At 70.5% G+C, this 113,212-nt stretch carries 105 protein-coding genes, 2 tRNA genes and 1 pseudogene (2 of these 108 cut by a window edge); 43 read left to right on the top strand and 65 right to left on the bottom strand.

From position 1 onward, the window contains the following. The 3 genes from AB0M63_RS04565 to AB0M63_RS04555 all read left to right on the top strand — a co-directional run. Positions 1-551, top strand: partial view of a ribonucleotide-diphosphate reductase subunit beta gene (locus AB0M63_RS04565; protein WP_366018339.1) — the 3' portion only. The gene continues 469 nt to the left of window position 1, outside the view; only the last 551 of its 1,020 coding nucleotides appear in the window; the start codon falls outside the window, past its left edge; its stop codon occupies positions 549-551. A 288-nt stretch (positions 552-839) separates the two neighbouring features. Then, positions 840-2,924 carry a putative Ig domain-containing protein gene (locus tag AB0M63_RS04560; protein ID WP_366018338.1) on the top strand — a complete coding sequence of 695 codons (2,085 nt, stop codon included), beginning with the start codon at positions 840-842 and terminating at the stop codon, positions 2,922-2,924. A 141-nt stretch (positions 2,925-3,065) separates the two neighbouring features. Further along, positions 3,066-3,524 carry a hypothetical protein gene (locus tag AB0M63_RS04555; RefSeq protein ID WP_355917561.1) on the top strand — a complete coding sequence of 153 codons (459 nt, stop codon included), beginning with the start codon at positions 3,066-3,068 and terminating at the stop codon, positions 3,522-3,524. On the opposite strand, the gene AB0M63_RS04550 is transcribed toward AB0M63_RS04555, so the two are convergent. Next, a complete protein-coding gene (locus AB0M63_RS04550; protein WP_355917564.1) occupies positions 3,499-3,657 on the bottom strand; it encodes a hypothetical protein in 159 nt (52 codons plus the stop codon). The genes AB0M63_RS04555 and AB0M63_RS04550 overlap by 26 nt on opposite strands. 93 nt (positions 3,658-3,750) lie before the next feature. Here AB0M63_RS04550 and AB0M63_RS04545 point away from each other — a divergent pair, with 93 nt between their 5' ends. Beyond that, complete coding sequence (locus AB0M63_RS04545; RefSeq protein WP_366018337.1) at positions 3,751-4,731, top strand: helix-turn-helix domain-containing protein; 981 nt, start codon at positions 3,751-3,753, stop codon at positions 4,729-4,731. Here AB0M63_RS04545 and def read toward each other — a convergent pair. From def to AB0M63_RS04505, 8 genes are all read right to left on the bottom strand, one after another. Then, a complete protein-coding gene (gene def, locus AB0M63_RS04540; RefSeq protein ID WP_355917570.1) occupies positions 4,707-5,357 on the bottom strand; it encodes a peptide deformylase in 651 nt (216 codons plus the stop codon). The genes AB0M63_RS04545 and def overlap by 25 nt on opposite strands. 148 nt (positions 5,358-5,505) lie before the next feature. Further along, on the bottom strand, positions 5,506-6,486 hold the full coding sequence (locus AB0M63_RS04535) for a hypothetical protein (RefSeq protein WP_355917573.1): 981 nt from the start codon (positions 6,484-6,486) through the stop codon (positions 5,506-5,508). A gap of 104 nt (positions 6,487-6,590) precedes the next feature. Then, a complete protein-coding gene (locus tag AB0M63_RS04530) occupies positions 6,591-7,847 on the bottom strand; it encodes an HD domain-containing protein (RefSeq protein WP_355917576.1) in 1,257 nt (418 codons plus the stop codon). Continuing rightward, positions 7,844-9,151, bottom strand: coding sequence for an HD domain-containing phosphohydrolase (locus AB0M63_RS04525; protein ID WP_355917579.1), 1,308 nt, complete (start codon positions 9,149-9,151; stop codon positions 7,844-7,846). The genes AB0M63_RS04530 and AB0M63_RS04525 overlap by 4 nt, the downstream gene beginning before the upstream one ends. 125 nt (positions 9,152-9,276) lie before the next feature. Further along, the gene (gene rsrA, locus AB0M63_RS04520; protein WP_355917582.1) at positions 9,277-9,591 is read right to left on the bottom strand and encodes a mycothiol system anti-sigma-R factor; all 315 of its coding nucleotides are present in this window, start codon (positions 9,589-9,591) and stop codon (positions 9,277-9,279) included. Further along, on the bottom strand, positions 9,588-10,271 hold the full coding sequence (sigR, locus tag AB0M63_RS04515) for an RNA polymerase sigma factor SigR (protein ID WP_019058309.1): 684 nt from the start codon (positions 10,269-10,271) through the stop codon (positions 9,588-9,590). Before sigR ends, rsrA begins: the two co-directional genes overlap by 4 nt. A 246-nt stretch (positions 10,272-10,517) precedes the next feature. Continuing rightward, the gene (locus AB0M63_RS04510) at positions 10,518-11,144 is read right to left on the bottom strand and encodes an alpha/beta family hydrolase (protein ID WP_366018336.1); all 627 of its coding nucleotides are present in this window, start codon (positions 11,142-11,144) and stop codon (positions 10,518-10,520) included. 1 nt (position 11,145) lies between these two features. After that, positions 11,146-11,961: an SOS response-associated peptidase gene (locus AB0M63_RS04505; RefSeq protein WP_355917587.1), complete on the bottom strand. Its 816-nt coding sequence runs from the start codon at positions 11,959-11,961 to the stop codon at positions 11,146-11,148. Between the two features lie 50 nt (positions 11,962-12,011). Here AB0M63_RS04505 and AB0M63_RS04500 point away from each other — a divergent pair, with 50 nt between their 5' ends. The 4 genes from AB0M63_RS04500 (at position 12,012) to AB0M63_RS04485 (ending at position 15,637) form a co-directional block, all read left to right on the top strand. Next, positions 12,012-12,734 (top strand): M50 family metallopeptidase, encoded by a 723-nt coding sequence (locus AB0M63_RS04500; RefSeq protein WP_366018335.1) that lies wholly within the window; start codon positions 12,012-12,014, stop codon positions 12,732-12,734. Between the two features lie 135 nt (positions 12,735-12,869). Beyond that, on the top strand, positions 12,870-14,204 hold the full coding sequence (aroA, locus tag AB0M63_RS04495) for a 3-phosphoshikimate 1-carboxyvinyltransferase (protein WP_355917592.1): 1,335 nt from the start codon (positions 12,870-12,872) through the stop codon (positions 14,202-14,204). A 12-nt stretch (positions 14,205-14,216) separates the two neighbouring features. Then, positions 14,217-15,227: a ribosome small subunit-dependent GTPase A gene (rsgA, locus tag AB0M63_RS04490; RefSeq protein WP_355917595.1), complete on the top strand. Its 1,011-nt coding sequence runs from the start codon at positions 14,217-14,219 to the stop codon at positions 15,225-15,227. 86 nt (positions 15,228-15,313) lie between these two features. After that, positions 15,314-15,637, top strand: coding sequence for a multidrug efflux SMR transporter (locus AB0M63_RS04485; RefSeq protein WP_355917598.1), 324 nt, complete (start codon positions 15,314-15,316; stop codon positions 15,635-15,637). 10 nt (positions 15,638-15,647) lie between these two features. Here AB0M63_RS04485 and AB0M63_RS04480 read toward each other — a convergent pair whose 3' ends face one another. Next, complete coding sequence (locus AB0M63_RS04480; RefSeq protein ID WP_366018334.1) at positions 15,648-16,253, bottom strand: TetR/AcrR family transcriptional regulator; 606 nt, start codon at positions 16,251-16,253, stop codon at positions 15,648-15,650. A 227-nt stretch (positions 16,254-16,480) separates the two neighbouring features. Here AB0M63_RS04480 and hisN point away from each other — a divergent pair, with 227 nt between their 5' ends. Then, a complete protein-coding gene (gene hisN, locus AB0M63_RS04475) occupies positions 16,481-17,281 on the top strand; it encodes a histidinol-phosphatase (RefSeq protein ID WP_366018333.1) in 801 nt (266 codons plus the stop codon). A 120-nt stretch (positions 17,282-17,401) separates the two neighbouring features. On the opposite strand, the gene AB0M63_RS04470 is transcribed toward hisN, so the two are convergent. The 3 genes from AB0M63_RS04470 to AB0M63_RS04460 form a co-directional block, all read right to left on the bottom strand. Next, complete coding sequence (locus tag AB0M63_RS04470; protein WP_366018332.1) at positions 17,402-18,076, bottom strand: hypothetical protein; 675 nt, start codon at positions 18,074-18,076, stop codon at positions 17,402-17,404. A gap of 8 nt (positions 18,077-18,084) precedes the next feature. Further along, positions 18,085-18,684: a hypothetical protein gene (locus AB0M63_RS04465; RefSeq protein ID WP_366018331.1), complete on the bottom strand. Its 600-nt coding sequence runs from the start codon at positions 18,682-18,684 to the stop codon at positions 18,085-18,087. A 315-nt stretch (positions 18,685-18,999) separates the two neighbouring features. After that, positions 19,000-21,141 carry a tail fiber domain-containing protein gene (locus AB0M63_RS04460; RefSeq protein WP_366018330.1) on the bottom strand — a complete coding sequence of 714 codons (2,142 nt, stop codon included), beginning with the start codon at positions 21,139-21,141 and terminating at the stop codon, positions 19,000-19,002. A 187-nt stretch (positions 21,142-21,328) separates the two neighbouring features. On the opposite strand from AB0M63_RS04460, the gene AB0M63_RS04455 reads away from it, so the two are divergent. The 7 genes from AB0M63_RS04455 (at position 21,329) to AB0M63_RS04425 (ending at position 26,249) form a co-directional block, all read left to right on the top strand. After that, positions 21,329-21,592 carry a hypothetical protein gene (locus AB0M63_RS04455; RefSeq protein ID WP_366018329.1) on the top strand — a complete coding sequence of 88 codons (264 nt, stop codon included), beginning with the start codon at positions 21,329-21,331 and terminating at the stop codon, positions 21,590-21,592. Between the two features lie 340 nt (positions 21,593-21,932). Further along, positions 21,933-22,109, top strand: a complete 177-nt coding sequence (locus AB0M63_RS04450; RefSeq protein ID WP_366018328.1) for a hypothetical protein — start codon at positions 21,933-21,935, stop codon at positions 22,107-22,109. Between the two features lie 289 nt (positions 22,110-22,398). Further along, positions 22,399-22,791, top strand: a complete 393-nt coding sequence (locus tag AB0M63_RS04445; RefSeq protein ID WP_366018533.1) for a CBS domain-containing protein — start codon at positions 22,399-22,401, stop codon at positions 22,789-22,791. 123 nt (positions 22,792-22,914) lie between these two features. Then, positions 22,915-23,331, top strand: a complete 417-nt coding sequence (locus AB0M63_RS04440) for a Fur family transcriptional regulator (protein WP_355917607.1) — start codon at positions 22,915-22,917, stop codon at positions 23,329-23,331. A 151-nt stretch (positions 23,332-23,482) separates the two neighbouring features. Further along, entirely contained in the window at positions 23,483-24,250 is a 768-nt protein-coding gene (locus tag AB0M63_RS04435; RefSeq protein ID WP_355917610.1) for an ABC transporter ATP-binding protein, read from the top strand. Next, on the top strand, positions 24,247-25,110 hold the full coding sequence (locus tag AB0M63_RS04430) for an ABC transporter permease (RefSeq protein WP_355917613.1): 864 nt from the start codon (positions 24,247-24,249) through the stop codon (positions 25,108-25,110). The genes AB0M63_RS04435 and AB0M63_RS04430 overlap by 4 nt, the downstream gene beginning before the upstream one ends. Further along, positions 25,107-26,249, top strand: coding sequence for an ABC transporter substrate-binding protein (locus AB0M63_RS04425; RefSeq protein WP_366018327.1), 1,143 nt, complete (start codon positions 25,107-25,109; stop codon positions 26,247-26,249). The genes AB0M63_RS04430 and AB0M63_RS04425 overlap by 4 nt, the downstream gene beginning before the upstream one ends. Positions 26,250-26,298: 49 nt before the next feature. Here AB0M63_RS04425 and AB0M63_RS04420 read toward each other — a convergent pair. From AB0M63_RS04420 to AB0M63_RS04405, 4 genes are all read right to left on the bottom strand, one after another. Then, positions 26,299-26,372 (bottom strand) — tRNA-Met (locus AB0M63_RS04420). Between the two features lie 98 nt (positions 26,373-26,470). Further along, positions 26,471-28,291: a tetratricopeptide repeat protein gene (locus tag AB0M63_RS04415; RefSeq protein ID WP_366018326.1), complete on the bottom strand. Its 1,821-nt coding sequence runs from the start codon at positions 28,289-28,291 to the stop codon at positions 26,471-26,473. Between the two features lie 206 nt (positions 28,292-28,497). Further along, positions 28,498-28,571, bottom strand: a tRNA-Met gene (locus AB0M63_RS04410). Between the two features lie 44 nt (positions 28,572-28,615). Then, a complete protein-coding gene (locus AB0M63_RS04405; RefSeq protein ID WP_355917716.1) occupies positions 28,616-31,531 on the bottom strand; it encodes a UPF0182 family protein in 2,916 nt (971 codons plus the stop codon). 174 nt (positions 31,532-31,705) lie between these two features. On the opposite strand from AB0M63_RS04405, the gene AB0M63_RS04400 reads away from it, so the two are divergent. Further along, on the top strand, positions 31,706-32,248 hold the full coding sequence (locus AB0M63_RS04400) for a PPA1309 family protein (RefSeq protein ID WP_355917623.1): 543 nt from the start codon (positions 31,706-31,708) through the stop codon (positions 32,246-32,248). A 72-nt stretch (positions 32,249-32,320) separates the two neighbouring features. Here AB0M63_RS04400 and AB0M63_RS04395 read toward each other — a convergent pair whose 3' ends face one another. From AB0M63_RS04395 to AB0M63_RS04380, 4 genes are all read right to left on the bottom strand, one after another. Then, positions 32,321-33,418, bottom strand: coding sequence for a PDZ domain-containing protein (locus AB0M63_RS04395; RefSeq protein ID WP_355917626.1), 1,098 nt, complete (start codon positions 33,416-33,418; stop codon positions 32,321-32,323). Between the two features lie 53 nt (positions 33,419-33,471). Next, entirely contained in the window at positions 33,472-33,657 is a 186-nt protein-coding gene (locus tag AB0M63_RS04390; RefSeq protein WP_355917722.1) for a hypothetical protein, read from the bottom strand. Between the two features lie 139 nt (positions 33,658-33,796). Continuing rightward, positions 33,797-34,258, bottom strand: a complete 462-nt coding sequence (locus AB0M63_RS04385) for a molybdenum cofactor biosynthesis protein MoaE (protein ID WP_366018324.1) — start codon at positions 34,256-34,258, stop codon at positions 33,797-33,799. 134 nt (positions 34,259-34,392) lie between these two features. Then, complete coding sequence (locus AB0M63_RS04380; protein ID WP_355917631.1) at positions 34,393-35,505, bottom strand: SDR family oxidoreductase; 1,113 nt, start codon at positions 35,503-35,505, stop codon at positions 34,393-34,395. A 192-nt stretch (positions 35,506-35,697) separates the two neighbouring features. Here AB0M63_RS04380 and AB0M63_RS04375 point away from each other — a divergent pair, with 192 nt between their 5' ends. Together AB0M63_RS04375 and AB0M63_RS04370 are read left to right on the top strand one after the other, a co-directional pair. After that, complete coding sequence (locus AB0M63_RS04375; RefSeq protein WP_355917633.1) at positions 35,698-37,125, top strand: zinc-dependent metalloprotease; 1,428 nt, start codon at positions 35,698-35,700, stop codon at positions 37,123-37,125. Further along, positions 37,122-37,643: an NUDIX hydrolase gene (locus tag AB0M63_RS04370; RefSeq protein WP_366018322.1), complete on the top strand. Its 522-nt coding sequence runs from the start codon at positions 37,122-37,124 to the stop codon at positions 37,641-37,643. The genes AB0M63_RS04375 and AB0M63_RS04370 overlap by 4 nt, the downstream gene beginning before the upstream one ends. 55 nt (positions 37,644-37,698) lie before the next feature. On the opposite strand, the gene AB0M63_RS04365 is transcribed toward AB0M63_RS04370, so the two are convergent. The 4 genes from AB0M63_RS04365 to AB0M63_RS04350 all read right to left on the bottom strand — a co-directional run bounded on the left by AB0M63_RS04365 (position 37,699) and on the right by AB0M63_RS04350 (position 41,507). Next, complete coding sequence (locus tag AB0M63_RS04365; RefSeq protein ID WP_366018321.1) at positions 37,699-38,454, bottom strand: AIM24 family protein; 756 nt, start codon at positions 38,452-38,454, stop codon at positions 37,699-37,701. 16 nt (positions 38,455-38,470) lie between these two features. Continuing rightward, a complete protein-coding gene (locus AB0M63_RS04360) occupies positions 38,471-39,151 on the bottom strand; it encodes an AIM24 family protein (RefSeq protein WP_366018320.1) in 681 nt (226 codons plus the stop codon). A gap of 11 nt (positions 39,152-39,162) precedes the next feature. Next, a complete protein-coding gene (locus tag AB0M63_RS04355) occupies positions 39,163-40,797 on the bottom strand; it encodes a TerD family protein (RefSeq protein WP_366018319.1) in 1,635 nt (544 codons plus the stop codon). A 113-nt stretch (positions 40,798-40,910) separates the two neighbouring features. Next, positions 40,911-41,507, bottom strand: coding sequence for a M48 family metallopeptidase (locus tag AB0M63_RS04350; protein WP_366018318.1), 597 nt, complete (start codon positions 41,505-41,507; stop codon positions 40,911-40,913). 218 nt (positions 41,508-41,725) lie between these two features. Here AB0M63_RS04350 and AB0M63_RS04345 point away from each other — a divergent pair, with 218 nt between their 5' ends. Both AB0M63_RS04345 and AB0M63_RS04340 read left to right on the top strand, forming a co-directional pair. After that, complete coding sequence (locus AB0M63_RS04345; RefSeq protein WP_366018317.1) at positions 41,726-42,952, top strand: TOMM precursor leader peptide-binding protein; 1,227 nt, start codon at positions 41,726-41,728, stop codon at positions 42,950-42,952. Next, entirely contained in the window at positions 42,945-44,318 is a 1,374-nt protein-coding gene (locus AB0M63_RS04340) for an AarF/ABC1/UbiB kinase family protein (protein WP_366018316.1), read from the top strand. The genes AB0M63_RS04345 and AB0M63_RS04340 overlap by 8 nt, the downstream gene beginning before the upstream one ends. 13 nt (positions 44,319-44,331) lie before the next feature. Here AB0M63_RS04340 and AB0M63_RS04335 read toward each other — a convergent pair whose 3' ends face one another. The 5 genes from AB0M63_RS04335 to AB0M63_RS04315 form a co-directional block, all read right to left on the bottom strand. Next, positions 44,332-44,538 (bottom strand): hypothetical protein, encoded by a 207-nt coding sequence (locus tag AB0M63_RS04335; RefSeq protein WP_366018315.1) that lies wholly within the window; start codon positions 44,536-44,538, stop codon positions 44,332-44,334. A 138-nt stretch (positions 44,539-44,676) separates the two neighbouring features. Further along, positions 44,677-45,003, bottom strand: coding sequence for a hypothetical protein (locus AB0M63_RS04330; RefSeq protein WP_355917660.1), 327 nt, complete (start codon positions 45,001-45,003; stop codon positions 44,677-44,679). Further along, positions 45,000-45,368, bottom strand: a complete 369-nt coding sequence (locus AB0M63_RS04325; protein ID WP_030668930.1) for a WhiB family transcriptional regulator — start codon at positions 45,366-45,368, stop codon at positions 45,000-45,002. The genes AB0M63_RS04330 and AB0M63_RS04325 overlap by 4 nt, the downstream gene beginning before the upstream one ends. A 172-nt stretch (positions 45,369-45,540) precedes the next feature. After that, a complete protein-coding gene (locus AB0M63_RS04320) occupies positions 45,541-45,858 on the bottom strand; it encodes a hypothetical protein (RefSeq protein ID WP_355917664.1) in 318 nt (105 codons plus the stop codon). Positions 45,859-46,026: 168 nt separating this feature from the next. Further along, positions 46,027-48,225: an ATP-dependent DNA helicase UvrD2 gene (locus AB0M63_RS04315; protein ID WP_366018313.1), complete on the bottom strand. Its 2,199-nt coding sequence runs from the start codon at positions 48,223-48,225 to the stop codon at positions 46,027-46,029. A 183-nt stretch (positions 48,226-48,408) separates the two neighbouring features. Between AB0M63_RS04315 and AB0M63_RS04310 the strand changes: the two genes are divergently transcribed. Further along, entirely contained in the window at positions 48,409-48,651 is a 243-nt protein-coding gene (locus AB0M63_RS04310) for a mycoredoxin (RefSeq protein ID WP_355917670.1), read from the top strand. An 82-nt stretch (positions 48,652-48,733) separates the two neighbouring features. Here the strand turns inward: AB0M63_RS04310 and AB0M63_RS04305 are convergent, their stop codons facing one another. The 6 genes from AB0M63_RS04305 to AB0M63_RS04280 all read right to left on the bottom strand — a co-directional run bounded on the left by AB0M63_RS04305 (position 48,734) and on the right by AB0M63_RS04280 (position 59,737). Then, positions 48,734-49,336, bottom strand: a complete 603-nt coding sequence (locus AB0M63_RS04305) for a class I SAM-dependent methyltransferase (RefSeq protein ID WP_355917673.1) — start codon at positions 49,334-49,336, stop codon at positions 48,734-48,736. A gap of 23 nt (positions 49,337-49,359) precedes the next feature. Then, a complete protein-coding gene (gene nudC / locus AB0M63_RS04300; RefSeq protein ID WP_355917676.1) occupies positions 49,360-50,304 on the bottom strand; it encodes an NAD(+) diphosphatase in 945 nt (314 codons plus the stop codon). Positions 50,305-50,460: 156 nt separating this feature from the next. After that, entirely contained in the window at positions 50,461-51,873 is a 1,413-nt protein-coding gene (locus AB0M63_RS04295) for a dipeptidase (protein ID WP_366018312.1), read from the bottom strand. Between the two features lie 10 nt (positions 51,874-51,883). Beyond that, a complete protein-coding gene (locus AB0M63_RS04290; RefSeq protein ID WP_366018311.1) occupies positions 51,884-55,483 on the bottom strand; it encodes a UvrD-helicase domain-containing protein in 3,600 nt (1,199 codons plus the stop codon). Positions 55,484-55,583: 100 nt separating this feature from the next. Next, positions 55,584-59,093 (bottom strand): ATP-dependent DNA helicase, encoded by a 3,510-nt coding sequence (locus AB0M63_RS04285; RefSeq protein WP_366018310.1) that lies wholly within the window; start codon positions 59,091-59,093, stop codon positions 55,584-55,586. A 257-nt stretch (positions 59,094-59,350) separates the two neighbouring features. Continuing rightward, on the bottom strand, positions 59,351-59,737 hold the full coding sequence (locus AB0M63_RS04280) for an MGMT family protein (protein ID WP_366018309.1): 387 nt from the start codon (positions 59,735-59,737) through the stop codon (positions 59,351-59,353). Between the two features lie 186 nt (positions 59,738-59,923). Here AB0M63_RS04280 and AB0M63_RS04275 point away from each other — a divergent pair, with 186 nt between their 5' ends. The 3 genes from AB0M63_RS04275 (at position 59,924) to AB0M63_RS04265 (ending at position 66,023) form a co-directional block, all read left to right on the top strand. Next, positions 59,924-62,686 (top strand): lysylphosphatidylglycerol synthase transmembrane domain-containing protein, encoded by a 2,763-nt coding sequence (locus AB0M63_RS04275; protein WP_355917691.1) that lies wholly within the window; start codon positions 59,924-59,926, stop codon positions 62,684-62,686. A 96-nt stretch (positions 62,687-62,782) separates the two neighbouring features. Continuing rightward, complete coding sequence (locus tag AB0M63_RS04270) at positions 62,783-64,327, top strand: alpha/beta hydrolase (RefSeq protein ID WP_366018308.1); 1,545 nt, start codon at positions 62,783-62,785, stop codon at positions 64,325-64,327. A 136-nt stretch (positions 64,328-64,463) separates the two neighbouring features. Next, positions 64,464-66,023, top strand: a complete 1,560-nt coding sequence (locus tag AB0M63_RS04265; protein ID WP_366018307.1) for an alpha/beta hydrolase — start codon at positions 64,464-64,466, stop codon at positions 66,021-66,023. Positions 66,024-66,121: 98 nt separating this feature from the next. On the opposite strand, the gene moeZ is transcribed toward AB0M63_RS04265, so the two are convergent. The 12 genes from moeZ to AB0M63_RS04205 all read right to left on the bottom strand — a co-directional run bounded on the left by moeZ (position 66,122) and on the right by AB0M63_RS04205 (position 81,350). Beyond that, entirely contained in the window at positions 66,122-67,300 is a 1,179-nt protein-coding gene (gene moeZ / locus AB0M63_RS04260) for an adenylyltransferase/sulfurtransferase MoeZ (protein ID WP_366018306.1), read from the bottom strand. A 63-nt stretch (positions 67,301-67,363) separates the two neighbouring features. Beyond that, the gene (locus AB0M63_RS04255) at positions 67,364-68,113 is read right to left on the bottom strand and encodes a spherulation-specific family 4 protein (RefSeq protein ID WP_355917702.1); all 750 of its coding nucleotides are present in this window, start codon (positions 68,111-68,113) and stop codon (positions 67,364-67,366) included. Then, positions 68,101-69,060, bottom strand: a complete 960-nt coding sequence (locus AB0M63_RS04250; RefSeq protein ID WP_020119777.1) for an NAD(P)-dependent oxidoreductase — start codon at positions 69,058-69,060, stop codon at positions 68,101-68,103. Before AB0M63_RS04250 ends, AB0M63_RS04255 begins: the two co-directional genes overlap by 13 nt. A gap of 144 nt (positions 69,061-69,204) precedes the next feature. Then, complete coding sequence (locus tag AB0M63_RS04245) at positions 69,205-70,566, bottom strand: hypothetical protein (RefSeq protein ID WP_366018305.1); 1,362 nt, start codon at positions 70,564-70,566, stop codon at positions 69,205-69,207. After that, the gene (locus AB0M63_RS04240) at positions 70,563-72,314 is read right to left on the bottom strand and encodes a DUF3492 domain-containing protein (protein ID WP_366018304.1); all 1,752 of its coding nucleotides are present in this window, start codon (positions 72,312-72,314) and stop codon (positions 70,563-70,565) included. Before AB0M63_RS04240 ends, AB0M63_RS04245 begins: the two co-directional genes overlap by 4 nt. A gap of 201 nt (positions 72,315-72,515) precedes the next feature. Continuing rightward, complete coding sequence (locus AB0M63_RS04235) at positions 72,516-74,144, bottom strand: ABC transporter ATP-binding protein (RefSeq protein ID WP_366018303.1); 1,629 nt, start codon at positions 74,142-74,144, stop codon at positions 72,516-72,518. Then, positions 74,141-75,139 (bottom strand): ABC transporter permease, encoded by a 999-nt coding sequence (locus AB0M63_RS04230; protein WP_355922088.1) that lies wholly within the window; start codon positions 75,137-75,139, stop codon positions 74,141-74,143. The genes AB0M63_RS04235 and AB0M63_RS04230 overlap by 4 nt, the downstream gene beginning before the upstream one ends. Next, positions 75,136-76,200, bottom strand: coding sequence for an ABC transporter permease (locus tag AB0M63_RS04225; protein WP_366018302.1), 1,065 nt, complete (start codon positions 76,198-76,200; stop codon positions 75,136-75,138). Before AB0M63_RS04225 ends, AB0M63_RS04230 begins: the two co-directional genes overlap by 4 nt. A 4-nt stretch (positions 76,201-76,204) precedes the next feature. Continuing rightward, positions 76,205-77,923, bottom strand: coding sequence for an ABC transporter substrate-binding protein (locus AB0M63_RS04220; RefSeq protein WP_355922094.1), 1,719 nt, complete (start codon positions 77,921-77,923; stop codon positions 76,205-76,207). A 194-nt stretch (positions 77,924-78,117) separates the two neighbouring features. Beyond that, positions 78,118-78,210, bottom strand: a complete 93-nt coding sequence (locus tag AB0M63_RS04215; protein ID WP_317886218.1) for an Ms4533A family Cys-rich leader peptide — start codon at positions 78,208-78,210, stop codon at positions 78,118-78,120. Between the two features lie 56 nt (positions 78,211-78,266). Beyond that, on the bottom strand, positions 78,267-79,622 hold the full coding sequence (locus tag AB0M63_RS04210; RefSeq protein ID WP_366018301.1) for a DUF3152 domain-containing protein: 1,356 nt from the start codon (positions 79,620-79,622) through the stop codon (positions 78,267-78,269). Between the two features lie 606 nt (positions 79,623-80,228). Further along, positions 80,229-81,350 carry an alpha/beta hydrolase gene (locus tag AB0M63_RS04205; protein ID WP_366018300.1) on the bottom strand — a complete coding sequence of 374 codons (1,122 nt, stop codon included), beginning with the start codon at positions 81,348-81,350 and terminating at the stop codon, positions 80,229-80,231. Positions 81,351-81,534: 184 nt separating this feature from the next. Between AB0M63_RS04205 and AB0M63_RS04200 the strand changes: the two genes are divergently transcribed. From AB0M63_RS04200 to AB0M63_RS04185, 4 genes are all read left to right on the top strand, one after another. Continuing rightward, positions 81,535-81,753: a hypothetical protein gene (locus AB0M63_RS04200; RefSeq protein ID WP_366018299.1), complete on the top strand. Its 219-nt coding sequence runs from the start codon at positions 81,535-81,537 to the stop codon at positions 81,751-81,753. A 190-nt stretch (positions 81,754-81,943) separates the two neighbouring features. Then, positions 81,944-82,588 (top strand): TetR/AcrR family transcriptional regulator, encoded by a 645-nt coding sequence (locus AB0M63_RS04195; RefSeq protein WP_043674651.1) that lies wholly within the window; start codon positions 81,944-81,946, stop codon positions 82,586-82,588. Between the two features lie 145 nt (positions 82,589-82,733). Then, positions 82,734-82,961 (top strand): DUF3107 domain-containing protein, encoded by a 228-nt coding sequence (locus tag AB0M63_RS04190; protein ID WP_019058367.1) that lies wholly within the window; start codon positions 82,734-82,736, stop codon positions 82,959-82,961. Between the two features lie 168 nt (positions 82,962-83,129). Then, a complete protein-coding gene (locus tag AB0M63_RS04185) occupies positions 83,130-83,399 on the top strand; it encodes a hypothetical protein (protein WP_355922244.1) in 270 nt (89 codons plus the stop codon). Between the two features lie 34 nt (positions 83,400-83,433). Here the strand turns inward: AB0M63_RS04185 and AB0M63_RS04180 are convergent, their stop codons facing one another. Further along, on the bottom strand, positions 83,434-84,171 hold the full coding sequence (locus AB0M63_RS04180) for a ferritin-like fold-containing protein (RefSeq protein ID WP_355922108.1): 738 nt from the start codon (positions 84,169-84,171) through the stop codon (positions 83,434-83,436). Positions 84,172-84,651: 480 nt separating this feature from the next. On the opposite strand from AB0M63_RS04180, the gene AB0M63_RS04175 reads away from it, so the two are divergent. Together AB0M63_RS04175 and AB0M63_RS04170 are read left to right on the top strand one after the other, a co-directional pair. Then, complete coding sequence (locus AB0M63_RS04175) at positions 84,652-87,279, top strand: DEAD/DEAH box helicase (RefSeq protein WP_366018298.1); 2,628 nt, start codon at positions 84,652-84,654, stop codon at positions 87,277-87,279. Positions 87,280-87,436: 157 nt separating this feature from the next. Then, on the top strand, positions 87,437-88,318 hold the full coding sequence (locus AB0M63_RS04170) for an alpha/beta hydrolase (protein ID WP_366018297.1): 882 nt from the start codon (positions 87,437-87,439) through the stop codon (positions 88,316-88,318). A 190-nt stretch (positions 88,319-88,508) separates the two neighbouring features. On the opposite strand, the gene AB0M63_RS04165 is transcribed toward AB0M63_RS04170, so the two are convergent. Beyond that, entirely contained in the window at positions 88,509-89,402 is an 894-nt protein-coding gene (locus tag AB0M63_RS04165; protein ID WP_355922117.1) for an NYN domain-containing protein, read from the bottom strand. A gap of 195 nt (positions 89,403-89,597) precedes the next feature. Between AB0M63_RS04165 and AB0M63_RS04160 the strand changes: the two genes are divergently transcribed. Further along, positions 89,598-89,750 (top strand): hypothetical protein, encoded by a 153-nt coding sequence (locus AB0M63_RS04160; protein ID WP_019058373.1) that lies wholly within the window; start codon positions 89,598-89,600, stop codon positions 89,748-89,750. 94 nt (positions 89,751-89,844) lie between these two features. Here the strand turns inward: AB0M63_RS04160 and AB0M63_RS04155 are convergent. The 3 genes and pseudogenes from AB0M63_RS04155 to AB0M63_RS04145 all read right to left on the bottom strand — a co-directional run bounded on the left by AB0M63_RS04155 (position 89,845) and on the right by AB0M63_RS04145 (position 92,102). Further along, positions 89,845-90,451, bottom strand: a pseudogene (locus tag AB0M63_RS04155) (MarC family protein). Positions 90,452-90,511: 60 nt separating this feature from the next. Continuing rightward, positions 90,512-91,369, bottom strand: a complete 858-nt coding sequence (locus tag AB0M63_RS04150) for a PHP domain-containing protein (RefSeq protein ID WP_355922124.1) — start codon at positions 91,367-91,369, stop codon at positions 90,512-90,514. 91 nt (positions 91,370-91,460) lie between these two features. Next, complete coding sequence (locus AB0M63_RS04145; RefSeq protein WP_366018296.1) at positions 91,461-92,102, bottom strand: DUF6758 family protein; 642 nt, start codon at positions 92,100-92,102, stop codon at positions 91,461-91,463. Between the two features lie 172 nt (positions 92,103-92,274). On the opposite strand from AB0M63_RS04145, the gene AB0M63_RS04140 reads away from it, so the two are divergent. Continuing rightward, positions 92,275-93,498, top strand: a complete 1,224-nt coding sequence (locus tag AB0M63_RS04140; RefSeq protein WP_355922130.1) for an MFS transporter — start codon at positions 92,275-92,277, stop codon at positions 93,496-93,498. Positions 93,499-93,552: 54 nt separating this feature from the next. On the opposite strand, the gene AB0M63_RS04135 is transcribed toward AB0M63_RS04140, so the two are convergent. Further along, entirely contained in the window at positions 93,553-94,149 is a 597-nt protein-coding gene (locus AB0M63_RS04135) for a suppressor of fused domain protein (protein ID WP_366018295.1), read from the bottom strand. A 474-nt stretch (positions 94,150-94,623) separates the two neighbouring features. Here AB0M63_RS04135 and AB0M63_RS04130 point away from each other — a divergent pair, with 474 nt between their 5' ends. Both AB0M63_RS04130 and AB0M63_RS04125 read left to right on the top strand, forming a co-directional pair. Further along, positions 94,624-95,742 (top strand): magnesium and cobalt transport protein CorA, encoded by a 1,119-nt coding sequence (locus tag AB0M63_RS04130; protein WP_355922136.1) that lies wholly within the window; start codon positions 94,624-94,626, stop codon positions 95,740-95,742. A gap of 22 nt (positions 95,743-95,764) precedes the next feature. Further along, positions 95,765-96,286, top strand: coding sequence for a hypothetical protein (locus tag AB0M63_RS04125; protein WP_366018294.1), 522 nt, complete (start codon positions 95,765-95,767; stop codon positions 96,284-96,286). 6 nt (positions 96,287-96,292) lie between these two features. On the opposite strand, the gene AB0M63_RS04120 is transcribed toward AB0M63_RS04125, so the two are convergent. Continuing rightward, on the bottom strand, positions 96,293-97,027 hold the full coding sequence (locus AB0M63_RS04120) for a hypothetical protein (RefSeq protein WP_355922142.1): 735 nt from the start codon (positions 97,025-97,027) through the stop codon (positions 96,293-96,295). A gap of 186 nt (positions 97,028-97,213) precedes the next feature. On the opposite strand from AB0M63_RS04120, the gene AB0M63_RS04115 reads away from it, so the two are divergent. The 3 genes from AB0M63_RS04115 to AB0M63_RS04105 are packed head-to-tail and all read left to right on the top strand — an operon-like array spanning position 97,214 to position 100,275. Next, on the top strand, positions 97,214-98,515 hold the full coding sequence (locus tag AB0M63_RS04115; protein WP_355922145.1) for a CBS domain-containing protein: 1,302 nt from the start codon (positions 97,214-97,216) through the stop codon (positions 98,513-98,515). Next, positions 98,505-99,098 (top strand): DUF1003 domain-containing protein, encoded by a 594-nt coding sequence (locus tag AB0M63_RS04110; protein WP_355922148.1) that lies wholly within the window; start codon positions 98,505-98,507, stop codon positions 99,096-99,098. The genes AB0M63_RS04115 and AB0M63_RS04110 overlap by 11 nt, the downstream gene beginning before the upstream one ends. A 43-nt stretch (positions 99,099-99,141) precedes the next feature. After that, on the top strand, positions 99,142-100,275 hold the full coding sequence (locus AB0M63_RS04105; RefSeq protein ID WP_355922151.1) for an Mrp/NBP35 family ATP-binding protein: 1,134 nt from the start codon (positions 99,142-99,144) through the stop codon (positions 100,273-100,275). An 82-nt stretch (positions 100,276-100,357) separates the two neighbouring features. On the opposite strand, the gene AB0M63_RS04100 is transcribed toward AB0M63_RS04105, so the two are convergent. The 4 genes from AB0M63_RS04100 to sigE form a co-directional block, all read right to left on the bottom strand. Continuing rightward, the gene (locus AB0M63_RS04100) at positions 100,358-101,017 is read right to left on the bottom strand and encodes a hypothetical protein (RefSeq protein WP_355922154.1); all 660 of its coding nucleotides are present in this window, start codon (positions 101,015-101,017) and stop codon (positions 100,358-100,360) included. A 212-nt stretch (positions 101,018-101,229) separates the two neighbouring features. Then, positions 101,230-101,664: a sec-independent translocase gene (locus AB0M63_RS04095; protein WP_355922247.1), complete on the bottom strand. Its 435-nt coding sequence runs from the start codon at positions 101,662-101,664 to the stop codon at positions 101,230-101,232. Positions 101,665-102,394: 730 nt separating this feature from the next. After that, positions 102,395-103,369 carry an anti-sigma factor gene (locus AB0M63_RS04090; RefSeq protein ID WP_355922157.1) on the bottom strand — a complete coding sequence of 325 codons (975 nt, stop codon included), beginning with the start codon at positions 103,367-103,369 and terminating at the stop codon, positions 102,395-102,397. After that, positions 103,366-104,139, bottom strand: coding sequence for an RNA polymerase sigma factor SigE (gene sigE / locus AB0M63_RS04085; protein WP_174447548.1), 774 nt, complete (start codon positions 104,137-104,139; stop codon positions 103,366-103,368). Before sigE ends, AB0M63_RS04090 begins: the two co-directional genes overlap by 4 nt. A gap of 210 nt (positions 104,140-104,349) precedes the next feature. On the opposite strand from sigE, the gene AB0M63_RS04080 reads away from it, so the two are divergent. Then, positions 104,350-105,048, top strand: coding sequence for an O-methyltransferase (locus AB0M63_RS04080; protein ID WP_355922250.1), 699 nt, complete (start codon positions 104,350-104,352; stop codon positions 105,046-105,048). 118 nt (positions 105,049-105,166) lie between these two features. On the opposite strand, the gene AB0M63_RS04075 is transcribed toward AB0M63_RS04080, so the two are convergent. Then, positions 105,167-105,334 carry a DUF3117 domain-containing protein gene (locus AB0M63_RS04075; protein WP_003966491.1) on the bottom strand — a complete coding sequence of 56 codons (168 nt, stop codon included), beginning with the start codon at positions 105,332-105,334 and terminating at the stop codon, positions 105,167-105,169. A 375-nt stretch (positions 105,335-105,709) separates the two neighbouring features. Between AB0M63_RS04075 and AB0M63_RS04070 the strand changes: the two genes are divergently transcribed. Further along, complete coding sequence (locus AB0M63_RS04070; RefSeq protein ID WP_366018293.1) at positions 105,710-106,513, top strand: enoyl-CoA hydratase-related protein; 804 nt, start codon at positions 105,710-105,712, stop codon at positions 106,511-106,513. Between the two features lie 6 nt (positions 106,514-106,519). Here AB0M63_RS04070 and AB0M63_RS04065 read toward each other — a convergent pair whose 3' ends face one another. Together AB0M63_RS04065 and AB0M63_RS04060 are read right to left on the bottom strand one after the other, a co-directional pair. Next, positions 106,520-107,092, bottom strand: a complete 573-nt coding sequence (locus AB0M63_RS04065) for a DNA-3-methyladenine glycosylase I (RefSeq protein WP_366018292.1) — start codon at positions 107,090-107,092, stop codon at positions 106,520-106,522. Further along, on the bottom strand, positions 107,089-107,436 hold the full coding sequence (locus AB0M63_RS04060) for a DivIVA domain-containing protein (protein ID WP_355922167.1): 348 nt from the start codon (positions 107,434-107,436) through the stop codon (positions 107,089-107,091). The genes AB0M63_RS04065 and AB0M63_RS04060 overlap by 4 nt, the downstream gene beginning before the upstream one ends. 135 nt (positions 107,437-107,571) lie before the next feature. On the opposite strand from AB0M63_RS04060, the gene folP reads away from it, so the two are divergent. After that, on the top strand, positions 107,572-108,432 hold the full coding sequence (gene folP, locus AB0M63_RS04055) for a dihydropteroate synthase (RefSeq protein ID WP_355922170.1): 861 nt from the start codon (positions 107,572-107,574) through the stop codon (positions 108,430-108,432). Positions 108,433-108,445: 13 nt separating this feature from the next. Here the strand turns inward: folP and AB0M63_RS04050 are convergent, their stop codons facing one another. Both AB0M63_RS04050 and dapE read right to left on the bottom strand, forming a co-directional pair. After that, complete coding sequence (locus AB0M63_RS04050) at positions 108,446-109,204, bottom strand: TIGR00730 family Rossman fold protein (RefSeq protein WP_355922173.1); 759 nt, start codon at positions 109,202-109,204, stop codon at positions 108,446-108,448. Between the two features lie 75 nt (positions 109,205-109,279). Next, positions 109,280-110,359: a succinyl-diaminopimelate desuccinylase gene (gene dapE, locus AB0M63_RS04045; protein ID WP_366018291.1), complete on the bottom strand. Its 1,080-nt coding sequence runs from the start codon at positions 110,357-110,359 to the stop codon at positions 109,280-109,282. 85 nt (positions 110,360-110,444) lie between these two features. On the opposite strand from dapE, the gene AB0M63_RS04040 reads away from it, so the two are divergent. Both AB0M63_RS04040 and AB0M63_RS04035 read left to right on the top strand, forming a co-directional pair. Beyond that, positions 110,445-111,434 carry a heavy metal transporter gene (locus AB0M63_RS04040; RefSeq protein ID WP_366018290.1) on the top strand — a complete coding sequence of 330 codons (990 nt, stop codon included), beginning with the start codon at positions 110,445-110,447 and terminating at the stop codon, positions 111,432-111,434. 287 nt (positions 111,435-111,721) lie between these two features. Next, positions 111,722-112,174: an ATP-binding protein gene (locus tag AB0M63_RS04035; RefSeq protein WP_355922181.1), complete on the top strand. Its 453-nt coding sequence runs from the start codon at positions 111,722-111,724 to the stop codon at positions 112,172-112,174. A 76-nt stretch (positions 112,175-112,250) separates the two neighbouring features. Here the strand turns inward: AB0M63_RS04035 and AB0M63_RS04030 are convergent, their stop codons facing one another. Then, positions 112,251-113,212, bottom strand: the 3' portion of a protein-coding gene (locus AB0M63_RS04030; RefSeq protein WP_366018288.1) for a bifunctional succinyldiaminopimelate transaminase/glutamate-prephenate aminotransferase. 133 nt of this gene lie beyond the right edge of the window; 962 of the gene's 1,095 nt are visible here — the last part of the coding sequence; the start codon falls outside the window, past its right edge; its stop codon occupies positions 112,251-112,253.

Below are 113,212 nucleotides of genomic sequence, written 5' to 3'. Positions count from 1 at the left end.
TGGAGAGCCTCCAGAGCCAGGCCGACCGCCGCCGCTTCCTCCTCAACCTGATCTGCTTCGCCGCGTGCATCGAGGGCCTGTTCTTCTACGGCGCGTTCGCCTACGTCTACTGGTTCCGCAGCCGGGGTCTCCTGCACGGCCTCGCCACCGGCACCAACTGGGTGTTCCGCGACGAGACCATGCACATGAGCTTCGCCTTCGAGGTGGTCGACACCGTCCGCAAGGAGGAGCCGGAGCTGTTCGACGACCAACTCCAGCAGCAGGTCACGGACATGCTGAAGGAAGCCGTCGAGGCCGAGCTGCAGTTCGGGCGCGATCTGTGCGGTGACGGACTGCCGGGCATGAACACCGACTCGATGCGCCAGTACCTGGAGTGCGTAGCCGACCAGCGTCTCCAGCGGCTGGGCTTCGCCCCGGTCTACGGCTCCGAGAACCCCTTCTCCTTCATGGAGTTGCAGGGCGTGCAGGAGCTGACCAACTTCTTCGAGCGCCGCCCGTCGGCGTACCAGGTCGCGGTCGAGGGGTCGGTCGACCTCGACGAGGACTTCTAGCCGTAGGGACCGTAAGGACTGGGACGGCCCATGGAGCTTCCATGGGCCGTCCATGGACTTTCTATGGGGCGGCAAAGTTCTTGGGGGGCATCTGTTCCCGGTCTCCTCACCCCGGCTACGTTCTGCCCGTCCTGTTCATGTCACGCACAACGACTCCACGGACGGCATCACAGAACGCTCAAAGTGTCATGCCCATGACGACGTTCAACGCCGCCGCTACGCGCGTCACAGGCCTGCCACCACGCCGAGGAACCCCACTCCCATCGACTCGACGGAGGCAGCACCCCCATGCGTGAAAAGCCCAGACGAAGCCTGCGAAGACTCCTCACGGCCGCGATACCCGCCCTCGCCCTGAGCGTCTTCGGCCTGGTGGCCGCGGCGCCCGCCGGTGCGCAGACGGTCCCCCACGCCACCACCCAGTCCGCCCAGGTCTCCAAGGTCACCCAGAACTCCAAGGCCCTGACCGCCCCCGCGGCCCAGGCCGTCCACTCGACCGGCAAGGCCGGGCAGAAGGTGCCGACCGAGCACCTGTGCGCGACCGCGGCCCCCGGTCAGGCAGCCTGTTTCGCACAGCGGCGCACCGACATCAAGCAGCAGTTGGCCGCCGCCGTGCACGCGGACGCCGCAGCGGCCGTGTCCGGTCTGAGCCCGGCCAACCTGCACAGCGCGTACGCGCTGCCCTCGACCGGCGGCTCCGGCATGACGGTCGCCGTGGTCGACGCGTACAACGACCCCAACGCCGAGTCGGACCTGGCCACTTACCGCTCCAACTTCGGCCTCTCCGCCTGCACCAAGGCCAGCGGCTGCTTCAAGCAGGTCAGCCAGACCGGCTCGACCACGTCCCTGCCGACGAACGACACCGGCTGGGCGGGCGAGGAAGCGCTCGACATCGACATGGTCAGCGCGGTCTGCCCGAACTGCAACATCATTCTGGTGGAGGCCACTTCGGCCACCGACGCCAACCTCGGCACCGCCGAGAACGAGGCCGTCACCCTGGGCGCGAAGTTCGTCTCCAACAGCTGGGGCGGCTCCGAGGCCTCCTCGCAGACCAGCGAGGACACCGCGTACTTCAAGCACCCGGGCGTCGCGATCACCGTCTCCTCCGGTGACGAGGCCTACGGCGCCGAGTACCCGGCGACGTCCCAGTACGTGACGGCCGTCGGCGGCACCGCCCTGTCCTCCTCCTCCAACTCCCGCGGCTGGACCGAGTCCGTGTGGAAGACCAGCAGCACCGAGGGCACCGGCTCGGGCTGCTCCGCCTACGACGCGAAGCCGACCTGGCAGACCGACACGGGCTGCACCAAGCGCATGGAGGCCGACGTCTCCGCCGTCGCCGACCCCGCCACCGGCGTGGCCGTCTACGACACCTACGGCGGCTCCGGCTGGGCGGTCTACGGCGGCACCAGCGCCTCGTCCCCGATCATCGCGGGCGTCTACGCGCTGGCCGGCACCCCGGGCTCCAGTGACTACCCGGCGAAGTACCCCTACTCCCACACCAGCAACCTGTACGACGTCACCAGCGGCAACAACGGCTCCTGCACGACGAGTTACTTCTGCACCGCGGGCACCGGCTACGACGGCCCGACCGGCTGGGGCACCCCGGACGGCACCGCCGCCTTCACCTCAGGCACCACCACCGGCAACACGGTGACCGTCACCAACCCGGGCAGCCAGTCCACCGCGACCGGCAGCTCGGCCAGCCTCCAGATCTCGGCCTCGGACAGCGCGGGCGCGACCCTCACCTACAGCGCGAGCGGCCTGCCGACCGGGCTGTCGATCTCCAGCTCGACCGGTCTGATCTCCGGCACCGCGTCCACCGCCGGCACCTACGCCGTCACGGTGACCGCGACCGACTCCACCGGCGCCTCCGGCTCGGCCTCCTTCACCTGGACGGTCAGCACCTCCGGCGGCGGCACCTGCACCTCGACCCAGCTCCTGGGCAACGCGGGCTTCGAGTCCGGGAACACCACCTGGACCGCGAGCAGCGGGGTCATCACCAACGACACCGGCGAGGCCGCCCGCACCGGTTCGTACAAGGCCTGGCTCGACGGCTACGGCTCGACCCACACCGACACGCTGTCCCAGTCGGTGACGATCCCGTCCGGCTGCACCGGCACGACCTTCACCTTCTACCTGCACGTCGACACCGCGGAGACCACCACCAGCACCGCGTACGACAAGCTGACGGTCACCGCAGGTTCGACCACCCTGGCGACCTACTCCAACCTCAACGCGGCCACCGGTTACGTCGCGAAGTCCTTCAGCCTGTCCTCCTTCGCCGGCTCCACCGTCACGCTGAAGTTCAGCGGCGTCGAGGACTCCTCCCTCCAGACCAGCTTCGTCCTCGACGACACCGCCGTGACGACCAGCTGACCTCCTCATGAGCTGAGCCCCGGCCGTCTCGCAGCGGCCGGGGCTCTGTCATGTCGGGCTCTGTCATGTCCACGAATGCTTCACCCCTCACAGGGGATCCGGATGCGTCCGTGACACGTCAAAGGAGCAAGGAGGCCCCCCATGCGCCGATCGATCCTTGGTCCGTCCCTCGCCGTCGCCACCCTGGCGCTCGCCCTCGCGGGCTGCGGCACGAAGTCCGACACCGGCAGCGGCAGTGTGTCGCCGTCCGCGTCCCCCACGCCGAGCAAGAGCAGGTCGGGCTGTACGGCGAAGGAGAACCTCGCCGCCAGTGACACCAACGGCACGTTCTGCCTGACGACCGGCGACACCGTCCGCATCCTGCTGGACGGGACGACCTCCCGGCCGTGGGCGCCGGTCAAGACCGCCGGCACCGGCCTGGAGGCCACCAACAGCGGGATCCTGATCCGGCCCGGCGACGCGAGCAACGCGTACAAGGCGGTCAAGGCCGGGACCGTGAAGCTCACTTCGTCCCGGCCGCTGTGCGCGACCGCCCCGCACAAGATCTCGTGCAAGGGCATTCAGGAGTGGTCGGTCACCGTCGTGGTGACGACGTCATGAGTCGGTGGGCCGCCCTGATCTGACGGTCGATGCGCCGCTCGTGCGCGATGCCGAGCAGCGAGGGGAAGGTCACGGCGACGAAGATGCCGAGGACGGTCAGGAGGGCGATGAGGTTGTCCATGGCTGTGTTCATAGACACCACTGTCCCGCCTTACACTCCTTACCGTGAGTGGCAGTACTGCCGTACACCCTCGATTTACTGCCACATCTGGCGCACACTGGCAACATGCTGAAGAACGTGGCCGTCGTCCTGCTCGACGGCGTGCACCCCTTCGAACTCGGCGTCGTCTGCGAGGTGTTCGGCCTCGACCGCAGCGACGAGGGCCTGCCGGTCTACGACTTCGCGGTCGCCTCGGCCGAGGGGCCGACCCTGGCGACCCACGCGGGCTTTTCACTGGCCGTCGAGCACGACCTGGAGCGGCTGGAGAGCGCGGACCTCATCGCCGTACCGGCCGGCGCGACCTACGCGGCGCGGGAGTACCCCGAGGAACTGCTCGACGCGCTGCGGCGGGCCGTGGACCGGGGTGCCCGCGTGCTCAGCGTCTGCTCGGGAGTGTTCGTGCTGGCCGCCGCCGGGCTGCTGGACGGACGGCGGTGCGCGGTGCACTGGCACCACGCGGAGCTGCTCGCCCGGCGGTATCCGAAGATCGTCGTGGAGCCGGACGTGCTGTACGTCGACGCGGACCCGGTGATCACCTCCGCCGGTACGGCCGCCGGCATCGACGCCTGTCTGCACATCGTGCGCAAGGAGCAGGGTCCCGAGGTCGCCAACGCCATCGCCCGGCGCATGGTCGTACCGCCGCACCGCGACGGCGGCCAGGCCCAGTACATCGAGCGGCCGCTGCCGCGCTCGCAGTGCGACACGGTGGGCGAGGTGCTGGTGTGGATGGCCGAGCACCTCGACCAGGAGGTCACCGTCGAACAGCTCGCCGCCCGTGCCCATATGTCGCCGCGCACCTTCGCCCGCCGCTTCCAGCAGGAGACCGGGACCACGCCGTACCGCTGGATTCTGCGCCAACGGGTGCTGCTGGCCCAGCAGTTGCTGGAGGGGACGGACGAGACGATGGACACGATCGCCTGGCGCACCGGTTTCGGCACCGCGCCCGCGCTGCGCCACCAGTTCGTCCGGGCCCTCGGCATCACCCCGAACGCCTACCGGCGCACATTCAGAGGCCCGGAGGCTCAGTCGTTGGCGACCACGGGGTAGCGGGGCTCGTTCTCGGCCATCTGCCGCAGCGCGTCCTTGCGGTCGCGCTTGGAGAGCCGGTCGATGTAGAGGTAGCCGTAGAGGTGGTCGGTCTCGTGCTGCAGGCACCGGGCGAAGTAGCCCGTGCCGCGCACCTTGATCGGATTGCCCAGCTCGTCCTGGCCGGTCACCTCGGCGTAGTCCGGGCGGGCGAGCGGCGCGTACGCGGTCGGCACCGACAGACACCCCTCGTTGCTCTCGTCCAACTGCCGCTTGTCCGCGGGCAGATCGACGAGCCTGGGGTTGCAGACGACACCGACGTGCCGCTTGCCCTCGTCGTCCTGGCAGTCGTAGACGAAGACCTTGAGGCTCACGCCGATCTGGTTGGCGGCGAGGCCGACCCCCTCGGCGGTGCGCTGCGAGGCGAACATGTCCGCGACCAGCGTCTGGAGCTCCGCACCGAAGTCGGTGACGTCCGCGCACTCCTTGTGCAGCACCGGATTCCCGACGACCGTGATCGCCCGCGAGGTCCCCCGCTCCCGCCAGGCCGCCTCACGCTCCTCGGTCTCCTCGGTGTCGACGACGAATCCCTCGTCATCCACGGGGAGCACGCCCACGTGCTGCTGATCGGTGTCCTGCTGCGCCATGCCGACGTATGCCTTCCTGAAAAACCGGGGGGTTTACTGCGAATACAGGGTACGTGGACGCGCCCCATAGGGGCGCGGGACTGCGTCGATATGCGGCTCCGCCGCGTGGGCGCGACCAGCTACAGCGGGCCCGCACTCGAAAGCCGCCTCAGCAAACTTCTTCCAAATCCCGCCAGTCCCGAGAATCAGGGCTATCGGCAACCCACCCGTCCAACAACCCCCGCACCAGCGAAGCCGGCGCAGCCAACCCGCACTCCCGCTCCGGCACCCACAACTGCCCGTCCGTCCGATGCCCCAGCGGCCCAGGATGACCGGGCTCACTGTGGTCATGGGGATCAAGATGCTCCCCGTCCCCCTCGTCGGACGGCATCCGCGACTCGGAACACATCCGGCAGAGCAACCGCACCGACGACGACCAGTCCTCCGCCGCGAACCCCGCGTCCGCAGCCAACTGCTCCAGCGCGTCCCGGTCCGCCTCCGTCGCGGCCTCCAGCAGCACCACCCACGTCGGCACGGGCGACGGCGCCCACAGCTCGATCTCGTCGAACACGGGGTAGGAGTGCCCGGCGGCGGTGGTCCGCTCGCCGTGCGGGACCCCGTCGTGCAGCACGACCTCGCCCCAGCGCCGCCCGGACGAGGGAAGCGGGATGGAGAGCACCTCGATACGGGCCGGGTCCAGCCGCCGCCCCCACACCACCTCGGCCTCGCCCTCCGGCGACAGCCGTACGGCCGCGCTGCCGAGGTCCATGCCAGACGGTTCGCCCGCCGCGGCGACCCCGCCCGGCACCCGCAGGCCGTACGCCTGCCAGGCCCGCCGGGCCAGCGGCCAGTCCTGGAGGGCGGTGGCCGCGATGCCCACGTTCCACCAGTCAGGTGCGCCTGCCTCCCGGTCGAGCAGCGCGACGGCCCGCAGACCGGCCGCCCGGGCCTGCTCCCAGTCGTGCCGGAACTTGTGCAGCAGGGCGAGGTTGAACCAGGACTCGGACAGCCAGGGCTCCAGATCGGCGGCCCGCGTCAGCAGCGCGCCCGCGTCCTCGTACCGACCGTCGCCGATCAGCGTGAACGCGCGGTCTGTGGCCTGCCGCCAGGAGGCGGAGGGCCGGTGCCGTCCCTTGCCGAAGATCCTCACGATTCCCGCCTGCCAGTTCCGTTCAGTGGGCTGGCCATGCCCCCGGACACCCTCTTCTTCGCATCCAACCATGTACGACTGGAAGGGCGCTCATTACCCATGGGTTACCCAGCCGAGGGCAAGGTCAGACAGTCCCGGGACAGCACCCGGGCCAGCGCTTCCACGACCTCGGGAGCGTAGTCCCCGGCGGTCCCGAAGCGCAGCTCCTCCAGCGCCCGAAGAGGCCCGCCCGGGCCGCCTGCCCGGGTTTTCTCCTCGTACGCGTTCACGGCCCGGACGATTCGCGCGCTGAGCGGCTGCTCCCGGCAGGGGTCGGCCTGCCGCTCCACGACGGCCGCCACCTGAGGACTGACCCCGGTCTGCCGTACGACGGCCCCGCCGAGCAGCGCTATCCGCCGCTGCTCCTCCACGGGGAGGACGGCGGTGGCGCCGGCCGGTACCGGGTCGACGAGGCTGAGCTGGCCGATGTCGTGCATCAGGGCTGCGTACTCCAGGACGGTGAGGTCGGGCTCGGACAGCCCCAGGTCCCGCCCGACCGCCTGGCAGAGCGCGGCGACCCGGCGGGCGTGCCCGGCCGGGGTGTACCCCGCGATCTCGGTGGAGCGGGCGAGGGAGGCGATGGTCTGCCGGTAGGTGGTCCGTACGGCCGCGTACCGCCGGAGGGAGAGCTGGGTCAGCAGCAGCGGTACCGAGAAAACCGGCAGCGCCCACAGCCCGACCACCGCGACCGCGAGCGCCATCACCGCGCCGGTGGCGCAGACCGCCGACCCGATCCCGGGCATCCCGCGCAGCTCGTCCCGGAGCAGCGGGCCGAAGCGCCACCCGGTACGGGAGTGCGCGAGCGCGGCGGCCAGCACGGCGTCGCAGAGGGCGGTGAGGGAGAGGAGCGCCAGCAGGAGCAGGGCATAGGCGGGGCCGCCCCAGTGCCTGAACACCCCTTGGTTGTACAGGGGTTGGAAGCAGACGGCCGCGAAGCCGACGGTCAGGACACGACGCGCCAGGTGGTCGGGGGTCCGGCTGCGACCGCGCGCGATGTGCGGCACACAGCCCACGAGCGAGGCGGCGACGACCACGGCGACGACCTGGAAGAGCCCGTGGTGGGTGGGCTGCCCGGCGTCGGCGCCGAGCAGCGCGTAGGAGAGGGCGCCCGCGGCGCCGAGGGGCGCGGTCTCCCGCAGCCCGGTCGTCCCGTTCCAGCGGCTCAACTCCCCTACGGCGACGAGCACTCCGAAGGCGAGCGCGACTCCGCGTTCTTCGATGCCGGTCCAGAGGGTGAGGGCGAGGGAGGTGGTGGCGAGGAGGGTGGCGGAGGTGTGGATGAGGGTGAGGGCGGGGCGGGGCCGGAGCGGGTTTTTCGTCAACCTCTCACCCCACTGGAAACGGGTGGAGTGGGTGGGAAAACGATGGGTGAGTGGACCTCGTCGGCTGTGACCGAGGGATGCCACCCACACCGCCCGAGGGCCCGCACCAACGCCCGGACCATCAACGGGTCGAACTGTGTACCGGCACAGCGCGACAGTTCCTCCAGCGCAACAGACACCGGCCGAGCCCGTCGGTACGACCGTGTGGACGTCATTGCGTCGAAGGCATCGGCGACCGCCACCACCCGCGCGGACTCCGGGATCTGACTGCCCAGCAGCCCGTAGGGATACCCGCTCCCGTCCAACCTCTCGTGATGGTGCAGGACAGCCGCGCGGGCCTCGCCGAGAAAACCGATTCCGCGCACCATCTCGTGCCCGTACTCGGGATGCAGTTCGATCACCCGCCGCTCCTCGGGGGTGAGCGGCCCGTCCTTGCGCAGCAGCCGGGTGGGCACGCCCAGCTTCCCCACGTCGTGCAGGATCCCGGCGAAGCGCAGGACCTCGACCCGGGCGTCGTCCATGCCCAGTTCCCGCGCGATCATCATCGAGGCCTGCCCGACCCGCTCGCTGTGCCCGCGGGTGTACCCGTCCTTGATGTCGACGGCCTGGACGAGCGCGCGGATGGTGGCCTGATGGGCGGCGCGTTCCTGGTGGTACTGGGCGAACACCCACCAGGACACCCCCATCGGCAGCAGCACGAGCAGCGCGGCGACGGGGCCGTAGGGACTGCGCCACAGGACGGCCATCATCAGCCCGGCGAGCCCGTGCACGCCGATCGGCGCCAGGGACCGTAGGAACAGACCGCGCCAGGTCCGTCGTACGGGCATCCCCGCGGCCAGCGCGAGAATCCCGCCGTCGAGGACGGTGAGGGCCAGACAGAAGGCGAGGACGGCGGCGAGGGCGGGCACCAGCGCGTACGGGAAGTCGGACGCGACGACCGCGTCGCGCCCGCCCAGCGCCCAGTGCACGCGTCCCGCCGCCCAGACGGCGAGCGCGAGTTGCGCGGCCCGCCAGCTCCGCCGCAGCCAGGGCGGACCCTGCTCGACGTGGGAGAAGAGCGCGCCCGGCAGCGGTACGAGCGCGGCGGCCGGCGGCGGCAGGAGGAAGGCGGCTGCGAGCAGCACGGGGTAGAAGGTGCCGGCGAACCGGCGGCGGGCGACCTGCTCGCAGCCGGCGTAGAGGGCGGCCAGCAGCGCGACCGCCCACCAGGGTGTGTGGACGGCCGGCAGCGGAAGCATGCAGCACAGGGCGCCGAGGGCGACGCAGACGACGTACGCACGTGCCCGTGCCGGTGTCGCCTCCATGCCCTGTGCCCTTCCCCCGACCATGCCTGTCCAGGCCGAGGAGCCTAGGGCGGTCGGGGGAGGCACGCGGGCTTATCACCCGCGGATTAGCACGATCGGGTGATGGGCAGGGAAGAGACGGAGGGTCAAGACTCCTGCGGAGACGGCGACGGAGAGGCCGTCACATCGTGCTCGGGCACGGCCTGTCCGGACCGGATCATCTCCAGACGTCCCATCACCTTGGAGCGCAGATCCGTCGGCACGTCGTCCTGCCCGCAGCACCGCTTGACGAGCTTCTTCACGGCCTGTTCCAGGCCGTACTTCTCCAGGCACGGCGAGCACTCCTCGAAGTGCACCTCGAACTTGGTGCAGTCCGCGTCCGGCATCTCCCTGTCGAGGAACTCGTAGAGATGGGCGAGGACCTCACTGCAGTCCGTCTCGTGCGGCTCTCCGCAGCTCATGAGCCCGAGCCTTTCGCTTCGTTCGACTCTCCGGCGCCGGCCGGGACCAGTCCGCGGTCACGCGCGTAGTCCTCGAGCATGCCGCGCAGTTGACGGCGGCCCCGGTGCAGCCGGGACATCACCGTACCGATGGGTGTCCCCATGATGTCCGCGATCTCCTTGTACGCAAAGCCCTCGACGTCCGCGAGATAGACGGCGATGCGGAATTCCTCGGGGATCGCCTGGAGCGCTTCCTTCACGTCCGAGTCGGGCAGGTGGTCGAGCGCCTGCGACTCGGCGGAGCGCAGACCGGTCGACATGTGCGACTCGGCACGCGCGAGCTGCCAGTCCTCGATCTCCTCGGCCGCGGAGCGCTGGGGTTCACGCTGCTTCTTGCGGTACGAGTTGATGAACGTGTTGGTGAGAATCCGGTACAGCCACGCCTTGAGGTTGGTGCCCTCACGGAACTGGTGGAAGGACGCGTACGCCTTGGCGTACGTCTCCTGCACCAGGTCCTCGGCGTCGGCCGGATTGCGGGTCATGCGCAGCGCGGCCGAATACATCTGGTCGAGGAATTCGAGCGCGTCCCGCTCGAAGCGCGCACTGCGCTCCGTCGTGGACTCCGTGCTCGTGCCCTGGCCCTCGGGCTGCTCCGCCTGGCCGTGTTCGGTCCCTGCGTCGGTACCGGGAACCGGACCCACCTCCTCAAGATTCCGGGTGGCACCGAAGCCGATGCCACCAGAATCGGAGGATAGACGACGATCCGGTCCGCCCGCCGCCCCAATAGGGGTGGCCTTGGTCGCGTGCAGCACCGACCAGTCCAGGTCGGGACGGCTGCCACGGGCCGGGCAGAAGGTCGAACCCATGCGGCGGACTTCCTCTCTACGGCTCTGAACGTCTCTCTCTGTCCGCGTCAACAGTGGTAACGGGTTCAGCATTCCCGCCCCTTACCCCAGTGTTCGAGTCCACTCCACCACGCGCCCCGTGATGATCTCCAGGGCCTCCTCCTGACCGATCTCCGCCCGCTTCGGCACGGCGAAGCCATGGTCGCCGTACGGCACCTCGACGAGTTCGTGGCCGCCCGCCGGGAACTCGGCCGGTTTCCCGAACGGGTCGTTCCCGCCCTGTACGACGAGGGTGGGCACCCCGGCCCCGAGCAGTTCGGCGGCGCGGGACTTCTCGGGCCTGCCGGGCGGGTGCAGCGGGAAGCTCAGGGCGAGGACGGCGGCGGCGCCCAGCTCCGTCGCCGTACGACAGGCCACGCGGGCGCCCGCGCTCCGGCCGCCGGAGATCACCGGCAGGCCGGGTTTCGCGACCGCCGGCCAGATCCCCCGCCAGCCGGTGTCCAGTGTCTTCGGCGCGGGTGCCATCCTCTTCCCGGCCACCCGCCACGGCTGCTCGACCAGCGCGACGGTCACCCCGTGCGCGGGGAGCGCGGCGGCCAGGGCCTGGAGGTCCCGGGCCTCGATGCCGCCGCCTGCGCCATGACTGACGGCGAGGACGAGTCGGGCCTTCTTCGCCCGGTGCCAGGTGATGCGGGCCGGCCCCGCTTCGGTCTCGATGATCTCGCTCACATCAGAAGAGTGTGCCCTCCTCGGGCCCCTCCAGCTCCTTCAGCAGCTCCGGTCCGTTGTTGCGGACGTTGCTGACGGCCGTGGACACCGGGTAGGCACGCATCAGCCCGGCGGGCGGCGGGGCGAGCAGCTCGCGCAGTTCGTCGGGGTCGGTGCGGGCGGGGTCGAGCCAGGAGTCCCAGCGGTCCGGGGTGAGCATCAGGGGCATCCGGGGGTGGATGTCGGCCAGCGCGTGCGGTCCGTCGGCCGGGGCGACCGCCAGCGGGGTCGTCTCCGCCTCGGTGGTGATCACCGAGCAGGTGACCCACCAGGCGAGCGGATGGTCGTCGGGCAGGGTCCGGTCCCGCCAGAACTCGTACAGCCCGGCCATCGCGAAGACCGAGCCGTCGGCGGGCAGCACGAAGTACGGCTGCTTGCGCTGCCGCTTCTTCTTCCCCTCGACCTCCAGCTCCCGCTCGTCCTTGGCGGTGACCCACTCGTAGTAGCCGTCGGCGGGGATGATGCAGCGCCGGGCGGCGAAGGCGCGGCGGTACGACGGCTTCTCGTGCACGGTCTCCGCGCGCGCGTTGATCATCCGCGCGCCGCCCTCGGGGGTCTTCGACCAGCTCGGCACGAGTCCCCACTTGAGCCGGCGCAGTTGGCGAACCGGCTTCGGGCTGTCGGCGTCCTTAACTGGGCGGTCGAGGACCGCATAGACCTCTTTGGTCGGGGCCACGTTGTAGTCGGGGGCCAACGCCTCCTCGGGCTCCCACTTCTCGATCTCAAAGACTCCTGCGAGATCCTCGGGCCCACGACTCGCTGCATACCGTCCGCACATACGTGCAACACTGCCAGATTCGACGACACCCACGGGAGCCTCCGCCGCCAATGGACAGCACCGCAATCGCCTCCATACCCGCTCTCTGGGACGAGGTCTTCGGCAGCCAGCCCGACCCGGATCTGTGGGTGGTGATCGCCACCTTGGTCGCCGCGCTGGGCGTGGTCGTCCCGCACGGGGTGTGGCGCCTCTCCCGCAACGCCATCACCATCGCCCACGAGGGCGGGCACGGCCTGGTGGCCCTGCTGACCGGCCGTACCCTCACCGGCATCCGCCTGCACTCGGACACCAGCGGCCTCACCGTCAGCCGGGGCAAGCCGCACGGCCTCGGCATGATCCTCACCGCGGCCGCCGGATACACCGCTCCCCCGCTCCTGGGCCTGGGCGGCGCCGCGCTCCTGGGCGCCGGCCACATCACGCTCCTCCTGTGGCTGTCGACCCTCCTGCTGATCGCCATGCTGGTGATGATCCGCAACGCCTACGGCGCCCTCACGGTGATCCTCAGCGGCGCGGCCTTCCTCCTGGTCTCCTGGCTGACCGGTCCTCAGGTCCAGGCGGCCTTCGCGTACGCGGTGGTGTGGTTCCTGCTGCTGGGCGGCGTACGCCCGGCCTTCGAACTCCAGGCGAAGCGGTCGAGGGGCGGCGCGGGCGACTCGGACGCGGACCAACTGGCCCGGCTGACCCACGTACCGGCGGGCCTGTGGCTGTTCCTCTTCCACCTTGTGTCGCTGTGCTCGCTGATCGGCGGCGGCAGGTGGCTGCTGGAGTGGTGAGGCGGCGCGGGGCCGTCCCGATCCGCGGTTCCGCCGGGATGGGGGTCCCCCCGCTCGAGCGAAGCCGAGAGTGGGGGAACGACCGGCCACATCGGCGCGGCACCCGGGAGACGGCCTGCTTATACAGTGGGGCGCATGGCCCCGAACAACGACCAAACCGCCCTCTGGCCCGCCCCCACCGCCGCCGGAGCCGTCGACGCGACGGTCCATGTGCCCGGGTCCAAGTCGGTCACCAACCGCGCCCTCGTCCTCGCCGCCCTCGCGAGCGAACCCGGCTGGCTGCGCCGCCCCCTCCGCTCCCGCGACACCCTGCTGATGGCCGGTGCCCTGCGCGCGATGGGCGTGGGGATCGAGGAGGGCGTGGGCCCGGACGGCTCAGGCGAGTTCTGGCGGGTCATCCCCTCGGGCCTGCACGGCCCGGCCACCGTGGACGTGGGCAACGCGGGCACGGTGATGCGCTTCCTGCCGCCGGTCGCCGCGCTGGCCGACGGCCCCATCCGCTTCGACGGCGACCCCCGGTCGTACGAACGCCCCCTGCACGGTGTGATCGACGCGCTGCGCGTGCTCGGCGCCCGGATCGACGACGACGGCCGGGGCGCGCTGCCGCTGACCGTGCACGGCGGGGGCGCGCTCGACGGCGGGCCGGTGGAGATCGACGCCTCGTCCTCGTCCCAGTTCGTGTCCGCGCTGCTGCTGTCCGGACCCCGCTTCAACCAGGGCGTCGAGGTCCGGCACATCGGCTCCTCCCTCCCGTCGATGCCGCACATCCGGATGACGGTCGACATGCTGCGCGCGGTCGGCGCCCAGGTGGACACCCCGGAGTCGGGCGGCGAGCCCAATGTCTGGCGGGTGACACCGGGCGCGCTGCTGGGCCGGGACCTGACCGTGGAGCCGGATCTGTCGAACGCCCAGCCGTTCCTCGCTGCGGCGCTGGTGACCGGCGGCAAGGTCGTCGTACCGGACTGGCCGGCGCGCACCACCCAGCCCGGCGACCGGCTGCGGGAGATCTTCACCGAGATGGGCGGTTCCTGCGAACTCGCCGAGTACGGGCTGGAGTTCACCGGTTCGGGCGCGATCCACGGCATCGACGTGGACCTGGGCGAGGTCGGCGAACTGACCCCGGGCATCGCGGCCGTGGCCGCCCTCGCGGACTCCCCGTCCACCCTCCGCGGTGTCTCGCACCTCCGTCTGCACGAGACGGACCGGCTGGCAGCGCTCACCAAGGAGATCAACGAACTCGGCGGCGACGTGACCGAGACCGCCGACGGTCTGCACATCCGCCCGCGCCCCCTGCACGGCGGGGTCTTCCACACCTACGAGGACCACCGCATGGCCACCGCGGGCGCGATCATCGGCCTCGCGGTCGAGGGCGTGCGGATCGAGAACGTGGCGACGACGGCGAAGACCCTCCCGGACTTTCCCGACCTGTGGACCGGGATGCTCGGGAGCGACGGGGCGCACGGGGCGTAGGGGACTCACGCCATGCGTCGCTACGGCAAGAACACCGACGAGGACGACATCCGCCAGCGCCCGAACCGCAAGGGCAACCGGCCGCGCACCAACATCCGCCCCAAGCACGAGGAAGCGGTCGAGGGCATGGTCGTCACCGTCGACCGGGGTCGGCTGACCTGCCTCGTCGAGGACCGGGTCGTGATGGCGATCAAGGCCCGCGAACTGGGCCGGAAGGCCGCGGTGGTCGGCGACCAGGTGGCCATCATCGGCGACCTGTCCGGCGACAAGGACACCCTCGCCCGTATCGTCCGCATCGAGCCGCGCACCTCCGTACTGCGCCGCACGGCCGACGACGACGACCCGTACGAGCGGGTGGTCGTCGCCAACGCCGACCAGCTCGCCATCGTCACCGCCCTCGCCGACCCCGAGCCGCGCCCCCGCCTCATCGACCGCTGCCTGGTCGCGGCCTACGACGGCGGCCTGGAACCGCTGCTCGTCCTCACCAAGTCGGACCTGGCGTCCCCGGACCAACTCCTGGAGCTGTACGGCGCGTTGGGCGTCCCCTATGTCGTCACCAGCCGCGAGGAGCTGGAGAACGGCAGCGCGGTGGAGCGGGTCCGCAAGCAGTTGGACGGCAAGATCACCGCGTTCGTCGGGCACTCCGGCGTCGGCAAGACGACCCTCGTCAACGCCCTGGTGTCGTCGGACCGCCGACGCAGCACCGGCATCGTCAACGCCGTCACCGGCCGCGGCCGGCACACCACGACCTCGGCCCGCGCGATCCCGCTGCCCGACGACTCGGGCTGGGTCGTGGACACCCCGGGCGTCCGCTCCTTCGGCCTGCACCACGTGGACCCGTCCCGGGTCATCAAGGCCTTCCCCGACCTGGAGCCGGGCACGGCCGACTGCCCGCGCGCGTGCAGTCACGACGAGCCGGACTGCGCCCTGGACCAGTGGGTGGCCGACGGTCACGCCGACCCGCAGCGGCTCTATTCGCTACGGCGGCTGCTGGCCACCCGGGAGCGGACCGAGGGCGACTGATCACTCACCGACCACCGCGTGTTTGTGGGGACTCAAGTTCGGTAAGTGCATAATCGCACCGAGCCGGACAAACGGGAGGACAGCACATGGCGTGGCTGCTGGTTGTCGTGGCCGGAATTCTGGAGACCGGTTTCGCCGTGTGCCTGAAGCTGTCCCACGGCTTCACCCGGCTGTGGCCCACGGTCGCCTTCTGCACCTTCGCCCTGGGCAGCTTCGGCCTCCTCACCCTCTCCCTCAGGAAGCTGGACGTGGGCCCCGCCTACGCGGTGTGGACCGGCATCGGCGCGGCCGGCACCGCGATCTACGGCATGATCTTCCTCGGCGACCTGGTCTCGACCCTGAAGATCGTGTCGATCAGCTTCGTCATCATCGGCGTGATCGGCCTCCAACTGTCGGGCTCCGCACACTGACCACCGGTTGTTATTTGCTGGGCCCCAGCGCGCTGCGCACCAACTCCCCGACTCCGCCCTCGCCGGGCGGCGCCGACACACAGGACAGCGCCAGACGTACGACGAGCTCACAGGAGCGGGCCAGGTCTGCGGTGTCCGGCTTGGCCGCTCCAGGTCCGGCCAGTGCCGCAACCGCGCGATCGCGGACGACGGCCACGAAGTCGCAGGGCGAGGGCAGCGGTCCGTCGGCCCGGCGCTGTGCCGGCACGGCCGAGGAGGACGGCACGGCGGACAGGGTCGGCGAGGGCAGCCGTTCGCTCCAGCAGCCGGTGAGCATGGCACGTACCAGCGCGTTCTCGCGGGCCGCCGACGCGGTCCACTCGGCGGTCGCGGTCAGCCGGTCCCGGGCGTCGGCATGGGCGCCCAGCGCCCGGTCGACACCGACGAGATACCCGTCGGCCTCCCTTCTGACCAGGGCTCGCGCGAGCCCCTCCTTGCTGCCGAACTCGTTGTACAGCGTCTGCCGGGACACTCCGGCCGCGGCGGCCACGTCCACCATCCGTACGGTGGACCACGACCGACGTGCCAGCGCCGTATAGGCGGCGTCCAACAGGGATTCCCGCGCTGCAGGCATCATCCGCCTCCCGGGGACGAGCGGCTCTGCGCCCAGATTTGACGCGCACGGGAGCACTGTCAAGGGTTCGCGGCGGTGCCAGGGGGCGCACTTCGGCCATCGCGCGCGGGAGTTGAGGGGAGAGTGCCGCTCAGGGAAGGGAACATGACGGTCCCCCGCCTCCCGTCACCTCCCGTTCCGCCCACCGGACCCTGTAGCCCCGGCGCGACCGCTGAAGATACGGTTCACGCATGGCCGACTATCACGATGACCTGCGCCTCGCCCATGTCCTCGCGGACGCCGCCGACGCCGCGACGACCGCGCGGTTCAAGGCGCTCGATCTCAAGGTCGAGACCAAGCCGGACATGACTCCGGTCACCGAGGCGGACAAGGCCGCAGAGGAGCTTCTCCGCGGCCATCTCCAGCGCGCCCGCCCGCGCGACGCGGTCCTCGGCGAGGAGTACGGCATCGAGGGCACCGGTCCCCGCCGCTGGGTGATCGACCCGATCGACGGCACCAAGAACTACGTACGCGGCGTCCCGGTGTGGGCCACGCTGATCTCCCTGACGGAGGCGTCGGAGGGCGGCTTCCAGCCCGTCGTCGGCCTGGTCTCCGCGCCCGCCCTGGGCCGCCGCTGGTGGGCCGCGAAGGGCCACGGCGCCTACACCGGCCGCAGCCTCTCCTCCGCCTCCCGCCTGCGCGTCTCCCAGGTCTCGAAGCTTTCGGACGCCTCCTTCGCCTACTCCTCCCTCACCGGCTGGGAGGACCAGGGCCGCCTCGGCGGCTTCCTCGACCTGACCCGCGAGGTGTGGCGCACGCGCGCGTACGGCGACTTCTGGCCCTACATGATGGTCGCCGAGGGCTCGGTCGACATCTGCGCCGAACCGGAACTCTCCCTGTGGGACATGGCCGCCAACGCGATCATCGTCACCGAGGCCGGCGGCACCTTCACCGGCCTCGACGGCCGCCCGGGCCCGCACAGCGGCAACGCGGCGGCGTCGAACGGGATCCTGCATGACGAGTTCCTGGGGTACCTCAACATGCGCTACTGAGCTGGTTTACGGTCTGACCTGGTCCTTTCCCCACCGACGACTGCGATCAATACAACGTCGCCGCATGAACCACAGGCCAACGAGTCCGCAGAATCTATGCGCTGGCCCAGCCGATTCGGTTCACGCACCCGTGAGTTCGTAGGACGTCGCCTCAGCGAGAACTTGGCGCAACTCCACCTCAGCTTTTGCATTATCAGGTTCCCACTCAACTACCCAAACAGGAAACCCTTTTGCGCGCATCTCATAGGCACGCTTGACCAACCGGCCACCCGGCGTACGGTCCATAATCAAGAGCCCAACCGAATTGCCATACCCACGATCTCGCAGTCGCACCATATACTCACGCAACTGCTCAATCGCCGTTGTGTTTTCTACAGATTTCCTTGACCTATCGACCGTATAGTGCTTGACCTCCGCAAAGAGGAATCGGTCTGGCAGGAAGAAAGCTAGATCGACTCTCGCATCGGGGTCGATGAGCAATTGAGAGTGAGTCTCTCCATTCCATTCGGGTGCGATCTTACGCAGGGAGTCAGCCAACGCATCTCGGACGGACTCCTCGAAACGAGCCGAAGTCACCCACGTTCCGGGGGGGCCATGCTCCTCAGCGCTGCGAGTGACCTCCAAAGCCCGCAGAGGGAAGGGCAACGTCTCAGTCGCGCCGTCGCCTACGTTGACCTCCACGAGGACCCGTCGACCACTGCCCTCACCGTAAGCCCCTACGACTGTCCCTTCGACGGTATCGAGCCCCCACGGAACCGCGATGGACTCACCGACCACGTATTCACGATCAGTCATGTCATCCCTCACCACGGTCGCGAGACGCCAAGTAGCGCACTCAGTGACAGGCTAACAACATCGTCCATCAACGTGGCGATATCATCCAGCATTGTATGCCAATTTTGAAGGGTTGGCGCATCAAGTGCATACCCTTTCGAATTCAAGCTATACATTTTAGCCGTATCGTCATGTGCTACAGCATTGCGCATTTCATTGAACTTCGCCAACTCTTCGGGCCACGCGCCAGCACGCCCATCAGCCACCTGCATGGCCTGCCAGAAAATGAAGCCGAATCGCGAATAGTCCTGGCTGATGGATTTACTTTGAGCATTGCCCGAGTCCAGGCCCCTGGCTCTAGTAAGGAGCTTTCGAAGAGTGCTTTCTAGATCCAGGTTCCCTTGGGCGGCCGTGGAAGCGAAGAACTCGCTCGCTTCGTCGTGCAGTGCGCGACAGAAACCTTGAAACTCCGTAGCCATTCGTTGAAGCACTACCGCTAAAGCCTGCTCGACCTCCCAGCCCGAGCCAGCCGGAGAGGGCGCGGCCACCTGCATCGAGTGCATCTGCCAAGCCAGATCGATGCTTGCCGCACGCTTAGCGTTCCAATCAGCCAAGGCAACAGAGGTCACCCTCCGCAGAGTACTCGGGCAGAAGCTAGCCCGACCCTCATCCGCACACTCGCCCCCAGGGAACCCGGGAGCCGGGCCGTCTGCGGGCCGTTCGACAGCGACCGAGGACGGCCGGCAACAACCAAAGACGACCGTGACCGCGCAGCTCCCCGGTGGGATGCGAAGTGATCCCGCACCCCACCAGAGGGACGGTTCAATGCCTGCGTGTCTCTCTCCATGGCCATGCTCCTCGTACGGCGCCTCGCAAGGACCGGAGGCCAGCGGCGTTCATGAAGGATCACGAAGAAACATAACTCGGGTGCTGCCGCCCAGGTGTCAGTCTCCGCGCCTGACATCGAGCCGGGCTCGGAGGTCGTTCAATTCGGACTCCAAGCTCCGGACAACGCGGTGAAGGGCCTGTATGGCGACGATGGAGACACCGTTGACGTCGACGAGGTGGATGCTGCGGTCGTCAGGTCCGAGTCCGAGCGCCGCGTACCAGTCCTGGGCCATGGGGCCGAGATGCCGGACGTCTTCGTCGCCCCGGTAGCTCCAGGTACTCACCGGCATCGAGGTGACCGCTTGCAAGATCGCGAACCCATTCGCCTCCCGGCCAGCGGGGTCCTGTTCACCGTCCGAAGAAGTGGCGGCTCGGTCGCCGTCCTTTGACTGAGAGGACCAACTGACCGGTTCGACAAGGCATTTGAGTGCGCGATCACTTCCACCCCCGCCACCCTCGCTGCCACCACCGCCGGTGCGGTATTCCGGCCGCTGGAACAGCCGGAACGACTGCTGCTGCGGTGCCGCAAGGTGCACTTTGCTCCGCAACCGCGCCTCGATCTCCTTCAGGACCTCCTCGCCTGCGATCGTCTCCGGGTGGTCGTCCCCCAGCACCCTCCGCAGTGAGTGGACAACGTCGACGCAATCCGAAAGGGCTGTCTCTGGGCTGATACTTGTGCCCAGCGTGGCGATGACCAGGTTCATCCGGACACGGAGCGTCTCAGGATGGTCGTCTCCCAGTGCCCGGCCCAGCTGCCGGGCGAGGTCCGAGAACGTCTGCATGACAGGCTCAGGGCCCTCGATGGAGGCACGGACCACCGCGTGGTTCGACGCCGTCTGGAGAGTGAAGGGATGCGCGTGCCCGTAGCGCCGCTCCATGCGCTCCAAGACGTCGGAGAGTGCGGTGAGGGCGGCTTCCTGATCGACATCGATCAGGAAGAGCGCCTCTACCTCGGCCGCCTGGATACTGAGAGGGTGATCGGGCCCCAGGAGCGACTCGCACCGTTCGCGTGCGGTGGCGACCGCGGGAAGTGCCTGCGCAGCCAAATTGCACTGCTGAGTCCAGTAGGCCAGAGAAATACGGAGCCACATGCTGGTGGGATGGCCTGGCCGCAGGGCCGTGTCGGCCCGGTCCGCGATTTGCTCGAACAGACCACGCGCCTCATCAGGATCGCCTGCTCGCCCCGCGGCCCACGCGTGCGCGCCTCCCGCCTGAAGCGCTGCGGGGTGATCGGCCCCGAATGTCTCGGTCACGGACGGCAGCAGTTCAGTCAGCTCGGCGTACGCGTGTACCCAGTTTCCCGAACGGCCTCCCGTACGTGCCATCCCCCAGCGGGCGAGAAGCCAGATGTACGGGTCCCGGTCCGGGCGCCCATACTCGAAGCTGGCTGTCGCGATATAGAGCCGGTTTGCCTCACGCCATCGGCCCATATGCCCTGTCCACAGTGCCTCGCGCAACGCGGCCAACCGGCTGAGAATGTGATCGTCGCTCAGGTGACGAAGACAGTCGGCGCGCAGTTGCTGAGTGAGCGTCAGTGCGACTCGGAGATGACCCGCCTGGCCGGTCCAGTAGGCGAGCGCGTGCCGCGCCGCGAGGGTCCTCGGGCTGCCCTCGCCCAGCTCCGCCGTCGCGCCGGCGACCAGCCGCTCGGCCGCTTCCTTCGCCAATTGGGGTTCGTTGGCGATGCCGAGCCCGGCGACGGCCTGGGACAACGCCCTCAGCCGGTCCTGCCCAACAGGCCAGTTCGTGAACTCCCGCGACGACCCATGTGCGAAAACGGCATCGGCTGCTCCGTCCCAACCACCGATCCAGCTATCTGGTGACAACCTGCGCTCGATCCCCTCGGCCAGCCCCGTCTCGGACCACCGTGAAGCATTTTGGTCGTCGCATCGCTGCCAGCGCCTCTGCCAGTCGTCGTAGTCGACGGTGAGGGGGCGACCGTTTGCCTCGGCCAGAAACTCGACGCACCGGAGCAAGTTGTCAATGGGGGCCCAGTTTCCGTTGCCGACTCGAGCGTCGACATTCCTCAGATAGCCATAGAGGGTTTCGCGTTTGATCAACGTGAACGACGGCGGAACCTCTGTGTCAGGTTTCGGGCTCGGCGGACTGTGGGCCGCCTTCAGCATCTGGCCGGGGCTGACGCCGCCTTCGTCCATGAGCCGGACGAGCGCCATCCGGAACTGCCGCCACGTCTCCACGGTGCCCTCTCGACGAAGCCAGTCCGGGACATATGTCCATGGTGTCCGGGCACTCCGGGCACTGTCCAGCGGAATCACGGAATCAGCGGCCCGATCCCGGACGTCCGGGAATCGACGGCTCCCCTGTATTCCGCGCTGCACTTGACTCGTTCGCCTTGCGGGTTTCGACGCGGTATCGGGAGGTCCCGTGTTTTCTGTTGTGCTGCACACGTTGGAAGGTTCGCCGCTTCTCGGCGTCCTGGCCTTCGTAGCTCTCGTCGGCTTGATGCTGCTCCGGCAACTGCTCCTGTTCGCCGGCTTCAAGCGGGCGCTGAACAGGTCGCGCCACGATGACGCGCACGTCTCCCTGTTCGCTGCGTTCTCCGCCGCTTTGTCCCCCAGCCTCGGGAGGAGGTCCCGGCGAAGCGAAGCCGACCCAGAGAACTCGGCAACGGAGGACAGCCTGCCGTGACGCGTGTCCATCCCGCTGGCACGCCTCTAGAGATCCTTGATGGCTGGGGTTACATCGGTTGGAGGTCGAGCCCGATCCTGGCGATTAGGCCCTCGATGAGGCCAGTGAACGGCAGAGGCAGACGGATCGACGCGGCAACCTGGTTTACCATCCGGTGGGGTCTGGGAACAGTCTCGTTCCGCCCCTTCGGCCTGGTCATCGGCGACCTCAAGAGCTGGACCACGTGTGCCCGAATGAGCGCCTCGCCCCAGACCTCGCCCAGCACCCTAGGAGAAGCGGGCTGCACCACAAGTGCATTAGAACCAGCAGGGCACAGCGGGGAATCACGGTGAAATCAACCATGCCCGACGATGCCGAATCTCAACCGTTCGACCAGGTCAGCCCCCGAATCGCCCGCAAATGCGCGCAGCTTCCCAAGCCGATGCCCGGCGACGCGCCGGGCATTCCTGCGGCGGCCTCGCTGGGCCGTCTACGGGCCGTCCGAGGCTGGCCAACGACGACCGCCAACGACCAGTGACGATCGCAACCGTGCAGCTCGTCGGCGAGATGGGATGTGACCCAGCACCCCACCGACGACCGCGATCAATACATGCGCTACTGAGCCCCACGAGACGCCCGCCCACGCCCCCAACCAGCCCCCCGCGCCCCCTTGTTGACCCGTGCTTTACCTGCGACTCTGAGAGTCCCCCCACTTGTGAACTTGTGAATCCGGTAACTAGCGAAGCCTCGGCCGGCAACCGACGGACCCGAGGTCCGTGAACCGACACGGATTCCCTAGGAGGTGGCCTCACCCCATGCTGCATCCCATCCTGGTCCGCGACGCCATGAGCACGGTGGTTCTCACCATCGGCCCCGCCCACACCCTCCGCCAGGCAGCCGCCCTGATGTCCTCGCGCCATGTCGGCGCGGCCGTCGTCCTCGATCCCGACGCCGGCGGCATCGGCATCCTCACCGAACGGGACATCCTCAACTCCATCGGCCGGGGCCAGGACCCGGACACCGAGCGCGCCCACGCCCACACCACCACCGACGTCGTGTTCGCCACCCCGGACTGGACGCTGGAGGACGCGGCGAGCGCGATGGCTCACGGCGGCTTCCGTCACCTCATCGTCCTCGACCGCGCCGAGCCCGCGGGCATCGTCTCGGTCCGCGACATCATCCGCTGCTGGGCACCCGCACGACAGCAGGTCCCCGCCTGAGCAGTGACCTGAACAGTGACCTGAGCAGCGACCCGAACAGTGATTGGATCCAGTCCAAGTCCAGCAGCCCTCCAAAGTCACACCTATTCGTGAACTGGTCACGTTGCTGTTAGGCTGGCCTGCATGAGTGACCTTCTGGAGCGGCTGCGCGGACGCGGATGGCGGATGACCGCACAGCGACGCGTCGTGGCCGAAGTACTCGACGGCGACCATGTGCACCTGACCGCCGACGAGGTCCACTCCCGCGCCGTGGCCAAGCTCCCGGAGATCTCCCGGGCGACGGTCTACAACACGCTCGGCGAGCTGGTCTCCCTCGGCGAGGTCCTCGAAGTCGCCACCGACAAGCGAGCCAAGCGCTACGACCCGAACGCGCACAGCCCGCACCACCACCTGGTCTGCGCCCAGTGCGGCCAGATCCGGGACGTCCACCCGGGCGGCAACCCCCTCGCCGACCTCCCCGACTCGGAGCGCTTCGGCTTCACGGTCTCGGACGTCGAGGTGACGTACCGCGGGCTCTGTCCGAACTGCGCTAGCGCCTAGCAAGTCCCTTCGCAGGCCCCGGTATCCGTTCGACACGGATGCCGGGGCTTTGTGCTGCGTACGGCCTTCCCGAATCTGACGGTCCGTCATATCGTCGTCCGGCACCCCCCACCCGTGCAGACGGACGTACCGCACTCCGCAAGGAGCAACCGTGGGAGACCCGCACCCAAAACTCCACGCCACCCAACTGACCCGCACCTTCGGCCGCGCCCCGCACCAGGTCCGCGCCCTCGGCCCGCTCGAACTCGCCATCGCCCCGGGCGAGTTCGTCTGCCTGGTCGGCCCGTCCGGCTGCGGCAAGTCCACCCTCCTGCGCATCGCCGCGGGCCTGCTGCGCCCCAGTACGGGCACCCTGGAGATCCGCACGTCCAGCCCGCGCCCGGCGGCCATGATCTTCCAGGACTACGGCATCTACGACTGGAAGTCGGTCCGCGCGAACGTCCGCTTCGGCCTGGACGTCCAGCGCGTACCGCGCCGCGAGGCGAACGCGCGCGCCGACGAGTGGCTGGCCCGGATGGGCCTCGCCGACTTCGCACACGCCTACCCGGCGACCCTCTCCGGAGGTATGCGCCAGCGCGTCGCCATCGCCCGCGCACTCGCCGTAGAACCCGAACTCCTGCTGATGGACGAGCCGTTCGCCGCCCTGGACGCCCAGCTCCGCACGATCCTCCAGGACGAACTCCTGGAGATCACCCAGACCTTGCGCACCACCACCCTCTTCATCACGCACAGCCTGGAGGAGGCGCTGGTCCTCGGCGACCGTGTGCTGGTGATGTCCGCCCGCCCGGGCCGGATCATCGCCGAACACCGCCCGCCGTTCCCGCGCCCGCGCACCGGCGACATCCGTGACACCCCCGAATTCACCGCCCTGAAGAGCGAGTTGTGGGAGCTGCTACGGAAGGAGGCGGTGCCCGCATGACCACGATCGCCCCCGGCCGCGAGGAACCGGTCCTGGTCCGCCGCCCCGGCCCGCACGAACTCCATCCGGTAAGCACCCACCGCCGTCGGCGCGCGCTGGAACTCTCGCTCGCCGTCGCCGTACCCCTCGTCCTGATCATGTGGTGGCAACTGGCCGCCACCCAGGGCTGGATCGACCCCCGCGTCTACCCGGCTCCGTCCACGATCTTCTCCGACGGCTGGGACCGGGCCGCCGCCGGAGACCTGTGGCCGGACGTGTGGGCCACCACCAAGCGCGTCCTGGGCGGCTATGCGATCGGCACGGCGGCCGGTTACGCGCTGGGCCTGCTGATGGGTTCCCTCTCGCTCGTCCGGGCCGCGCTGGAACCGCTGTTGGACGCCTTGTACGTCGTACCGAAACTGGCCCTGCTGCCGATCTTCCTGAACATGTTCGGCCTGGGCGAGGGCCCGCAGGTGGCGCTGGTGGCCGCCACGGTCTTCTTCTTCGTGTGGATCTCGACGATGTCCGCCGTCCTCGCGATCCCCTCCGGCCACCGGGACGCGGGCATGGTCTTCGGCGCCGGACCGTGGCAGATGTTCCGCCATGTCCTCCTGCCCGCCTCGCTCCCCGCGGTCCTGGTCGGCGCGCGGATCGCGGCGGGCGTGGCCGTCCTGGTCATCGTCGCCTCGGAACAGATCGCCGCGACGAACGGCCTGGGCCATCTGATCTTCGACTCCCGCGCGCTGTTCGAGAACGACGTGATGTTCGTCGGCATCGTGTGCGTCGCGGTCCTGGGGGTCGTCTTCTCCGAACTGGTGCGTGTGGCAGGCCGGTTGCTCACCCCGTGGGCACCGAGGGACCGAGGACGGGGGCAGTCATGAGAAGGCGTGCGTACGGTGTGGTGGTCGTCGTGGCCGCTCTGGTGGCGTCGGCGGGCTGCTCGTCCAAGTACGCGGACGACAAAGGGGCTTCGGGCGCGACCGTAGGCAACCGCACCATCAAACCCGTGGACGGCTGCGGCAAGTCGTCCTGGACCGACCCGGCGGACCTCTCCCCCACCCGCGTCCCGGCCCGCTGCCAGCCGCTCGCCCCCTCCGCCCAACCCCTCCCGAAGACGCGGAAGTTGACGATCGCGACCGGAACCCTGAGCGCGGAGTACGTCGCCCCGCTCGAAGTCGCCCTGGACAAGGGCGAGTTCAAGAAGGAGGGCCTGGACGTCACACTCAAGGTGCTGCCGACCCCGGACGCGCTCCCGCTGCTGGCCAAGGGGGACATCGACGCGATGTGGGCCGCTCCGGAGGCGGCCGTCATGAACGGCATCCAGGGCGGCTTCGACATCAAGTGGGTCGCCGGGAACTTCTCGCCCGACCCCAAGTCGAAGAGCGGCCTGTGGGTGAAGCTGAAGAACGGCGAGGCGGCGGCGGACGTCCGGATGGCGAGCCGCAGGATGGGCACGATGATCGGCAAGGGCTCGGTGATCGCGTACCCCATGGAGAAGGCCCTCGCGAACCACGGCGGCGGCCTCGACAAGATCCAGTACCAGCAGCTGGGTTCAGCCGACGTCCTCACCGCCCTCCAGAACGGCGGCGTCGACTCCGCCTGGCTCCTGGACCCGGTCTGGCGCAAGGTCGACGGCAACCCGCGGTACGCCTTCCTGGGCGGCCAGCCCCTCGGCGAGCCCCTGGGCGGCATGCTCTACGGCCGCACGCTCCTGCACGACGACGTGGACGCCGGGGTGGCCCTGCTGCGGGCCTACATCCGCACGGTGGACACGTACTTCGCGAACGACTACAAGAGCGACCCGAGCTTCGTCGCCTACCTCGCGAAACTCCTGAAGACGGACGAGGCGGTCCTGAAGTCGACCCCGTCGCTCACCATGGACTGGGAGATCCGCGCGGGTACGACGACACGGTTGCAGGCCGCGTACAAGGCGGCGGGCGTGTCGAAGGGGGCCGCGCTGCCTGAGTCCCGGACGGTCGACCGGTCGCTGTACGAGGAGGCGGTGGGGCATCAGCCGTAGACACAGCTGAGGGCCGGAACCCTTTCGGATTCCGGCCCTCGGCCTTCAGTAGCGGGGACAGGATTTGAACCTGCGACCTCTGGGTTATGAGCCCAGCGAGCTACCGAGCTGCTCCACCCCGCGTCGATGAATGCAACGTTACGTCAGGGACGCGGGAAGAAGCAAATCGTTTAACAGTGCAGGTCAGCGGCCTTCATTTCGACGGCCGGGACCGTCCGACATCACGCGGTCAGTTCCTGCCGCAGCGCGTCCCGCAACCGAGCCGCACGCTCAGAAACCTCCCCCGGCCCGAGCGTCACCGCCCGGTCGGCCCACCGCTGCCCCTCGGCCAGCTCCCCGCGACGCGCGTAAACCAGGGCCAGTCGCAGTGCCGCCCGCCCGTGCCCCGCGTCGGCGGCCCGTGCCCACCACACCGCGGCCTCCGGCTCGCTGCCCTCGCGGGCCAGCAGCAGCCCGAGGTTGAAGGCACCGTTGCGGGAACCGGCCTCGGCCGCCTCGCGGTACCAGCGGGCCGCCTCGACGACATCGCCGCGCGCGGCGGCCAGCATCCCGACCCGCACCTGGGCGCGCCGGTGGCCCTGCGAGGCCGCCCGCTCGTACCACTCCTCGCACTCGGTCTTCTCGTGCACCTGCTCGCCCAACTCGTGGGCGGGCGTGGGCGGTCGCCGCGCGTCGAGCACCGAGGCCAGCCGGTACGCCGCCTCCGCGCTCCCGCCACCGGCGGCGCAGCGCAGATGCCGCTCGGCCTCCCGCTCGTCGCCGTCCCGCAGCCGGGCGATGCCGACCTGCAACGCCGCTTCGGTGTGCCCGGCGGCCGCCGCCCGCTCGTACCAGGGCAGCGCCACGGCCTCCTCGCCGCGCCCGGCGAAGAGGATCCCGAGGTTGAAGGCGGCGTCCACGCTGCCGGCCTCGGCGGCCTTGGAGAACCACGGCTCGGCACCGGTCGCGTCGCCGCCCTGGAGCAGCAGCACGGCCAGCGCGTTCGCCGCCTCACGGTGTCCGGCGTAGGCCGCCCGTCGGTACCACTGCTCGGCCTGCGCGGTGCGCGTCTGCTCGGCGCAGAGCAGGCCGAGGTTGTACGCGCCGTTCTCGTCACCGGCGTCCATCGCGGCCCGGTACCACCGCTCGGCGGTCTGCGTCTCGCCGCGCTCGGCGTGCAGCGCGCCCAGCGCGTTGGCCGCGTTGCCGTCGCCGTCCTGGGCGGCGCGCAGCCACCACACGGCGGCGCTCTCGGTGTCACCGGCGTCGCGCAGCAGGAAGCCGAGGGCGCAGGCGGCGCGGGCCTCCCCGTCCTTGGCGGAGGTCAGGTACCAGCGCCCGGCCTCCTTCAACTCGCCCCGCTTCTCCAGGATCGACCCGAGTTGCAGCGCGGCCCGCTGGTGTCCGCGCGCGGCGGCCTGCCGGTACCACTGCTCGGACTCGCCCCCGGCGGGCACGTCGACACCGTTGTCAGCGCTGCTCTCGCCCTCCTGCGCCTCCTGTGCCGCTTTGTGATCAAGAGCGCGCGCCAGCCGGTACGCGGCCTCGCGGTGCCCGCGCTCGGCGGCGGAGCGCATCCACCGCTCGGCCGCGGTGTCCCCGCGGTGTTCCAGCAGGTCGGCGAGGGCGTACGCGCCCAGCGCGTGGCCCTGTTCGGCGGACTGACGCAGCCAGTACTCGGCGGCGGGCTCGTCACCGTGCTCGCGGTGGTAGCGGCCGAGCGCGTGCGCGGCGGCGGCGGAGCCGGCCACCGCGGCGATCCGCCACCATCCGGCGGCCTCGTCGGTGTATCCGCGCTGGTGCAGAAGGACACCCAGGTTGTTGGCCGCGGCCCGGTCGCCCTCGGCGGTGGCGGCACGCAGCAGGGGCTCGGCTCCGTCGAGATCACCGCGGCGCAGCAGTATGGCTCCGAGGACACTCGTCGCCTCGACGTCGCCGGCCTGCGCGGCGAGCCGTGTGCGTGCCTCGTCGACAGCCTCCCCGTCCCCGGTTTCGTCCCGGTCGGAAGGCTGCACAAAACGCCCTGTATCCAACAGAGTTGCCTTGTCCCCCATAACGTCCATCGTCGCACCACCTGCAACCTGGGTACACCTGGTATACCGCAGCCAGTGAGGTCTCTACAGCGTTTTGTCGACATGCCCACAGAGAGACAAGCGAAACACGGTTTCACCAAGTCCCCTCGGCGGCACGGCCGTCACCCTTGTCGGCACATGCGTTCGCACAGCGCGAAGGCCCGGATCCTTGAAAGGATCCGGGCCTTCGCGATCAGTAGCGGGGACAGGATTTGAACCTGCGACCTCTGGGTTATGAGCCCAGCGAGCTACCGAGCTGCTCCACCCCGCGCCGTTGTGTTGCAACCGTACCACGGGCGTGAGGTGGGCTTTTCCCTATCCGCTACTGGGGCTGGCGCTCGGACTCGGACTACTGCTCGGACTCGCGCTGCTCTTGCTCTTGCCGGCCGCGGCCTGCGCGTCCTCCGCCCGCTTCAGCGCGGCCTGGAGATCCTTCTGCGCCTCGCCGTACGCCTCCCAGTCACCCTTCTTCAGGGCTTCCTGCCCTGCGTCAAAGGCCTTCTGGGCATCGGTCAGGGCCTGTTGGACCGTGGGGTTGCTGGATGTCGGCGGACTGGTGCTCTCGTCCGGTGGCGTGGTCGTCGAACTCTCGGCCCCGAACACCTTGTTGAGACCCTCGTCCAGTGTGTCCTCGAAGGCGGTCTTGCCTCCGTAGGCCACCAACACCTTGCGCAGGAGCGGGTACTTGAGTCCACCACCGCGTACGTAGACGGGCTCCACGTAGAGCAGTCCCCCGTCGAGCGGCACTGTCAGCAGGTTGCCGTACTCGATGTCGGAGTCGCCACCCTTGAGCAGCTTGATGGACTCGGCGATGTCCTGTTCGGAGTTGAAGGCGCTCTGCACCTGTTTAGGCCCGCCGACGGTCGTACTGGTCGGCAGCTTCAGGATTCTGATCTTGCCGTAATCAGGCGTGCCGGCCTCGGAGTCGACGGCCATGAAGGCGCTGAGGTTGTCTCTGCCGTTCGGTGTGAACGTCGTCGTCAGCGAGAACGCCTGCGCGGACTGGTCCGGCATCTTCATGCTCAGGTAGTACGGCGGCACCGCGCTGCCCGACTTGTTGGTCGGGTCGTCCGGCACCTGCCACACCTCGCTGCCGCTGAGGAACGTCTGCGCGTCCGTCACGTGGTAGCGGGTGAGCAGCTCGCGCTGGACCTTGAACAGGTCCTGCGGATACCGGAGATGGGCCATCAGCGAGGACGAGATGTCGGCCTTGGGCTTGACCGTGCCCGGGAACGCCTTCATCCACGTCTTCAGGACCGGGTCCTCGGTGTCCCACTGGTAGAGCTTGACCTGACCGGTGTACGCGTCGACGGTCGCCTTCACCGAGTTGCGGATGTAGTTGACCTGGTTCTGCTGGGCCACCACCGCGCGGTTGTTGTTGGAGGCGGTCAGCGAGTCGGCCGTGGTGTCACCGAGGGTCGTCCGCGAGGCGTACGGGTATCCGTTGCTCGTCGTGTACGCGTCCACGATCCACTGGATACGGCCGTCCACGACCGCCGGATAGGCGTCGCCGTCGATGGTCAGCCAGGGCGCCACCGCCTCGACGCGCTCCTTGGGCGTGCGGTTGTACAGAATCCGCGAACCCTCGCCGATGGCACCGGAGTAGAGCATCTGCGGCTCGTTGAACGCCACCGCGTACGCGGCCCGGTTGAGCGGGTTGGAGAGGCTGACCCCGCTCTTGCCCTTGTAGCTGGTGGTCTTCTCGCCGCTGTCGTCGGAGTAGTCGATCTCCTTCTGGGGACCGCCGACGATCGAGTACGTGGTGGTCTTCTCGCCGTAGTAGATCTGCTGCTCGTACGTGCCGAGGTCGCCCGTGGACGGCAGATCGGACTCGGTGAAGACCGGGCGGCCCTCGGAGTCGGCCTCCGTGCCCTTGGCGGCGACGACGCCGTAACCATGGGTGTAGCGGAAGTGGTCGTTGATCCAGTTGTTCTTCGGAATGCCGTTGAGGTTCAGCTCACGCAGACCGATGACCGTGTCCTGGTCCTTGCCGTCCTTGGTGTAGCGGTCGACATCCAGGTTGGTCGGGAACGCGTAGTAGTTCCTGATCTGCTGGAGCTGCTGGAAGGTGGGCGAGACGATGTTCGGGTCCACGATGCGGATGCTCGCCGTGGAGTCGACGTCGGAGCGCAGCTTGGCCTTGTCCTTGGTGGTGCTCGTCCCCGAGTACTCCGTGACCTTGGTGTCGTCGATGCCGTAGGCCTCGCGCGTCGCCTTGAGGTTCTTCTGGACGTACGGGGCTTCCTTGGCCTGTTCGTTGGGCTGGACCGTGAACTTCTGGACGATCGCCGGGTACAGGCCGCCGATGAGGATCGCGGAGAGCACCATCAGGCCGAAGCCGATGACGGGGAGCTGCCAGGTGCGCCGCCACAGGGTGGCGAAGAACAGCAGCGCGCAGATGACGGCGATGCAGAACAGGATCGTCTTGGCCGGCAGATACGCGTTCGCGTCGACGTACCTGAGGCCCGTCCAGTCACCTGTCGCCTTGAAGTCGCTTGATTTGACCGCGAGTCCGTACCGGTCGAGCCAGTAGGCGACCGCCTTGAGGGCGACGAAGATGCCGAGCAGCACCGACAGATGTCCGGTGGCGGCGGCCGTGGCACGCGCGCCCGGGCTGGTGATGCGCAGGCCGCCGTACAGGTAGTGGGTCAGCGCGGCGGCGAGCAGCGAGAGGATCGCGGCGGCGAAGCCGAAGCCGAGCAGGAAGCGGTACCAGGGCAGGTCGAAGGCGTAGAAGGAGACGTCGAGATGGAACTGCGGGTCCTTCTGGTGGAAGGGCACGCCATTGACCCACATGAGCCAGACCCGCCACTGGCTGGACGCCGAGGCGCCCGCGATCAGCCCGACGAGGGCGGTGATCGCCAGCAGCAGCCACTTCTTGTACGGCGCGATGCCCATGCGGTAGCGGTCGAGGCTCTGCTGCTCCATCGACATGGCGCTGAGCGGCGGGCGCAGTCGGTGCGCCAGCCAGATGTTCACGCCGACCGCGGCCGCCATCAGCAGGCCGAAGACGAAGAAGAGCCCGATCTTGGTCGACAGGGTGGTGGTGAACACGGACGAGTAATGCACCGACCGGTACCAGAGCCAGTCCGTCCAGAAGCCCGCGAACATCGTGAACGCCATGCCGAGTACGGCAAGGACGCCCAGTGTCATGAGCAAAGTCCGGACACGCCGGGACGGGCGGCCCACTCTGATCCGCGGCCCTGTCGGGCCTCCGCCGCGGTCCGGCATCTGGAAAGCCAAGGTGCGCACCTCGAAGTTCGCTGTTGGTCGCTGTCGTTGCGTCAGGTCCCCGGGTTCGCGGACCCTCCGTAGCCCCACGTGATCGCGGGCCCACACCTATGCAACTTACTCACCGTTTACTCGGTTCCCGATTCCGGCCATGAACGAGGCAGGATTGTGACCATGTCCAACACTCCCATGGCAGCGAACCCCCTCACCCGGGCCGTGCTCGAGATCGACGAGTACGCCTCCGGCCTCGGCTGGGACCAGCCCGCTCGCCTCTTCGCCCTCGTAGACACCGCGCGACTGCGGGCCCAGGAACCCGGCCTGGCGGCCCAACTCGGCCTGCGGGACGAGCCCGAGACCTCCGGTCTCACCCCGATCGAGCAGGAGGAGATCCCGGCCGGCAAGCCGCTGGACGAATTCCTCGGCACGATCGCCTGGCCCGACGCGGTGGTCGGCTGCGCGCTCACCGTCGAGCGGCTGATGCTGCCGCCGTCCGCCGAGGCCTCCGTCCCGGACGGGCTGAGCGAGAAGAAGCTCACCCAGTGGGTCGCCCAGCACCCGGACCGCCAGGAGGTCCGCATGACGGTCGCGGTCCTGCGCGACGGCACCCGCGACTCGGCCCTGCGGCTGCGCGAGAAGGACTCCCCCACGGAGGTCCTCACGGGCGGCGCCCTGGTCCCGGGTCTCGCCGAGGCCCTGTCGGCGACCTTCGAGGACTGACGACCTCCTTGGGTACGGCTCCGGGGGCGCCCTCTGGTCGAGGGCGCCCCCGGAGTCGTACTCAGGACCTGTTCAGCTCTTGGTGGAGCACTTCGGCAGGTCGTCGGTCTTGCCGCTGTTGATCAGCTTAAGAGAGCTGATCGCGTCCTTGATGGTGTTCACCTTGACGAGCTGGAGGCCACTGGGGGTGTCCTTGGCGGCTTCCGCGCAGTTCTCGGCGGGGGTCAGGAAGTACTTGGCGCCCTTGCTGCGCGCGCCGACCGTCTTCATGGAGATGCCGCCGATCGGGCCGACCTTGCCGTCGTCGTCGATGGTGCCGGTGCCGGCCACGAACTTGCCGCCGGTGAGGTCGCCCGGGGTGAGCTTGTCGTAGATGCCGAGCGCGAACATCAGGCCGGCGCTCGGTCCGCCGACGTCCGCGAGCTTGATGTCGATGGTGAACGGGAACGTGTGATCGGTCCCGGCCGAGATGCCGACGATGGCGCGCTTGGCGCCGGTGTCGTCGGAGGTCGCGGTGGTGATCGTGATCTTCTGGGTCGCGGTCGCCGTCTTGTTGGCCTTCACGGCGGCGGCCTGCTCCTTGGCGGGCACGATCGTGAACACGACGTTCTCGCCGGGCTTGTGCTTGGTCACCAGCTTCGCGACGTCGTCGGGCTGCTTCACCGTCGTACCGTCCACGGCCTTGATCACGTCACCGGCGTGCAGCTTGCCCTCGGCCGGGGAGTCCTTGACGACCGTCGAGACGATCACCCAGGACGTCACCGGGATGCCGAGCTGGTCCAGGGCGGCGACCTTGGCGCTCTCCTGGGACTGGCTGAACTCCTCGGCGTTCTCCTGGGTCGACTGCTGCTCCGTCTTGCCGTCGGGGTACAGCGTGTCGTGCGGGACGACCTTGTCGTCGTGGGCGAGCCAGCCGTACACGGCCTCGACGAGGTTCATGTTGTAGTCGGCGCTGGTGACCCGGACCGTCGTCATGTTCAGGTGACCGGTCGTCGGGTAGGTCTTGCGCCCGTTGATCTGCAGTACCGGCTCGCCGTCGTGGTTCCCGAGCGTGTTCACCGTCGGGCCCGGTGACATCTCCGCGTACGGGACTTTGATGAAGACTCCCGCGCACAGGAGCGCGATCAGCATCAGGGTGGAGGCGAGCATCGTCGCGGTGCGGCGTGGCATGGCACGACAGTACGGGACGCTTCTGTCAGCGCACCGTCAGGGCCGACTTCCGATCACATGCCCGAGTGGGACTTCTCCATGGCCTCGCGGAAGCGGGCGTAGCCGTCCAGCTCCGGGCCGTCGCTGCGTATCTTGCGGGTTCTGTTGGCCCAACTCCCCCACAGACCTGCGCCGATCGCGGCCATCAGCGGAATCAGCAACCAGGCGAGCGCCGCCATGCCGACCTCCCAACCCCACATGAGTCACCGCAACTGACTGATCAGCACATTAACCAGCCCCACTGACAACGCTCATGGCAGGGGGGCGGTTACGCAACCGGAGGGCGGGTGAGAAGTCGATCAGGGTCGGGTGAGAAGTCGGTGAGCGGCCATCAGGTCGTCAGCAGGCGCCGACCCACTCCTCGGTGCCGTCCGAGAACCTCTGGTGCTTCCAGATCGGCACCTCGTGCTTGAGATCGTCGATCAGCTTCCGGCAGGCCTCGAAGGCCTCGCCCCGGTGCGGGCACGACACGGCGACGACGACCGCCAGGTCCCCGATCCCGAGCTCCCCCACCCGGTGGACGGCGGCCAGCGCCCGTACCGGGTAGTCCGCGACGACCTTCTCGGCGACGCGTCGCATCTCGGCCTCGGCACTGGGATGGCAGGAGTACCCCAGCCGGTCGACGTCGGCACCGCCGTCGTGGTCGCGGACGGTCCCGACGAACAACGCCGTCCCACCGGCCGCGTCGTCCCCGACGGCCCGGAAGACCTCGTCCACGGAGAGGGGCGTCTCCCGGATCCCGATCAGCTTGACGGGATCCTGCGCGGCCTGCTCACCGGGATGGTCGATCGTGGATGCCATGGCTCCATCGTGCCCCACCCCGACGACAGCTCGGAATAGCACGTTCGCCCGGCACGCGCGCGTGCCTGTTTGGAGCGTCCTACAGGGGTGGGCTTTCCAGGGGTGTCCTAGGGGGACCTACGGGGGCGCGCCCCTCAGATCCGGCGCCGGGCCTTCCGCGCCCGTCGTACGACCGCCGCCGCGCCCAGCAGCGCGACCGTCGCGCCCGCGGCACCGGCCGCCGTCGCGTCCTTGCGGCCGAGCCGCCGCCCGACGACGGTGTGCCGTCCGGAGACCTCCTCCAGCAGCTCCGCGAGCACTTCCTCGTTGGTCCACTGCGGCCGCCAGCCCGCGTCGTGCAGCCGGCTCCCGCTCACCACCCAGGGGTACATCGTGTACGCCAGGTCGCCGGCCGGGGACGGGGTGAGTCCGATGCGGTGCAGCCGGGCGGCGGCGCCGAGCGCGACCGCCGACGGCAGCTCCATGCGCCGGATGCCGCTCAGCTCCTCGACCTCCTCCTGCTCCAGCCATCCGTCGCAGCCGACGGCCAGTTCCCCGTCGACCTTCTCCAGGACCGCGTACTCCAGCGCGCTGCACAGGTCCTCGACGTGGCAGAACTGCCAAGCGGGCCGCGACCCGGCCACCACGAGCAGCCGGGGCGACTCGAAGTACCTGGTCAGCGCGGTGTCGGTGCCGCCGACGAGCACTCCGGGGCGGACGACGGTGACATTGAGCCCGGGGTGCGCGCGGGGCGCGCGCCGCGCGAGCCGCTCGACCTCCAGGAGGTCGCCCACCCCGGTGGCCTCGGCAGTGGCGCGCAGCTCGGCGTCCTCCGACAGCGGCAGCTCGTTGTCGGGCAGCGCTCCGTAGACCATTGCCGAGGTGCACAGCACGACCCGGTGGACACCCGCCGCCGCGGCGGCCGTCAGCACGGTCTGCGTCCCCCGCACGTTGTACGCCGAACGGGCGGCCGGGTCCGTCTCCAGATCGAGGTCCAGTGCCAGGTGTACGACGACGTCCGCGCCGCGCAGCTTCTCCGCGATGGCCGGATCCCGTACGTCGAGGATGTGCCACTGGGCCGCCGCGCACTCGCCGCGCCGCTCGTCGATGGCGATGACCTGCTTGATCTCCTCGGAGGCGGCGAGCCGCTCGGTCAGGAGCGCCCCGATCCCGGACGCGGCGCCGGTGACCGCGACGACGGGCCCGCGCACGGCGGGACTGGTTGAGTGGTTTCGCGCTGCGCGAACCTGCGGATCTGGGGAACTCACCGGGCGTCTCCAGCGGTTGTCTTCAGTACGGACGCGCGTGACGCGTCCGGACCAGGTGGCATCCATCCTGCCGCAGGCCAGGTCTCGGCGAAGCACCGAGGCCCGATCGGCCCGCGGTGTCTACGCTGGGTGGTGTTGAAGGGCAGTCGTGCCGTCGGAGAGAACCGGCGGCCTTACCAGCCGAGGAATCCCGTGAGTGACACCCCATTCGGATTCGGCCTTCCGCCGGAGGAGCCGGACGACGGCGACGAGGGCAAGAAGAAGGACCAGGAGAGCGGTGGTGGTCAGGGACCGGCCAACCCGTTCGGTTTTGGCGGGCTGCCCGGTGCCGGGGGCCTTGGCGGCCCCGGCGCGGACAATCCGCTCGCAGCCATGTTCGGCTCCCTGAACCCCACCGACCTGGGCGCCGCGTTCCAGCAGTTGGGCCAGATGCTCTCGTACGAGGGCGGCCCGGTGAACTGGGACATGGCCAAGCAGATCGCCCGCCAGACGGTCTCTCAGGGCACCCAGGACGGCACCAAGGACGCGAGCGTCGGCCCCGCCGAGCGCAGCGCGGTCGAGGAGGCCGTCCGCCTCGCCGACCTGTGGCTGGACGACGCGACCTCGCTGCCGTCCGGCTCCGGCTCCGCCGTGGCGTGGTCCCGCGCGGAGTGGGTCGAGGCGACCCTGCCGGCCTGGAAGGAACTCGTGGACCCGGTCGCCGAGCGCGTCGGCGCGGCCATGGGTGACGTCCTGCCCGAGGAGATGCAGGCCATGGCGGGCCCGCTGATCGGCATGATGCGCTCCATGGGCGGCGCCATGTTCGGCACGCAGATCGGGCAGGCCGTGGGCACGCTCGCGGGCGAGGTCGTCGGCTCGACCGACATCGGCCTGCCGCTCGGCCCGGTCGGCAAGGCCGCGCTGCTGCCGCTGAACATCGAGGCGTTCGGCAAGGACCTCGGCATCCAGCAGGAGGAGGTGCGGCTCTACCTCGCCCTGCGCGAGGCCGCCCACCAGCGCCTGTTCGCCCACGTGCCGTGGCTGCGCTCGCACCTGTACGGCGCGGTCGACGGGTACGCGCGCGGGATCAAGGTCGACACCGCCAAGCTGGAGGACGTGGTCGGCCAGTTCGACCCGCAGAACCCGGAGCAGTTGCAGGACGCTCTCCAGCAGGGCATGTTCCAGCCGGAGGACACGCCCGAGCAGAAGGCCGCCCTGGCCCGTCTGGAGACGGCTCTGGCGCTCGTCGAGGGCTGGGTGGACGCGGTGGTCCACGCGGCCGCGAAGCCGCGTCTGACGTCCGCCGACGCGCTCCGCGAGACCCTGCGGCGCCGTCGTGCGACGGGCGGTCCCGCCGAGCAGACGTTCGCCACGCTGATCGGCCTGGAGCTGCGTCCGCGCCGGCTGCGCGACGCCTCCCGGCTGTGGGCCTCTCTCACGGACGCGCGCGGTGTGGACGGCCGTGACGGCCTGTGGGCCCACCCGGACATGCTGCCGACGGCCTCCGACCTGGACGACCCGGACGGCTTCGTGCACCGCGAGCAGTTGGACTTCTCCGAGCTGGACAAGATGCTCGGCGAGGCGGCGAGCGGCACCGAGGAGAAGCCGGACCTGAGGAAGAAGGACGACGACTCCGAGTGAGCCTGCACGACGACGCGGTCCTCGTACTCAAGAGCTACGAGGACCAGACGGACCTGCGCCAGGCCTACCTGGACCACCTCGCCGAGCACCCGGACGGCATGTGGAAGTCCTGCCACTCCGGTCATGTCACGGCGAGCGCCCTGGTGATCGATCCCGAGCACGGCAGGGTCCTGCTGACCCTGCACAAGAAGCTGCGCATGTGGCTCCAGATGGGCGGCCACTGCGAGCCGGAGGACACCTCCCTGGAGGCTGCCGCCCTGCGCGAGGCCGGGGAGGAGTCGGGCATCACCGGACTGACACTGCTGCCGGGCGGCCCGGCGCGCCTGGACCGGCACCCGATCCCGGCGCCGTGCCACTGCCACTACGACGTCCAGTACGCGGTTGTGGCACCCCCGGGCGCCGTCCAGGAGATCAGCGACGAGTCCCTCGACCTGCGCTGGTTCGCCTACGACGAGGTGGCGACCGTAGCGGACGAGTCGGTCGTACGACTGCTCGAAGCGACCCGCGCCCGGCTCTGAAGCTGTAAGGGGCGCCGGCAATGGCGGGCGCCCCTTACCTCGGTCTACTGGACGCTCAGCTCCAGACGTTGCCCTGGTTCTGCGCGTGCGCGCCGTGCTGGCCCATGCCGTACTGCGCGGCGAGGCCCTGGCCGATCGCCGCGTTCTGCGGCGGCAGGAGTTCGCTGGGCTGGACGAGCGCGTAGCCGCTGCCCATGAAGCTCAACTCCCAGCCCTCGCCGGTGTTGCCGCGGCGCCGCCACACCCCGGAGGAGTGCGTCTGGGCCTGCATCTGGACGCGCAGTCCGGTGGACCAGGCGACGATCGCGTCGGCGTCGCAGTTGACGTACTTGTCGGGCGTGACCTGCATCATCAGCGGCGCGCCCGAGGTCATCAGGGCGACCTTGCCGCGGCCGGTGATGTTGAGCTGGTACTTCCCGGAGCCGGAGATGCCGTACTGGCTGTCCACGGCGATGACCTCGTGGTGCAGCGAGGAGTCCATCGCGAGGACATAGCTGCTGTCGACGGTCAGGCCGTCCTGCTCGACGTCCACCACGTGGATGTGCTGGGCGAGGTTGGCAAGGAAGACCGTGCCCTGCCCGTGGCAGCGCATCAGGCTGAGGCCCTCGCCGGTGTAGGCACGCGCACGTGCCTGCTGGTTGTTCTGGTACTCGGCGTCGAACTCGACGAGCCCCTGGTAGGCGACCATCGTGCCCTTGCGGGCGAGGATGTCGTCGTGGCCCTCCAGGACGATGCGCAGCATCTGCTTGTTCTGGAGGCTGTAGCGGTCCTGGGACTGCGAGTCGTTGAACGCGAAAAGCGGGCTCTGCATGGTGTCGTGTTCCCCCTCAGCCCCGGAACCGGAGGCGGTCGGTGCTGTCCTCGCTGGGCTGGACGACGACGATGCCCTGCCCGGAGAAGGCCATCTGATAGGCCTCACCGCTGCCGCGCCCGATCAGCGACTGCGCCTTGAAGCTGCGCTTGCCCTTCACCTTGAGGTTCGGGGACCAGGCGACGAGCGCGTCCGGGTCGACGTACGTCTCGTCCTCGCCACCGCCGCAGTCGACGACGATCGGCTTGCCTCGGGAGGTCAGCGCGACCCAGCCCTGGCCACTGATCTTGGTGTTCCACAGGCCCTGGCCCGCGAACTTCGCGAGCCCCTTGACCCGCTCCACGCCCCAGGTGAGGTGCGCGTCGAAGGCGAGCAGGTTGGTGGCGTTGACGGAGATGCCGTCGCCGTTGAGGTTGATCACAACGACGTCCGCGCCGTAGTCGGCGAGGTAGAGCAGTCCGTCTCCGGAGCACTTCATCAGGGGCGCGCCCTCGCCGGTCATCCAGTCGCGCGCGATCTGGCGCACGGCCGGCGGGTTGGGCTCGTACCGGATGAAGCCCTCGTAGGCGATCATCGAGCCCACGCGCGCGAAGAGGTCGCTTCCGGTCTGCATGGCGACCTTCAGCATGTTGTTGCCGTGGTTCTCCATGCGGGCGGTGACGGGTGCGGGGGCGTAGCCCGCGAGCGGCTGGTTCATGTCGGGCTCCCTCAGACCTCGTACGGCTGGACGACGACGAAATTGCCGGGGGCGGCCCGGAACTGCAGATTGACGCTCTCCCCGGTGTCTCCCGGATAGGCGTTGCGGCGCATCCGGACCTGGCTGGAGACGATCACCTGGGCGGCCGCGGACCAGGCGACGACCGCGTTGCAGTCGGCGAACGTGGTCGGCGTGACCGGCAGGACGACGGGCTCGCCGTGGGTCTTCACGACGATGGTGCCGGTCCCCTGGAACTGCATCGTGAACAGCGCGCCCCCGGGGATGCCGTGTCCCTCGATGCGCCGGACCTCGTACTGGAGGCTCTCGTCGAAGGCGAGGACGTTCTCCGCGGAGACGCAGATCGCGTCCCCCTGGAGCTCGACGGGGTGCAGGTTGGTGGACTTCTCGGCGAGGAACACCTGGCCCTGGCCGGTGCAGCGCATGAGCTGCATCTCCTGGCCGGTCGCGTTGCCCGTGATCCGGCCGGCGAACCCGGCGCCCTTGTAGCCGAAGTCGACCTTGCCCTGGTAGAGCACCATGCTGCCCTGGCGGGCCAGTACGGGCTGGCCGCCGACGCCGAGGTCGACGCGGATCAGCTTCTTGTTCTGCTGCGTCCAGCGCTGCCCGGTGGGCGTCTCCTTGAACTTCTCCAGCGCGGCCGAGACACCGGCGGCCTGGGGAGCGCCGGAGGGTACTCCGTAGGCGGCGGACTGGGCCGGGACCTGGCCGTATCCAGGGGGAGCGGGCGGCTGCCCGTAGCCGGGAGGGGCCGGGGGCCGGCCGTAGCCAGGCGGCAGCGGCGCCGTCTGCCCCGGGGCCTGCTGTCCGTACGGCTGCGGCGGCTGGCCGTAGGGCGCGGGGGCGGGGGCCGGCGGCGGCACCGTTCCGCCGCCGGGCGGGGTCATCGGCGCGATGATCGTCGGCGCGGCGTGCACGGAGGGCGCGGGCGCCGGGGCCGGCGGGGGTGTGAAGCCCTGCGGAGCGGGCTGAGGGGTCGGGGTGGGCGCTGGTGCCGGGGCGGACGGGGCGCCGAACGCGGGCGGCGCGGAGGTCTGCGGGGGCGGGGCGAAGCCCGGGGCGGCGCCGGACTGCGGCTGCGGCGCGGCGGGCGCCTCCTCCTCCATGACCTCGCCGCCGAAGTTCTTCAGCAGCGCTTCGAGGCCGCCGTCGAAGCCCTGGCCGACGGCGGCGAACCGCCAGACGTCCTTCAGGTAGAAGTCGCCCAGCATCACGGCCCGCTCGGTGGTGAACTCCGAACCGTTGAACGAGTACCGGGCCACTTCCTCGCCACCCGCGACGATCCGGACGTACCCGGGGGCGATCTGCGACATCTGCCCGGCGCCGTCGAGCGTCGCGGTGAACGCCAACTTGTGGATCTGCGGCGGGATCCTGTCGAGCGTGACCCGGAAGGACTCCGAGTCGCCCGCCTGGGCGCCGAGGAGCTGAATGGACTCCTCCGGGGACTTCGGCTGGTTGAAGAACACGAAGTACCGGTCGTCCGAGAGCCGCTCCTCGGCGTCGAGACCGAAGCAACTGATGTCGAACGTCAGCCCGGGGCCGGTGATCTGCACGCCTACGTACAGATCGGTGCCCGCGGTGAGGTCACTGATCTTGGCCTTGTGGCCGCGTTGGAATTCCCTGGCCATGCGTAACGACCGTCCCCCATCCCGATGCAAGTGCGTCGCGTCAGGCTAACGGCAATCTCTGACACCGGAGGATGTCGGTACAGACCCGGTACACAATCCCCCGCAGGGGGCCGTCACTCGTCGCGGGTGGCCGGCAGATGGGGCAGCCGTTCGGCCGCGACCACCCCTTCGAGGTAGCCCTTGGCCCGCTCGGTGCGCGGATAGGCCTCCAGAAGGCGCCAGAAACGCGGGCCGTGTCCGGGGACCAGGAGATGCGCGAGTTCGTGCAGCAGCACGTAGTCGACGACGTACTCGGGCATGCCCTGAAGCCGGTGGGAGAGGCGAATGCTGCCCTCGGAGGGCGTGCAGGAGCCCCAGCGCGTGTTCTGGTTGGTGACCCAGCGCACCGAGGTGGGCCGGGCGCGGCCGTCGAAGTACTGGTCCGACAGGCGCTCGGCGCGCTCCGCCAGCTCCGTGTCACCGAGCACGCGTTTGCTTTCCTGGGCGGCCAGCTTGTCGAGCATGACGGTGACCCAGCGCTTCTCCTCCGCCTCGGACATACGGGCGGGGATCAGCACGACGGTGCGATCGCCCTCGCGGTACGCGGAGACCGTTCTGCGCCGACGCGCACTCCTGCGAACCTCGATCGCGCTCGCCCCCGAGCCGCTTGGCGGCTGGCTCGTCATACTGCGCTGTGGTTTTCCGGCGCTGTGCAGTGGGTCGGCGGGCACGCCCCGACGTTACCCTCTGCACACGCGGGAAGTCCCGCCCCTGGGACGGTTCGGTGTCGATCCCCCACCGAGCGTTTGATTTGTACGACGAATACCCCCTGCCTGTGGACAACTTTCGGCACCCGACGCCCGGGACGGGCAGGCTGGCATCGCCGGCGGATCACGGACCGCTTCCACCGGCTCACGGTACGTACTTCCTAGGGCTACGGGGGCCTGTCATGCATCCGATGGTGAAGCCCGCGCTGCGGCGCGGCTGGCGTGATCTCAACACCGTGCAGTTCGGGATGACACCGGCGCACGCGATGACGCTCGGCCCGATGGACACGGCGACGGGCAGCTTCCTGGAGCTGCTCAACGGCACGCGCGGACTGCCGCTCCTGCGCGAAGAAGGCCATCGGATGGATCTGCCCGAGGGGCATGTCGACCAATTGGTGGAGCGGCTGACGCGCGCCGGTCTGCTCGACGACGCGAAAGGAGGTGGTCCCGGGGCCGATGCCCTGCGCGCGAAGAAGGCCGTCCTCGACCGGCTGCGCCCGGATCTCGCGTCGCTCTCCCTGGTCACCGGCGAGCCGGGCGCGGCGATGGGCCGTCTGGCGGCGAGGCGCGGACTGCGGGTACAGGTGAGAGGCGCGGGCCGGGTGGGGGCGGTGCTGGCCGCGCTGTTGTCGGGCGCGGGGGTCGGCGAGGTCGACGTACGCGACGGCGGTGACACCGAGCCCTGGGACGTGGCTCCGGGCGGACTGGCCGCCGAGGCGATCGGCGAGCGCCGGGACGAGGCGGCGCGGCGCGCGGTACGCCGGGCGGCACCGGGTCGTCCACCGCGCCGGACCTCTCGGTCGGCGGCCGAGGAGAACGACCCGGGCTTCTCCCTGGTGATCCTCGCCCCGCGCGACGATGTCGCCGTGCACGCGCCCGACCCGTCCGCGGCCACCGACCTGATCGCCTCGGGAACCCCTCATCTCTACGCCGGTGTCGTGGAGGGCACCGGAATCGTGGGCCCGCTGGTGCTGCCGGGTGAGACGGCCTGCGCGGGCTGCCTGCACCAGGCGCGCACCGACCGGGACCCGACCTGGCCCCGTCTCGTCGCCCAGTGGCGCTCCGGCAGGCAGCCCCGGGTGCGCCCCTGCGATCTGGCGCTGGCCACGAGCGTCGCCGGACTGGGGGCCGCGCACGCGCTCGCCTTCCTCGACGGGCAGTCGCCGTCGAGCGCGGGCGCGCGGTGGGAGGTCTCGCTGCCCGGTCTGCACTGGCACGCCCGGCCGGTCTGGGCGCACTCCGCATGCCCGTGCGGAGCCGCGGAGAAGGATGCGGAGAAAGGTAAGGAGGAACACACCTCTACGGACGAGGATCGACACGCGACAATGGCAGGGGACCGGCCGTCGAGGGATGTGCGCCGTAGGGCAGACTCGGCCCGGCCGGCTGGGACTTGGAGGGCGCATGTCTGATCTTCCGCGCAAGGCGGTCACCCGTACCGCCAAGCTCGCCGCGCTCCCGCTCGGCTTCGCCGGGAGAGCCACGTGGGGACTCGGGAAACGGATCGTGGGCGAGTCCGCGGAGATCGTCGGCCGTGAGCTGCAACAGCGCACGGCGGAGCAACTGTTCAAGGTGCTCGGCGAGCTCAAGGGCGGGGCGATGAAGTTCGGGCAGGCGCTGTCCGTCTTCGAGTCGGCGCTGCCCGAGGAGGTCGCCGGTCCCTACCGGGCCGCGCTGACCAAGCTCCAGGAAGCCGCGCCGCCGATGCCGACGCGCACCGTGCACGCCGTGCTGCAGGAGCGGCTCGGCGAGGACTGGCGCGAGCTGTTCCTGGAGTTCGAGGACAAGCCGTCGGCCGCGGCGTCGATCGGGCAGGTGCACCGGGCCGTGTGGCACGACGGCCGCGAGGTCGCGGTCAAGGTGCAGTACCCGGGCGCCGGCGAGGCCCTGCTGTCCGACCTGACCCAACTGAGCCGTTTCGCCCGCCTGTTGGGCCCGCTCATCCCCGGGATGGACATCAAGCCCCTCATCGCCGAACTCCGCGACCGGGTCTCCGAGGAGCTGGACTACGGCCTGGAGGCGCAGGCCCAGCAGGTGCACGCGGAGGAGTTCGAGGGCGACCCTGATGTCATGGTGCCCGCCGTGGTCCACCAGTGCGACCAGGTGCTGGTCACGGAGTGGATCGACGGGATCCCGCTGTCGGAGGTGATCGCCGACGGCACCCAGGAGCAGCGCGACCGGGCGGGGCAGCTCCTGGCCCGCTTCCTCTTCTCCGGGCCGGCCCGGACGGGGCTCCTCCACGCGGACCCGCACCCCGGCAACTTCCGTCTGCTGCCCGCCGACCCGGACGGCAAGGGCGACTGGCGCCTGGGCGTCCTGGACTTCGGCACGGTCGACCGTCTCCCCGGTGGCCTGCCGACCCCCATCGGCGACTCCCTGCGCATGACACTCGACGGCGACGCCGAGGCGGTCTACGAACTGCTGTGCACGGAGGGCTTCGTCAAGGAGTCGATAGAGCTGGACCCCGACGCCGTCCTCGACTACCTCGTGCCGATCATCGAGCCGGCCCAGGTCGACGAGTTCACCTTCACCCGCGGCTGGATGCGCAGCCAGGCGGCCCGCATCGCCGATCCCCGCTCCCCCGCCCACCAGTTGGGCAAGCAGCTCAATCTGCCTCCGGCGTATCTCCTGATACACCGAGTGACGTTGAGCACAATCGGCGTCCTGTGCCAGTTGGGCGCGACGGTGCGGCTGCGCGAGGAGCTGGAGGAGTGGCTGCCGGGGTTCGTGCCGGAGGACCTGGAGGCGTACGAGGAGGAGCCCGCCGCGGAGGCGTGAGCGGAGGACGTGGTCACCACCAGTCCGAGTCCAGCCGTCCTTCGATCGCCCTGAGGCTCTCCCTGGCGCAGGAGTCGCAGAAGTAGCTGCGGGTTCCGTGCTCCACGGAGCAGGTCCAGGTGGGCTGTGGGCCTTCCGACCGGGTGCCGCAGCGGGCGCACACCAGGGGTGGGGGCTCCGCGGTGGAGGCGCTGTCGTCACTGCCTCCGGGAGGACTCATCACGCGGCGACGATATCGCCGTACCCGGTGATCGGTGGGCGGAACGCACCGCGGGGGCCGGTCCGTTCGGACGGACCGGCCCCCGCGTGGAGCTTTCGCCTCCCGGAACTGGGAGGCCACCGCTTCAGGTGTGATCGATTACTGCATGACGGCCATGGCGAGCGCACGGCGGGCGCGCATCGAGGCACGCTCGGCCCTGCGCTGCATCCGGCGGGCGGACACCAGGCTCACGGCCCGGCGTTCCCGCTCGGCCTCATGCAGGCGCTCGTGCATATGCGCACGGGCCAGGGCTTCTGGAATGAGTTGCATCTCTCGGGTCCTGTTCTGGCGCGACTCGGTCGCACCGGGGGTGGTGAAGTCTGGGATCGCGGAGCCCGCGGGCTCGCTGGGAGTGGACGGCTTCATCGGGGCCTGCTTCTTGGGGTCGTGCGTGAGGGGGCGGTCGATCGTTCCGAAGATGTTCATGCCGTGACCGGGTTCTTGCGCGGACGGCCACGCGGCCGCTTGCGGGCCACGACGACACCCTGGACGAACAGCTCGCCACCCCAGACGCCCCAGGGCTCACGCCGCTCCTTGGCCCCGGCGAGGCAGGCCTCGACCAGCGGGCAGGTACGGCAGAGGGACTTGGCGTACTCGACATCGGCCGGCGACTCGGCGAAGAAGACCTCCGGGTCGTAGGAACGGCAGGGGACGGGCACGCCGAGGTTCTCGATGGCGTCGTCGAGCGCGGTGAGCGCGGTGAGCGGGATCAAGGTGGAGTCCTCCGTGAGGCCGGGCGGGGGGATCGTTTCGGAAGGCGGTACGGACGGGGCGTGCGCTTCGAGTTGCACGGTTGTTCTTCCTCGTCTGGTCGTTCCGGCCCTGTTGGGCCGGTTGTCGGCTGGTACCGGGTTCTTTTCTTGTCCCGAGGCCCCTTCGCTCCGTCGTCCCCGTTCGGGGAAAACAGAAGGGCCGCGGATCCCGGATGGGGTTCCGCGGCCCTGAAGGCGCCGGCCTGATCGATCAGGCTGGATCACTCCAGGGTTCTGGCCCACGGAAGGCCCACATCTGGTGGTGCTGCGTCGTCTTCTTCCGGCCTCCGGCACCGGCCGCAAAGGCATAGGCCTGCGCCTGTGCCGCTACTGCTTCCAGTGCCTTGGTCGGTCGCTCATTGCGCTCACGGACGGGAAGAACCGCGAGAGACACGGAGGACGCCGGGCGGCCGGCAGAAATGCCGGACAGACCGGTACCCAGGTTCGAAACGCCGAGCATGCACAGGGAGACGACCGAGGGATCGGTCATTTTCACGGTGCTGCTGGAGCGGGTGTTGATGCTGATCACTGGAATCGCCTCCTCTCGGCGTCTCGGGGGACCGGGGGTGAGACCGGTCCTTCGGATATGCAAGTACAGCACGGAATCAGGGCCTTCGAGAAGGCCCCCTGTTCCCGTGTCTAAGAACCTATGGGGATTGCTGGGGCATGCGCAAACTATTTTTCCGACGAGTTTCCATCAGTCCCCCGCGACACCCTCCGCAGGCTCCTGACCGCCGCAGATGGCCAGGACATCGGCCCCGTAGCGGTTGAGCTTGCGCACGCCGACGCCGGGGATCCGCGCGAGTTCGCCCTCGTCGTCGGGGACAGTCTCGGCGATCACCATCAGCGTCTTGTCGGTGAAGACGCAGAAGGCCGGCTGACCGCTGCGCTGCGCCTGGACCTCCCGCCACTCGCGCAACCGCTCGTAGAGGCCCTCGTCCATGTCGGTGGGGCAGTCCTCGCAGCGCATCAGCTTCATCTCGCCGGCGTCGGTGAGCGTACGGCCGCACACGCGGCAGCGGGCCGGGGTGCGCTGCGTCCGCCGAGGGACGGCTTTGGGGCCGCTGCCCGGGTAGCCGCGCTCGATGCCTCCGGGGGCGAGCGCGCCGGGTCTGCCGGCGGTGCCGGTCGAGCCGGGGCGCAGACCGTCCAGGAAGCGGCTGGGGCGGCGGCTCGGGCGGCCGCCGGGCGAGCGGGACAGCGCCCAGGAGACGTAGAGCCGCTCTCTGGCGCGGGTTACTCCGACGTAGAGGAGCCGGCGTTCCTCCTCGACCTGTTCATCGGTCTTCGCGTAGGTGATCGGCATCATGCCCTCGGCGACGCCGACCAGGAACACGACGTCCCACTCCAGGCCCTTGGCCGAGTGCAGGGAGGCGAGGGTGACGCCCTGGACGGTCGGGGCGTGCTGGGCGTTCGCCCGTTCGTCGAGTTCGGCGACCAGGTCGGCGAGGCTGGCTCCGGGTTTGGCCGCGACGAAGTCCTGCGCGAGGTTGACCAGGGCGGCGAGCGACTCCCAGCGCTCTCTGACGGCGCCCGAGCCGGCCGGGGGTTCGGTGGTCCAGCCCTCGCCGGAGAGGACGGCACGGACCTGGGAGGGCAGGTCGACGACGTCGTCGAGGAGCGAGTCGTTGCCTCCGAAGCGGGCCGCGCCGCGCAGGGCGGCACCTGCCTTGCGGACCTCGGGGCGGTCGAAGAAACGCTCGGCACCGCGCAGTTGGTAGGAGACTCCGGCGTCGGCGAGGGCCTGTTCGTAGGTCTCGGACTGGGAGTTGGTGCGGAACAGGATGGCGATCTCGCTCGCCGGGACGCCCGCTGCCATGAGGTCCCGGATGCGGCGGGCGGCGCCCTCGGCCTCGGCCGGCTCGTCGGTGTAGTCGGCGTAGACGGGCTCGGGGCCCGCGGCGCGCTGGGAGATCAGCTCCAGGCGATGGTCGGCGGCCCGGCCGCGGGCCTGGGAGAGCAGGCCGTTGGCGAGATGGACGACCTGGGGCGTGGAGCGGTAGTCGCGGATCAGCTTGACGACCGTGGCGCCGGGGTGGCGGGTGCGGAAGTCGAGAAGGTGGTCGGGCGTCGCCCCGGTGAAGGAGTAGATCGTCTGGCTGGCGTCGCCGACGACGCACAGGCTGTCGCGGTCGCCCAGCCACAGCTCCAGGAGGCGCTGCTGGAGCGGGCTGACGTCCTGGTACTCGTCGACCACGAAGTGCTGGTACTGCGAGCGGACCTGTTCGGCGATGTCCTGCCGGTCCTGGAGGACGGCGACGGTCAGCAGCAGGACGTCCTCGAAGTCGATGACCGCGCGGTCGCGCTTGACCTCCTCGTACGTCGTGTAGAGCTGGGCGATCTCGGCGGCGGCGCGCGGGATCTCCCGGCCGGCCTTGGCCGCCGCGGCCGCGTAGTCGGAGGGGACGGTCTGGGTGACCTTGGACCATTCGATCTCGGCGGTGACGTCCCGCAGTTCACCGCGGTCGAGTCGGATGCGGCAGGCGGCCGCCGCGTCGGCGACGAGCTGGATCTTGCGGTCGACCAGCCGGGGCATGCCGCCACCGATTGCTTTCGGCCAGAAGTACTGGAGCTGGCGCAGCGCGGCCGAGTGGAAAGTACGGGCCTGGACGCCCGCGGCACCGAGCTGGCGGAGCCGGCCGCGCATCTCGCCGGCTGCCCGGTTGGTGAAGGTGACGGCCAGCACGCTGGACGGCTGAAGGAGACCTGCGCGCACTCCGTAGGCGATCCGGTGGGTGATCGCCCGTGTCTTGCCCGTGCCGGCGCCCGCCAGCACACACACCGGTCCGCGCAGGGCGGTGGCCACTTCGCGTTGCTCGGGGTCGAGCCCGTCGAGCACCGCGTCGGCCGAGTCCGGTACCTGCGGGAACAGGGAGGAGTGCGTTGCTGCTGTCACACGGCCATGCTGCCAGGTCCCCGGAGACGGGTGAGCCGGTTGTCCACAGGGAGGCACCGCAGTCGTACTAATGCGGCAGGCGTCACGTGCCCGGGGATACCCCCGGCGGGAATGGCGGCCCCCTCGCGTACGTTGCGTCCACTGCGAGGACACATCCCCCGAGCTGTTGAGGAGCGCGAGAAGATGTCGGGCACTGTGACGATGTACAGCACCACGTGGTGCGGTTACTGCCGTCGGCTGAAGAGCCAGATGGACCGCGAGGGCATCGCGTACAACGAGATCAACATCGAGCAGGACCCGGCCTCCGCGGCGCTCGTCGAGAAGGCGAATGGCGGGAATCAGACGGTCCCGACCTTGCTGTTCGAAGACGGTTCGACACTGACGAACCCGTCGCTCGCCCAGGTCAAGCAGAAGATCGGCGCCTGAACGACGGTCGGCGCGCGCAGCTCCAGAGAAGGCGGCTCCTGATGTCAGGGGCCGCCTTCTTGTCGTTCTGTTGCCGTTCGGCTCAGGCGGCCGGCTTGTCCCACACCACCACGTAACGCCAGAGGAGCCGTCGCCTGAGCCGGGCGCCGGGCAACAGGCGCCGGACCTCCTTGCTCACCTCGCCCCAGCACATCGTCGTGTCCTCCACGGGCATGCCGACAGGCCCGCGTTTCCCGCCGTTCCGTCGCGCCAGGAACAGGCTCACGGGAAGCCCGCAGCCGCTGATCACCCAGTCCAGGAACGTCCGGTTGCAGGCCAGGCCGACGAGCACCAGGCGGCCGCCGGGTGCGAGCAGACTCACCAGCCGTCGCACGGCCTGCTCGAACTCGGTGTGATGGACAACGGCGACCGCGCTGACGAAGTCGTATGTGCCTTCGTCGAGTGCGGTGCCGTCGAGGTAGTCCGCCTCCACGAAGGTGACGTTTTCCGGGACGTCCGCGCAGGCGAGCCGGATCATCTGCGGCGAGCGGTCCACGCCCGTCACGGACTCGGCCCTGCCCGCGAGTTTGCGGGCGAGCAGACCGTCACCGCAGCCGACGTCCAGGGCGGTACGGCAGCCTTCGGGCACCGCGTCGACCACCACGGGGTGGTAGTGGACGTTGTGGTTCCAGTACGGGTCGGTCATCCGCGCCCCCAGTCGCCTCCGCCTCAGACGAAGCTTCTCGTCGGCAGCGGCTTGCCGTACCAGAGTTCGATCAGTCGGGCCGCGATCGAGATGCCGTACGGGGGCAGCACCTCTTCGGACTCGAAGGCCGCGCGCAGCTCCTCACGGGAGAACCAGCGGGCCTCGTGGATCTCGTCGCCGTCGACGTTGATGTCCGTCGAGGTGGCACGGGCCATGAAGCCCAGCATGAGGCTGGACGGGAAGGGCCAGGGCTGACTGGCGACGTACTCGACATGGCCGACGGTGATACCGGCCTCCTCGAAGACCTCGCGGCGCACCGACTGCTCGATGGACTCGCCGGGCTCCACGAAGCCGGCGAGCGTCGAGAAGCGGCCCTCGGGCCAGTGGACCTGGCGGCCGAGCAGGATGCGGTCCTCCTCGTCGGTGACGGCCATGATCACGGCGGGGTCGGTGCGCGGGTAGTGCTCCGCGCCGCAGGCCGGGCAGCGGCGGATATGGCCGGCCGCGGCGATCACCGTGCGCTCGCCGCAGCGGGAGCAGAAGCGGTGCAGGCGCTGCCAGTTCTCCAGGGCGACCGCGTGCACCATCAGGCCCGCGTCCCGGGGTGACAGCAGCAGGCCCGCCTCGCGCAGGCCCGCAGGCCGCGCCGACTGGTCGATACGGCCCGGCAGGGCGTCCTTCTGGAGGGCGAAGAAGCTGACGCCGTCGTCGTCGGTGCCCAGGAAGTAACGGTGTGCCTCGGTGAGGGGCGCCTCGAAAGACGGGGTCATGACGAGTTCGGTTCTGCCCTCGGGCGTCTCGTCGATGAGGGCCTGGCCGCCGGAGACCACGAAGCAGCGGGTGGTGGGGTGGCTCCACGCCGCGGCGAGCCAGGCCTCGTCGAGCCGGTGGTGGGCGGCTCGGTCGATGCCGCTCGGGGCGGTGAGCGAGATGGGTCGATCGGCTGTGTGGTCGGTCCAGGTGGTCACGGGTGCTTCCAACTCCCCCGGCAATGCGGATTGTTTCGGCGGGCGGTTCAGCGGGACGTACGGCAGGAGGCGACCGGGTCCGGCGGGGACGGGGTGTGCGGGGCGGTTCTTCCAGTGTGCCCCGCGCGGGTCGCCGTTCCGGATCGCGCAAGTTCGTCAGGGCGCATGGCGCCAGGTGTCGGCGAGGTCTCCCCACAGGTGGGCGGTGGCTTCGACGCCCTTCATGAGGAGGTCGAGTTCGACCTTCTCGTTCGGGGCGTGCCAGCCGTCGGAGGGGACGGAGATGCCCAGGAAGAGGACGGGTGCCCGGAGGACTTCCTGAAGGTCGGCGGCCGGTCCCGAGCCGCCCTCGCGGGTGAAGCGGACCGGTTTCTCGAAGGCGCGGGCCATGGCGCGGACGACGGATTGCAGGGCCGGGTGGTCCAGAGGCGTCAGGCACGGCCGCGTGGCCGCGCTGAACGTGATCTCCTGGCGGATTCCGTCGGGCACCTGCCCGGCGGCCCAGTCGCGGACGGCCTTCTCGATGTGGTCGGGATCCTGGCCGACGACCAGCCTGAACGACAGCTTCACCATGGCCGAGGACGGGATGATCGTCTTGCTGCCCGGGCCCTGGTAGCCGCCGCCGATGCCGTTGACCTCGGCGGTGGGGCGGGCCCAGATGCGCTCCAGGGTGGTGTACCCGGCCTCTCCGTGGGTGGCATGCGACTTGGCGGTATGCAGCCATTCCTGCTCGTCGAAGGGCAACTCGGCGAAGAACTCTCGCTCCTGGTCGGTGAGTTCGACGATGCCGTCGTAGAAGCCGGGTACCGCCACGCGGGCGTGCTCGTCGTGCAGTGCGGCGACGAGGCGGGCGGCGGCGGTCGCCGGATTCGGCACGGCGCCGCCGAAGGAGCCGGAGTGGATGTCCTGGTCGGGGCCGTGCAGCCGGATCTCGCACTCGGCGAGGCCGCGCATGCCGGTGCACACCGTGGGGGTGTCCTCTGACCACATGCCGGTGTCGGAGACGATCACGGCGTCGGCGGCGAGCCGGTCGGCGTGCTCTTCGACGAGGGCCCGGAAGTGCGGGGAGCCGGACTCCTCCTCGCCCTCGACGAGCAGCTTCAGATGGACGGCCGGGGTGGTGCGACCGGTCGCGGCGAGGTGGGCGCGGACGCCGAGTGTGTGGAAGAACACCTGGCCCTTGTCGTCGGCCGCCCCGCGCGCGTGGAGGCGGTTCTCGCGGACGACGGGTTCGAAGGGCTCGCTGTCCCAGCCGTCCTCGCGGGCGGCGGGCTGGACGTCGTGATGGCCGTAGACGAGGACCGTGGGCGCCTCGGGGTCGTCGCTGGGCCACTCGGCGAAGACGGCGGGGGCGCCCGGGGTCGGCCAGACCTCGGCGGTCGGGAAACCGGTCTCCCGGAGTGTGGCGGCGAGCCAGTCCGCGCTGCGCCGGACGTCGGGCGCGTGGTCGGGCTGCGCCGACACGGACGGGATGCGCAGCCACTCGGCAAGGTCGTCGAGGAAGGCTGCGCGGTGCTGCTCGATGTACGTGCGGACCGCGCTGACGGCACTGTCAACGGTGTGGCTCATGGTCACGAGCCTATCGGCCCGCACCGACATCCTCGGTGGGCGGTTCCTCACAGTTTGCTTGCGTGCCCGGCTCCTCCAGCAGCAGCCGCTCCAGTGCGGCCCGGTCCGGGAGTCCCTCCGGCCGGACGACCTCGCCGCCGCGCACGTACAGGAACGCGGCGCTCACCACTTCCAGGGGCACGCCCTGCCGCTCGGCCCACGCCAACCGGTAGATCGCGAGCTGGAGCGGGTCCGCGCTGCGGGTGCGGCTGGTCTTCCAGTCGAGGATCTCGTACGTCGCCCCGTCGCCGTCGCCCTGCTTGTAGACGGCGTCGATACGCCCCCGTACGACGCGGCCGGCGATCGAGAGCTGGAACGGGGTCTCGACGCGGTACGGCGTGCGTCGCGCGTACTCCGTGCGTTCGAAGGCCTCCTTGAGGGCCTCCAGGTCGCGTTCGTCGGCGATCTCCGCGTCGCTGCCCGGCAGTTCCTCCGGTTCCAGCATGGGCAGGGTCAGCTCTTCGAAGCGCGATTCCACCCACGCGTGGAAGCGGGTGCCTCGGCGTGCGGCGGGTTGCGGCGGGCGCGGCAGAGGGCGCGCGAGTTCCTGCGCGAGCCCGTCCGGGTCGGCGGCCAGGCGCAGCAGTTGGGTGGCGGTCAGCGAGGCCGGCAGGGGTACGTCGGTGACGCTCTGGCGGGCGCGCAGGAGTTCGCCGGTGAGCGCGTCGAGGTCGCGGTCCCAGGAGGCGATGGCGCGGGCCTCCTCGGGGGTGAGGGGGGTGCCGGGCGGCTCCGTGGGGTGCGGACGTGCGCCCCCTGGCGCACTGGAGTGTTCGGCGGGGCGGGGGGCCGTCGCCTGGTGCGGGAGGGTCGGGCGGTCCGTGGTCCAGGCGTCCCAGTCGGCGAGGTCGTCCTCCGGGAGGCCGTCTTCGTCTTCGGCGTCGAGAGGGGGTCCCCCGTACGGAGGCTCGTCGTAAGGACGATCGTCGTAGGGAGGTTCCTCCTCGTAAGGCGGTTCCTCGTAGGGAGGTTCCTCGTCCTCCGGTGGCGGGGGCCAGTCCGGGTCGTCGTGGGTGTTCGGGTCGTGGGTGGCCGCGGGGTGGCTCTCGTCGTGGGAGGCGAGGTGCTCCAGGTGGTCCAGGACCATCTTGGCGGCCTTGTGGCGATGGGTCATCGCCACGTCGTCGAGGGGCAGCGGCCAGGCCTGGTCGGCGGTGGCCGTGTGCAGTGCGGGGTTCTCCTCGTCGTCCTCGGGCCGGTCCGCCCAGGCCTCGATCTCGCCGTGTCCGGCCGTGCAGTGGTCGTACAGGGCCATGAGGAAGTCGGAGGGGCCGCGGGGCTTCTTCTGGGTGGGGCCCCACCAGTGGCCGGAGCCGAGCAGCAGGGAGCGGGGGCGGGTGAAGGTGACGTAGCCGAGGCGGAGTTCCTCGGTGTGCTGGTGGTCCTTCATGGACTCGTGGAAGGCCTTCAGCCCTCTGGAGTCCCAGGACGTGACGTCGGGGAGGGTGGCGGTGTCGCCGCGCAGCGCGTGCGGCAGGACCTTGCCCTGGGCGGTCCACTTCTCTCGGCCCTGGCCGCTGGGGAAGGTCCCGGTGACCAGGCCGGGGACGGCCACGACGTCCCACTCCAGGCCCTTGGACTTGTGCGCGGTGAGGACCTTGACGGTGTTCTCGCCGCCGGGCAGCGCGTTGTCGAGGCCCTTCTCGTACTGGGCGGCGGTGCGCAGGAAGCCGAGGAAGGCGAGCAGGGTCGCCTCGCCGTCGCCGGCGGCGAAGGAGGCGGCGACGTCCAGGAAGTTCGACAGGGTTTCGCGGCGGCGGGCGGCCAAGGCGTGCGGGGACGCCGCCAGTTCGACCTCCAGGCCGGTGATGGCCAGGACGCGGTGCAGGACGTCCATCAGGGGGTCGGACAGGGAGCGGCGCAGGTCGCGCAGTTCGGTGGCCAGGCGGGCGAAGCGCACGCGCGCGTCCGGTGAGAAGGGCAGCCCGTCGTCGTCCCTGTCGCCGTCGGCGCCGTACAGGGGTGTCTCCAGGAACGTGTCGAGGGCGTCGGCGAGCGATATCACCTCGGAGGGGTCGACCCCCTCGACGGCCTCGGCGAGCCGGCGGTCCGGGTCGTCGTCGACCCCCACGCGCGTGTGCGCCACCAGGAGCCGGGCCCGTCGTCCCAGGAGGGCGAGGTCGCGTGGGCCGATGCGCCAGCGCGGGCCGGTCAGCAGGCGGACCAGGGAGGCGTTGGCGCCCGGGTCTTGGAGGACTTCACAGACGGCGACGAGGTCGGCGACCTCGGGGAGGTGCAGCAGGCCGGAGAGTCCGACCACCTCGACGGGGATGTCGCGGGCCACCAGGGCACCCTGGATCTCGGCGAAGTCGGTGGCCGTACGGCACAGGACGGCGATCTCGCCGGGTTCCTTCCCGGTCCGTACGAGGTGGGCGATGGAGTCGGCGAGCCAGTCGATCTCCTCGGCGTGGGTGGGCAGCAGCGCGCAGCGGACCATGCCGTCGCGCTCGGCGCCGGGTGCCGGGCGAAGGGCCTCCACGCCCGCGTGCATGGCGCGCAGGGGTTCCGCGAGGCCGTTGGCGAGGTCGAGGAGGCGGCCGCCGCTGCGGCGGTTCTCGCTCAGCGACTGGCGGGCTCCGAGACCGCCGTCCGTGTGCGCGAAGTGCTCCGGGAAGTCGTCGAGGTTGGCGACGGACGCGCCGCGCCAGCCGTAGATCGCCTGGCACGGGTCGCCGACCGCGGTCACCGGGTGTCCCGTGCCGGCGCCGAACAGGCCTGCCAGGAGGATGCGTTGAGCGACCGAAGTGTCCTGGTACTCGTCGAGCAGCACCACCCGGAACTCGTCCCGCAGGATGTCGCCGACCTCGGGGCGGGTGCGCGCCAGGGTCGCGGAGAGGGCGATCTGGTCGCCGAAGTCGAGCAGGTCGCGCTCGCGCTTGGCGGCCCGGTAGCGGCTCACCAGCTCCGTGAGGTCGCGGCGGGCGGCGGCCGCCTCGGGAACCTTGCGCAGCTCGGCGTTGCTGAGCTTGACGCCCTCCAGCCGGCGCAGGAGATCGGCGTCGTAGGCGCGCAACTCCTCGGGGCGTACGAGGTGTTCGGCCAGCTCCGCGTCGAGGGTGAGGAGGTCGCTGACGAGGTCCGGGAAGGAGCGGGTGAGTGCCGGATAGGGGCCCGGGGCCTCGCGCAGTACGCGCGCGGCGAGCTGGAACCGGGTGGCGTCGGCAAGCAGACGGGAAGTCGGTTCGAGGCCGATGCGCAGCCCGTGGTCGGTCAGCAGGCGGCCCGCGAAGGCGTGGTACGTCGAGATCACCGGCTCGCCCGGGGGGTTGTCCGGGTCGATGACGTCGGGGTCGGTGACGCCCGCCTTGATCAGCGCCTTGCGGACGCGCTCGGCGAGTTCACCGGCGGCCTTGTTGGTGAAGGTCAGGCCGAGGACCTGCTCGGGGGCGACCTGTCCGGTGCCGACCAGCCACACCACGCGGGCCGCCATCACCGTGGTCTTGCCCGACCCGGCTCCGGCCACGATCACCTGCGGGGCGGGCGGCGCGATGATGCAGGCCGTCTGCTCCGGGGTGAAGGGGATGCCGAGGAGCTCCTTGAGCTCATCGGGATCGGTGATACGGGCGGGCATGTCGCAGAGGCTAGCGGCGGCCACTGACAGTCGAGGACCAATCGCCCTCAGGGGAAGGAGAAGCGCAGGTCAGCACATGTGGTGCGATGTGTCACGCACGTCACTCGACCACGTGCCGGCCCTCGGGCCGTGCGCTGCACGAGGCCCGGAACGCGCAGTGCGCGCAGTGCTGGCCGGCCGTGGGCGTGAACCGTTCGTCGAGGACCTTGCCCGCGGCCGTGGCCAGGAGTTCACCGGCCCACTCCCCCTCCTGGGGCTCCTGGGCCTGAACCTTGGGCAGCGTCTCGCCGCCGTCGCGCTGGGCGGCGCCCTGGCGCAGTTGGACCAGTTCGGCGCCGCCCGGTTCGGGGCGGACTCCGTCGAAGGCCTCGTCCACGGCGCCTTCACGGACGGCGAGTTGGTAGACGGCGAGTTGAGGGTGGCGCTCCACCTCGCGGGCGGTCGGCGTCTGCTTGCCGGTCTTGAAGTCGACGACGTAGGCGCGTCCCTCGCCGTCCGCCTCGACGCGGTCCATGGAGCCGCGGATGCGCACTTCGTAGTCGCCCGCTTCGAGGGTGACGTCGAAGTCGTGCTCACTGGCGACGGGTGTGCGACCGGTGCGGACGCCGTTGGAGTTGACGTGCCACTTCAGGAAGCGTTCGAGCGCCACGCGCGCGTTGCCCTTCTCCTGCTCCGACTTCCAGGGGGCGTCGAAGGCGAGCGCGTTCCACACGGTGTCGAGGCGTTCCATGAGGACGGCGAGGTCGGCCGGTGTGCGGCCGGAGGCGACCTCGTCGGCGAGGACGTGCACCACGTTCCCGAAGCCCTGGGCGGCGGTCGCGGGCGCGTCGGCCTTCACCTCGCGGCCCAGGAACCATTGCAGGGCACAGGTGTTGGCGAGCTGGTCGAGGGCGCTTCCGGAGAGCACGACGGGCTGGTCGCGGTCGCGCAGCGGCACCTTGCTCTCGGTGGGCTCGAACATGCCCCACCAGCGGTACGGATGCGCGGACGGGACGAGCGGGCGGCCGTCCTCGTCGGCGAGCGCGGCCAGCCGGGCGAGCCGGCGCGCGGCGGCTTCCCTGAGGGTGTGGGACACGCGCGGGTCGACGGTCGTTGCACGCAGTTCGGCGACCAGGGCGGCGACCGACAGCGGGCGGCGCGGGCGGCCGGTGACGTCCTTGGGCTCGACGCCGAGTTCCGTGAGGAAGCGGGAAGGTTGGTCGCCGTCGTCCGCGGGGGCCTTCACCGCGGTGACGACGAGGCGTTCACGCGCGCGTGTGGCGGCGACGTAGAACAGACGGCGTTCCTCGGCCAACAGGGCACCCGGGGTGAGCGGTTCGGCGAGTCCGTCGCGGCCGATGCGGTCGGCCTCCAGGAGCGAGCCGCGCCGGCGCAGGTCCGGCCACAGGCCCTCCTGGACGCCTGCCACGACGACCAGCCGCCACTCCAGGCCCTTGGAGCGGTGCGCGGTCATCAGGCGTACGGCGTCGGGGCGTACGGCCCGCCGGGTGAGGGTGTCGGCGGCGATGTCCTCGGCGTCGATCTCCTCCAGGAAGTTGAGGGCGCCCCTGCCGCCGGTGCGCTCCTCCGCGCGGGCCGCGGTCGCGAACAGCGCGCAGACGGCGTCCAGGTCGCGGTCCGCGTTCCGCCCGGCCGCGCCGCCGCGCCGAGCGGACCGCTCCAGGCGCCCGGGCCAAGGTGTGCCCTGCCAGAGGTCCCACAGCGCCTCCTCGGCCGTACCGCCGCCCGCCAGGCGCTCCCGCGCCTTGCGCAGCAGCGCGCCCAGGCGCTGGGCGCCACGCGCGTACGTGGGGTCGTGCGCGACCAGCCGCTCGGGCTCGGCAAGTGCCCGCGCGAGCAGCTCGTCCGAGGGTGGCGGCACGGGGTTGCCCCCGGCCCGCTCCTCCTCGCGCAGCGCCCGGCCCAGGCGGCGCAGATCGGCTGCGTCCATGGCGGCGAGGGGGGAGGCGAGCAGGGTGAGGGCGGTCTCGGTGTCGAGCCATGAGGTGTCCGGGGCGGGCTCTTCGGAAGCGGTGTCGGGGACGGGCTCCTCGGAGGCGGCGCCCGTGAGGCTCCCGTCGGGCGCCGTGCCAGTGAGGCTCTCCTCGGACACCGTGCCAGTGAGGCTTTCGTCGGGCTCGGCGTCCGTGAGGCTCGCTTCGGATGTGTCGTCCGCGGGACTCACTCCGGACGTGTCAGAGGCGGATTCTTCCGCCACGGCCGGGGCGCCCGCGGACGACTCCGCGACCGCAACCGCCCGCAAGGCCGTCAGCAGCGGTGCCACCGCCGGTTCGTGGCGCAGGGGCAGGTCGTCTCCGTCGATGTCCAGGGGGACGCCGGCTGCCGTGAGAGCGCGGCGGACCGTGGGGATCGTCCGCGAGCCGGCCCGCACCAGGACGGCCATGTCGCTCCAGGGGACGCCGTCCTCCAGGTGTGCCCTGCGGAGGATGTCGGCGATGTTGTCCAGCTCCGTGCCGGACGTCGGGTACGTGTACACCTCGACGCGTCCGCCGTCCCGTACCGGGGACAGCTCGCGGTGGGCACGCACCTTCTGCGCCGGGAGCCGGGTCAGGGGCATGCGCTGGGTCAGCAGCCGGGTGGCGGTCAGCAGGGCGGCGCCGGAGCGGCGGGAGGTCCGGAGCACCTCCACGGGGGCCGGATCGCCGCCCGCGCGCGGGAAGGCGCTCGGGAACTCCAGGATGCCGTTCACATCGGCGCCCCGGAACGTGTAGATCGACTGGTCGGGGTCGCCGAAGGCGACGAGGGTGCGCCCGCCGCCGGCGAGGGCGTGCAGCAGTCGGACCTGAGCCGGGTCGGTGTCCTGGTACTCGTCCACGAACACGGCGTCGTACTGCGCGGCGAGCCGCTCGGCGACCTCGGGGCGGTGGGCGAGGAGCACCGCGCGGTGGACCAGTTCCGCGTAGTCGAGCACTCCTTGGAGGTCGAGTACGTCGAGGTACTCGGCGAGGAAGGCGGCGGCCGCGCGCCAGTCGGGGCGGCCGATGCGGTGGGCGAAGGCGTCCAGGGCGTCGGGGGCGAGGCCCAGTTCGCGGCTGCGGGCGAGGACCGCGCGGACCTCGTCGGCGAAGCCGCGGGTGGTGAGGCAGGCCCGCAGTTCGTCCGGCCAGCGCACATGGGCGAGGCCGAGCCGCTCCAGGTCGGGCTGACCGGCGAGCAGTTCGCGTACGGCGACGTCCTGTTCGGGGCCGGAGAGCAGCCGTAGGGGCTCGACGAACAGGTCGCTGTCCTGGTGGGCGCGGACCAGGGCGTAGCAGAACGAGTGGAAGGTGGTCGCCCGGGGCGCGCGGGCGGCCCCGATGCGCAGTGCCATACGGTCGCGCAGTTCGACCGCCGCCTTGCGGCTGAACGTCAGCACGAGGATCCGCGCGGGGTCACCTCCCCGGGCGACACGGGCCGCGACGGACTCCACGAGGGTGGTGGTCTTGCCGGTGCCCGGACCTGCGAGGACCAGCAGCGGACCGGTCTCGTGGTCAACCACCGAGCGCTGTGGCGCGTCCAGACGAGGGGGAACCGGTCGGTCCGGCGGGGTACGCACCAGTCGGTAAGCGCCACGGTTCCCCTGTCGCACCTGTGGGTGCGACAAGTGCCTGGTGGAGGAAGAGGAGCTCACGTGGTTCGCCGGTCCTGGTGGGTGTGCTGGTTGCCCGACCACCGCGCGTGGAGGGCGGTGGTCGCGGGATGAGGGGGACAGGTGCAGCCGACGCTACGCCGACGGGTCGTGGGGAAGCAGGGCTTCCGCTTGTTCCCGCGCGGCTCACGCGACCCTCGCGTCCCTCGCCCCTCGAACGTACGGCATGCCACGGATGTGCCGGGTTTCCCCCGTACGGGCCACAGGTCGCACCGGGGGCCGTCCGATGGCGGAAGCTGTCAGGTGTGACCGTCCGCGCGCTCGCCGCCGTCCCATCGCGCCCGTTTCATGTCGAGGCGTGGCAGGTGGCCCTCGGCGGCCCTGCTCGCCTCCTTCAGGGGGGTGCCCTCGGCGCGGTAGTGATCGAGCGCCCGCAGTTCGTGGCCGGGGAGCAGCACGCCGTCCGCGCGGACGACCCGCCACCACGGGACGGCTCCTCCGTAGAGGGCCATCACGCGGCCGACCTGGCGCGGCCCGCCCTCCTCCAGCCACTCCGCGACGTCCCCGTACGTCATGACGCGCGCGGGCGGAATCCGTTCGGCCACGTCGAGGACCCGCTCCGCGTACTCGGGCAGCGCGTTGGCGTGGTGCGGGCCGATGTCGTCCGGAAGGCTCTCCTCGCTCATCCGCCCCATCCTGCCGCACCCCACCGACAGTGCGACGCGCTGGCGACTGTGCGTATCCCTCGCCCCGGAGCGGCGCGTGGGGCAGACTGTGCGCCCCCGCATTTGCACCCTGATGCCCCCGTGTGTCGGTGGGGCATGCCACCATCGTGCGGGCGGTGACCAGTGATACGAGATCAAGAAGAGACGATGAAGCAGCAGGGTGTGCACCCCGAAGACGCGGAGGGTACCTCTGACGCTGCGTCGCGCCCGGACACCGCCGCCGAGAACGACGCGACCGAAAAGGACCCCGAGGAGGGTCCCGCGCAGACGCCCGCGCCCGGCCTCGACGACTGCGGTGACGAACCGCACGCCGAAGAGGTCGAGGGCGACGAACCCCTGCTCCCCGCGCGCGTGCACCGCCCTTCGGATCTCATGCGCCTCCTGGTGGGCTTTCTCGCGATCGTCGTACTGCTCGCGATCGCCGCGTTCGCGCACGGCACGACCTCGGGGCTCGAACAGGACATCAACAAGGGCACCGGCCAGGCCCCCGACCTGCTGATCAAGATCGCGGGACTGGCCTCCAGCATCGCCATCCTGCTGGTGCCGGTCGCCTTCGCGATCGAGCGGCTGATCAAGCGGGACGGGCTGCGCATCGCCGACGGCGTGCTCGCGGCGGTCCTCGCCCACGGAGTGACACTCGCCACTGACCTGTGGGTCGCCAAGGCCGCCCCGGGCTCCATCCAGGAGGCGCTCACCCAGCCCTCTCCCGGCGACATCCACGCCCTCACCGATCCGGTGCACGGCTATCTGGCGCCCGTCATCGCCTATATGACGGCGGTGGGCATGTCACGGAGGCCTCGCTGGCGCTCCGTGCTGTGGATCGTCCTGCTGCTCGACGCCTTCTCGATGCTGGTCACCGGCTACACGACGCCGTTCTCGATCATCCTGACGGTGCTCATCGGCTGGACCGTGGCCTACGGGACGTTGTACGCGGTGGGCTCGCCGAACGTCCGTCCGACCGGGCGGACACTGATGGCGGGCCTGCGGACGGTTGGCTTCCGCCCGGTGGGCGCGGCCCGCGAGGAGGCCGTAGACACGGAGAACGGCGACCGGGGCCGGCGCTACTTCGTGACCCTGGAGGACGGCCCGCCGCTGGACGTCACGGTGGTCGACCGGGAGCAGCAGGCGCAGGGTTTCTTCTACCGCGCGTGGCGCAATCTGACGCTGCGCGGCTTCGCGACCCGCAGCAGTCTGCAGTCGCTGCGGCAGGCGCTGGAGCAGGAGGCCCTGCTCGCGTACGCGGCGATCGCGGCCGGGGCCAACGCCCCGAAGCTGATCGCGACCTCGGAGCTCGGCCCCGACGCCGTCATGCTCGTCTACGAGCACACCGGCGGGCGCACCCTCGACTCGCTCGCGGACGAGGAGATCACCGACGATCTGCTGCGCCTGACCTGGCACCAGGTGCAGGCGCTGCAGTCGCGGCGCATCGCCCACCGCAGACTCGCCGGTGACGCGATTCTGGTGGATCGTTCCGGCAGGGTGATCCTCACGGATCTGCGCGGCGGCGAGATCGCGGCCGGTGAGTTGCTGCTGCGCATGGACGTCGCCCAGTTGGTGACCACGGTCGGCCTCCGGGTGGGCGCCGAGCGCGCGGTGGCCTCGGCGGTCGGCGTCCTCGGCCCCGACGCCGTGGCCGACTGTCTGCCGATGCTCCAGCCGATCGCGCTGTCGCGCTCCACGCGCGCGACGCTGCGTCGGCTGTCCAGGGAGCGGGCCCAGCGGGAGCGCGAGGCGATCCTGGAGGCATCCCGGCAGACCAGACAGGCCCACGCGGAGGCGGTCTCGGAGGGCTCCACTCCGGTACTGGAGAAGCCTGACAAGAAGACCGACAAGAAGGCCGTGCGCGCGGAGCAGCGGGCCGAGAAGCGGGCCATCGACGAGGCGCTGGACGAGGCCCGCGAGGAGGATCTGCTCACCCAGATCCGCCATCAGGTGCTGTTGATCAGGCCGCAGGCGCCGGTCGAACCGGCTCGTCTGGAGCGGGTGCGGCCGCGCACGCTGATCAGTTTCATCGCCGGTGCGATCGGCGCGTACTTCCTGCTGACGCAGCTCACGCACATCGAGTTCGGCCCGCTCGTGGCCAACGCCCAGTGGGGCTGGGTGGCCGCGGCCGTCATGTTCTCGGCGGTGAGCTACTTCGCGGCGGCGATGTCCCTCCTGGGGTTCGTGCCGGAGCGGGTGCCGTTCCTGCGGACCGTGGCGGCGCAGGTCGCCGGGTCGTTCGTGAAGATCGTGGCACCGGCTGCGGTCGGCGGTGTGGCCCTGAACACGCGCTTCCTCCAGCGTGCCGGGGTGCGGCCCGGACTCGCCGTGGCGAGTGTCGGCGCGTCCCAGTTGTTCGGGCTGGGCTGCCACATCCTGATGCTGCTGTCGTTCGGCTATCTGACCGGCACCGAGAAGACGCCCTCCCTGTCGCCGTCCCGGACGGTCATCGCCGGACTGCTGACGGTGGCGGTGCTCGTGCTCGTGGTGACCTCGGTGCCGTTCCTGCGGAAGTTCCTCGTCACGCGCGTGCGGTCGCTTTTCGCCGGGGTCATTCCGCGCATGCTCGACGTGCTGCAGCGGCCTCAGAAGCTGGTCACCGGCATCGGCGGCATGCTGCTCCTGACGGCCTGCTTCGTGATGTGCCTGGACGCGTCGATCCGGGCGTTCGGCGACCAGTCGACGACGCTCAGCCTGGCCAGCGTCGCCGTCGTCTTCCTCGCCGGCAACGCGCTCGGCTCCGCGGCCCCGACCCCGGGCGGTGTGGGCGCGGTCGAGGCCAGTCTGACCCTCGGTCTGATCGCCGTCGGCCTGCCCAAGGAGGTCGCCGCTCCTGCGGTGCTCCTGTACCGGCTGCTGACGCTGTGGATTCCGGTGCTGCCGGGCTGGCTGTTCTTCAACCACCTGTCCCGCAAGGGCTCCCTGTAGAGCACGGATACGCATGCGCGTAGGGCACGCACGCGTGCGTACCTCGTACGGACCGCGCCCCGAGCGCGTCGCCCCGCCCGACCCCAGGATGGGGTCATGCCGAACCCCTCCCGGCTGCGTGCCGCTGCCCTGACCGCCGCTGTCGTCCTGCTGTCCGCCACGCTGGCGGGCTGCGGCGGCGACTCCAAGGACGAGGATCCGACGGCCCAGAAGCTGAGCTGGAAGGACTGCCCGGCCCCGTCCGAGTCGGAGGGCGGCGGCGCCGCGCCGTCGCCGCTGCCGAACGGCGGCAAGTGGCAGTGCGCCACCATGAAGGCGCCGCTCGACTGGAACAAGCCCAAGGGCGACACGATCGGGCTCGCGCTGGTCCGGGCGAAGGCCAGCGGTGCCACGGACAAGCGGATCGGGTCGCTCGTCTTCAACTTCGGCGGCCCCGGCGGTTCGGGCGTCACCACGCTGCCCGCGTTCGGCGAGGACTACGCGACCCTGCGCACCCGCTACGACCTGGTGAGCTTCGACCCGCGCGGTGTCGGCCGCAGCGCCGGCGTCAAGTGCGAGAGCGACTCCCAGCTCGACCAGTACTTCCAGCAGGACGCCACACCGGACGACACGGCCGAGCGCACCAAGCTGCTGGCCAACACAAAGCAGTTCAACGCGGCCTGCGAGAAGAACTCCAAGAAGGTGCTCCCCCAGGTGCGTACCACCGAGGCGGCCCGCGACATGGACCTGATGCGCCAGGTCCTCGGCGACGACAAGCTGCACTACTTCGGCATCTCCTACGGCACCGAACTCGGCGGCGTCTACGCCCACTTGTTCCCGAAGAAGGTGGGACGCGCCGTCTTCGACGCGGTCGTCGACCCCACCCAGAACTCCGAACAGGGCTCCCTGGGACAGACCAAGGGCTTCCAGCTCGCACTCGACAACTTCGCCGACGACTGCACGTCGAAGACGACGGACTGCCCGGTCGGCGACACCGCGCAGGACGTCAAGGACCGCATCGCCAAGCTGCTCAAGAGCCTCGACAGCAAGCCGATCCCGGGCGTCTTCCCCCGCCAGTTGACCCAGACGGCGGCGACCAACGGCATCGCGCAGGCCCTGTACTCCAAGGACTTCTGGGCGTACCTCACCGAGGGACTCGAACAGGCCTACGCCGGTGACGGCAAGGTCCTCATGCTGCTGTCCGACTCGATGAACGGGCGCAGCGAGAACGGCGAGTACAGCAACATCGCCGCGGCCAACATCGCCATCAACTGCGCCGACGACAAGCCCCGGTACACCGCCGACTACGTCGAGCAGAAGCTGCCCGAGTTCCGGGCCGCCTCCCCTCTCTTCGGCGACTTCCTCGCCTGGGGCATGGTCAGCTGCACCGACTGGGCCGTGCCGGGCGCCGCGGACCATCCCGACGTGAGCGCGAACGGGTCGGCGCCGATCCTCGTCGTGGGCAACACCGGCGACCCGGCCACACCGTACGAGGGCGCGCGGAAGATGGTGGACGCGCTCGGCAAGGGCGTCGCGGTCGAGCTGACGTACAAGGGCCAGGGACACGGGGCGTACGACAGCAAGAACAAGTGCGTGCAGAGCGCGGTGAACGGCTATCTGCTGACCGGGAAGGTCCCGGCCACCGGCACCGTCTGTTCCTGACCCCTCCCTCAAAATTCCGACATAATCGCAGGTCAAAAGGTTATCCACAGGCTGCGGCAGGCTCGGCCCGCGCCGCCTACTATGGCCTGACCGCCATCCGCGGCGTGACGCGGACGGCCTGCGAGGGGGGAAGCACATGGCACGACTCGTACGGTGGACGGCCCTGATGGCCGCTGCCGCACTGCTGACGGCCGGCTGCAGCAGCGGCTCGTCCGACGACGGCAAGGGCGGGGCGGGGACCGACGCCGCCACACCGTCGACGGCCGACTCCACTTCTGCGTCCACCACGGCCGCGTTGCCCGCTTCTCTGACCGCGCAGAGGCTCGACTGGGGCCGCTGCAAGGCCACCGGGGACTCGGCCGCGCCGAGCAGTGACTGGCAGTGCGCGACGCTCAAGGTGCCGCTGGACTGGACGAAGCCGGACGGTTCCACGATCGGGCTCGCGCTGATCCGCTCCAGGTCGACCGGCGGCGACCGTATCGGCTCGCTGCTGTTCAACTTCGGCGGTCCCGGTGGCTCGGGCGTCGACTACATGCCGGCGTACTCCGCCACCGTGTCCGCGCTGCACGAGCGCTACGACCTGGTGAGCTGGGACCCGCGCGGGGTCGGCGCCAGCGAGGGCGTCCGCTGCCGCAGCGACAAGGCGATCCAGGCCACCGAGGACGTGGACGCCACGCCGGACACACCGGCCGAGGAGACTGCCTACTTCCAGGACGCCACCGACTTCGGCAAGGGCTGCGAGAAGGCCGCCGGGAAGCTGATGGCGCATGTGTCGACGACCGACACCGCCCGCGACATGGATCTGATGCGCCAGGTCCTGGGCGACCCGAAGATGCACTACTTCGGCATCTCGTACGGCACCGAACTCGGCGGTGTCTACGCCCACTTGTTCCCCAAGAAGGTGGGACGGCTGATCCTGGACGCGGTCGTCGACCCGAGCGCCGACTCGGTGGGCCACGCGCTGAACCAGACCCGGGGCTTCCAGCGCGCCCTCGACGACTACCTCAAGTCGACGGGCCAGAACCCCGCGCAGGGCTCGAAGAAGATCGCGGCCCTGCTGAAGCGGCTGGACGCCAAGCCGCTGGCGACCTCGTCCGGGCGGAAGCTGACCCAGACCCTCGCCCTGACCGGCATCGTCCTCCCGCTGTACAGCAAGGAGGGCTGGCCCACCCTGACCAGCGCCCTGGACTCCGCCGAGGAGGGCGACGGTTCGGAGCTGCTGGCGCTCGCCGACGGCTACAACGACCGTGACAGCGCGGGGCACTACGGCACGACGACCCATTCACAACGGGTCATATCGTGCTTGGACGACAAGCAGCGGCCGACGCCCGAGCAGACACGCAAGCTGCTGCCCGAGTTCGAGAAGATCTCCCCGGTGTTCGGCGACTTCATGGGCTGGGACACGGCCGGGTGGTGTCACGACTGGCCGGTGGCCGGGCAGTACGACACCCCGGAGGTCAGTGCGCCCGGTGCGGCGCCGATCCTGGTGGTCGGCAACACCGGGGATCCGGCGACGCCGTACGAGGGCGCCCGCAAGATGGCCGACGAGCTGGGCAAGGGCATCGGTGTGGAGCTGACCTGGAAGGGCGAGGGGCACGGGGCCTACGGCAGCGGGAGCGACTGCGTCGACTCGACGGTGGACGCGTATCTGCTGAAGGGGACGGTGCCCAAGGACGGCAAGGTCTGCGCCTCGTAGCGCGAACGTCCGACCGGACCGCTGCCCGGACATGTGCCCGGGCAGCGGAAAGGGGCCCGGCACCTGTGGTGCCGAGCCCCTTCCGGAAAGGCGCGTGCCTAGTAGACCGGCTTGCTGGGCTCGATCTGGTTGACCCAACCGATCACGCCGCCGCCGACGTGGACCGCGTCCGCGAAGCCGGCCGACTTGAGGACGGCGAGGACTTCCGCACTGCGGACACCCGTCTTGCAGTGCAGGACGATCTTCTTGTCCTGCGGGAGGCTCTCCAGGGCGGTGCCCATGAGGAACTCGTTCTTGGGGATCAGCTTGGCGCCGGGGATCGAGACGATCTCGTACTCGTTGACCTCGCGGACATCGATGATCTCGATGTTCTCGCCGTCGTCGATCCACTCCTTGAGCTGCTTCGGAGTGATCGTCGAGCCGGCCGCCGCCTCCTGGGCCTCCTCGGAGACGACGCCGCAGAAGGCCTCGTAGTCGATGAGCTCGGTGACGGTCGGGTTGTCGCCGCAGACCGCGCAGTTGGGGTCCTTGCGGACCTTGACCTGGCGGTACTGCATCTCCAGGGCGTCGTAGATCATCAGTCGGCCGACGAGCGGGTCGCCGACGCCGGTCAGGACCTTGATCGCCTCGGTGACCTGGATGGAGCCGATGGACGCGCACAGCACGCCCAGCACGCCGCCCTCGGCGCAGGAGGGGACCATGCCGGGGGGCGGGGGCTCCGGGTAGAGGCAGCGGTAGCAGGGGCCGTGCTCGGACCAGAAGACGGAGGCCTGGCCGTCGAAGCGGTAGATCGAACCCCACACGTACGGCTTGTTCAGCAGCACGGCGGCGTCGTTGACCAGGTAGCGGGTCGCGAAGTTGTCCGTGCCGTCGACGATCAGGTCGTACTGGCTGAAGATGTCCATCACGTTCTCGGCCTCAAGCCGCTCTTCGTGAAGGACCACGTTCACGTACGGGTTGATGCCCAGCACGGAATCGCGCGCCGACTCCGCCTTGGAGCGGCCGATGTCGGCCTGGCTGTGGATGATCTGGCGCTGCAGGTTCGACTCGTCGACCTCGTCGAACTCCACGATGCCGAGCGTGCCCACGCCCGCCGCGGCCAGGTACATCAGCGCCGGCGAGCCCAGACCGCCGGCGCCCACACAGAGCACCTTGGCGTTCTTCAGCCGCTTCTGCCCGTCCATGCCCACGTCGGGGATGATCAGGTGGCGGGAGTACCTGCGGACCTCGTCTACGGTGAGCTCGGCAGCCGGCTCGACCAGGGGTGGCAGCGACACGGGGACTCCGTTGGTCGGTCAATCACTACGGTTGTTCTCCGCGTAACACTGCCATGCCCCTCTTCATTCCGAGACACCTGTTCCGATCCGCGAGACGATCTCGTCCCAGTAGCCGGGCATCGTCTCCCAGGGGTCGGTGCGGCCGCCGCGATCGGTGCGGTCGGTGAAGTAGATGGTCGAGGCGCCCTGCCAGCGGGCGATGCGCAGCGCCTCGTCGAGATGGCCGCGCGGGACGCCGTGCACGAAGTGGCAGAAGCGTTCGGGCGGGTGGTCGGCGGTCCACTCCGCGACCTGCGACCAGCGGTAGTCGCTCCAGGGGCCGGAGAAGGTCACCAACTGGTCGGCGCACTCGGCGTATTCGGGGTACGGGTGGGTGCCGTGCCCCAGGACGATGTGGGCGCCGTCACGGATCTCGCGGAGCGCGGCGACCGTGCGGCGGACCTCGGGAAGCGCGGCGCGTCCCGCGGGGCAGCGGTCCAGGAGGAAGCCGTCGACCCGGTACCAGTCGAGATAGCGGTGCGCCTCGGAGACCAGCGCGCCGAAGGCACGGGCGCCGTGCGCGGCGTCCAGGTGGCCCAGGACGCGGACGCCCGTGTTGCGGAGCCGGCCGGCCGCCTCCAGGCAGTGCGGGTCGGGGCGGGCGCCCGGACCGGAGGACACGTTGAGGACGACCCAGTGCAAGGGGGTGCCGGGGCGGGTGAGTTCGCCCCATTCGGTGGGGGCGACGAGCGGGTGCGCGTAGCCGGGGATGCCGAAGCCGGTGCGGACGCCGGTGCTCGCGATGCCCAGGGACGTGCTGGTCAGATGCGGCACGCCGCCTCCATCCAGATGTCGGCGAGGGACTCCTCCAGATTGATCCGGGGCCGCCAGCCGAGCCGGTCGCGGGCGGTGCGCACATCGGCCTGCTGCCAGCTCCCGCAGCCGTCCGGGTACGGGTACGCGACCGGGGCCGCGTGGTCGGGGTCGCTGCGCGGGTGGCCGATGGTGGCCCGCAGCGGTCCGGGCGGGCCGTCGAGTTCGTGCAGGGCACCGCCGTATCCCGCGACGCGGGCGAGGACGGCGGCGGCGTCGCGCAGCCGGACCGCGCGGCCCGAGCCGATGTTGATGACGCCCTGGGCCGCGGAGAGCGAGGCGGCGTGCACGGCGCGGGCCACGTCCCGGACGTCGACGAAGTCGCGTTGTGCGCCGAGGCCGCCGAGCTTGAGTTCGCCGTCGCCGGACTGCATGGCCCGGCGCATGGCCTCGGCGAGCCGACCGAGCGGGGAGCCGGCGGGGGTGCCGGGTCCCGCGGGCGAGAAGACGCGCAGCACGACGGCGTCGAGGCCGGAGCCGAGGACCAGTTCCGTGGCGGCGAGTTTACTGACGCCGTACGGGCCGCCGGGGCGGGGCACGGCGTCCTCGGCGGTGGAGGAACCGGGCTGGCTGGGGCCGTACTCGGCGCCGCAGCCGATCTGCACCAGCCGGGCCCCGCAGCCGCTGCGGCGCAGGGCCTCGCAGACGGTGGCGACGGCGACGGTGTTGTGCCGGGTGAGTTCGCGGGCGCCGCCTCTGGTGGCACCGGCGCAGTTGACGACGACTCCGGGGTGGACGGCGTCCAGGAAGCGGGTGAGTGCTCCGGGGCTGCCGGACGCGAGGTCGAAGCGGACGTCGGCGTCGTCGCCGCGGCCGAGCGCGGTGAGCTGGACGGCCGGGTCGGCGAGCAGGCGGTCGGCGACAAAGCGGCCGAGGTAGCCATTGGCTCCGATCAGCAGGACCCTCATCGGACGGCTCCCCGGGCCGACTCTCCGGATCGGGAGGTGATCATCTGGCGTTCTCCTTCACAAGGTGGTGCGGTTGCCTCCGGCGGTGGGGCCGGGCGCCTGCGGCCGGGTGACGTGACGCGTCGGCATGGGGGCATGTCGGTGTCACCTCGGCTCGTCCGCCGGCGCGTGCGCGGAGGCTCTGGTCAGCGTGCGGGTGGTGTGGAACAGGAGGATCAGGGCGGCCGCTCCGCAGGCGACGGCGGGAATGCCGCCCGGGCCCCAGAGGCTCAGGAGGGCTTCGACCGGGGTGGCCAGGAAGCCGCAGCCCGGGAGCCGGCCGATGAAGTCCAGGGCCAGCGCCGTCGCCTCGGTCGCGGCCGCCGCGCCGAGGGCGAGGGCCGGGGCGTGGGTGAAGCCGTGGACGGTGAGGAGGCGGGCGAGCAGCAGCAGGGCGCCCAGGGTCAACGCCTGGGCGTAGGCGGCCGGTTCGCCCAGGGCCGCGCCGCAGAGAGCGAGGAGGGCGGTCAGGGCGCACAGGAACAGGGCGAACGTGCCGAGCAGCAGCGGCTGTACGGAGTCGGCGAAGTCCTCCAGGCCGCGACTGGTCGCGAGCTTGCGCCGGGCGCGTACGGCGAAGTGGTGGGCGCACCAGGCCGCGGGAACGCAGGCCAGGGCGAGGGCCAGGACGGGTGCGGTGGCCATGGGCCAGAGTCCGCCCGCGGTACCGGTGGGCAGTTCGTCGGGGCCGCCGTCGTCAGCGGCGCGGAGCAGTCCGTCGCCGAGGAGGGCGTAGGCGAGCAGCCAGCAGGTCCACAGGCGCGCGCCGGGGGGCGTGCGCCAGGCGTGGGTGCCGGGTGGGGTGCTCAGCGGGCCGCGGCCGAGCGCCGCGCGCACGCCGAGGGCCACGGCGAGCACGCCGACGACGGCGACTGTCAGCCGTGCCCGGCCGTCCGTGAGGCGCAGGCCGGTCACGGTGGCGGCACCGAGGACTCCTGGCAGCAGGGCGAGTACGGCCCAGTCGACGCGGGGCGCCGGCACGGCCACGGCCTCGGAGTGCGAGGCGGCCGCGTCGTCGCGGGGCACGCGGGCGTACATCTCCTCGGCGAGCGAGAAGACGTCCCGGTGCCGGAAACGGCCGGCGGTCCGGTCGGTGACTCCGTGCGCTTCGAGCCCCGCCGCGATCTCCAGCGGATCGACGGCCCGCTCGCACAGCTCGCGGTGACGGTGCATCAGCGCCTTCACGGGGTCGGCGGCGCCGCGTCGGGCGGGGGCGGGTTTGCGGTCGCTCGCGCGGGGGGTCGGTCCCGGTGCCGCCTGCGCGACCGACGGCTCGGCGTCGCGTGGGGCGGGCGGAGAGGGAGGGCTGTCGTGGGTGTCCTGACCGACAGCCGCCGGGTCCCCCTCGTGCGCCTCCGGTTCAGGGTGCTCCTCCCCCGGTCCCCCGAGCCACTCCTCGGACCGCGCGTCCCACGCGCCCGCCCCTCGGGGTGTCCCGGGGCGGTCGAGTTCGCCGAGGCCGCTCATCGGGCCGCCTCCGTGGTCGGCGACGGGATGGTGGCGCGTACCGGTGCTCCCGCCGCCCAGCGCGGGCCGCCGCGGGCGACGACGCGGGCCGCGGGGCCGGTCCAGCGGCCGGGGACATGAGCCTCGGCGGGTGCTGCGAAGGGGCGCGGGGCGCCGGCGTCGTCGAGGACGACATGGCGGACCGGGGAGTGCGAGACGATCTCCAGGTAAATGCCGTGAAATGCCGCGATGTTCTGCTCGACGGTAAACAGTTCGAGTGCGCGGGCGCGCGCGGCGGCGCCCAGGCGCTCACGGCGCTCGGGGTCGCGCAGCAGGGTCACGCACGCCTCGGCGAGCGCCCGCGGATTGCGCGGGGGTACGACGAGTCCCGTACCGCCGATGACCTCGACCACCGCGCCGACGTCCGTGGAGACGGTCGCCCGGCCGCAGAACATGGCTTCGACCAGGCCGACCGGGAAGCCCTCGACGACGCTCGACAGGACCGTCACCGTGCCGGAGGCGTACGCCTCGGCGAGCGTGGGGGCTTCCGGGCTACCGATCTCCTCGAAGGACACCGGGTTGTCGCCGACCGCGTGCACGCCCTCGGCCTCGTCGGGAAAGAGTTGGGCGGCCAGCGCCCGGCAGTGGCCCAGATAGGCGTCACCCTCGGCGCCGGAGGGAGTGCCGACGATCCGCAGGCGCGTCCCGGGCTCCTCCTTGCGGATCTCCGCGAAGGCGTGGAGCAGGGAGATCAGGTCCTTCGCGGGTTCGATACGGCCGACCCACACGAGCGTGTCCTGGTCGGCGCCCTCGGGCGCCTCGCCCACCTCCGCGAAGCGGGACGCCTCCATGCCCGGGTAGACCGTGCGGAGTTTCGTCCGGTCGGCGCCGCACCGTTCCTGCCAGCGGCGGGTGTGGGTGTTGCCGGGGGTGATCAGCGTGGCCCGGCGGTAGATCTCGGCGGCCAGCCTGCCGTGGAAGGCGGCGAGCAGGGCCCGTACGGCGGGCGGCGCGTCGGCGGAGGCGAGGTAGTGCGTCCGCAACTGCACGCCGTACTCGGTCACCAGCAGCGGTACGCCGGCGAAGTGCCGGGCGAGCAGGCCGGGCAGGGCCGCCGTGCCTCCGGCCGTCGCGTGGCAGAGGTCGACCGAGCCGAGGGCGTCGTCCTCGTACCAGTCGAGGGAGAGGGGGCGCAGGGCGCGTTCCAAGTGTGCGGCGACGGTGAGGAGTTCGGGCACACGCGCCTCGCGTGCCGTGCGGAGTGCGCCGGGCGCACGACAGGCGCGTTCCAGCGCGCGCACGGCGCGTTCGGAGCGCAGCGCGGCCACGAGTCCGCCCTCTTCGCGAGCGAGGTCCGCGAGGCCGTACAGCGCGTTGGCGAAACGGTCCGCCACATCGGCGGAGACGGCCGCCGAGGCTTCGGAGGGCCCTGCGGACGCGGTCTCCGACAGCGGCCCGTCCCCCGCCGTCCGCCCGTCCCCGGCGCACAGGACGGCCGCCAGTTCCCCGTAGCACTCGTCGAACCGCCGGCGCGCACGGCGCCCCAGAGACACACCGTCGTCCTCGGCGGTCCACAGCGGCGCGGTCCGTACGCGGGCGACGTGCGGCGGCAGTTCGAGCCAGCCCTCGTCCTCCTGGCGCTCGCTGCGGCTGAGCGCGTAGATGTCGAACTCGTGCTGCCCGAGCCCGCGCACGAGCCGGTCGCACCAGAGCCTGGCGTCACCGCTCACATACGGATAGCCACCCTCCGTAAGCAGTCCTACGCGCACGGGCACACCCCCGATCTCCCATATGGGGAGCCGCCGTTGACCCGGCGGCTCGCAGCGGGACGAACGTATGCGGACAAGGCGGTGGCGCGATGGACGGTTGTCCATCGCGCCACCAAAAGGGGTGAACGGTCGTAACTTTCCCGTACGGCTCGCGTTCGCTCGCGCTAAGGGATCACCCTGGAGCGGATCGTTCAACGATCCTCAGGCCGTCGCCAACTCCCGTCGCACCGCCCTGCGCTGGGCCGCCACCTCCGGATCGAGGGCCGGTACGGCGGCCAGGAGTTGCTTCGTGTACGGGTCCTGCGGGGAGTCGTAGACCTCGTCGGCGGGGCCTTGTTCAACGATCCTCCCGCGTCGCATCACCGCGACCCGGTCGCTGACCTGGCGCACGACGGCGAGGTCGTGGGCCACGAAGACCAGGGCCAGGCCGAGTTCGCGCTGGAGTTCGCCGAGCAGGGCGACCACCTGGGCCTGGGTGGTGACGTCGAGCGCGGAGACCGGCTCGTCGCACACGATCACGCGCGGGTCGGCCGCGAGCGCCCTCGCGATGCCCACGCGCTGGCGCTGTCCGCCGCTGAACTCGTGCGGGTAGCGGTCGTAGTGCGCGCCTTCGAGCCCCACGCGCTCCAGCAGTTCGCGGACGCGCCCCCTGATGTGCTCCTCGTCGCGTTCGCCACGCGCGCGGAGCGGATCGGCGATCGACTCGCCCACGCTGCGGCGGGGGTTGAGGGAGGAGACAGGGTCCTGGAAGACCATCTGGACGTCGGGGCGTACGCCCCCGCCCGGCTTGATCTCACCGGCCGTCGGCTTGAGCAGCCCGACCAGCATGCGGCCCAGCGTCGTCTTGCCGCTGCCGCTCTCGCCGACGATGCCGAGGGTCTCGCCCCGGTGGATGGTCAGCGACACGTCGTCCACGGCCGCGAACGCCCGTTTCCCGCGCCCGAATTCACGTCGTAGGCCGGTCGCCTCCAGAACGACGTCCTGGGACGCCCCTGAGGGCGCCCGTGGCACGTCCACGCGCGGGACGGCACCGAGCAGGTCCTGGGTGTACTGCTCGGCCGGCGCCCCCAATACGGCACTTGCCGGCCCGTGTTCGACGGCCCGTCCGTGCCGCATGACCAGGATCTCGTCGACGCTCTCGGCGGCGACGCCCACGTCGTGGGTGACGAGCAGCAGGCCGAGGCCGGTCTCCTCGCGGAGCGTGTGCAGCAGGTCGAGGATCTGCGCCTGGACGGTCACGTCGAGCGCGGTCGTGGGTTCGTCGGCGATCAGCAGGTCCGGTTCGCAGGCCAACGCCATGGCGATCAGGGCGCGTTGCCGCATGCCACCACTGAGCTCGTGCGGGCGCGAGCGGGACCGTCGTGGCGCGTCCGGAATTCCGACCCGGTCCAGTACGTCGACGGCACGCGCGCGTGCGGCACGACGGGACACACGCGCGTGCACCCGGTACACCTCGGCTATCTGGTCGCCGATCGCGTAGTACGGGTCCAGGGACGACAGCGGATCCTGGAAGACCATCGCGGCCTTCCCGCCGCGCAGCCGCCGCAGTTCCGCGTCGGACGCCTCCTGTACGTCGATGCCGGCCACCCGCACCGAGCCGCCGACGTCGGCTCCCGTGCCGCGGTGCAGGCCCAGCAGGGCCGAGGCGACCGTGGACTTGCCGGAGCCGGACTCGCCGACCAGGCCCAGCGCGGCGCCCTTCTCCAGCCGGAAGGAGAGGCCGTCCACGGCCCGCAGCGATCCGAACCCGACCGTCAGGTCGGTGACTTCCACCAAGGCATCCCCAGAGCCGTCCACGGAGCCGTCCATGGAGTCGTCCACCGGACTCATGCGAGCACCACCCGTCGGTCGGCCACCGCGTACAGCACGTCCGCGACGGCGTTGGCGATGACCACGAAGAAGCCGATGACGAGGACCATGCCGACGACCACAGGGAGGTCGACGACATTGACGGCATGGACGAGTTCCTGTCCGATGCCGGGCAGTCCGAAGAGCGTCTCGGTGAGGACCGCGCCGCCGACCGCCGAACCGACGTTGTTGGCGTTGAGCGCGATGATCGGCGCGAACGCACCGCGCAGCGCGTGCCGCCCGATGATCGACCGCTCGCCGACGCCATACGCGCGGAAGGTGCGGATGTGGTCCTCGGCGAGCGTCTCCAGCATCGACGCCCTGGTGAGCCGGGCGAACGCGGCGGCCTCGATGAGGGCCAGCGAGAGCCAGGGCAGCAGCAGGTTCCAGGCCCACTGTTCGGGGTCGTCGGTGAGGGCGACGTACTGCGGGAAGGGCAGCAGTTGAAGCTGCCCGCAGACCACGATCATCAGCACCAGGCCGATCACGAACACCGGGGTGGCGACGCCCGCGAGGGTGATGCCGGTCAGCAGGCGCTCGGTGAACCGGCCGCGTCGCCACGCGGACAGGACGCCGGTGCCGACGCCCAGGATCAGCCACAGCACCATCGCGCCGAACACGAGGGACAGGCTGACCGGCAGCTTGGCCAGGATCAGTTGGGTGACCTGCTGGTCGCCCTGGTACGACAGCCCGAGGCAGGGCGCCGAGCAGTGCTCCACGGAGGTGCCCGTGGAGTAGTCCTGGCCTACGAGGATGCCCTGGAGGAAGTGCCAGTAGCGGAGGTACAGCGGGTCGTCGAGCCTCAACTGCTGGGCGACCTGGTGCACTTGTTCCGGCGAGCAGCGCGGGCCGCAGGTGATCTGGGCGACGTTGCCGGGGGTGACGAAGAAGACGACGTAGACGATCACCGAGATCGCGAGCAGGGTGATCACGGTGGCGATGCCGCGGCGCAGGACGAATCCTCCGAAGCCGCTCATGAGGTGGCCTCCTCGGTGCCCGCGCCCGTGCCCGTGCTCGTGCCCGTGCTCGTGGCCTTCGCGTTCGCGTCGGCCTTGGCCTCGCGCTTGCGGCCGGTGCCGATGCGCAGGCGGGATGCCGCGCGCGGGTCGAGGGCCGTGCGGATGCCGTCGCCCAGAACGGTCAGCGCCAGGACGGTCACGAAGAGGGCGCCGGCGGGCAGCAGAAGGTACTGCGGCGCGGCCTGGTACCAGACGTCGGCGGCGGTGAGCATCTGTCCCCAGGAAGGGGTCGGGGGCTTCACACCGACGCCGAGGAAGGACAGCGCGGCCTCGGTGGTGATGTTGATCGGGACGAGGAGCGCCGCGTACGTGATGACGGGCGCGGCCAGTCCCGGCAGCAGTTCGCGGCGGGCGATGCGCCAGGTGCCCCACCCACTGAGCCGGGCCGCGGAGACGTAGTCGAGCTCCTTCAGGGACAGCGTCTGGGCGCGCACGATCTTCGCGATGTTGCCCCAGGCGATGAGCCCGATGACGAGCGCGACGAGCAGGGGACGCGGGAAGCTGCTGGGCACGATCGCCAGCAGTGCCAACGACATGATCATCAACGGCATCGCCACGATGATGTCGGTGATCCGGCTCAACAGTTGATCAACCCATCGACTGCCGAGCGCGGCGGCGACACCGATCACGACCCCGATGGTGACCTGTACGACGGTCGCCCCCAGGGCGACGCCGAGCGAGACCCGGGCGCCGTAGGCGAGACGGGCGAACAGGTCGCGCCCTGTCTGCGGTTCGACGCCGAGCCAGTGGTCGGCGCCGATGCCCCCGAAGGAGCCGGTCGGTACGCCGCCGCGCGCGGAGTCGATGAGTGAGGGGTGGTAGGTGAAGGGGTCCTGGCCCTCGATCGCGGTGAGCAGCGGCGCGGCGAGCGCGACCAGGACGAGCAGGGCGACGACGGCCGCCGCGACGAGGGCGGCGCGCTGCGCGCGCAGCCGCCGCCAGAACTGGCGGGCCCCCGAGGCGGCCGGGACGGAGATGTCCGTCCCGGCGGCCTGGGAGGCGACAAGTGCCTCACTCATGGGGTTACTTGACCGCGACCTGGGAGATGTCCAGGACGCCGGTCCAGTCGCTGATCACGACGTTCTTGATGTCCTTGCCGACCAGCCGCTTGTAGACGGGGTGGAACAGCGGCACGGTCAGGGCCTGCTCGCCGATCTTCTTGTCCAGTGCACCCCACCGCTTGGCGGCCTCATCAAGATTCGTCAACTTGTTGATCGAATCAATCTCGGCATTGACCGACTTGTCATTGAGCAGGCCGGTGTTGAAGTTCGCGCCGTCCTTGACGATCTGGCGGCCGTCGAAGATCGGGGCGAGGAAGGGACCGCCGGAGGGCCAGTCGGCACCCCAGTGGGCGAGGAAGAAGCCCGGCTCGGTCTTGACGCTGTGGATCTTGTCCTTGTAGTCGTTGATCTCCAGTCCCTGGAGCTTGACGGTGATGCCGGCCTTCTTGAGCGCGTCCTGGATCGCGGTCGCGATCTCCGGGCTGGTCTCGAAGTCCTTGTCGTTGGAGTGCGTCAGGGTGACGGTGATCCCGTTCGGGTAACCGGCCTCCTTCAGCAGCTCCTTCGCCTTCGCCGCGTTGCCGGACGCACCGGCCGGGAAGAGGTCGTAGGGGTCGTACCCGAAGGACTTCTGGTTCGGCAGGAAGGTGGTCGCGGCCTCCGCCAGCGACGAACCGCCCGCCGCGTTGACCACCGACGACCGGTCGATGGCGTACGAGATCGCCTGCCGCACCTTGACGTTGTTGAACGGCGCGACCGTGGGGTTGAACGCGATGTAGTTGGTGTAACCGAAGTGCCCGGTGCCGACGCGCGCCGCGAGCTCCTTGTCGCCGGTCACCTTGGCGAGTTCGGCAGGACCGAGGTTGGTATCGGTCGTCACGGCGGCGGCGTCCGCCCCCTGGGACGACGACAACCGCTGGTTGATCACGGACGAGTCGAGCCCGGACTTCACGTCGATCTTGTCCGGATAGGCCTTGCGCTCGGCGTCGGTCGCCGCGGACCAATACTTGTTGCGCTCCAGGACGAGCGTCTCACCGTCGTTCTGGTTGCTGACGACCTTGTACGGCCCCGACGAGATCGGGTGCTGCTCGTACTTCGTCCCCGTGTCCTTCGCCTTCGGGACGGGCGTGAACTGCGTCTGCGTGGCGAGGTAGGGGAACTCGCCCTCGGGCTTGTTCAGATGGAAGACGATGGTCCGGCTGTCGGGCGTCTCGATCGCCGACAGCCCCTTCTTGTCCTTGTACGGCCCCTGGTAGTCGGCCGCGCCGACCAGCCAGTCCCGCAAGTAGGGCGCGCCGCCGGAGAGTTCGGCGGCGAAGGAGCGCTCGATGCCGTACTTGATGTCGGCCGAGGTGATCGCGGTGCCGTCCTCGTACTTGAGGCCCTTCTTCAGGGTGTACGTCCACACGGTCGCGTTCTCGCTCGGGCGCCCCGTGTCGGTGGCGAGGTCCGGGACGACCTTGGCGCCGGCCGCGCCGTTCTCACGGTTGCGGGTGGTGAGCGTACGGAAGACGAGGGACGGGACGTTGCCGCCGCCGGAGGTGTACAGGCGCGCGGGGTCGAAGTCCTCCTGCGGCTGCGAGTTGAGGACCGTGAGGGTGCCGCCCTTGTGCGGCGTGGAGTCGCCACCGGAGCCGTTGGCATCGTTGTCCTTCGGCCCGCAGGCGGCGGCGCCCGCTGCCACGGCCAGGCTGACGGATGCCACGGCCACGCGCCGGGCTATGACGGACGGTTGACGCATCGGAATGACGACCTCTCGGGGTTGCTTTTCGGGAACTCTCACGGAGCTTCTCGAATACTGAGACAGATGGACGAGGGGTGAGACGGCAGCGAACAGGCCTCTGCCCCGGCGTCAGGTCGTCGGAAAAGCCCTGCCACGGCCATGGACAAGGGCATGGTGGTACGGGTCGCGACACGAACGCCAGGGGCGGGTGTTCAGCGACAGAGAATGTCGGCCACGCAGAGCGGGGTCACGCCGATGAGCGCCAGCTCGATGGCGGCGCGGTTCGCGACATGACTAGACCACATGCCCAAAAATATGAAGGAAGTCGCGGCTCGTGTCAATGTGACATAAGCGTCGCCCGTCAACTCGCCGGGTACGGCCAGGAGTTCGGCAGACAGTGGATCCCGTCGTGGTCGAGGAACTTGGTCTGCTGCTGCATGACCGGGGCCAACTCGCCGTCCTTGTCGCAGGTGACGTGCCCGTAGCCGAGACGATGACCGACTTCATGGTTGATCAACATCTGTCGATACGCGTACATCTTGTCCCCATATGTTGACGACCCCTGCGCCCATCGATAGGCATTGATCATCACGCGTTCGGTGGCCGCCGAGTCGCACGACACATTGTCCTCGGTGGTGTCGAGCCCTGACTTGGCGCACCACGTGGCGGTGGTACCAGGACTGGCGAGCGTGATCACGAAGTCGGGTTTGCCGGAGTAGATCCGCTCGAAGGTACGGGCGCCGTTGTGGGCCCAACTCCGGTTGTCGTTGAGCGTCTTCTGCACGGCCTCGGCGAAGAGCGCACCGTCCAGCCCGAGCCCCTGCTCCACGTCCACGCGGTAGGTGTACTTGCGCCCCTTGCCGGGCGCCTTGTCGACACCGGGCACCGCGTCGAACTTGTCGGGACCCTTGAGCTTGGCGCTGAGCGGGTACTTCGTGTCCATCTTCTGCGCGTACGTCAGCGTCGCGACGCGCGCGGCACCGGACGGACTGGGCTGCGCGGAGGCCGTACTCCGTACGTCCCGCCCCTGATCGGTGGCCGCCTGCGACCGCGCCTCGTCGTCGTCACCGCCCTTGGCGACCTGCCCGGCCACGATGACGGCCAGCACGGTGGTGACGGCGGCGGCAGCGATGCCCGTGTAGGCGCGTCCCTTGCGGCCCTTGGCCGGGGCGGGCGCGGAGTCGGCGTCGGGATCAGGGTCGGTCGTAGGCGCGTCGTCGGTGTCGGAGGTGTACGGATCGGCGGGGTGCGCGTGCGTCGCGACATCCGCCTGGGGCGCGAAGACATCGTCGTCAGCTTCGAAGGCGTCGACGTAGTCCGGCCGGGGACCCCGACCGGCCTGAGGCGCCTGGCGCTGCCGGGGGATGGACACCCCGGGGCTCGCAGCGGGTGCGCCGCTCCGCCCCCTCAACTCACCCCAGCCACCACCGGATTCAGCCTGCTCGGGGTGACCGGCACGGGTTCGGGAAGCGCCGTCCGGCAAACGCGGGACGCCGTGCGCAGGGGTGCCGTCGGGGAAGCGGGGCGTGCCGTGCGCAGGAGTGCCCTCGGGCATACGGCTGCCGTCAGGAAGCCTCGGAAAGCCGTGCGCCGGTGTCCCGTCCGGAAGCCGGGGAAAACCGTGCGCCGGAGTGCCGTCGGCGAACCGCGGGACACCCTGAGCAGGCGTACCGTCCGCGAACCTCGGAACACCGCGAGCAGGCGTACCGTCCGGCAAACGCGGAACACCGCGCGCGGGAGTGCCATCAGGCAGGCGTGGGCCTCCGGCGGCGGGAGCACCGGTACCACCGAAGAATCGCGGCGTCCCGTGAGCAGGGGTCCCGTCAGGGAGACGCGGTCCTGCTTGAGCGGGCGGGGCGCCCTGGAAACGCGGGACGCCATGAGCCGGGGTCCCATCCGGAGACGGGGGACGCGACACACCCTGCGCGGGCGGCGCACCTTGGAAACGCGGCATGCCATGAGCCGGCGTCCCATCCGGCAGCCCCGACCCCCCATACCCCGGACCACCGCCCGCCGAAGGCTGCTGCCGACCAGGCGGCATCACCCCAGGCCCGGACCTACGCCCCACCCCTCCGCCTGAGCCCGTACCCGCACCGGAAACCGCACCCGAACCCGAGCCGGCCCCCGGCACCGCCCGACCACCCGGCACAGCCCGCTGCCCAGGCCGGCCGCCCTCATGTCCCGCGGGCCGGCCTTCCCGGCCCCGTTGCGAACCCTGGGCCTCCTGGGCGCTCCGTGCGCCCGTGCCGGCCCCCGTGCCTATGTCCGCGGAGTCACCCTTGGCAGGGGACTTACGGCGACTATGGCGTCCCACGTCGCCCCCTCAGCTCCCCTTGTTCACATCGTCGGCGTTGCCCTCACTCACCGTACGCACCGAACCGGTGCCACGGGACCCCCGCGCGCCACCCGCGCCACCTCGGCCGAAACCTTCCGCCTCGGCCGCGTGAAGCGAGCGCACGGCATCCGCCCCCGCTGCCACCGGCTTGCCCAATTCCCCTGTGTCCGTGAGGAGTTCACGGAACGCTGTCGCGACCGTCTCCGGGTACTCCATCATCGCGACATGCCCCGCGTCCGGCAGGGACAGCAGCCGGGAATCACGGAAGGTGCGGGCCGCTCGCTGGGCCATGCGGTAGCCGACGAGTTGGTCCCGGCCGCCGTAGACGAGGAGGGTCGGGGCCAGGACGCGTTCGGCCTGGCGCCAGAGGCCGTGTTGGCCGCCCAGGGTGTACGCGTTCACGATGCCGCGCGAAGAGCGGGCCATCGCGTCCCAGAAGTACGGCAGTTGGAGGCGTCGCTCCAACTCCTCGACCGCGTAGCGGAACGCCTCGGGGGTCACCCGGCCGGGATCGCCGTAGCAGAGGCCGAGGACGCCGCGGACGCGCTGTTCGGCCGTCCAGTCCCTGCTGATACGGGTGAAGAGGGACGCGATTCCCGGGAACCCCAGCAGTGCCGTCGGCACCGCAGAGCGCTGGACGCGGATCTCCGGCAGGGCCGGGGAGACGAGGGTGAGCGTGCGGACCAGGTCCGGGCGGACCGCGGCCACGCGGGTCGTGACCGCTCCGCCCAGCGAGTTGCCGAAGAGGTGCACCGGGCCGCGCTCGGCCGCGTCGAGGTAACGGATGACCGCGCGCGCGTGCCCGGTGACGGAGTAGTCGCCGTCGTCCGGTGGCGGGGAGTCGCCGAAGCCCGGCAGGTCCAGGGCCTCGCTGTCGACCAGGCCGTCGAGTTCGGCCATGAGCTGCGACCAGTTCTGCGAGGAACCGCCGAGCCCGTGGACGTAGAGCGCGGGCGGCAGTCCTTCGCGCACCGGTGGTCTCGACCGCACCGTGAGGGTGATCCCCGGCAGCCCGACCGACCGGAGCCGCTCCCCTTCGCCGACCCTGACGGGCGCCACTTTCGGGAGCACACTGGCGGCCGACACGGAAGGCAGCTCTGTCGAAGACATGCGGCAATGTTACGAGACGATCACGCAGTGGTTCGTGTGTTCGCCGTCACAGGCCACTCCGTGCACGCCGCGGTCACAGACAGCAATCGCATGCCACCCACATCGCATGGCGTCCGGATCGGGTGTCTCCTAGGCTCGTATTCAGGGCACCCGCACAGGGACGTACCTAGGAAGGGAGCCCGCCATGGCCGTCGACCCCACCGATCCCGAGACCTTCGAGGACGAGGACAACGCCGCCGAGCTCGATGTCGAGGCCCCGGAGGACGACGCGGCCGAGCAGTCGGCCGATGTGACACCGGGCGGCGACGAGCCACTGACCAGGGTGGACCCTGGCTCCGCGAACGAGGCCGATGTCATCGAACAAGCCCGGGCCGTCGCCATCGACGAGGACGACTATCGCTGACGGCCCCCTACTGGAGGGGACCGTGGGACGCGCGCTCTTGCCCACTCCATCCCCCTTCGAAACACTTTGCGCCGCTATCGCCGCCGTCCGGTCCGTGAAATTCTGCGCTCGCACCGCGCACACCACGGTTACCGAAAAGTACGATGGCGGCGCGGCGCTCACCGCATGAGGACGACATTTGGGAGGCGGCGTGACAGCCATCGAGCAGACAGAGGCGGCGCGCCCGCGAGGCACCCGCCTGCCGCGCCGTGCCCGACGGAACCAGTTGCTGGGAGCCGCCCAGGAGGTCTTCGTCGCGCAGGGGTACCACGCGGCCGCGATGGACGACATCGCCGAACGCGCCGGCGTCAGCAAGCCCGTGCTCTACCAGCACTTCCCCGGCAAGCTCGACCTCTATCTGGCCCTCCTCGACCAGCACTGCGAGTCGCTGATCCAGGCGGTGCAGACCGCGCTCGCGTCGACGTCCGACAACAAGCAGCGCGTCCGGGCGACGATGGACGCGTACTTCGCGTACGTCGAGGACGACGGCGGCGCCTTCCGGCTGGTCTTCGAGTCGGACCTGACGAACGAGCCCGCCGTGCGCGAGCGCGTCGACAAGGTGACGAACGAGTGCGCCGAGGCGATCTGCGACGTCATCGCCGAGGACACCGGTCTGTCGCGGGCCGAGTCGATGCTGCTGGCCTCGGGTCTTGGCGGCCTCGCCCAGGTCGTCGCCCGCTCCTGGCTGCACAGCGACCGCAGCGTCCCGCGCGACCAAGCGGTCCAGCTACTGGCCTCGCTGGCATGGCGCGGCATCGCCGGTTTCCCGCTGCACGGGAACGAACAGCACCACTGACCGCCGTCGACCCGCCGTTTGTTCCCGGGAGCTGTTCGCTCCTGGCGTTCTCGGCGCGGAACATGTAGGTCCCCTCACCGGGCTAATGTGTGCTGGGTACGGCGCGGAAGATCGCGCACTTTGCTGACCGTCGGAGGGACACAGCGTGGAGGTCAAGATCGGCGTGCTGCACACGCCTCGCGAGATCGTTCTGGAGACCGGTCAGAGCGCCGAGGCGGTCGAGCAGGCCGTGGCCGAGGCACTGACCGGCAAGGCTCCGCTGCTGAGCCTCGTGGACGAGCACGGCCGCAAGGTCCTCGTCCCCGCCGACCGCCTCGCCTATGTCGAGCTCGGTGAGGCGGCCCCGCGCAAGGTGGGCTTCGGCGCGCTGTAGTCACGCACGGACGAGGGGGCCCGGTGACCGACAAGGTCACCGGGCCCCCTCGCGTTTCCACCACAGATGGAGCACAAGTCACCCACAGGGGAGGATTGCATTCCGCAGGTCACGGGTATGACCGGCTACGACAGCAGTACGCGGTCGGCCGTGGGAGGGACCCCCGTGATCATCCTGGAAGCGCTCGGTGCCGCCGTGCTGGGTCTGCTGCTCGCATGGGCGGCCACCCACCGGCTCGCGGACCGTCTGCCGGCCCGCGCCCTGGTGTTCTCCACGGGTGTCGCCGGAGCGCTTTTCGGTGACTTCGTCACCCACAGCGCGCTGGGCCCGGGCAGTGGCCTGGCGAGCCTGCTCGGTGCCGCGGTCGTCTCGGCCGCCTCGCTCTCACTGCTGCTGCGCCCGTCGAGACGACTCCGGGGACGGTCCGCACCCGCGTAGCAGTACGTAGCCGACCGCCCCCGCACAGCCGTATTCAGGCGGCGAGCCCCAGAGCCGCCATCCGCTTGGTGTGCGCCTCGGTGATCCGGGAGAACATCCGGCCGACCTCGGCGAGGTCGAAGCCGTCCGCGACGCCGCCCACGAGCATCGTCGACAGGGCGTCCCGATCGGCCACCACCCGCTGCGACTGCGACAGCGCCTCACCCATCAACCGCCGTGCCCACAGGGCGAGTCGGCCACCCACACGCGGGTCCGCGTCGATCGCCGCACGTACCTTCTCCACGGCGAAGCTGGCGTGCCCGGTGTCGTCGAGCACGCCCAGCACGAGCGAGCGGGAGTCCTTGTCGAGGCGGGCGGCGACCTCGCGGTAGAAGTCGCTGGCGATCGAGTCGCCGACGTACGCCTTGACGAGCCCTTCCAGCCAGTCCGAGGGCGCCGTCTGCTTGTGGAAGCCGTCGAGGGCGGCGACGAACGGCTCCATCGCCTGCGTCGGCTCCGCCCCGATCTCCGTGAGCCGGTCCCTGAGCCGCTCGAAGTGGTGGAACTCGGCCGACGCCATCTTCGCCAGCTCCGCCTTGTCGGCGAGGGTCGGCGCCAGCTTGGCGTCCTCCGCGAGCCGCTCGAACGCCGCCAGCTCGCCGTACGCGAGCGCGCCGAGCAGGTCCACGACCGCGTTGCGGTACTGCGGGTCGGCGGAGGCCGTGGCCCAGTCCTGGGCGGCGACTCCGGTGGGTTCGGCGGGCGCGTCGGAGGCGTTGTCAGCGGTCGTCATGAAGCGCACAATAGCCCGCTCACCGCACGGCGGAAGTCCCTGGTCAATCACTGTGACGACCACTACGTGACCAAATCGGCCAACGCATATGCGCGATTCCGGGGTATGGTGGTAATGCGCCCGCCGAGTATTCGCCGGGCCGCACGAATGAGGATGCCCGGTCGGTGGCCCGATCGGCTCCGACCCGACAGCCCTCCTCGCCCGTACGGCGTTGTTCGTACGAAGTTCGGAGGGGGACCCTCAGCGGTTCGAGCGCTAGAGCGTCGGCAGTGGTCCCGTGCAGTACGGCTTTCCCTCACGGGTTGTCCGTAAGGCAGCCGACGTCCCCGGCACGGTCCTGACACGACCCCCGCGCTCGCCTCGCACCGCGCACACAGAAGAGGCAGCACCCTGACTACTTTCCGAGAGCTCGGAATCCTTCCCGAGACCGCTGAGGCCCTTGAGGCCGTCGGTATCGTCTCCCCCTTCCCGATCCAGGAGATGACACTCCCCGTCGCCCTTTCCGGCACGGACGTCATCGGCCAGGCCAAGACCGGCACCGGCAAGACGCTGGGCTTCGGCCTCCCCCTCCTGGAGCGCGTCACCGTCCCCGCCGATGTCGAGGCCGGCCGCGCCAAGCCCGAGGACCTCACCGACGCCCCGCAGGCGCTCGTCGTCGTCCCCACCCGCGAGCTGTGCACCCAGGTCACCAACGACCTGCTGACCGCCGGCAAGGTGCGCAATGTGCGCGTCCTCGCCATCTACGGCGGCCGGGCCTACGAGCCGCAGGTCGAGGCGCTCCGCAAGGGCGTCGACGTCGTCGTCGGCACCCCGGGCCGGCTGCTGGACCTCGCGGGCCAGAAGAAGCTCGACCTCAAGCACATCCGGTCGCTCGTCCTGGACGAGGCCGACGAGATGCTCGACCTGGGCTTCCTGCCCGACGTCGAGAAGATCATCAACTTCCTGCCGGTGCGCCGCCAGACGATGCTGTTCTCCGCGACCATGCCGGGCGCGGTCATCGGTCTCGCGCGCCGCTACATGTCGCAGCCCACGCACATCCGCGCCACCTCGCCGGACGACGAGGGCGCGACGGTCGCGAACACCGAGCAGTTCGTCTACCGCGCGCACAACATGGACAAGCCCGAGCTGGTCGCCCGCATCCTGCAGGCGGAGGGCCGGGGCCTGGTCATGGTCTTCTGCCGTACCAAGCGCACCGCGGCCGACCTCGCCGACCAGCTCCAGCAGCGCGGTTTCGCCTCCGGCGCGGTCCACGGCGACCTCGGCCAGGGCGCCCGCGAGCAGGCGCTGCGCGCCTTCCGCAACGGCAAGGTCGACGTGCTGGTCTGCACCGACGTCGCCGCCCGCGGTATCGACGTCGAGGGCGTCACCCACGTCATCAACTACCAGTCCCCCGAGGACGAGAAGACCTACCTGCACCGCATCGGCCGTACGGGCCGCGCGGGCGCCAAGGGCATCGCGGTCACCCTCGTCGACTGGGACGACATCCCGCGCTGGCAGCTCATCAACAAGGCGCTGGACCTCAAGTTCAACGACCCGCCGGAGACGTACTCCACCTCCCCGCACTTCTTCGAGGAGATGAACATCCCCGCGGGCACCAAGGGTGTCCTGCCCCGCTCGGAGCGCACCCGCGCCGGGCTGGCGGCGGAAGAGGTCGAGGACCTCGGCGAGACCGGCGGCCGAGGCGGTCCGCGTGGCCGGGGCGGTCGTGGAGGCCGCGACGGTCGTGACGGTGGCCGAGGCGGTCGTGACGCAGGCCGAGGCAGCCGGGACGAGTCCCGTTCCACTGACGCCGAGCGTCCGGCGCGTACCCCGCGTCGCCGCCGTCGTACCCGCAACGGCGCCCCGATGGACGGGACTTCGGCGGCTCCGGCCGTGACGTCCACGCCGGAGGAGACCCCGGTCACCGCCGTGGAGGACGCCGCGACCCGCACGCCGCGCCGTCGTCGCCGCACGCGCAACGGAGCGACAGGAGAGCAGCTGCCGGCCACGACAGTCGCCTCCGTGGTCGCACCCGAGGCCGCGGAGAGCGCCGTCGCGACGGCCGAGGGCCCGGCCCTGGACGCCCCCGCGACCTCGCGCCGCCGCCGTACCCGTAAGTCGGCGGAGACCGAGATCGTGCCCGCCGTGGTCGAGCCGGTGGTCGCCGAGACCGTGGTCGTCGCCGAGGCTCCGGCCGAGGAGACGAAGCCGCGCCGCACCCGGGCCCGCAAGGCCGTCCAGGCCTCGGAACCGGTGGAAGCCGCGGCGGAGGCCGAGACCGTCGAGACGAAGCCGCGCCGCACCCGGACCCGGAAGACCGCGGCTCCGGCCGAGGCCGCCGTGGTCACGACCGACGCGGCCGAGACGGCCGAGACGGTGGTCGAGGCCGCGCCGCGTCGCCGTACGCGCAAGGCCGTCGCCGACATCCCCGCGCAGGCCGTCGAGGAGCAGGGCAGTGCCGCCGAGGCGTCGCTCGACTCCGCGGAGGGCACCGAGGCCAAGCCCCGTCGCCGTACCCGCAAGGTCGCGGAGACGGCGGAGACCGCCGAGCCGACGGTCACGGCGGAGGCCAAGCCGCGCCGCACCCGGAAGGCCGCGGCTGTCCCCGCCGAAGCCGCTGTCGACACGGCCGAGGCCGTCGAGACGAAGCCGCGCCGTACGCGCAAGACGGCTGCCGCCGCCGCTGTCGCCGAGGCACCGGAAGCCGTCGAGACCAAGCCCCGTCGGACCCGCAAGGCGGCGGTCGCCGTCGTGGACACGGTCGAAGCCGTCGAGGCCAAGCCGCGCCGCACCCGCAAGGCAGCGGCCGCCGTCGCCACCGAGGTGCCGGAAGCCGTAGCGGTCGAGGCCGAGGTCAAGCCCCGCCGGACCCGGAAGACCGCGGCCGTGGCCGCCGTCGACACGGCCGAGGCCGTCGAGGCCAAGCCGCGTCGTCGTACGACCCGCAAGGTCGCCGCGGCCCCGGTCGCCGCCGAGATCCCGGCGCAGTCGGCCGAGGAGCCGGAGGCCAAGCCGCGCCGTACCCGTAAGACGGCCGCTGCCGCCACGGAGACGGCGGAGGCTAAGCCGAGGGTGCGCCGGCCCCGCAAGACCGCGGCGCCCGCGACGGCGGAGGCCACCGAGGGCTGATCCGCCCCCGAAGGCCGAAAAGGTCAGTACCGGACGGCCCGGCCCACGCCATGTGGGCCGGGCCGTCCGCATTCCCCCGGCTCCCCCACTCCTCCGTTAACCCCAGTTACACCCTCCCGTCCCCACTCCGCACAACCCCGCCGGATAACCTCACCCCATGAGCAAGCCCCCCTCCTTCACCCCGCCCCCCGGCGCTCGCGCATACCCGCTGCGGACCGCTCGCGGTGAGTTCGCCGTCGTGGACTCGCCCGTGGGCGACGGTGTCGAGCCGAAGGGGGTCGCTCTGCTGCTGCCGGGGTTCACCGGGAGCAAGGAGGACTTCAACCCGTTGCACGAGGCGTTCGGCGCGCGCGGGTATCGGACGGTCGCGGTGGACGGCCGGGGGCAGTACGAGACGGACGGGCCGGCGGAGGACGAATCCACCTACGCGCAGGGCGAGTTGGCGCGGGACGTGCTGGCGCTGGCCGACGCCGTGGGCGCACCGGTGCATCTGCTCGGGCACTCCTTCGGCGGGCAGGTCGCACGGGCCGCCGTACTGCTGGACCCCGCGCCGTTCCTGTCGCTCACGCTGATGGCGTCGGGGCCGGCGCAGATCTCCGCCTCCCAGCAGGAGCGGGTGAAGCTGCTGCGGGACGCGCTCGCCGTGATGTCGATGGCAGAGGTGTGGGACGCGATCCAGGCCATGGAGGCGCCGGAGGAGACCGAGACCGGCGGTGGGCTGGACGAGGGGCTCGACGACCGGGCCGACCTGCGCCGCCGCTGGCTGGGCACCAAGCCGGCTCAACTCCTCGCGGCGGGGCGCCAGTTGTGCGTGGAGCCGGACCGGATCGCCGAACTGGCCGCCGTAGCGCTCCCGTTCCACGTCCTGTCGGGTTCGCGCGACGACACCTGGCCGGTGCCGCTCCTCGACGACATGGCCGTACGGCTGAAGGCGCGGCGGACCGTCATCGCGCGGGCCGAGCACTCACCGAACACCGACCAGCCGGCCGCGACGGCGAAGGCCATCGCCGATTTCTGGGACCACACCACGGAGATCTAGGGCCTGCCCGGCGGACCATGCCGCAGACGCGCGGGTCTGGCACGCACTCCCCCACGCTCGAACGACCTCGTGCGGGAGACCCCCATCGCATCGCCGCCCTCCGCCGCCTTGCAGCCGCACGCACCAGACCCCGCTCACGGCGTCGACCAGGCCCCGCCGGTTTCCCGCGCCCCGATCCGCCGGACAGGCCCTAGTACTGCGTCCGCAAGTGCTCCCAGAACCCGTCCCGCAGCGCCCGCCGCAGGTCGGCCTGGCCGCGCAGGGAGTACTGGAGAAGCCCCTCCGCCTCCACCAGCAGGTCCTGGTCGACCGAGCCCGGGAGGTAGGGATGGCCGGGCAGCAGTTCCACCAGTGCCTCGCGTCCCCGTGCCGAAAGCCACTTCGCGGCGATCTGGGCGCCCACGAAGCGGACGTCGTCCCGGGTGGGCCGTACCGCCGTCGCCTCGTAGACGGCGGTCGTGCGCCGGGAGACGTACGGCTTGAAGAAGTCGAGGTCGAAGGTGCGTTGGCTGTCGACCTCCCAGAGGAGCGGCTCCGCCTGGTTGCGGCCCTCCGGGGCCTCGATGCCCCACAAGTGGACGCGGGCGCCGTACCCTTGGGCCGCCTCGACCGCCGACACCAGGTCCTCGTCGCCGCCGATGAGGGCCGCGTCGCTGATGGCGCGGTGCCGGGCGAGGGACTCCAGGTCGGAGCGGATGAGTGAATCGACGCCCTTCTGCTGGTTGTTGGCGTTGAGATTGCCCAACCGCACCTTCACGTCCGGGAGTTCGGCAATGGCCTGCTGCTCGGCGGTGTGGATGCGGCGGCGGGCGCCGTCGTACCAGTAGACGCGCAGCAGCCGGCTGTCGGCGAAGATCGTGCGGGCCTTGTCGATGAGTGCCTCGATGAGGCCCTCGGTGTCGAGGTCGAAGGTGCGTCGGTCCTCGGTCCCGGAGACGAGCCGGCCCGCGGCTGCGTACAAGTACCCGGCGTCGACGAAGATCGCATGCGTCGAGGGCGTCTTCGCCACCTCGGCGAGCATGCGCTGCAGCAGCTCGTTCGTGCGGTCGATGCGGGCGCTGAGGGCCGCGAGGTCGTCGTTCATCGCCTTCATTGTCCCGGCGGTCACGCTGCGAACACAACTGGTCCCGGTCGGTCTCGGAACGATCACTTACCGGTCAGTAATTAGGCGTTCGAAAAATTTCCTTAGCGTAGGGAATGTTTGTAACACGCATCCCGTTGACTCCATCAGTAACCAAGTAGTTCTCCTCAGGAGGATGACCAGACGAAGGGAGAAGCCATGCGCTTCGAAATCATGCGTCTCGACGAGGTCGACGGCACCACCGTGGACAGCACCGTCGTGGACGCCGCCTCCGTCAATCGGATCGTGCAACAGGCCGCCGCCATAGGACAGCGACTGTGGATCCGCCCCGCCGAGACCAAGGCCTCGTAACACCTACGACGCTCGTAACACCTACGACGCATACGACGACTTCAGAACCCCCGTCAGGCACCGACGCCGGACGGGGGTTCTGCGTTCGCGGAGCTCAGCCCGCCCGCACGACCTGGGTGATCCCGTTGATGATCTGCTGCACGGCGATGGCGGACAGCATCATGCCCGCGAGCCGCGTGACGAGGACGACCCCGCCGTCCTTGATGACCCGGATGATCAGCAGCGAGTACCGCATCACCACCCACAGCACGCCATGGATGGCGAGGATCGCCGTCCACACCGACACCTGTGTGGCCACACTGTCGGCCTTCTGCACGGCGAGGATGACGGACACGATCGCACCCGGTCCGGCCAGCAGCGGCATCCCCAGCGGCACGAGCGCGACGTTGACGTCCTTGGTCTGCTTCGGCTCGTCGGTCTTGCCGGTGAGCAGGTCGAGCGCAATCAGCAGGAGCAGCAGGCCGCCCGCGATCATCAGCGCGGGGACGGAGACATGCAGGTAGTCGAGGATCTGATGGCCGAGCAGTCCGAAGACGGTGATCACCCCGCCGGCCACGCACACGGCCTGGAACGCCATCCGCTTCTGGACCTTGGCCGGAACGTCCGGCGGTCAGCGCGAGAAAGATCGGGGTGATCCCAGGGGGATCCATGATGACGAACAGGGTCAGGAAGAGAGAGCCGAAGACGGCGACGTCGAACATGGGTGAGCCACAAGCCTTGCAGGTGAGAGGGGGCGGAGACGGGCGGGCGGGGTCGGGGGGTCAGGCTCCGCCGGTCCCCGGCACCGGGAACGCCCCGGTCGCGCGCCGCGTGATCTCGCCGTACACCTCGGGGTCGGTCGTGTACTCACCGAGCTGCACACTCTTGCGGCTGCCGTGGTAGTCGCTGGACCCGGTGGTCAGCAGCCCGAGGTCCTTCGCCAGCCCGCGCAGCCGTACGCGCGTCTCGGCGTCGTGGTCCATGTGGTCGACCTCGATGCCGTCGAGCCCGGCGGCGGCCATCTCGGCGATCGCGGACTCCGGCACGGTGTGCCCGCGCTTGCTGGCGCCGGGGTGCGCGAAGACGGCGACCCCGCCGGCAGCCTTGACCAGCCGGATCGCCTCGAAGGGGTCGGTCTCGTGCTTGGCGACATGGGCCCGGCCGCCGTCGGCCAGCCAGTCCACGGTGAAGGCGTCGTTCACGGTCGCTACGACACCCAGCTCGACCAGCGCGGTGGCGACATGCGGCCGTCCGACCGACCCGTCACCGGCGATCCGCGCGACCTGTTCCCAGGTCACCGGCACGCCCAGCTCCCGCAGCCTGGCGACCATCGCCCGGGCCCGGGGCACCCGGTCGTCCCGCACCAGCTCCCGCTCGGCGAGCAGCTCCGGCTCCTCGGGGTCGAACAGGTAGGCCAGCATGTGCATGGAGATCCCGTCGATACGACAGGACAGCTCGGCACCGGTCACCAGGGTGAGCCCCGCGGGCAGCGCGTCGATCGCCTCGGCATAGCCGCGACTGGTGTCGTGATCGGTCAGCGCGACGACGTCCAGCCCGGCGGCAGCGGCATTGCGCACCAGCTCGGCGGGCGTGTCCGTACCGTCGGAGGCCGTGGAGTGGGTGTGCAGGTCAATACGCACGACGCGAACTCCAGGGCGGGACGGGACAGGAAGGGACCACTCAAGGGTAACGGCACCTCCTGAGCACCTTTCACACCCGCTCCCCCAGGCGCTACGGCTCGATCAGCCGCGGCGACAACGCGCCGCATGGCACCAGATCGACCTCGGCCCCCGCGTCCCGCAGATCCGTGAGCACCAGCTCGTCGTACATCAGCAGCCCGGACTGCTCGGGCCACACCACGGCCCACAGCCACAGCCCCAGCGCCTCCCCCGCGAAGACCGCCCGGTCGTCCGGCGCCGTGGCGACATGCCACAACGGCGTCGGCCGTCCGGCGGCGAGCAGCTTCGCCTGAGGGGGTTTCTCGACGTTCATGTACGGCCCCGGGTCCGGCCCGTCGATGCCGGCATAGCGCGCGCCGAGGCCGACACCGAGTTCCTCGGCGACCAGGATCAGCTCCCCTATACCGCCGAGCGGCCCGGGTCCTGAGCACGCCACGGCGGTCGCCCGCCCGCCGCTGCGGTCGTCACCCGCGCAGGCCACGCCCGTGAACAGCCAGCCGACGGGCAGGGGCCAGGGCATCCACACGGGTACCTGCGTGCGATGCACGACGACGCTGAGGGCCTCGACGCTGGGCGGGATCACGGGCTGCAGCGGATGCACCGTCCCGTGGACATCGCACTGCCAGGAATCGGCGAAGAGTCCGGGAGCCCTGACCCGGCCACCGCACTTCGGGCAACTGAGTTCGCCCCTCATAGGGCCCCACGGTCCTACCCTCACTCCGCCACGTCAAGGACGATCACCCGTCCGGACCGAAGCCCTCACCAGGCGAAACTAGATGTAGCTTGCATTAATTAGCCGAGCTAACTTATCATGTGCATAAGCCAACCATCTCGATGACACGACTCCCAGGGATTGGACGGAAGCAATGGACACCTTCGACGCGGGAGCGGGCAGCATCCTGCGGCAGCCCAAGGCCGTATGGGCCACAGCGGGCGCCTCGGTCGTCGCCTTCATGGGCATCGGGCTCGTCGACCCGATCCTGCCGTCGATCGCCAAGGGCCTGGACGCCACGGCCGGCCAGGTCTCCCTGCTCTTCACCTCGTATTTCCTGATCACCGCCCTCGCGATGCTGGTGACCGGCTTCGTCTCCAGCCGCATCGGCGGCAAGAAGACGCTGCTGCTCGGCCTCGCCCTCGTCGTCGTCTTCGCCGGCCTCGCGGGCACCTCGGGCTCGGTCGGCGAACTCGTCGGCTTCCGGGCCGGCTGGGGTCTGGGCAACGCGCTGTTCGTCTCGACGGCCCTCGCCGTCATCGTCGGCGCGGCGGCCGGCGGCAGCGCCGCGGCGATCCTGCTCTACGAGTCCGCCCTCGGCCTGGGCATGGCCTGCGGCCCGCTGCTCGGCGCCCTGCTGGGCAACCAGAGCTGGCGCTACCCCTTCTTCGGCACCGCGTTCCTGATGGCGATCGGCTTCCTGTGCATCACGGTCTTCCTGAAGGAACAGCCGAAGCCGGCCCGCAAGACCTCACTGCTCGACCCGCTCAAGGCGCTGGGCCACGGCGGTCTGGCCTCCGCCGCCGTCTCGTCCTTCTTCTACAACTACACGTTCTTCACCGTGCTGGCCTTCACCCCGTTCGTGCTGGACATGACCCCGTACAAGTCCGGTGCCGTGTTCTTCGCCTGGGGCGTCCTACTCGCCGTCTTCTCGGTCTTCGTCGCCCCGCGCCTCCAGGCCCGGCTGGGCTCCTTGAAGGTGCTCGGCGGTTCCCTGGTGCTCCTCGCCGCCGACGTCCTCGTCCTCGGCTACGGCAGCCACACCACCGCCGTCGTCTGCACGATCCTGTCCGGCGCGTTCATCGGCGTGAACAACACCGTCTACACCGAGCTGGCCCTCGGAGTGTCGGACGCGCCGCGCCCGGTGGCGAGCGCGGGCTACAACTTCGTCCGCTGGTTCGCCGCCGCTGCCGCGCCGTTCTTCGCGCCGAAGATCGAGGGCTGGAGCAACATCCATATCCCGTTCGTGGTCGCGGCCATCACCGCGGCACTGGGCGCGCTGGTGGTCCTCGTACGACGGAACGCGCTCACGCACGAGGCCGAGGAGTTGGAGCCGAGGCACGCGACCGAGGACAGTGTCGCGGTGTTCGCCAACTAGCCGATTCCCGGCCGCCGTTGGTGAGCTTGCTCACTCCGACTGTCACTCCGGCTGTCAGTCGAGCGGGACGGACTTGCGGGACGGATCCCGCAGGTCCGTCCCGTTCGTCAGCCAGCGCTCCTGAAGGGCCTGGGCGCCGTGGACGCGCTTCCAGGCGGCCTCGTTCGGGGTCATCGGGAGCAGCGGCAGAAAGCGGACGGGGTCCAGGGGCGCGTCGAGTTCCAGGTCCTCGACCAGACCGCCCGGCTCGGCGACCAGCACCGAGGTGAACGGGGCGCCGGGCCACAGCGGTTCACCCACGTCGAGCGAGGCGCCGGGGGCCACGATCACGCCCTCGACCTGCGGGGACGCGGCGAGCACGGCGAGCGGGCGGAGCACCTTGTCGGTGTCGGCGTGCCCGCCGCGCACGGACAGGACCAGCTCGGCGCGCGGTCCCGCGACCGGGTCGGCGAGCATCGCCGCGGGGTCGCTCATGGGCTGTGCGGACATGCCGAGCGTGGCGTAGCGGACGAGGACACCCTCCTGGTCGGTGCTCTGAAAACGCAGCACCTCGACGCGGTCCGTACCCAGGAAAGTGACCGCGGCGCGCGCGTCCGGTTCGCCCAGCGCGGTACGCAACCGTGCCTCGACCAGAGCAAGAACATCAACCATGCGGCGAGCATAGAACTCGTCAGTACCGGGCAAAGCAGCGCCTTGACACTTCTGTCGGCTGATAGTCTTGGCCGGTCGTTCGGGGCAGCACGCAGAAGCGTCGCGATCAAGTCCCGACGCCGTTGAGACTCCCCTACGGGGGACCGGCCGGAGGAGGTGGGGCTGCAATGGACCGAAGTCGACCTGGCAGTACCACCCGCTCTTCCGGCCGCTGATGTCGTAGCTCTGGTTCTGGCCTCCAGCCGGCTGTCGCCGCTCGCACTTCTTCACCGTCGCGGAAGAGCATTTCGTTTCTTTACCTGATCTGTCTGACCTGTACGTCAGTACCTGAATCAGTAGCGAAACCCGCCACCGCGACGGTGCGGTGCTCCCCGCTTTGTGGACGTGCCAAACATCCGCACACAGGACGTCCCCATTCCGGGCAGTTCCAACCGTCGTTGGCGCCTTTCGTTGCTCGTCGCGAAGGAGCCCGCCATGTCGATGATCCGCGACCTGCGTGCCGTGGTCCGCCCGTCCCGTCCCTCCCTGCGCAAGGACGGCGGTGCGTACGACACGACCCGGGACCCCGGCACCCCCTCGGCCGTCGTCGACTGCGCCGTCTACCGCGACGGCGCCCGCGTCGACTCCGGCAGGCCGATGACCCCGCACGAGGCGATGCGCCAGGTGCGCCGCGACGGCGGCTTCGTGTGGATCGGGCTGCACGAGCCCACCGAGGCCGAATTCGCCGGTATCGCCGGGGAGTTCGGACTCCACCCGCTCGCCGTCGAGGACGCCGTACAGGCCCACCAGCGGCCCAAGCTGGAGCGCTACGACGACTCCCTGTTCACCGTCTTCAAGACCATCCACTACGTCGAGCACGACCAGCTCACCGCCAACAGCGAGGTCGTCGAGACCGGCGAGGTCATGTGCTTCACCGGGCGGGACTTCTTCATCACCGTCCGGCACGGCGGCCAGGGCTCGCTGCGGGCGCTGCGCCACCGCCTCCAGGACGACCCCGAGCTGCTCGCCCGCGGCCCCTCGGCGGTGCTGCACGCGATCGCCGACCATGTCGTCGACGGCTATGTCGCGGTCGCGGACGCGGTGCAGGACGACATCGACGAGGTCGAGACCGAGGTGTTCACGCCGGGCCGCAGGGGCGGGGTCTCGCGCGGTGTCGACTCGGCGCGGATCTACCAACTCAAGCGCGAGGTGCTGGAGTTCAAGCGCGCGGTGTCGCCGCTGCTGCGTCCCATGCAGTTGCTGAGCGAGCGGCCGATGCGGCTGATCGACCCCGACATCCAGAAGTACTTCCGGGATGTCGCCGACCACCTCGCCCGGGTCCACGAGCAGGTCATCGGCTTCGACGAGCTGCTCAACTCGATCCTCCAGGCCAACCTCGCGCAGGCCTCCGTCGCGCAGAACGAGGACATGCGGAAGATCACCGCGTGGGCCGCGATCATCGCCGTACCGACGATGGTGACCGGTGTGTACGGCATGAACTTCGAGCACATGCCCGAGCTGCACGCGAAGTACGGGTATCCGGCGGTGCTCGCCTTCACCGTGACCGTCTGTCTGGCGATCCACCGCACGCTGAAGCGCAACGGCTGGCTGTGAGCGGCCTGGATAGGCTGAGGTCATGACTAGCGAGCCGAGCGGGCTGCTCGACCGGGCCCTCGTCGAGGAGGCCACCAAGAAGTCCGGCCTCGTGTGGGTGGGCGGTCCGGGTGTCCCGGCCCGTGCCCTGTGGCATGTCTGGCACGAGGGCGCGGCCTGTCTGATCGGGGACGGTCCCGGCGAGCAGCCGCTGCCGGGGCTGACCGACGGCGGCGCCGCCGAGGTCACGGTCCGCAGCAAGGACAAGGGCGGCCGGCTGGTCTCCTGGACGGCGAGGGTCGCGGAACTGGCCCCGGGTTCCGAGGCCTGGCAGGCGACCGTCGCCGAGCTCAAGGGCAAGCGCCTCAACGCCCCCGACGGCGAGGCCATGACGGACCGCTGGGCCCGCGAGTGCCGGGTGCTGCGGCTCGAACCGACGGGCACGACGGCCGCCCTCCCGGAGGGTTCACTCGCCGAGCCTCCGCTGCCGTCACCCGCGACGACCCGTCAGCCGGTTCCGGCCGGCCTGCCGCGCCTGCTCCTGAAGAAACGCAAACGCGGGTAACGCCCCTTAGGACGACGGCAGTTGCTTGCCGTAGTCCACGGTGTCACTGTCCGCCGGTTCCTTCACGGCGAAGCTCTTGCCCCAGTCCGAGAAGGTCAGCGTGCCCGCGCCGCCCGCGCGGACCAGCCGCAGGGGATACGGCTTGCCCTCCAGGGAGACGTCGAGGGTGCCGCCGGAGCCGTCGTCGCCGGTGATGCGGATCGTCCGGACGCCGTTCTGGTCGTGGTGCCCGTTCGTCGCGAGGGTGCCGTGCAGGGTCAGCAGACTGGAGAGGAGTACGTCCTTGTCCGTGAAGCCACTGAACTTCTTGTACGAGGGGTCGCCTTGCGGCACCTTCACGTACTTGCCGTGGAGCGTGTCACCGGCACCCGTGTCCCCGTTGCTGTTCCAGAAGTCCGCGTCCGCCTTCAGATACAACTGCTCACCGACCCGCAGCAGCCCGAAGGTCGCCCCCTTGGAGGTGACCGACCCGCTGCCGCCGTCGGACTTCAGCCGCATGTCGAGCGTGTACGTCCGCCCGCCGGCGACGACGGTCCCGGAGAGCCGGACCGCGTCGGCGGCGCCCGCGGCCGTCACCGACTTCGACTGGATCTTGTCGGCCGCCAGCTTGCCGACCCCGTTGGTCCCCGCGTCCGGATCCTCGCCGCCGCACCCCGTCAGCGCCGTCCCCGTCACGGCCAGGACACACACCGCGCCGAGCAGCGCCGCACGACGGTTTCGGGCCTCGGGAATCGCAGTCACAGGTGGCTTGCCTTTCGTGCGGGGGTCGATGGCGTACGGCAGCGTACCGGGGTCTCCGGTCAGTGGCGGAGGCAGACCGTCCGGACCGCCCACCTGCGCGGATCGCAAACGGACGGGCTAGCCTGAAGCCCATCCGAGCGGGCAATTCAACCCATCCGGAAACCAGGAAGGAAGGGAGGTGCGGCCATGGCTGGAGGCGCCCCTCGGGTCTTCGTCTCACACCTCTCCGGTGTCGCCGTCTTCGATCCCAACGGCGACCAGGTGGGCCGCGTCCGCGACCTCGTCGTCATGCTGCGCGTCGGCCAGAAGCCCCCCAGGCTGCTCGGCCTGGTCGTCGAACTCTCCACCCGGCGCCGGATCTTCCTCCCCATGACCCGGGTCACCGGCATCGAGTCCGGCCAGGTCATCACCACCGGCGTGCTCAACGTCCGCCGCTTCGAGCAACGGCCCACCGAGCGGCTGGTGTTCGGCGAACTCATGGACCGGCGCGTCACCCTGGTCGAGACCGGCGAGGAGGTCACCGTCCTCGACCTGTCGGTGCAGCATCTGCCGGCCCGCCGGGACTGGGAGATCGACCGGATCTTCGTACGGAAGGGCAAGAGCGGAGCGTTCAGGAGGACCAAGGGCGAGACGCTGACCGTGGAGTGGTCCGCCGTCACCGGTTTCTCCCTGGAGGAGCAGGGACAGGGCGCGGAGAGCCTCCTGGCCACCTTCGAGCAGCTCCGCCCCGCCGACCTCGCCAACGTGCTGCACCACCTCTCGCCCAAGCGGCGGGCGGAGGTCGCCGCCGCCCTCGACGACGACCGCCTCGCCGACGTCCTCGAAGAGCTGCCGGAGGACGACCAGATCGAGATCCTCGGCAAGCTCAAGGAGGAGCGCGCGGCGGACGTCCTGGAGGCGATGGACCCGGACGACGCGGCCGACCTGCTCTCCGAACTCCCCGAGGACGACAAGGAGCGCCTGCTGAACCTGATGCAGCCCTCCGAGGCGGCCGACGTACGGCGCCTGATGTCCTACGAGGAGCACACGGCGGGCGGCCTGATGACGACCGAGCCGATCATCCTGCGGCCCGACTCGACCGTCGCCGACGCGCTCGCCCGCATCCGCAACGCCGACCTCTCCCCCGCGCTCGCCGCCCAGGTCTACGTATGCCGCCCGCCCGACGACACCCCCACCGGCAAGTACCTCGGCACGGTCCACTTCCAGCGGCTGCTGCGCGACCCGCCCTACACCCTGGTCAGCGCGATCATCGACGACGACCTTCAGCCGCTGGACCCGGACGCCACGCTCCAGCTCGTCGCCGGGTTCTTCGCGACGTACGACATGGTCGCGGCGCCCGTGGTCGACGAGACCGGGTCGCTGCTCGGCGCGGTGACCGTGGACGACGTACTGGACCACATGCTGCCGGAGGACTGGCGGGAGACGGAATTCCATCTGGACGAGGACGAGCCGGACGAGAGTGAGGAGGTGGCGGCTCATGACTCCTGAGCGCGAGACCACGCGCGAGCGGACACCGGCGGGCGCGACCGCCGCCACCCGGTCGCGGGCCCGGCTCGACCAGCCGCGCCCGCCCCGGCGCCGGCTGCTGCCCGAGTACGACCCGGAGGCCTTCGGGCGGCTGTCGGAGCGGATCGCGCGGTTCCTGGGCACCGGGCGGTTCATCGTCTGGATGACGATCGTCATCATCGCGTGGGTGCTGTGGAACGTCTTCGCCCCGCGCGAGGTGCGCTTCGACAACTACCCGTTCATCTTCCTCACGCTGATGCTGTCCCTCCAGGCCTCCTACGCCGCCCCGCTGATCCTGCTCGCGCAGAACCGGCAGGACGACCGCGACCGGGTCAACCTCGAACAGGACCGCAAGCAGAACGAGCGGTCGATCGCCGACACCGAGTACCTCACCCGCGAGATCGCCGCCCTGCGGATCGGTCTCGGCGAGGTGGCCACCCGGGACTGGATCCGCTCCGAACTGCAGGACCTGGTGAAGGAGCTGGACGAGCGGCACGACGGGCATGTCGCATTCCCGGCAGTCCCGGCGGATCGGTCTGCCGGGCGTGACGCAGACGACCGCTGAGGGGCTGGCCGAAGGGACCGGTCGGCGCCGTACCATCGACCCTATGGCTACGGAAGACGCGGTGCGCGAAGCACTGTCGACGGTGAACGACCCCGAGATCAACCGACCCATCACCGAACTGGGGATGGTCAAGTCGGTGGAGATCGGTGCGGACGGAGCGGTCGCGGTCACCGTGTACCTGACGGTCTCCGGCTGTCCCATGCGCGAGACGATCACGCAGCGTGTGACGGAGGCGGTCTCGCGCGTCGAGGGCGTCACCGGCGTCGACGTGACCCTGGACGTGATGAGCGACGAGCAGCGCAAGGAACTCGCGACCGCGCTGCGCGGTGGCCAGACCGAGCGCGAGGTCCCCTTCGCCAAGCCCGGCTCCCTCACCCGCGTGTACGCGGTCGCCTCCGGCAAGGGCGGCGTCGGCAAGTCCTCGGTGACGGTCAACCTCGCGGCGGCGATGGCCGCCGACGGCCTCAAGGTCGGTGTCGTCGACGCCGACATCTACGGCCACAGCGTGCCGCGCATGCTGGGCGCCGACGGCACCCCCACCCAGGTCGAGAACATGATCATGCCGCCGTCGGCGAACGGCGTGAAGGTCATCTCCATCGGCATGTTCACCCCGGGCAACACACCGGTGGTGTGGCGCGGCCCGATGCTGCACCGGGCGCTCCAGCAGTTCCTGGCGGACGTGTACTGGGGCGACCTGGACGTGCTGCTCCTCGACCTCCCGCCGGGCACCGGCGACATCGCGATCTCCGTCGCCCAGCTCGTCCCGAACGCCGAGATCCTGGTCGTGACGACCCCCCAGCAGGCGGCGGCCGAGGTCGCCGAGCGGGCCGGTTCCATCGCGGTCCAGACCCACCAGAAGATCGTCGGTGTCGTCGAGAACATGGCGGGCCTGCCGTGCCCGCACTGCGGCGAGATGGTCGACGTCTTCGGCACCGGCGGCGGCCAGTCGGTGGCCGACGGCCTGACCCGCACGACGGGCGCCTCGGTCCCCGTCCTCGGCTCCATCCCGATCGACGTCCGCCTCCGCGAGGGCGGCGACGAGGGCAAACCGGTCGTCCTGACCGACCCGGACTCCCCGGCGGGCGCGGCGCTGCGGGCCATCGCGGGCAAGCTGGGGGGACGGCAGCGGGGTCTTTCGGGACTGTCGCTGGGGATCACTCCCAAGAACAAGTTCTAGGGATCTTCTTACGAGGATTTCGCTCTCCTACGACGATGGGGGCGCCGTCTCACCGGACGGCGCCCCCATCGTCGTACCGCCGCTACTGGGCGTAGGCAGCGATGTCCTTGATCATGGCGAAGCCGAGCCCGTACGCGCTCATGCCCCTCCCGTACGCCCCCACGTGGACCCCCGCCTGGGTCGAGCCGGCCAGCACCCAGCCGAACTCCGACTCGCGGTAGTGGAAGGGCGTCGGGACGCCGTCCACCGGCAGGGACAGGGTCGACCAGTCGTCGCCGGCGAGGTCGTCGGCCAGCACCCAGGCCGTCTCCGTCTGCTGCTCCAGCCAGTCGTCGCGCAGGGTGTGGTCCATCTGGCCGGGCCAGGTGAAGGACAGCAGCCCCACACCGGCGAGCCAGGCCGCCGAGGACACCGAGGTGGCCTCCAGCAGGCCCGTGCCGTCCGCGGTGCGCCGGGCGGGGTTGCCCGCGACGGTGACGACCACCGCGAACTTCTCCTTGTCCTCCGTGCCTTCGTTGCGTACGGAGGGCTCGTCGCCGTGCCCGATCGAACCGTGCTCGACGGCTCCGTCCGCCGCCATGCCCACCTGCATCAGCCACCGCGGCCCCGTGAAGGCCTCGTCGAGGCCGTACCACGGGAAGGGCGCCAGCAGGTAGCCGTCGACCGTGCGCCGGGCGGAGGGGACCTGTTGTCCACCCTCCGCGGCCGGCGCCTGTGCGCCCACCCGACTCGTCGTCTCCATGCTCCGCACGCCTCCTCGCTCTCGTCGGACCGGGGCGGCCCGCCCCCCGTCGGGCGACTCGCCCGGTCCGCACAACAACTCGGCAGCATAGCCACCTCATGGCAGGCAGCCCGGAAAGCGCCCGGCGCGTGAGGCGTGCGGGGGCCGCGTTCAGGCCGTACGAGGGCGTGGCGAAGGTATGAAACGCGTCACGTGGGAGCCGCGCGCGAGGATCAGGTGGCGTCCGCGTCGAAGGGCGGGCGCTCGTCCTTCTCGGGGTCCTCGGGCTTCTTGGTCATGTCGAGACGACCGCTGCCGGAGGAGGGGGAGGCGGAGGCAGGGGTGTCCGCACTCTGGACCGCCTCCGTGACCTCGGCCATCTCCTTCTTCAGGTCGAAGCCGTTGCGGATCTCCTTGAGCCCCAGCTCGTCGTTGTCCAACTGCTTGCGCAGGAACGTCTTGGGGTTCAGGTCCTCGAAGTCGAAGTCCTTGAAATCCGGACCCAGCTCTTCGCGGATGTCCGCCTTGGCGCTCTCCGAGAACTCGCGGATCTTCTTGATCGTCCGCATGACGTCCTGGATGACCTTCGGGAGCTTGTCCGGACCGAAAACGAGCACGGCGAGGACAATGATCGTCACCAGCTCTAGCGGTCCTATGTCATTGAACACCTGAAGCTCCTTGCGATGTCCTCGGTCCTCGGCCCTCGGGGTCTGTGCGGTCTTCCGTGGTCCGGGCCGGGTCCACGGTACCCGGCGATCCCACCCGACCGGTACTGTCCCGGGGGCTACGAGTAGGTGTACGCGACCGGTTTTCCGGGTTGTTTGCCTTGTGGGGGCGGGGGCGCGCCGCTCACCTGTGAGGTTTGTGTCAATCGGCTGCCCCGACCTCCGGTGGAGGAGGCGAGGACCAGCGGGGGTGTCTTCTTCTTGCCGTTGCGCTGGAGGGTCAGGTGCCGGGGGTGTTGGGGCTGGAGTACCCGGAGCGGCTGTAGGGGCCCGTGGAGCCGCGCCGGGTACGGAGACCACACCGGGTGCTGAACGGGCGGCGCGAGCGCCCAGGGGCCCGGCTCGCCGTACGGCGGGGTGCTGTAGGGGGCAGGGGCCTGGGCCGGTCGGCGGAGGGGAGGAGTGCGCCGGTGGTTGTTGGGGGTTCGGCGGGGGGGCGGCTCGGTTGGACATCGCCGCCGGCGTCTACGCCTATGCCTGCGCCGGTGCCCGGTGCCTTCGGCACGGGGCGGGGGCCCGGAGCGGCACGGCCCGACTCGAAGCCGCCCCCAACAGCCCCAGCCGCACCCCCAGTCGAGGCCTCACCGCTCAGCCCCCGGCAGAGCCCCATGTCCCCTCGTCTCTCCACCGCCCGCCGTGCCACCCCGTAAATGCGCCGGAGCGCAGGGGTCAGTCAGTGGAGGGGGTTGGAGGAGGTCGTGGGGGTGGGGGTGGGGGAAGAGGTGGTGTCGGGGGCTCGTAGCAGACCGGGCGCCATGGCCTCGGGGGCGTTGGACCATGACGTGAGGGCGACCGGCGGGGTCGCGTTGAGCGGGCGTATCAGCGGGGACATGACTGCCGCACCGGCCATCACCGGCGCGGTCAGGGTGTGCATGACCTCGTCGCTCCGGGCGGTCGCGGGAGACGGCACCCCGGGCAGCAGTGGCGCGGACACGGAGGTCGGTGCCACCGAGGTGTCGCCGAGCATCGACCGCTGGTTCGCGCCCTGCGCCAGCAGGGGTCCGACTCCGGCACGGCGACGCCCCGACTCCGGGGTCGCCGCACCCGTGCCCTGCGTACGCGCCGGAGTCACACCGGCACCGCCCCGCACCTCGGCCGCGGTGTCGCCCGGCGTGACCGTGGCCACCCCGCCCAGCGCGATCGCGGCCAGCGACACCGCGCCGGCGGCGACGAACGCGAACCGCATCCCGCGCGAGGCAGAGCGGTCGGCGTCGTGCCGGCTGACGTCGTGGATACGGAAACCGTCACGGGCGGACGGGGAGGATGAGGTCAGGGCTGTTGCGGCGTGCGGGCCCGCGGGGACGTAGCCGAACTCGAAGGCGTCGAGCGGCCCGTCTCTTTTCACGCCGAAGAAGCCCACCCCGGCGAGGAGTCCCCCACCGGGCGGCTCCTCGCCGTCCGTGTCGTCGCCTCCCCCGGGCAGCCCCTGGAGGCGGGCCAGGAAGCTCTCGGAGGGGGGCGGCGGGGCCATTTCCGCGAACACGTTCTTCAGTCGGCGCTGCGCGTCGGCCTCGGCCTTGCACTTCGTACAGGTGGCCAGGTGCGCCAGTACGCGCTCGCGCGACTCATGACCGAGCTCCCCGTCCACCAGGGCGGAAAGTCGGTCTCCCAGATGCTGCTCAGCAGGCGTAGGACGTGATCCACTCACGCGGTCGCGCCCCCTCCCCCCAGCGCGGGCACACGCGCCACGAAGGAACGGCGCTCGGCCCGTGCTTCCGGCGAGCGGTGCGCGAGGGCCTTGCGGAGCTGGGAGCGGCCGCGGTGGATCCGGGAACGGACCGTGCCGAGCTTGACGCCCAGGGTCGCGGCGATCTCCTCGTAGGAGAGCCCCTCGATGTCGCACAGGACGACCGCCGCCCGGAACTCCGGAGCGAGGGTGTCCAGGGCCTGCTGGACGTCCGCGTCGAAGTGCGCGTCGTTGAAGACCTGCTGAGGGGACGGCTCGCGGCTGGGCAGGCGCTCGGCCGCGTCCTCCCCCAGCGCGTCGAAACGGATGCGCTGCTTGCGGCGGACCATGTCCAGGAAGAGGTTGGTGGTGATGCGGTGCAGCCAGCCCTCGAAGGTGCCGGGCGTGTAGGTCGACAGGGAACGGAAGACCCGGACGAAGACCTCCTGTGTGAGGTCCTCGGCGTCGTGCTGGTTCCCCGTCAGGCGGTACGCGAGCCGGTACACACGGCCGCTGTGGGTGCTGACGATCTCCTCCCAGGTGGGCGGAGTCCACGCCTGCCCGTCCGCGTCGGTGGAGAAGGTCGCGGTCTGGGCATGGTCAGCGGCGTGGCTGTGGTCAGCAGCGGTGTCGTTCACGGATTTCGGCCTGCCCGCCGATCCGAGAAAGCGCCGGAGCACTCCTCCCCGATCCACAGGTACAGCCGCACCTCCCCTGTCGGCTCTGGTGGTGTCCAGTGGAGCCCCTACCATAGCCACCTGCCCCGTTAGCTCCGGATAAGGGGTTTTACGAGAATTTGATACGGGCTCATACCGACCTTCCGGCAGTGCGAGCCGATCCTCGTGCCCCGGACCGGGCCACTGCCCGTGCCTCTGCCCGCTGCGCTGATCCGTCCTCATCCCCCGCTCTTCCCTCCGGCCGTGTCCCCCAGTGCATTCCTCCCCCTCTAAACGCCCGGTCCCATCAGCAGGTTCCCGGCACCAACGGATACAGTCACGCCCAGGCAACCACGGGGACAGGAGAGGGTCATTACCGCCAACCGGCAGACGAGCTGGGCGTTCGCCGACGCCTATGTCGCCGAGGACGAAGCGCTGCGCTGGGCCCGTGACCGGGCCCGCGAGGCAGGGCTGCGCTCGGTGTCGCCCGGCACGGGCGCCGCGCTGCGGATGCTCGCCGCCACCGTGGACGCGAAGGCGGTGGCGGAGATCGGGACCGGGACCGGCATCTCCGGGATGCATCTTCTGCACGGCATGCGGCCGGACGGGGTACTGACCACCGTCGACCAGGAGCCGGACCACCAGCAGTTCGCCCGCCAGGCCTTCCGCGCCTGCGGCTTCGCCAGCAACCGGGCCCGCTTCATCCCGGGCCGCGCCCTGGACGTGCTGCCCCGGCTCGCGGACGCCGGCTACGACCTCGTGTTCTGCGACGGTGACCGGCAGGAGTTCCTGGACTATCTCGCTGAATCGTTGCGCCTGCTGCGTCCGGGTGGCCTGGTGGTCTTCGAGGGCGTCTTCGCCAACGGCCGGACCGTCGACTCGGGCCCCCAGCCCACCGAGGTACTGCGCCTGCGCGAACTGCTGCGCGCCGTACGCGAGAGCCCGGAGCTGGTCCCGTCACTGCTCCCGGTGGGCGACGGCCTGCTGTGCGCCGTCAAGCGCTGACCCGCCCGTAGGGCCCGGAAAAGCCCGTAGAACCCCGGAAGAATCCCGGAAAAGCAGCTACCCCGGCACCATCCGAGGTGCCGGGGTAGCTGAAGGGGTATGGTCGCGTTCCGCCGCGTCAGCCGACGACCTTCTTGAGGGCGTCGCCCAGCGCGTCGGCCTCGTCAGGGGTCAGCTCGACGACGAGCCGCCCGCCGCCTTCGAGCGGAACGCGCATGACGATGCCCCGCCCCTCCTTGGTCACCTCGAGCGGGCCATCGCCCGTCCGCGGCTTCATGGCCGCCATGCTCGTTCCCCTTCCTGAAACCAGCTCATCGTCGCCGACGGCCCCATGGAGGGCACGCGCGGCCCCTAATGAGACACGCGTCACCGGCATCGAACACATTGCTTCCAAGCCATTATCCCGCATCTCAGGACCCGATGACCAACATCAGTCGGCATCGCTTGGGCAACGCGCGCGAGCAAAACCACTCAATTCGCCGATGCGACTGCGATACTGCGCCGCCGCGCGGACCCCGGCCGACCGAATCCGGACCCGAATTCTTTGACGCAGGTCACACGTCCGGTCCGGTGCGCGGCCGGTGATCTCCGCCATGCTGTCCTACGGACGTAGGGCGTACCGACCGGTACGCCCAAGCGGCGACACCGGAGGGGACACACCATGGCCGACACCGTGCTCTACGAGGTGAGCGACGGACTCGCGACGATCACGCTGAACCGCCCAGAGGCGATGAACGCGCTGAACGTCGCGACCAAGGTCGCCCTCCGGGAGGCGGTCCAGGCCGCGGCGGAGGACGACGCCGTACGGGCCGTGCTGCTGACCGCGGCCGGGGAGCGGGCGTTCTGTGTGGGGCAGGACCTCAAGGAGCACATCACGCTGCTGGCGGCCGACCGGGAGGCCGGGACGGGGGTCACCATGACCACCGTGAAGGAGCACTACAACCCGATCGTGCGGGCGCTGGCCGGGATGGCGAAGCCCGTGGTGGCCGGGGTCAACGGCGTGGCGGCCGGGGCCGGCTTCGGGCTCGCGCTGGCCGCGGACTACCGCGTCGTGGCGGACACCGCCGGCTTCAACACGTCGTTCGCGGGCGTGGCGTTGACCGCGGACTCCGGGATCTCCTGGACGCTGCCAAGGGTCGTCGGACCCGGGCGCGCCTCCGACCTGCTGCTGTTCCCGCGCACGATCACGGCGCAGGACGCCTACGACCTCGGGATCGCGAACCGTCTGGTGCCCGCCGCCGAGCTGCACACCGAGGCCGCGAAGGTGGCGCGGGCCCTGGCCGACGGGCCGACGGTGGCGTACGCGGCGCTCAAGGATGCGGTGGCCTACGGCTTCTCGCACACCCTTGAGGAGACGCTTCAGAAAGAGGACGAACTTCAGTCCCGCGCGGGCGCGTCGGAGGACCACGCGATCGCCGTGCAGGCCTTCGTCAACAAGGAGAAGCCGAAGTACCTGGGCCGCTGATCCGGTTCAGAGGCGGCGGGACACACAGTCCGCCAGGTGGTCGTCCACCAGTCCGCACGCCTGCATCAGGGCGTACGCCGTCGTCGGCCCGACGAATCTCAGGCCCCGCTTCTTCAGGGCCTTCGACAGGGCCGTCGACTCGTCCGTGACCGCCGGGACGTCCCCGAGCGACTTCGGGGCCGGGCCCGGCGCCGGGGCGTGGGACCAGATGAACTCGTCCAGCTCGCCCGGCGCCCAGTCGGCCAGCACGCGCGCGTTGGCGATCGTCGCGTCGACCTTGGCGCGGTTGCGGATGATGCCCGTGTCGGCGAGGAGACGTTCGCGGTCGGTGTCGGTGAAGGTGGCCACCTCGGCGATCCTGAAGCCGGCGAAGGCCGCGCGGAAGCCCTCACGGCGGCGCAGGATCGTGATCCAGGAGAGGCCCGACTGGAAGGCCTCCAGGGAGAGGCGCTCGTAGAGGGCGTCGTCGCCGTGGACCGGGCGGCCCCACTCCTCGTCGTGGTAGGCGACGTAGTCCTCGGTGGACAGCGCCCAGGGACACCGCAGGGCACCGTCCGGACCGGCCACGGCGTCGCTCACTGGTGGTCGCCTTCCGCGGGCTTCTCGGTCGGGACGCGGTGGGCGTGCGCACCCGCGAGCGCGGACTCCAGGTCGGCGATCCGGGCGTCGCGCTCGGCGAGTTCGGCGCCGATGCGGCCCAGCGCGTCGTCCACCTCGGCCATGCGGTAGCCCCGCGCGGCGAGCGGGAACCGGAGGGTCTCCACATCGGCGCGGTTGACGGGCCGGTCCAGGGGCAGCGGGTCGTCGAGGCGCTCGGGCGCGGCGTCGGGGAGCGGGGCGCTGTCGCCGCCGCCGATCACCGAGAGGGTCACGGCGCCGACCACGACGGCGAGCGCGACGACCAGGAACAGGAACATGAACATCGCTGGGGTCTCCACAGGCGTCGAGGTCGGACGTGCCGAAGCCGAATGTGTCAGGGTCCGATCGTGCCATGCGACGCTGACAGTTAGGGTCACAGGCGGCTGAAGACCGGTACGCACTAGGAGAGGTCACAGGGGATGCTCAGGCTGGGCAGGCGTGAATTCGACGCGCACGAGCCGGTGATCATGGCGATCGTGAACCGGACCCCCGACTCCTTCTACGACCAGGGGGCGACGTTCCGCGACGAGCCCGCCCTCGCGCGCGTGGAGCAGGCCGTCGCCGAAGGGGCCGCGATCATCGACGTCGGCGGGGTCAAGGCCGGCCCCGGCGAAGAGGTGACCGCCGAGGAGGAGGCGCGGCGCACGGTCGGCTTCGTGGCCGAGGTGCGGCGGCGCTTCCCGGACGTGATCATCAGCGTCGACACCTGGCGGCACGAGGTCGGCGAGGCCGTCTGCGAGGCCGGCGCGGATCTCCTCAACGACGCGTGGGGCGGCGTCGATCCCCGGCTCGCGGAGGTCGCCGCGCGCCACGGAGCGGGCCTGGTGTGCACGCACGCGGGCGGCGCCGAGCCGCGCACCCGTCCGCACCGGGTGGCGTACGACGACGTCATGGCCGACATCCTGCGCGTGACCCTGGGCCTCGCCGAACGGGCCGTGGAACTGGGCGTGCCCAGGGAGTCGGTGCTGATCGACCCCGGGCACGACTTCGGGAAGAGCACCCGGCACAGCCTGGAGGCGACCCGGCGCCTCGGCGAGATGGTCGACACGGGCTGGCCGGTGCTGGTCTCGCTGTCCAACAAGGACTTCGTGGGCGAGACCCTGGACAAGCCGGTCAAGGAACGCGTCGTCGGCACGCTCGCGACCACGGCCGTGTCGGCGTGGCTGGGTGCCCAGGTGTACCGGGTGCACGAGGTCGCCGAGACCCGGCAGGTGCTGGACATGGTGGCGTCGATCGCGGGGCATCGGCCCCCGGCGGTGGCCCGCCGAGGGCTCGCGTAGCCTCGGCCAACCGCTAGCGGCCGGCTTCCTTCGACACCAGCGCGACCGCCTCCTCCACGTCGTCCGTGACGTGGAACAGCAGGAGGTCCTTCTCCGACGCCTTGCCCTGGGCGATCAACGTGTTCTTCAGCCAGTCGACCAGGCCGCCCCAGTACTCGCTCCCGAACAGGACGATCGGGAACCGGGTGACCTTCTGGGTCTGCACCAGGGTCAGCGCCTCGAAGAGTTCGTCGAGGGTGCCCAGGCCGCCGGGCAGGACCACGAAGCCCTGCGCGTACTTGACGAACATCATCTTGCGGACGAAGAAGTAACGGAAGTTCAGCCCGATGTCGACATAGGCGTTGAGCCCCTGCTCGAAGGGCAGCTCGATGCCCAGGCCGACGGAGATGCCCTTGGCCTCCAGGGCGCCCTTGTTGGCCGCTTCCATGGCACCGGGGCCGCCGCCCGTGATGACGGCCCACCCGGCCTCCACCAGGGCGCGTCCGAGCCGTACGCCCGCCTCGTACTCCGGTGAGTCCGCCTTGGTGCGGGCCGAGCCGAACACGCTGATCGCGGGCGGCAGTTCGGCCAGCGTGCCGAACCCTTCGATGAACTCCGACTGGATGCGCAGGACGCGCCACGGGTCGGTGTGGACCCAGTCCGAGGGGCCGCCCGCGTCCAGGAGGCGCTGGTCGGTCGTGCTCGCGGTCACCTGGCCGCGCCGCCGGAGGACCGGTCCCAGGCGCTGCTCCTCCGGTGGCTGCTTCTTGCCCTCGGGGTTGCCTGTAGCCATGTGCGCTCCCTCCACTTGCGGTGTTTCCACCTCAGCGTAGATCTACGCAGGTTACGGAGGGGGGACATACGGATGTCAGGCGGTGAGCCAGTCCCGCAGCCGCCGCTCCGCCTCGGGGATCAGGGCAGCCTCCACCCGCTCGTCGACCTTGTGGGCGAGGAGTTGGGCACCCGGGCCGTAGTTCACCGCGGGCACGCCGAGCGCGCTGAAGCGGGCCACGTCAGTCCAGCCGAACTTGGGGCGGGCCTCGCCGCCGACGGCCGTCATGAAGGCCTGGGCGGCCGGGTGGGTCAGGCCGGGGCGGGCCCCTCCGGTGTGGTCGTCGACGACGAACTCGTCGACCCCGCAGTCGGCGAAGTACTCGCGCACGAACGCCTCCGCCTCGGCCTCGCCGCGGTCGGGCGCGTAGCGGAAGTTGACGACCAGGGTGCACGCGTCGGGGATGACGTTGGTGGCCACGCCCCCTTCCACGCGCACCGCGTTGAGGCCCTCGTGGTACTGAAGGCCGTCCACGACGGGTGTGCGGGCCTCGTACGCGGCGAGCTTGGCCAGTGCCCTGGAGGCGGCGTGGATCACGTTGGAGCCCATCCACGCGCGCGCGGAGTGCGCCCTTTCCCCGGTGAACTTCAGGAACATCCTCAGGGTGCCCTGGCAGCCGCCCTCGACCTGACCGTCCGTCGGCTCCAGGAGGACCGCGAAGTCGCCCTCCAGCCACTCGGGACGCTCCTCGGAGACATGCTTCAGGCCGTTGAGGTGGGCGGCGACCTCCTCGTTGTCGTAGAAGACGAACGTCAGGTCGCGGTTCGGAGCAGGGACCGTGGCCGCGATACGGAGTTGGACCGCGACGCCGGACTTCATGTCGCAGGTGCCGCAGCCCCACAGGACGCCGTTCTCGTCGAGGCGCGAGGGGACGTTGTCCGCGATCGGGACCGTGTCGATGTGGCCCGCCAGGATGACGCGTTCGGCGCGGCCCAGGTTCGTGCGCGCGACGATGTTGTTGCCGTACCGGTCGACCGTGAGGTGCGGCAGGGCGCGCAGCGCGGTCTCGATGGCGTCCGCGAGGGGCTTCTCGCCGCCGCTCTCCGAGGGGAAGTCGACGAGCTGCGCGGTGAGCCGTGCGGCGTCCAGCGTGAGGTCAAGTGGGGTGTCGGCCATGGCGCCGACCCTAACGCGAACGGCCGGGCCGCCGGTTGTCCACACCCGGGGCGGGAGTGACAGGAGCCTCCAGTACCTTGTGGGGATGCCTGAGCAGTCCCCCACACCGAAGAGGCGTCGACGAGGCCGCCTCTTCCGATTCTCCTCGGCCCTCGTGGTACTGCTCGCGGTCGCGGGCTATCTGGTCGTTCAGTACGTCACCGGCGGCCGGGGCGGGCCCGGTTGCAAGGTGGTCTCCGGCAAGGACGACGGCCAGGAGTACGAGTTCACGCAGGAGCAGGCGATGAACGCGGCGACGATCGCCGCCGTCGGCACCGGCCGCGGTATGCCCGAGCGGGCCGTGACGATCGCGCTCGCGACCGCGCTCCAGGAGTCGCAGCTCGTCAACATCAAGCACGGCGACCTGGATTCGCTCGGCCTGTTCCAGCAGCGGCCCTCGCAGGGCTGGGGCACCAAGAAGGAGATCCTGGACCCGACGTACGCGGCGGGCGTCTTCTACGAGCACCTGTCCAAGGTGTCCGACTACCAGAAGCTCCCCCTCACCGTCGCCGCGCAGCGCGTGCAGCGCAGCGGCTACCCGGAGGCGTACGCCAAGCACGAGGCCGACGCCACGCTGCTGTCCGCCGCCCTCACCGGGCAGGCGGCCGCCACGCTGACCTGCCAGGGTCTCCCGGACACCACTCGGACCGCGACCGGCCCGGACGCCGTACGGACCGCGCTGGTACGGGACTTCGGGCGCGAGGTGCTGAAGGAGACCGGCGCGGAGGTGACCGGCGAGTCGGTGTCCGGGGCGACATCCAAGTCCAAGACCAAGACCAAGGCCACGCCGACGCCCAGCGCGAGCGCGACGGGCGGGAAGAGCACGGTGACCCTGCCGGTGCGGTCCGGCAGCACGAGAACCGGCTGGCAGCTCGCGCACTGGGCGGTCGCCAACTCCTCGGAGCTGCACATCGAGCGCGTGTCGTACGCCGGCCGCGAATGGGCCGCCGGCAGCGCGAACGACCCGTGGCACTCGACCCGCACGCAGGCCGCGGGCGGGGTCCGCATCGTGACCGAGGAGCAGGCCGGGCAGTAGGCGGTCGGGCAGCAGTTCGGGTCCTCACCCGCAGGGGTCATGCGCGGGCGGTCAGGGCCCGGCCGTACCCGGGTCGTCGCGCGGTCTTCCCCACATGAGCCGGACCCCTTGAGAACAAAGGGCTGTACGCATTCGGCAGACTTTCGGACCGGGCGCTCTTTGTCCGTTTTTATCCGTAGCTGATAATGCGACGCATTGCCAACTCTTTACATTGGCGCTCCGCAACCTTCGCGCGCTTCGAGCGGTAGTCACTGCGTCCGAGCCCGGAGATCAACACAAGGAGCATCATGACCCTCCCCCTGACCCGCCGGATCGCCCGTGCCGCGCTGCTCGTCGCAGCGGGAGCGGCAGCCGGGGTCGGTGCGGCCGGCTCCGCCAGTGCGGCCCCCTCCCTGCCGGCCACCCCGAACCTGAGCGGGCTGACCGCTCTGGACGGGGCGAGCGTCGGCAACACGGTCGACGGCGCGAGCCAGAACGTCACGGGAGTCGCCGGCAAGTCCGGTGGCCAGACGCTGGAGAAGGCGGTGCCGGCCGCAGGCAAGACCGGTGGCAAGGTCGCGAAGACGGTCGCACCGGCCGCGCAGCACGTCGCCGGGGACACGGCGGGCCAGGCGGGTGGCCTGCTCGGCGACACGGCGAAGACGGCGACGGCGGGCGGCGGCCTGCCGACGGACGCGGTCACCAAGGGCGGGCTGCCGTCCACGCAGGAGCTGCCCCTCAAGGGCCTCCCGCTCGGCTAGTCCGCGGAAGCCGAAGGGGTCCAGGGAATTTCCCTGGACCCCTTTTCCATGCCCGTGCCCTGAAAGACGCGGCCCGTCAGCCGAGCCGGCTCACGGCCGCCCGCACCCGCTCGTCCGTCGCCGTCAGCGCCACCCGTACGAAGTGTTCGCCCGCCGTGCCGTAGAAGTCGCCCGGCGCCACCAGGATGCCCAGGCCGGCGAGATGGGCCACGGTGTCCCAGCAGGACTCGTCCCGCGTCGCCCACAGGTAGAGGCTCGCCTCACTGTGCTCGATGCGGAAGCCGTGCTTCAGCAGCGCTTCGCGCAGCAGCGCGCGGCGGACCATGTAGCGCTCGCGCTGTTCGCGGACGTGGGTGTCGTCGCCGAGGGCCGCGACCACCGCCGCCTGGGTGGGCGCCGAGGTCATCATGCCGCCGTGCTTGCGGATCTCCAGGAGCGGTCCGAGGACCGCCGGGTCGCCGGCCAGGAAGGCCGCGCGGTAACCGGCCAGGTTCGAGCGCTTGGAGAGCGAGTGGACCGCGACGATCCCGTCGTAGGAGCCGCTGTTGACGTCCGGGTGCAGGACCGAGACCGGGTCGGCCTCCCAGCCCAGTTCGAGGTAGCACTCGTCGGAGAAGACCAGGACACCGTGCTCACGGGCCCAGGCGACGGCCCTGGTCAGCTCGTCCTTGCTGAGCACCCGGCCGGTCGGGTTGGAGGGCGAGTTGAGCCAGAGGAGCTTCAGGCCCTGGGGGTCCAGAGTCGTCGGGTCGTCGTAGACCTCGTACTCGGCGCGGGCCAGTCGGGCGCCCACCTCGTACGTCGGGTACGCCAGACGCGGGTAGGCCACCCGGTCGCCGGGGCCCAGGCCCAGCTGGGTGGGGAGCCAGGCGACGAGTTCCTTGGAGCCGACGATCGGCAGGACGTGGCGGTGGGTGACGTCCCGAGCGCCGAGGCGGCGCTCGACCCAGCCGGTGATCGCGTCACGCAGGGCCGGGGTGCCCCAGACCGTCGGGTAGCCGGGCGAGTCGGCCGCGTCGATCAGGGCCTTCTGGATCA

It is taken from the genome of Streptomyces sp. NPDC051576 (assembly GCF_040681835.1).
In the GTDB taxonomy this organism is placed as follows: Bacteria; Actinomycetota; Actinomycetes; order Streptomycetales; family Streptomycetaceae; genus Streptomyces.
This window is presented reverse-complemented; position numbering and strand designations above follow the sequence as displayed.

Excerpts from the sequence above, each read along its gene's own strand:
- AB0M63_RS04560 (WP_366018338.1), top strand. The coding sequence starts at position 840 with ATGCGTGAAAAGCCCAGACGAAGCCTGCGAAGACTCCTCACGGCCGCG.
- AB0M63_RS04555 (WP_355917561.1), top strand. The coding sequence starts at position 3,066 with ATGCGCCGATCGATCCTTGGTCCGTCCCTCGCCGTCGCCACCCTGGCG.
- AB0M63_RS04550 (WP_355917564.1), bottom strand. The coding sequence starts at position 3,657 with ATGAACACAGCCATGGACAACCTCATCGCCCTCCTGACCGTCCTCGGC.
- AB0M63_RS04545 (WP_366018337.1), top strand. The coding sequence starts at position 3,751 with ATGCTGAAGAACGTGGCCGTCGTCCTGCTCGACGGCGTGCACCCCTTC.
- def (WP_355917570.1), bottom strand. The coding sequence starts at position 5,357 with ATGGCGCAGCAGGACACCGATCAGCAGCACGTGGGCGTGCTCCCCGTG.
- AB0M63_RS04525 (WP_355917579.1), bottom strand. The coding sequence starts at position 9,151 with ATGGAGGCGACACCGGCACGGGCACGTGCGTACGTCGTCTGCGTCGCC.
- rsrA (WP_355917582.1), bottom strand. The coding sequence starts at position 9,591 with ATGAGCTGCGGAGAGCCGCACGAGACGGACTGCAGTGAGGTCCTCGCC.
- AB0M63_RS04505 (WP_355917587.1), bottom strand. The coding sequence starts at position 11,961 with ATGTGCGGACGGTATGCAGCGAGTCGTGGGCCCGAGGATCTCGCAGGA.
- AB0M63_RS04500 (WP_366018335.1), top strand. The coding sequence starts at position 12,012 with ATGGACAGCACCGCAATCGCCTCCATACCCGCTCTCTGGGACGAGGTC.
- aroA (WP_355917592.1), top strand. The coding sequence starts at position 12,870 with ATGGCCCCGAACAACGACCAAACCGCCCTCTGGCCCGCCCCCACCGCC.
- rsgA (WP_355917595.1), top strand. The coding sequence starts at position 14,217 with ATGCGTCGCTACGGCAAGAACACCGACGAGGACGACATCCGCCAGCGC.
- AB0M63_RS04485 (WP_355917598.1), top strand. The coding sequence starts at position 15,314 with ATGGCGTGGCTGCTGGTTGTCGTGGCCGGAATTCTGGAGACCGGTTTC.
- AB0M63_RS04480 (WP_366018334.1), bottom strand. The coding sequence starts at position 16,253 with ATGATGCCTGCAGCGCGGGAATCCCTGTTGGACGCCGCCTATACGGCG.
- hisN (WP_366018333.1), top strand. The coding sequence starts at position 16,481 with ATGGCCGACTATCACGATGACCTGCGCCTCGCCCATGTCCTCGCGGAC.
- AB0M63_RS04470 (WP_366018332.1), bottom strand. The coding sequence starts at position 18,076 with ATGACTGATCGTGAATACGTGGTCGGTGAGTCCATCGCGGTTCCGTGG.
- AB0M63_RS04450 (WP_366018328.1), top strand. The coding sequence starts at position 21,933 with ATGCCCGACGATGCCGAATCTCAACCGTTCGACCAGGTCAGCCCCCGA.
- AB0M63_RS04440 (WP_355917607.1), top strand. The coding sequence starts at position 22,915 with ATGAGTGACCTTCTGGAGCGGCTGCGCGGACGCGGATGGCGGATGACC.
- AB0M63_RS04430 (WP_355917613.1), top strand. The coding sequence starts at position 24,247 with ATGACCACGATCGCCCCCGGCCGCGAGGAACCGGTCCTGGTCCGCCGC.
- AB0M63_RS04425 (WP_366018327.1), top strand. The coding sequence starts at position 25,107 with ATGAGAAGGCGTGCGTACGGTGTGGTGGTCGTCGTGGCCGCTCTGGTG.
- AB0M63_RS04415 (WP_366018326.1), bottom strand. The coding sequence starts at position 28,291 with ATGGACGTTATGGGGGACAAGGCAACTCTGTTGGATACAGGGCGTTTT.
- AB0M63_RS04405 (WP_355917716.1), bottom strand. The coding sequence starts at position 31,531 with ATGCCGGACCGCGGCGGAGGCCCGACAGGGCCGCGGATCAGAGTGGGC.
- AB0M63_RS04400 (WP_355917623.1), top strand. The coding sequence starts at position 31,706 with ATGTCCAACACTCCCATGGCAGCGAACCCCCTCACCCGGGCCGTGCTC.
- AB0M63_RS04395 (WP_355917626.1), bottom strand. The coding sequence starts at position 33,418 with ATGCCACGCCGCACCGCGACGATGCTCGCCTCCACCCTGATGCTGATC.
- AB0M63_RS04390 (WP_355917722.1), bottom strand. The coding sequence starts at position 33,657 with ATGTGGGGTTGGGAGGTCGGCATGGCGGCGCTCGCCTGGTTGCTGATT.
- AB0M63_RS04385 (WP_366018324.1), bottom strand. The coding sequence starts at position 34,258 with ATGGCATCCACGATCGACCATCCCGGTGAGCAGGCCGCGCAGGATCCC.
- AB0M63_RS04365 (WP_366018321.1), bottom strand. The coding sequence starts at position 38,454 with ATGCAGAGCCCGCTTTTCGCGTTCAACGACTCGCAGTCCCAGGACCGC.
- AB0M63_RS04360 (WP_366018320.1), bottom strand. The coding sequence starts at position 39,151 with ATGAACCAGCCGCTCGCGGGCTACGCCCCCGCACCCGTCACCGCCCGC.
- AB0M63_RS04355 (WP_366018319.1), bottom strand. The coding sequence starts at position 40,797 with ATGGCCAGGGAATTCCAACGCGGCCACAAGGCCAAGATCAGTGACCTC.
- AB0M63_RS04345 (WP_366018317.1), top strand. The coding sequence starts at position 41,726 with ATGCATCCGATGGTGAAGCCCGCGCTGCGGCGCGGCTGGCGTGATCTC.
- AB0M63_RS04340 (WP_366018316.1), top strand. The coding sequence starts at position 42,945 with ATGTCTGATCTTCCGCGCAAGGCGGTCACCCGTACCGCCAAGCTCGCC.
- AB0M63_RS04335 (WP_366018315.1), bottom strand. The coding sequence starts at position 44,538 with ATGAGTCCTCCCGGAGGCAGTGACGACAGCGCCTCCACCGCGGAGCCC.
- AB0M63_RS04330 (WP_355917660.1), bottom strand. The coding sequence starts at position 45,003 with ATGAACATCTTCGGAACGATCGACCGCCCCCTCACGCACGACCCCAAG.
- AB0M63_RS04310 (WP_355917670.1), top strand. The coding sequence starts at position 48,409 with ATGTCGGGCACTGTGACGATGTACAGCACCACGTGGTGCGGTTACTGC.
- AB0M63_RS04305 (WP_355917673.1), bottom strand. The coding sequence starts at position 49,336 with ATGACCGACCCGTACTGGAACCACAACGTCCACTACCACCCCGTGGTG.
- AB0M63_RS04295 (WP_366018312.1), bottom strand. The coding sequence starts at position 51,873 with ATGAGCCACACCGTTGACAGTGCCGTCAGCGCGGTCCGCACGTACATC.
- AB0M63_RS04290 (WP_366018311.1), bottom strand. The coding sequence starts at position 55,483 with ATGCCCGCCCGTATCACCGATCCCGATGAGCTCAAGGAGCTCCTCGGC.
- AB0M63_RS04280 (WP_366018309.1), bottom strand. The coding sequence starts at position 59,737 with ATGAGCGAGGAGAGCCTTCCGGACGACATCGGCCCGCACCACGCCAAC.
- AB0M63_RS04275 (WP_355917691.1), top strand. The coding sequence starts at position 59,924 with ATGAAGCAGCAGGGTGTGCACCCCGAAGACGCGGAGGGTACCTCTGAC.
- AB0M63_RS04270 (WP_366018308.1), top strand. The coding sequence starts at position 62,783 with ATGCCGAACCCCTCCCGGCTGCGTGCCGCTGCCCTGACCGCCGCTGTC.
- AB0M63_RS04265 (WP_366018307.1), top strand. The coding sequence starts at position 64,464 with ATGGCACGACTCGTACGGTGGACGGCCCTGATGGCCGCTGCCGCACTG.
- AB0M63_RS04250 (WP_020119777.1), bottom strand. The coding sequence starts at position 69,060 with ATGAGGGTCCTGCTGATCGGAGCCAATGGCTACCTCGGCCGCTTTGTC.
- AB0M63_RS04245 (WP_366018305.1), bottom strand. The coding sequence starts at position 70,566 with ATGAGCGGCCTCGGCGAACTCGACCGCCCCGGGACACCCCGAGGGGCG.
- AB0M63_RS04235 (WP_366018303.1), bottom strand. The coding sequence starts at position 74,144 with ATGAGTCCGGTGGACGACTCCATGGACGGCTCCGTGGACGGCTCTGGG.
- AB0M63_RS04230 (WP_355922088.1), bottom strand. The coding sequence starts at position 75,139 with ATGAGCGGCTTCGGAGGATTCGTCCTGCGCCGCGGCATCGCCACCGTG.
- AB0M63_RS04225 (WP_366018302.1), bottom strand. The coding sequence starts at position 76,200 with ATGAGTGAGGCACTTGTCGCCTCCCAGGCCGCCGGGACGGACATCTCC.
- AB0M63_RS04220 (WP_355922094.1), bottom strand. The coding sequence starts at position 77,923 with ATGCGTCAACCGTCCGTCATAGCCCGGCGCGTGGCCGTGGCATCCGTC.
- AB0M63_RS04215 (WP_317886218.1), bottom strand. The coding sequence starts at position 78,210 with ATGTGGTCTAGTCATGTCGCGAACCGCGCCGCCATCGAGCTGGCGCTC.
- AB0M63_RS04205 (WP_366018300.1), bottom strand. The coding sequence starts at position 81,350 with ATGTCTTCGACAGAGCTGCCTTCCGTGTCGGCCGCCAGTGTGCTCCCG.
- AB0M63_RS04200 (WP_366018299.1), top strand. The coding sequence starts at position 81,535 with ATGGCCGTCGACCCCACCGATCCCGAGACCTTCGAGGACGAGGACAAC.
- AB0M63_RS04180 (WP_355922108.1), bottom strand. The coding sequence starts at position 84,171 with ATGACGACCGCTGACAACGCCTCCGACGCGCCCGCCGAACCCACCGGA.
- AB0M63_RS04175 (WP_366018298.1), top strand. The coding sequence starts at position 84,652 with ATGACACTCCCCGTCGCCCTTTCCGGCACGGACGTCATCGGCCAGGCC.
- AB0M63_RS04170 (WP_366018297.1), top strand. The coding sequence starts at position 87,437 with ATGAGCAAGCCCCCCTCCTTCACCCCGCCCCCCGGCGCTCGCGCATAC.
- AB0M63_RS04165 (WP_355922117.1), bottom strand. The coding sequence starts at position 89,402 with ATGAACGACGACCTCGCGGCCCTCAGCGCCCGCATCGACCGCACGAAC.
- AB0M63_RS04160 (WP_019058373.1), top strand. The coding sequence starts at position 89,598 with ATGCGCTTCGAAATCATGCGTCTCGACGAGGTCGACGGCACCACCGTG.
- AB0M63_RS04145 (WP_366018296.1), bottom strand. The coding sequence starts at position 92,102 with ATGAGGGGCGAACTCAGTTGCCCGAAGTGCGGTGGCCGGGTCAGGGCT.
- AB0M63_RS04140 (WP_355922130.1), top strand. The coding sequence starts at position 92,275 with ATGGACACCTTCGACGCGGGAGCGGGCAGCATCCTGCGGCAGCCCAAG.
- AB0M63_RS04135 (WP_366018295.1), bottom strand. The coding sequence starts at position 94,149 with ATGGTTGATGTTCTTGCTCTGGTCGAGGCACGGTTGCGTACCGCGCTG.
- AB0M63_RS04130 (WP_355922136.1), top strand. The coding sequence starts at position 94,624 with ATGTCGATGATCCGCGACCTGCGTGCCGTGGTCCGCCCGTCCCGTCCC.
- AB0M63_RS04125 (WP_366018294.1), top strand. The coding sequence starts at position 95,765 with ATGACTAGCGAGCCGAGCGGGCTGCTCGACCGGGCCCTCGTCGAGGAG.
- AB0M63_RS04115 (WP_355922145.1), top strand. The coding sequence starts at position 97,214 with ATGGCTGGAGGCGCCCCTCGGGTCTTCGTCTCACACCTCTCCGGTGTC.
- AB0M63_RS04110 (WP_355922148.1), top strand. The coding sequence starts at position 98,505 with ATGACTCCTGAGCGCGAGACCACGCGCGAGCGGACACCGGCGGGCGCG.
- AB0M63_RS04105 (WP_355922151.1), top strand. The coding sequence starts at position 99,142 with ATGGCTACGGAAGACGCGGTGCGCGAAGCACTGTCGACGGTGAACGAC.
- AB0M63_RS04100 (WP_355922154.1), bottom strand. The coding sequence starts at position 101,017 with ATGGAGACGACGAGTCGGGTGGGCGCACAGGCGCCGGCCGCGGAGGGT.
- sigE (WP_174447548.1), bottom strand. The coding sequence starts at position 104,139 with ATGGTAGGGGCTCCACTGGACACCACCAGAGCCGACAGGGGAGGTGCG.
- AB0M63_RS04075 (WP_003966491.1), bottom strand. The coding sequence starts at position 105,334 with ATGGCGGCCATGAAGCCGCGGACGGGCGATGGCCCGCTCGAGGTGACC.
- AB0M63_RS04070 (WP_366018293.1), top strand. The coding sequence starts at position 105,710 with ATGGCCGACACCGTGCTCTACGAGGTGAGCGACGGACTCGCGACGATC.
- AB0M63_RS04060 (WP_355922167.1), bottom strand. The coding sequence starts at position 107,436 with ATGTTCATGTTCCTGTTCCTGGTCGTCGCGCTCGCCGTCGTGGTCGGC.
- folP (WP_355922170.1), top strand. The coding sequence starts at position 107,572 with ATGCTCAGGCTGGGCAGGCGTGAATTCGACGCGCACGAGCCGGTGATC.
- AB0M63_RS04050 (WP_355922173.1), bottom strand. The coding sequence starts at position 109,204 with ATGGCTACAGGCAACCCCGAGGGCAAGAAGCAGCCACCGGAGGAGCAG.
- dapE (WP_366018291.1), bottom strand. The coding sequence starts at position 110,359 with ATGGCCGACACCCCACTTGACCTCACGCTGGACGCCGCACGGCTCACC.
- AB0M63_RS04040 (WP_366018290.1), top strand. The coding sequence starts at position 110,445 with ATGCCTGAGCAGTCCCCCACACCGAAGAGGCGTCGACGAGGCCGCCTC.
- AB0M63_RS04035 (WP_355922181.1), top strand. The coding sequence starts at position 111,722 with ATGACCCTCCCCCTGACCCGCCGGATCGCCCGTGCCGCGCTGCTCGTC.